Annotated in this window: 104 protein-coding genes and 1 pseudogene (1 of these 105 running past the window's edge); 75 read left to right on the forward strand and 30 right to left on the reverse strand. The window is 71.6% G+C overall.

What is annotated here, in order from left to right:
• The 7 genes and pseudogenes from H577_RS17825 to H577_RS15780 form a co-directional block, all read left to right on the forward strand.
• Positions 1–187: pseudogene (locus H577_RS17825) on the forward strand (enoyl-CoA hydratase/isomerase family protein); the annotation flags it as partial.
• A 348-nt stretch (positions 188–535) separates the two neighbouring features.
• Positions 536–1,246: a hypothetical protein gene (locus H577_RS0108820; protein ID WP_029145654.1), complete on the forward strand. Its 711-nt coding sequence runs from the start codon at positions 536–538 to the stop codon at positions 1,244–1,246.
• Positions 1,247–1,447: 201 nt separating this feature from the next.
• Positions 1,448–2,086, forward strand: coding sequence for a TetR/AcrR family transcriptional regulator (locus tag H577_RS0108825; protein WP_029145655.1), 639 nt, complete (start codon positions 1,448–1,450; stop codon positions 2,084–2,086).
• Between the two features lie 2 nt (positions 2,087–2,088).
• Positions 2,089–3,822 (forward strand): ABC transporter ATP-binding protein, encoded by a 1,734-nt coding sequence (locus tag H577_RS0108830; protein ID WP_029145656.1) that lies wholly within the window; start codon positions 2,089–2,091, stop codon positions 3,820–3,822.
• Positions 3,819–5,876 carry an ABC transporter ATP-binding protein gene (locus H577_RS15775; protein WP_036284361.1) on the forward strand — a complete coding sequence of 686 codons (2,058 nt, stop codon included), beginning with the start codon at positions 3,819–3,821 and terminating at the stop codon, positions 5,874–5,876. The genes H577_RS0108830 and H577_RS15775 overlap by 4 nt, the downstream gene beginning before the upstream one ends.
• 57 nt (positions 5,877–5,933) lie before the next feature.
• Positions 5,934–6,821 carry a PP2C family protein-serine/threonine phosphatase gene (locus tag H577_RS0108840; RefSeq protein WP_029145657.1) on the forward strand — a complete coding sequence of 296 codons (888 nt, stop codon included), beginning with the start codon at positions 5,934–5,936 and terminating at the stop codon, positions 6,819–6,821.
• Between the two features lie 77 nt (positions 6,822–6,898).
• Positions 6,899–9,877, forward strand: a complete 2,979-nt coding sequence (locus H577_RS15780; protein WP_051191895.1) for an FtsK/SpoIIIE domain-containing protein — start codon at positions 6,899–6,901, stop codon at positions 9,875–9,877.
• Here the strand turns inward: H577_RS15780 and H577_RS0108850 are convergent.
• Positions 9,862–12,186 carry an arylsulfatase gene (locus tag H577_RS0108850; RefSeq protein ID WP_029145658.1) on the reverse strand — a complete coding sequence of 775 codons (2,325 nt, stop codon included), beginning with the start codon at positions 12,184–12,186 and terminating at the stop codon, positions 9,862–9,864. The genes H577_RS15780 and H577_RS0108850 overlap by 16 nt on opposite strands.
• A gap of 104 nt (positions 12,187–12,290) precedes the next feature.
• Between H577_RS0108850 and H577_RS17035 the strand changes: the two genes are divergently transcribed.
• The gene (locus tag H577_RS17035) at positions 12,291–13,313 is read left to right on the forward strand and encodes a LacI family DNA-binding transcriptional regulator (protein ID WP_051191896.1); all 1,023 of its coding nucleotides are present in this window, start codon (positions 12,291–12,293) and stop codon (positions 13,311–13,313) included.
• Positions 13,314–13,506: 193 nt separating this feature from the next.
• On the opposite strand, the gene ald is transcribed toward H577_RS17035, so the two are convergent.
• Positions 13,507–14,622, reverse strand: a complete 1,116-nt coding sequence (gene ald / locus H577_RS0108860) for an alanine dehydrogenase (protein WP_029145659.1) — start codon at positions 14,620–14,622, stop codon at positions 13,507–13,509.
• Between the two features lie 56 nt (positions 14,623–14,678).
• The gene (locus tag H577_RS0108865; RefSeq protein ID WP_029145660.1) at positions 14,679–15,668 is read right to left on the reverse strand and encodes an asparaginase; all 990 of its coding nucleotides are present in this window, start codon (positions 15,666–15,668) and stop codon (positions 14,679–14,681) included.
• A gap of 42 nt (positions 15,669–15,710) precedes the next feature.
• On the opposite strand from H577_RS0108865, the gene H577_RS0108870 reads away from it, so the two are divergent.
• Positions 15,711–16,205, forward strand: a complete 495-nt coding sequence (locus tag H577_RS0108870) for an OsmC family protein (RefSeq protein WP_029145661.1) — start codon at positions 15,711–15,713, stop codon at positions 16,203–16,205.
• On the opposite strand, the gene H577_RS0108875 is transcribed toward H577_RS0108870, so the two are convergent.
• Complete coding sequence (locus H577_RS0108875) at positions 16,174–16,986, reverse strand: lysophospholipid acyltransferase family protein (protein WP_051191897.1); 813 nt, start codon at positions 16,984–16,986, stop codon at positions 16,174–16,176. The genes H577_RS0108870 and H577_RS0108875 overlap by 32 nt on opposite strands.
• Positions 16,987–17,066: 80 nt before the next feature.
• On the opposite strand from H577_RS0108875, the gene H577_RS0108880 reads away from it, so the two are divergent.
• Together H577_RS0108880 and dxr are read left to right on the forward strand one after the other, a co-directional pair.
• Positions 17,067–18,014 carry an FKBP-type peptidyl-prolyl cis-trans isomerase gene (locus H577_RS0108880; protein WP_029145663.1) on the forward strand — a complete coding sequence of 316 codons (948 nt, stop codon included), beginning with the start codon at positions 17,067–17,069 and terminating at the stop codon, positions 18,012–18,014.
• A 40-nt stretch (positions 18,015–18,054) separates the two neighbouring features.
• Positions 18,055–19,137: a 1-deoxy-D-xylulose-5-phosphate reductoisomerase gene (dxr, locus tag H577_RS0108885; RefSeq protein WP_029145664.1), complete on the forward strand. Its 1,083-nt coding sequence runs from the start codon at positions 18,055–18,057 to the stop codon at positions 19,135–19,137.
• A gap of 1 nt (position 19,138) precedes the next feature.
• Here dxr and H577_RS0108890 read toward each other — a convergent pair whose 3' ends face one another.
• The 3 genes from H577_RS0108890 to H577_RS0108900 form a co-directional block, all read right to left on the reverse strand.
• Entirely contained in the window at positions 19,139–20,785 is a 1,647-nt protein-coding gene (locus H577_RS0108890) for a Mur ligase family protein (protein WP_029145665.1), read from the reverse strand.
• An 82-nt stretch (positions 20,786–20,867) separates the two neighbouring features.
• The gene (locus tag H577_RS0108895; protein ID WP_029145666.1) at positions 20,868–21,566 is read right to left on the reverse strand and encodes a DUF1775 domain-containing protein; all 699 of its coding nucleotides are present in this window, start codon (positions 21,564–21,566) and stop codon (positions 20,868–20,870) included.
• 117 nt (positions 21,567–21,683) lie between these two features.
• A complete protein-coding gene (locus tag H577_RS0108900; protein WP_245570371.1) occupies positions 21,684–22,301 on the reverse strand; it encodes a hypothetical protein in 618 nt (205 codons plus the stop codon).
• A gap of 82 nt (positions 22,302–22,383) precedes the next feature.
• On the opposite strand from H577_RS0108900, the gene H577_RS0108905 reads away from it, so the two are divergent.
• Positions 22,384–23,655: a M50 family metallopeptidase gene (locus H577_RS0108905; RefSeq protein WP_029145668.1), complete on the forward strand. Its 1,272-nt coding sequence runs from the start codon at positions 22,384–22,386 to the stop codon at positions 23,653–23,655.
• Between the two features lie 175 nt (positions 23,656–23,830).
• On the opposite strand, the gene H577_RS0108910 is transcribed toward H577_RS0108905, so the two are convergent.
• A complete protein-coding gene (locus tag H577_RS0108910; RefSeq protein WP_029145669.1) occupies positions 23,831–25,726 on the reverse strand; it encodes an anthranilate synthase family protein in 1,896 nt (631 codons plus the stop codon).
• Between the two features lie 307 nt (positions 25,727–26,033).
• Here H577_RS0108910 and ispG point away from each other — a divergent pair, with 307 nt between their 5' ends.
• Together ispG and H577_RS0108920 are read left to right on the forward strand one after the other, a co-directional pair.
• Complete coding sequence (gene ispG / locus H577_RS0108915; RefSeq protein ID WP_029145670.1) at positions 26,034–27,164, forward strand: flavodoxin-dependent (E)-4-hydroxy-3-methylbut-2-enyl-diphosphate synthase; 1,131 nt, start codon at positions 26,034–26,036, stop codon at positions 27,162–27,164.
• A gap of 44 nt (positions 27,165–27,208) precedes the next feature.
• Positions 27,209–28,057 carry an alanyl-tRNA editing protein gene (locus H577_RS0108920; protein ID WP_029145671.1) on the forward strand — a complete coding sequence of 283 codons (849 nt, stop codon included), beginning with the start codon at positions 27,209–27,211 and terminating at the stop codon, positions 28,055–28,057.
• A gap of 19 nt (positions 28,058–28,076) precedes the next feature.
• Here H577_RS0108920 and pcp read toward each other — a convergent pair whose 3' ends face one another.
• A complete protein-coding gene (pcp, locus tag H577_RS0108925) occupies positions 28,077–28,709 on the reverse strand; it encodes a pyroglutamyl-peptidase I (protein WP_029145672.1) in 633 nt (210 codons plus the stop codon).
• Entirely contained in the window at positions 28,709–30,160 is a 1,452-nt protein-coding gene (locus H577_RS15790) for an RNB domain-containing ribonuclease (RefSeq protein WP_036284366.1), read from the reverse strand. The genes pcp and H577_RS15790 overlap by 1 nt, the downstream gene beginning before the upstream one ends.
• A gap of 64 nt (positions 30,161–30,224) precedes the next feature.
• Between H577_RS15790 and H577_RS0108935 the strand changes: the two genes are divergently transcribed.
• The gene (locus tag H577_RS0108935) at positions 30,225–31,982 is read left to right on the forward strand and encodes a proline--tRNA ligase (RefSeq protein ID WP_029145673.1); all 1,758 of its coding nucleotides are present in this window, start codon (positions 30,225–30,227) and stop codon (positions 31,980–31,982) included.
• A gap of 51 nt (positions 31,983–32,033) precedes the next feature.
• On the opposite strand, the gene H577_RS15795 is transcribed toward H577_RS0108935, so the two are convergent.
• On the reverse strand, positions 32,034–32,846 hold the full coding sequence (locus H577_RS15795; RefSeq protein ID WP_051191899.1) for a hypothetical protein: 813 nt from the start codon (positions 32,844–32,846) through the stop codon (positions 32,034–32,036).
• A gap of 92 nt (positions 32,847–32,938) precedes the next feature.
• Here H577_RS15795 and H577_RS0108945 point away from each other — a divergent pair, with 92 nt between their 5' ends.
• The 6 genes from H577_RS0108945 to rbfA all read left to right on the forward strand — a co-directional run bounded on the left by H577_RS0108945 (position 32,939) and on the right by rbfA (position 40,546).
• Entirely contained in the window at positions 32,939–33,979 is a 1,041-nt protein-coding gene (locus H577_RS0108945; protein WP_029145674.1) for an LOG family protein, read from the forward strand.
• 30 nt (positions 33,980–34,009) lie between these two features.
• Positions 34,010–35,842: a lipase family protein gene (locus H577_RS15800; protein ID WP_051191900.1), complete on the forward strand. Its 1,833-nt coding sequence runs from the start codon at positions 34,010–34,012 to the stop codon at positions 35,840–35,842.
• Positions 35,843–35,948: 106 nt separating this feature from the next.
• Positions 35,949–36,938, forward strand: a complete 990-nt coding sequence (nusA, locus tag H577_RS0108955; RefSeq protein WP_029145675.1) for a transcription termination factor NusA — start codon at positions 35,949–35,951, stop codon at positions 36,936–36,938.
• A gap of 39 nt (positions 36,939–36,977) precedes the next feature.
• Complete coding sequence (locus H577_RS17370; protein WP_084516034.1) at positions 36,978–37,229, forward strand: YlxR family protein; 252 nt, start codon at positions 36,978–36,980, stop codon at positions 37,227–37,229.
• A gap of 92 nt (positions 37,230–37,321) precedes the next feature.
• Positions 37,322–40,054 (forward strand): translation initiation factor IF-2, encoded by a 2,733-nt coding sequence (gene infB, locus H577_RS0108960; protein ID WP_029145676.1) that lies wholly within the window; start codon positions 37,322–37,324, stop codon positions 40,052–40,054.
• A gap of 57 nt (positions 40,055–40,111) precedes the next feature.
• Positions 40,112–40,546, forward strand: a complete 435-nt coding sequence (gene rbfA / locus H577_RS0108965; RefSeq protein WP_029145677.1) for a 30S ribosome-binding factor RbfA — start codon at positions 40,112–40,114, stop codon at positions 40,544–40,546.
• A gap of 16 nt (positions 40,547–40,562) precedes the next feature.
• Here rbfA and H577_RS0108970 read toward each other — a convergent pair whose 3' ends face one another.
• On the reverse strand, positions 40,563–41,447 hold the full coding sequence (locus tag H577_RS0108970; protein WP_029145678.1) for an HhH-GPD family protein: 885 nt from the start codon (positions 41,445–41,447) through the stop codon (positions 40,563–40,565).
• Between the two features lie 54 nt (positions 41,448–41,501).
• Between H577_RS0108970 and H577_RS0108975 the strand changes: the two genes are divergently transcribed.
• From H577_RS0108975 to H577_RS0109015, 9 genes are all read left to right on the forward strand, one after another.
• A complete protein-coding gene (locus H577_RS0108975) occupies positions 41,502–42,137 on the forward strand; it encodes a nucleoside/nucleotide kinase family protein (protein ID WP_029145679.1) in 636 nt (211 codons plus the stop codon).
• Positions 42,137–43,027 carry a tRNA pseudouridine(55) synthase TruB gene (gene truB, locus H577_RS0108980; RefSeq protein WP_029145680.1) on the forward strand — a complete coding sequence of 297 codons (891 nt, stop codon included), beginning with the start codon at positions 42,137–42,139 and terminating at the stop codon, positions 43,025–43,027. Before H577_RS0108975 ends, truB begins: the two co-directional genes overlap by 1 nt.
• On the forward strand, positions 43,024–43,392 hold the full coding sequence (locus H577_RS0108985) for a hypothetical protein (RefSeq protein ID WP_029145681.1): 369 nt from the start codon (positions 43,024–43,026) through the stop codon (positions 43,390–43,392). Before truB ends, H577_RS0108985 begins: the two co-directional genes overlap by 4 nt.
• Before the next feature lie 55 nt (positions 43,393–43,447).
• The gene (locus H577_RS15805) at positions 43,448–43,918 is read left to right on the forward strand and encodes a hypothetical protein (RefSeq protein ID WP_051191901.1); all 471 of its coding nucleotides are present in this window, start codon (positions 43,448–43,450) and stop codon (positions 43,916–43,918) included.
• The gene (locus tag H577_RS0108995; RefSeq protein WP_029145682.1) at positions 43,915–44,925 is read left to right on the forward strand and encodes a bifunctional riboflavin kinase/FAD synthetase; all 1,011 of its coding nucleotides are present in this window, start codon (positions 43,915–43,917) and stop codon (positions 44,923–44,925) included. The genes H577_RS15805 and H577_RS0108995 overlap by 4 nt, the downstream gene beginning before the upstream one ends.
• A gap of 85 nt (positions 44,926–45,010) precedes the next feature.
• Positions 45,011–45,754, forward strand: a complete 744-nt coding sequence (locus tag H577_RS0109000) for a hypothetical protein (RefSeq protein WP_156876603.1) — start codon at positions 45,011–45,013, stop codon at positions 45,752–45,754.
• Positions 45,741–46,757 (forward strand): deoxyribose-phosphate aldolase, encoded by a 1,017-nt coding sequence (deoC, locus tag H577_RS0109005; protein ID WP_051191902.1) that lies wholly within the window; start codon positions 45,741–45,743, stop codon positions 46,755–46,757. Before H577_RS0109000 ends, deoC begins: the two co-directional genes overlap by 14 nt.
• Positions 46,758–46,759: 2 nt before the next feature.
• On the forward strand, positions 46,760–48,274 hold the full coding sequence (locus H577_RS15810) for an aldehyde dehydrogenase family protein (protein WP_051191903.1): 1,515 nt from the start codon (positions 46,760–46,762) through the stop codon (positions 48,272–48,274).
• Entirely contained in the window at positions 48,271–49,122 is an 852-nt protein-coding gene (locus tag H577_RS0109015; RefSeq protein ID WP_029145685.1) for an aldehyde dehydrogenase family protein, read from the forward strand. The genes H577_RS15810 and H577_RS0109015 overlap by 4 nt, the downstream gene beginning before the upstream one ends.
• Positions 49,123–49,314: 192 nt before the next feature.
• On the opposite strand, the gene H577_RS15815 is transcribed toward H577_RS0109015, so the two are convergent.
• Positions 49,315–50,715, reverse strand: coding sequence for an MFS transporter (locus H577_RS15815; protein WP_245570372.1), 1,401 nt, complete (start codon positions 50,713–50,715; stop codon positions 49,315–49,317).
• Between the two features lie 83 nt (positions 50,716–50,798).
• Here H577_RS15815 and H577_RS0109025 point away from each other — a divergent pair, with 83 nt between their 5' ends.
• The 5 genes from H577_RS0109025 (at position 50,799) to H577_RS0109045 (ending at position 58,594) form a co-directional block, all read left to right on the forward strand.
• Positions 50,799–51,008 (forward strand): heavy-metal-associated domain-containing protein, encoded by a 210-nt coding sequence (locus H577_RS0109025; RefSeq protein WP_029145686.1) that lies wholly within the window; start codon positions 50,799–50,801, stop codon positions 51,006–51,008.
• Entirely contained in the window at positions 51,005–53,542 is a 2,538-nt protein-coding gene (locus H577_RS0109030; protein WP_029145687.1) for a heavy metal translocating P-type ATPase, read from the forward strand. The genes H577_RS0109025 and H577_RS0109030 overlap by 4 nt, the downstream gene beginning before the upstream one ends.
• A gap of 217 nt (positions 53,543–53,759) precedes the next feature.
• Positions 53,760–55,916: a DEAD/DEAH box helicase gene (locus H577_RS0109035; protein WP_029145688.1), complete on the forward strand. Its 2,157-nt coding sequence runs from the start codon at positions 53,760–53,762 to the stop codon at positions 55,914–55,916.
• 483 nt (positions 55,917–56,399) lie between these two features.
• Entirely contained in the window at positions 56,400–57,428 is a 1,029-nt protein-coding gene (locus H577_RS0109040) for an ATP-dependent 6-phosphofructokinase (protein WP_029145689.1), read from the forward strand.
• 311 nt (positions 57,429–57,739) lie between these two features.
• Positions 57,740–58,594 (forward strand): endonuclease domain-containing protein, encoded by an 855-nt coding sequence (locus H577_RS0109045; protein ID WP_029145690.1) that lies wholly within the window; start codon positions 57,740–57,742, stop codon positions 58,592–58,594.
• Positions 58,595–58,896: 302 nt separating this feature from the next.
• On the opposite strand, the gene H577_RS0109050 is transcribed toward H577_RS0109045, so the two are convergent.
• Positions 58,897–61,020, reverse strand: a complete 2,124-nt coding sequence (locus tag H577_RS0109050; RefSeq protein ID WP_029145691.1) for a S9 family peptidase — start codon at positions 61,018–61,020, stop codon at positions 58,897–58,899.
• A gap of 180 nt (positions 61,021–61,200) precedes the next feature.
• Here H577_RS0109050 and H577_RS15820 point away from each other — a divergent pair, with 180 nt between their 5' ends.
• From H577_RS15820 to H577_RS17635, 5 genes are all read left to right on the forward strand, one after another.
• Entirely contained in the window at positions 61,201–62,721 is a 1,521-nt protein-coding gene (locus tag H577_RS15820; RefSeq protein WP_084516035.1) for an inorganic phosphate transporter, read from the forward strand.
• Positions 62,718–63,053 (forward strand): hypothetical protein, encoded by a 336-nt coding sequence (locus tag H577_RS0109060; RefSeq protein ID WP_029145692.1) that lies wholly within the window; start codon positions 62,718–62,720, stop codon positions 63,051–63,053. Before H577_RS15820 ends, H577_RS0109060 begins: the two co-directional genes overlap by 4 nt.
• A 31-nt stretch (positions 63,054–63,084) precedes the next feature.
• Complete coding sequence (locus H577_RS0109065; protein ID WP_029145693.1) at positions 63,085–63,996, forward strand: phosphodiesterase; 912 nt, start codon at positions 63,085–63,087, stop codon at positions 63,994–63,996.
• A 118-nt stretch (positions 63,997–64,114) separates the two neighbouring features.
• Positions 64,115–65,587, forward strand: a complete 1,473-nt coding sequence (locus H577_RS0109070; RefSeq protein ID WP_029145694.1) for an aspartate ammonia-lyase — start codon at positions 64,115–64,117, stop codon at positions 65,585–65,587.
• A gap of 42 nt (positions 65,588–65,629) precedes the next feature.
• Positions 65,630–66,340, forward strand: a complete 711-nt coding sequence (locus H577_RS17635) for a DUF4190 domain-containing protein (RefSeq protein ID WP_051191905.1) — start codon at positions 65,630–65,632, stop codon at positions 66,338–66,340.
• A 129-nt stretch (positions 66,341–66,469) separates the two neighbouring features.
• Here the strand turns inward: H577_RS17635 and H577_RS0109080 are convergent, their stop codons facing one another.
• Positions 66,470–67,336: a fumarylacetoacetate hydrolase family protein gene (locus H577_RS0109080; protein WP_029145695.1), complete on the reverse strand. Its 867-nt coding sequence runs from the start codon at positions 67,334–67,336 to the stop codon at positions 66,470–66,472.
• 74 nt (positions 67,337–67,410) lie between these two features.
• Here H577_RS0109080 and H577_RS0109085 point away from each other — a divergent pair, with 74 nt between their 5' ends.
• The 3 genes from H577_RS0109085 (at position 67,411) to H577_RS0109095 (ending at position 69,895) form a co-directional block, all read left to right on the forward strand.
• Entirely contained in the window at positions 67,411–68,580 is a 1,170-nt protein-coding gene (locus H577_RS0109085; protein ID WP_029145696.1) for a PrsW family intramembrane metalloprotease, read from the forward strand.
• Positions 68,581–68,820: 240 nt separating this feature from the next.
• Positions 68,821–69,189, forward strand: coding sequence for an FKBP-type peptidyl-prolyl cis-trans isomerase (locus H577_RS0109090; RefSeq protein ID WP_029145697.1), 369 nt, complete (start codon positions 68,821–68,823; stop codon positions 69,187–69,189).
• A 139-nt stretch (positions 69,190–69,328) separates the two neighbouring features.
• The gene (locus H577_RS0109095; protein WP_029145698.1) at positions 69,329–69,895 is read left to right on the forward strand and encodes a YceI family protein; all 567 of its coding nucleotides are present in this window, start codon (positions 69,329–69,331) and stop codon (positions 69,893–69,895) included.
• A 44-nt stretch (positions 69,896–69,939) separates the two neighbouring features.
• On the opposite strand, the gene H577_RS0109100 is transcribed toward H577_RS0109095, so the two are convergent.
• Both H577_RS0109100 and H577_RS0109105 read right to left on the reverse strand, forming a co-directional pair.
• A complete protein-coding gene (locus H577_RS0109100) occupies positions 69,940–71,247 on the reverse strand; it encodes an MFS transporter (RefSeq protein ID WP_036284373.1) in 1,308 nt (435 codons plus the stop codon).
• A gap of 59 nt (positions 71,248–71,306) precedes the next feature.
• Positions 71,307–71,534: a DUF167 domain-containing protein gene (locus H577_RS0109105; protein ID WP_029145700.1), complete on the reverse strand. Its 228-nt coding sequence runs from the start codon at positions 71,532–71,534 to the stop codon at positions 71,307–71,309.
• Positions 71,535–71,682: 148 nt separating this feature from the next.
• On the opposite strand from H577_RS0109105, the gene rpsO reads away from it, so the two are divergent.
• A complete protein-coding gene (rpsO, locus tag H577_RS0109110; RefSeq protein WP_029145701.1) occupies positions 71,683–71,952 on the forward strand; it encodes a 30S ribosomal protein S15 in 270 nt (89 codons plus the stop codon).
• 278 nt (positions 71,953–72,230) lie between these two features.
• Here the strand turns inward: rpsO and H577_RS0109115 are convergent, their stop codons facing one another.
• From H577_RS0109115 to efeU, 3 genes are read right to left on the reverse strand one after another with little or no spacing between them, the layout of a single operon-like run.
• The gene (locus H577_RS0109115) at positions 72,231–73,529 is read right to left on the reverse strand and encodes a Dyp-type peroxidase (RefSeq protein ID WP_029145702.1); all 1,299 of its coding nucleotides are present in this window, start codon (positions 73,527–73,529) and stop codon (positions 72,231–72,233) included.
• A complete protein-coding gene (gene efeO, locus H577_RS0109120; RefSeq protein WP_029145703.1) occupies positions 73,526–74,773 on the reverse strand; it encodes an iron uptake system protein EfeO in 1,248 nt (415 codons plus the stop codon). Before efeO ends, H577_RS0109115 begins: the two co-directional genes overlap by 4 nt.
• On the reverse strand, positions 74,763–76,349 hold the full coding sequence (gene efeU / locus H577_RS15830) for an iron uptake transporter permease EfeU (protein ID WP_051191906.1): 1,587 nt from the start codon (positions 76,347–76,349) through the stop codon (positions 74,763–74,765). The genes efeO and efeU overlap by 11 nt, the downstream gene beginning before the upstream one ends.
• A gap of 158 nt (positions 76,350–76,507) precedes the next feature.
• On the opposite strand from efeU, the gene H577_RS0109130 reads away from it, so the two are divergent.
• The 3 genes from H577_RS0109130 (at position 76,508) to H577_RS0109140 (ending at position 79,322) form a co-directional block, all read left to right on the forward strand.
• Positions 76,508–77,374 (forward strand): alpha/beta fold hydrolase, encoded by an 867-nt coding sequence (locus H577_RS0109130; RefSeq protein WP_029145704.1) that lies wholly within the window; start codon positions 76,508–76,510, stop codon positions 77,372–77,374.
• A gap of 110 nt (positions 77,375–77,484) precedes the next feature.
• Complete coding sequence (locus H577_RS0109135; protein WP_156876606.1) at positions 77,485–78,681, forward strand: CE1758 family FMN-dependent luciferase-like monooxygenase; 1,197 nt, start codon at positions 77,485–77,487, stop codon at positions 78,679–78,681.
• Positions 78,678–79,322, forward strand: coding sequence for an FMN reductase (locus H577_RS0109140; protein WP_029145706.1), 645 nt, complete (start codon positions 78,678–78,680; stop codon positions 79,320–79,322). The genes H577_RS0109135 and H577_RS0109140 overlap by 4 nt, the downstream gene beginning before the upstream one ends.
• 24 nt (positions 79,323–79,346) lie before the next feature.
• On the opposite strand, the gene H577_RS0109145 is transcribed toward H577_RS0109140, so the two are convergent.
• On the reverse strand, positions 79,347–79,553 hold the full coding sequence (locus tag H577_RS0109145) for a hypothetical protein (protein ID WP_029145707.1): 207 nt from the start codon (positions 79,551–79,553) through the stop codon (positions 79,347–79,349).
• A 15-nt stretch (positions 79,554–79,568) separates the two neighbouring features.
• Positions 79,569–79,754 (reverse strand): DUF5302 domain-containing protein, encoded by a 186-nt coding sequence (locus H577_RS0109150; RefSeq protein WP_029145708.1) that lies wholly within the window; start codon positions 79,752–79,754, stop codon positions 79,569–79,571.
• A gap of 314 nt (positions 79,755–80,068) precedes the next feature.
• On the opposite strand from H577_RS0109150, the gene H577_RS0109155 reads away from it, so the two are divergent.
• The 3 genes from H577_RS0109155 (at position 80,069) to H577_RS0109165 (ending at position 84,291) form a co-directional block, all read left to right on the forward strand.
• Positions 80,069–82,333, forward strand: coding sequence for a polyribonucleotide nucleotidyltransferase (locus tag H577_RS0109155; protein ID WP_029145709.1), 2,265 nt, complete (start codon positions 80,069–80,071; stop codon positions 82,331–82,333).
• A 240-nt stretch (positions 82,334–82,573) separates the two neighbouring features.
• A complete protein-coding gene (locus H577_RS0109160) occupies positions 82,574–83,608 on the forward strand; it encodes an aldo/keto reductase (protein ID WP_084516039.1) in 1,035 nt (344 codons plus the stop codon).
• Between the two features lie 80 nt (positions 83,609–83,688).
• Entirely contained in the window at positions 83,689–84,291 is a 603-nt protein-coding gene (locus H577_RS0109165) for a histidine phosphatase family protein (protein ID WP_029145711.1), read from the forward strand.
• Positions 84,292–84,295: 4 nt separating this feature from the next.
• Here H577_RS0109165 and H577_RS0109170 read toward each other — a convergent pair whose 3' ends face one another.
• Positions 84,296–84,766 (reverse strand): GNAT family N-acetyltransferase, encoded by a 471-nt coding sequence (locus tag H577_RS0109170; protein ID WP_029145712.1) that lies wholly within the window; start codon positions 84,764–84,766, stop codon positions 84,296–84,298.
• 54 nt (positions 84,767–84,820) lie between these two features.
• Between H577_RS0109170 and dapB the strand changes: the two genes are divergently transcribed.
• Both dapB and H577_RS0109180 read left to right on the forward strand, forming a co-directional pair.
• A complete protein-coding gene (gene dapB, locus H577_RS15835) occupies positions 84,821–85,585 on the forward strand; it encodes a 4-hydroxy-tetrahydrodipicolinate reductase (protein WP_036284378.1) in 765 nt (254 codons plus the stop codon).
• A complete protein-coding gene (locus H577_RS0109180; protein WP_029145713.1) occupies positions 85,582–86,034 on the forward strand; it encodes a tetratricopeptide repeat protein in 453 nt (150 codons plus the stop codon). Before dapB ends, H577_RS0109180 begins: the two co-directional genes overlap by 4 nt.
• Here the strand turns inward: H577_RS0109180 and H577_RS15840 are convergent.
• The 4 genes from H577_RS15840 to H577_RS0109200 are packed head-to-tail and all read right to left on the reverse strand — an operon-like array spanning position 85,980 to position 88,405.
• Complete coding sequence (locus tag H577_RS15840) at positions 85,980–86,909, reverse strand: TIGR01777 family oxidoreductase (RefSeq protein ID WP_245570373.1); 930 nt, start codon at positions 86,907–86,909, stop codon at positions 85,980–85,982. The two genes, H577_RS0109180 and H577_RS15840, sit on opposite strands and share 55 nt — an antisense overlap.
• Positions 86,910–86,931: 22 nt before the next feature.
• Positions 86,932–87,357 (reverse strand): OsmC family protein, encoded by a 426-nt coding sequence (locus H577_RS0109190; protein ID WP_029145714.1) that lies wholly within the window; start codon positions 87,355–87,357, stop codon positions 86,932–86,934.
• A gap of 60 nt (positions 87,358–87,417) precedes the next feature.
• On the reverse strand, positions 87,418–87,984 hold the full coding sequence (locus tag H577_RS0109195) for a DUF4395 domain-containing protein (protein ID WP_029145715.1): 567 nt from the start codon (positions 87,982–87,984) through the stop codon (positions 87,418–87,420).
• Positions 87,977–88,405: a TlpA family protein disulfide reductase gene (locus H577_RS0109200; protein WP_029145716.1), complete on the reverse strand. Its 429-nt coding sequence runs from the start codon at positions 88,403–88,405 to the stop codon at positions 87,977–87,979. The genes H577_RS0109195 and H577_RS0109200 overlap by 8 nt, the downstream gene beginning before the upstream one ends.
• 40 nt (positions 88,406–88,445) lie before the next feature.
• Here H577_RS0109200 and H577_RS0109205 point away from each other — a divergent pair, with 40 nt between their 5' ends.
• The 14 genes from H577_RS0109205 (at position 88,446) to dapF (ending at position 102,582) form a co-directional block, all read left to right on the forward strand.
• On the forward strand, positions 88,446–89,282 hold the full coding sequence (locus H577_RS0109205) for a thymidylate synthase (RefSeq protein WP_051191908.1): 837 nt from the start codon (positions 88,446–88,448) through the stop codon (positions 89,280–89,282).
• A 16-nt stretch (positions 89,283–89,298) separates the two neighbouring features.
• Positions 89,299–89,808, forward strand: coding sequence for a dihydrofolate reductase (locus H577_RS0109210; RefSeq protein ID WP_029145718.1), 510 nt, complete (start codon positions 89,299–89,301; stop codon positions 89,806–89,808).
• Between the two features lie 46 nt (positions 89,809–89,854).
• Entirely contained in the window at positions 89,855–90,832 is a 978-nt protein-coding gene (gene dapA / locus H577_RS0109215) for a 4-hydroxy-tetrahydrodipicolinate synthase (RefSeq protein ID WP_029145719.1), read from the forward strand.
• Positions 90,829–92,508, forward strand: a complete 1,680-nt coding sequence (locus H577_RS0109220; protein WP_036284381.1) for a ribonuclease J — start codon at positions 90,829–90,831, stop codon at positions 92,506–92,508. Before dapA ends, H577_RS0109220 begins: the two co-directional genes overlap by 4 nt.
• 54 nt (positions 92,509–92,562) lie before the next feature.
• Positions 92,563–95,247: an FtsK/SpoIIIE family DNA translocase gene (locus H577_RS0109225; protein ID WP_029145721.1), complete on the forward strand. Its 2,685-nt coding sequence runs from the start codon at positions 92,563–92,565 to the stop codon at positions 95,245–95,247.
• Between the two features lie 23 nt (positions 95,248–95,270).
• Complete coding sequence (pgsA, locus tag H577_RS0109230; protein WP_029145722.1) at positions 95,271–95,837, forward strand: CDP-diacylglycerol--glycerol-3-phosphate 3-phosphatidyltransferase; 567 nt, start codon at positions 95,271–95,273, stop codon at positions 95,835–95,837.
• Complete coding sequence (locus tag H577_RS0109235) at positions 95,834–96,319, forward strand: CinA family protein (protein WP_029145723.1); 486 nt, start codon at positions 95,834–95,836, stop codon at positions 96,317–96,319. The genes pgsA and H577_RS0109235 overlap by 4 nt, the downstream gene beginning before the upstream one ends.
• Positions 96,320–96,479: 160 nt before the next feature.
• On the forward strand, positions 96,480–96,788 hold the full coding sequence (locus H577_RS0109240; protein WP_029145724.1) for a helix-turn-helix domain-containing protein: 309 nt from the start codon (positions 96,480–96,482) through the stop codon (positions 96,786–96,788).
• 3 nt (positions 96,789–96,791) lie between these two features.
• Positions 96,792–97,016 carry a DUF3046 domain-containing protein gene (locus tag H577_RS0109245; protein WP_029145725.1) on the forward strand — a complete coding sequence of 75 codons (225 nt, stop codon included), beginning with the start codon at positions 96,792–96,794 and terminating at the stop codon, positions 97,014–97,016.
• Positions 97,017–97,342: 326 nt separating this feature from the next.
• Positions 97,343–98,395 (forward strand): recombinase RecA, encoded by a 1,053-nt coding sequence (recA, locus tag H577_RS0109250; protein ID WP_029145726.1) that lies wholly within the window; start codon positions 97,343–97,345, stop codon positions 98,393–98,395.
• Positions 98,396–98,493: 98 nt separating this feature from the next.
• The gene (locus tag H577_RS15845; protein ID WP_245570374.1) at positions 98,494–99,060 is read left to right on the forward strand and encodes a regulatory protein RecX; all 567 of its coding nucleotides are present in this window, start codon (positions 98,494–98,496) and stop codon (positions 99,058–99,060) included.
• Between the two features lie 47 nt (positions 99,061–99,107).
• Positions 99,108–100,655, forward strand: coding sequence for a tRNA (N6-isopentenyl adenosine(37)-C2)-methylthiotransferase MiaB (gene miaB, locus H577_RS0109260; RefSeq protein WP_029145727.1), 1,548 nt, complete (start codon positions 99,108–99,110; stop codon positions 100,653–100,655).
• Between the two features lie 91 nt (positions 100,656–100,746).
• The gene (gene miaA / locus H577_RS0109265) at positions 100,747–101,664 is read left to right on the forward strand and encodes a tRNA (adenosine(37)-N6)-dimethylallyltransferase MiaA (RefSeq protein ID WP_029145728.1); all 918 of its coding nucleotides are present in this window, start codon (positions 100,747–100,749) and stop codon (positions 101,662–101,664) included.
• A 57-nt stretch (positions 101,665–101,721) separates the two neighbouring features.
• Positions 101,722–102,582: a diaminopimelate epimerase gene (gene dapF, locus H577_RS0109270; protein ID WP_029145729.1), complete on the forward strand. Its 861-nt coding sequence runs from the start codon at positions 101,722–101,724 to the stop codon at positions 102,580–102,582.
• A 16-nt stretch (positions 102,583–102,598) separates the two neighbouring features.
• Here dapF and H577_RS0109275 read toward each other — a convergent pair whose 3' ends face one another.
• Positions 102,599–103,240 carry a class I SAM-dependent methyltransferase gene (locus H577_RS0109275; RefSeq protein ID WP_029145730.1) on the reverse strand — a complete coding sequence of 214 codons (642 nt, stop codon included), beginning with the start codon at positions 103,238–103,240 and terminating at the stop codon, positions 102,599–102,601.
• A 53-nt stretch (positions 103,241–103,293) separates the two neighbouring features.
• Here H577_RS0109275 and hflX point away from each other — a divergent pair, with 53 nt between their 5' ends.
• The gene (hflX, locus tag H577_RS0109280; protein ID WP_029145731.1) at positions 103,294–104,811 is read left to right on the forward strand and encodes a GTPase HflX; all 1,518 of its coding nucleotides are present in this window, start codon (positions 103,294–103,296) and stop codon (positions 104,809–104,811) included.
• Here the strand turns inward: hflX and H577_RS0109285 are convergent.
• A complete protein-coding gene (locus H577_RS0109285) occupies positions 104,808–106,709 on the reverse strand; it encodes a prolyl oligopeptidase family serine peptidase (RefSeq protein ID WP_029145732.1) in 1,902 nt (633 codons plus the stop codon). The two genes, hflX and H577_RS0109285, sit on opposite strands and share 4 nt — an antisense overlap.
• Before the next feature lie 246 nt (positions 106,710–106,955).
• Here H577_RS0109285 and H577_RS15850 point away from each other — a divergent pair, with 246 nt between their 5' ends.
• Both H577_RS15850 and metE read left to right on the forward strand, forming a co-directional pair.
• On the forward strand, positions 106,956–107,933 hold the full coding sequence (locus H577_RS15850) for a methylenetetrahydrofolate reductase (protein ID WP_156876604.1): 978 nt from the start codon (positions 106,956–106,958) through the stop codon (positions 107,931–107,933).
• Positions 107,930–110,257, forward strand: a complete 2,328-nt coding sequence (metE, locus tag H577_RS15855; protein WP_036284385.1) for a 5-methyltetrahydropteroyltriglutamate--homocysteine S-methyltransferase — start codon at positions 107,930–107,932, stop codon at positions 110,255–110,257. The genes H577_RS15850 and metE overlap by 4 nt, the downstream gene beginning before the upstream one ends.
• Positions 110,258–110,350: 93 nt before the next feature.
• Here the strand turns inward: metE and lexA are convergent, their stop codons facing one another.
• Positions 110,351–111,055 (reverse strand): transcriptional repressor LexA, encoded by a 705-nt coding sequence (gene lexA / locus H577_RS0109300; protein WP_029145733.1) that lies wholly within the window; start codon positions 111,053–111,055, stop codon positions 110,351–110,353.
• Positions 111,056–111,310: 255 nt separating this feature from the next.
• Between lexA and H577_RS0109305 the strand changes: the two genes are divergently transcribed.
• The 6 genes in view from H577_RS0109305 to H577_RS0109330 are tightly spaced (at most 21 nt apart) and all read left to right on the forward strand, a layout consistent with a single transcriptional unit that may run on beyond the window.
• Positions 111,311–111,667, forward strand: a complete 357-nt coding sequence (locus H577_RS0109305; RefSeq protein ID WP_029145734.1) for a LysM peptidoglycan-binding domain-containing protein — start codon at positions 111,311–111,313, stop codon at positions 111,665–111,667.
• Between the two features lie 21 nt (positions 111,668–111,688).
• Positions 111,689–112,783, forward strand: coding sequence for a histidinol-phosphate transaminase (locus H577_RS0109310; protein WP_211217912.1), 1,095 nt, complete (start codon positions 111,689–111,691; stop codon positions 112,781–112,783).
• The gene (hisB, locus tag H577_RS0109315) at positions 112,780–113,385 is read left to right on the forward strand and encodes an imidazoleglycerol-phosphate dehydratase HisB (RefSeq protein ID WP_029145736.1); all 606 of its coding nucleotides are present in this window, start codon (positions 112,780–112,782) and stop codon (positions 113,383–113,385) included. The genes H577_RS0109310 and hisB overlap by 4 nt, the downstream gene beginning before the upstream one ends.
• Positions 113,382–114,035 (forward strand): imidazole glycerol phosphate synthase subunit HisH, encoded by a 654-nt coding sequence (hisH, locus tag H577_RS0109320; RefSeq protein ID WP_029145737.1) that lies wholly within the window; start codon positions 113,382–113,384, stop codon positions 114,033–114,035. Before hisB ends, hisH begins: the two co-directional genes overlap by 4 nt.
• A gap of 4 nt (positions 114,036–114,039) precedes the next feature.
• Entirely contained in the window at positions 114,040–114,789 is a 750-nt protein-coding gene (priA, locus tag H577_RS0109325; RefSeq protein ID WP_029145738.1) for a bifunctional 1-(5-phosphoribosyl)-5-((5-phosphoribosylamino)methylideneamino)imidazole-4-carboxamide isomerase/phosphoribosylanthranilate isomerase PriA, read from the forward strand.
• A protein-coding gene (locus H577_RS0109330; protein WP_029145739.1) for an SseB family protein crosses the window boundary here: on the forward strand, positions 114,773–114,806 show its start. Its footprint extends 749 nt past the window's final position; 34 of the gene's 783 nt are visible here — the first part of the coding sequence; the start codon lies at positions 114,773–114,775; the stop codon falls past the right edge of the window. The genes priA and H577_RS0109330 overlap by 17 nt, the downstream gene beginning before the upstream one ends.

Raw genomic sequence — 114,806 nt, forward strand, 5'->3', positions numbered from 1 at the left:
CGGCGCGACCGCCGCGTTCCTGGCGAGCAAGATGATCGTCGCCCGGGTGCGCGACGAGCGGATGAGCCTGTGGGACACGATCGCCGCCGAGACCGTCGCGCAGACCCAGCTGGCCGCCACCGAGGACTACCGCGAGGGGTTCGCCGCGTTCCAGCAGAAGCGGCGGCCCGCCTTCCGCGGGCGCTGACCGGGGCAACCGGGCCCCGTTCCCGGGCACGCGCGCGCCCGGCACACGGCCCAGGGCGTACTGCCGACGCGTGCCGCGTGCACAACTGCGGGGATTTTCGGCGACACGCCGGGGACGGATGCCGCAACCGCGGCGTGTCGCGCACGATCCCCGCAGTTGTGCACGGCCGTGCATCACCGACATCCGTCGCAGATCACCGGCATCCGTCGCAGATCACCGACATCCGTCGCAGGCGGGCTCGTCACGGGTTTCCGCCGCATGCCGCCCCGCCCCGACATGACGGGGTCGCTCCGGCCTCGTGGACCGACACGTGTCGATACCGATCGATATCATGGGCCATGCTGATGGATGGCCAGCAGGGATGATCGCGAAGAGCAGACCGTGCGGATCGGCGAGGAGGATCCAGTGAAGCGTGAGATCACCCGCTTGCCGGTGTTGCGTGTTGCCGTGGGCGTGGCCGCCCTGCTCGTCACGGCGGTGCTTGCCGGCTGCGCGGCACACGACAGCGATTCCGTCCAGCCGACGCCGAATGTGCTCTCGCAAACGGATAAAGACCGGATCACACAGGCCACATTGGACCAATTGTGGACTGAATCGGGTCTACCTGACACACAGCGACCCACAAATATCTCGCGAGTCCGCTATATCACTCTTGATGAGTGGGCAGACGTGATGGCCGACTGCATGACGAAGCAAGGTGCGCCCACCGAGGCTGATCAGGGAGGGCTGACGTACCGGAGCACAGATGCAACCGACGGTCAGTACGCCCTCGCGCGGTACGTATGTGAGAGCATGTACCCGACGGACCCGGTGATGCTCTCCCCGCTGAATGTCAGTCAATTGCGCTATTTGTATTCCTACTATATCGGGCCGTTCCGGGAATGCATCAAGAAGCATGGATACGACATCAGCGAGCCGCCGTCCGAGAAGGTGTTCGTCGAGAATTATCGACGAACGCCATGGAATCCTCTCAACGGCCAGAACGATCCCGCCTTGTCGCAGCTCACCGCACAATCTGGCCCTTGTCCCCAGCGGCCCGCAGGACTCTATGGCAAGTAGTCGACCGTTCGTGACCGAGCATCGGCACCTGACTCACTGTCGATGACGTCAGTCGTGTCCGAGAGGCCGACGCGGCCACCTGATAGACCAGAGGGTCCGCTGCCTTCGGTGCGTCTGCGCGAGCGAGAGCGCCCCCGCGTTCGCCCAGAGCGCACACCCGGACGTTGCGGAGTGAGTGCTCACTCATTACGCTCGGACTCCGTGGACGCGACCGATCTCTCCGATGCGACGGCGCCCGCCGACACGGGCGACACCGAGCAGGCGCGCACCCGCGCCGAGCCGATGCCGCCCGAGCAGCGCCGCGCGATGATCGCCGAGCAGGCGGTGCCGCTGTTCCTTGAGCACGGTTCCGCGCTGACCACCCGCCAGCTCGCCGAACACCTCGGCATCGCCGAGGGCACCGTCTTCCGCGCGTTCGGCGACAAGGAGTCGCTCACCCGCGCCGCAGTCGAGACCTTCTTCGCCCAGTCGCGGGCGCGTATGGAGGAGGGCCTGGTCGACCCGACGCTGCCCCTCGAGCAGAAGGTCGCGGCCCTGGTCAGCGGCACGCGCACCTGGATGAGCCGGATGATGCGGATGCTGTCGCTGATCCCGCGCGAAGAGATCCCACAGCTGCTCTCGGGCCCCGGCGACACCGCCTACCGTGAGGCGATCGCCGCCGTGTTCGCCCCCGACGCCGACCAGATCACGGTGCGCAGCGACCGGCTCGGATCGATCATGCGCATCGCCGGGATGGCCGCCAACGCCGCCCGGTTCGACGAGGACGCCGGCCTCACCGACGACGAACTCGTCCACTTCATCCTCTACGGCATCGCGGGCGTGCCCCGCGGAAAGGAATGACCGTGCTGGGCAGACTCCTCGTGCGATACCTGCGCCCCGGCTGGGCGCTCATCATCGGCGTGCTGGTGTTCCAGATCGCGCAGTCACTGGCATCCCTGTGGCTGCCGACGCTGCAGGCCGACATCATCGACGACGGCGTGCTCAAAGCCGACATCGGCTTCATCTGGCGCACCGGCGGCATCATGCTCGCCATCAGCCTCGTGCAGATCCTCTGTGCGATCGCCGCCGTCTACTTCGGGTCGCGCCTGGCCATGGGGCTGGGTCGTGACATCCGCTCCGACCTGTTCCACCGCGTCGTCGCGTTCTCGCAACGCGAGGTCGGACAGTTCGGCGCCCCGTCGCTGATCACGCGCAACACCAACGACGTGCAGCAGGTGCAGATGCTGGTGCAGGTCTCGGCCACGCTCATGGTCTCGGCCCCGATCCTCGCCATCGGCGGCGTCATCTTCGCCATCCAGCAGGATGTCGGTCTGTCGTGGCTCATGGCCGTGTCGGTGCCGGTGCTGCTGATCATCGTCTCGCTGATCGTCGTGCGCATGGTGCCGGCCTTCCGCGCCATGCAGCGCCGCATCGACCGGGTCAACCAGATCATGCGCGAACAGCTCACCGGCATCCGCGTGGTGCGCGCCTTCGTGCGCGAGACCCAGGAACGCGCCCGGTTCGAGAAGGCCAGCTCCGACGTCATGGAATCGGCCGTGCGCGCCGGCAACCTGATGGCGATCATGTTCCCCGCCGTGATGCTCGTGTTGAACGTGTCGAGCGTCGCGGTGATCTGGTTCGGCTCGTTCCAGGTGCAGAACGGCGACACCCAGATCGGCACCCTGTTCGCGTTCCTCAGCTACATGATGCAGATCCTCATGGGTGTGATGATGGCGACGTTCATGTTCGTGATGATCCCGCGCGCCGCGGTGTGCGCGAACCGCATCGGCGACGTGTTGGGCACCGAACCGAGCGTGGCCGCCCCGGCCCGCCCGGCCGAGCCGCCGGTGCCCGCCGGCCGTGTCGTGTTCGACCACGTCGACTTCGCCTACCCCGGCGCCGACGACGCCGTGCTGCACGACATCACGTTCACCGCAGAACCCGGCACCACCACCGCCATCATCGGCTCGACCGGTTCGGGCAAGACCACCCTGATCGGCCTGCTGCCGCGGCTTTTCGACGTCACCGGCGGATCGGTGAGCCTCGACGGGGTCGACGTGCGCGAATACGACCCCGACGAGCTGTGGAAGCGCATCGGACTCGTGCAGCAGAAGGCCTTCTTGTTCTCGGGCACGATCGCCTCGAACCTGCGCTACGGCGATGCCGAGGCATCCGACGACGACCTGTGGGAGGCGCTCGAGATCGCCCAGGCCCGCGACTTCGTCGAGGCGATGCCCGACCGACTGCAGGCGCCGATCGCCCAGGGCGGCACGAACGTGTCGGGTGGGCAGCGGCAGCGGCTCTCGATCGCCCGCGCGCTCGTGCACCGCCCCGAGGTCTACATCTTCGACGATTCGTTCTCGGCGCTCGACCTGCGCACCGACGCCGCGCTGCGCCACGCGCTCGACGAACGCCTGCCCGACGCGACACGCATCGTCGTCGCGCAGCGGGTGTCGACCATCCAGCACGCCGACCAGATCGTCGTGCTCGACCACGGACGCGTCGTCGGCATCGGCACGCACGACGACCTGGTCGAATCCAACGAGACCTACCGCGAGATCGTGGAGTCCCAGCTTTCTGCGCAGGAGGCGGCATGAGCGGCACACAGCAGCAGCGACGCGGCCCCGGTGGCGGCCGCGGGCCCTTCGGCGGGGCCGGCGCGCCCACCCAGAAGGCGCAGAACTTCGGCCCGAGCGCCCGACGACTGCTCGGGATGCTGCGCCCTGACGCGCTGTGGCTGTCGCTGGTCGTCGCATTCGGTGTGGTCAGCGTCGCGCTCAGCGTCGTCGGCCCGAAGCTGCTCGGCCAGGCCACGAACGTGGTGGTCGCCGGGTTCATCTCGATGCAGTTCAAGGACCTGCCCGCCGGGGTCACCAAGGACCAGATCATCGCCCAGATGACCAAGAGCGGTCAGGGGCAGTTCGCCGACATGCTGCGCAGCGTCGATTTCACGCCCGGCGCCGGCATGGACTTCGCCAAGCTCGGCTGGCTGATCGCCGCCGTGCTGAGCGTGTACGCGATCTCGGCCGTGTTCATGTGGTTGCAGGCCCGCATCCTGAACGTCGTGGTGCAGCGCGCCATGCACCGCATCCGGATGCTCGTGGAAGACAAGCTGCACCGGCTGCCGCTGTCGTACTACGACCGCATGCAGCGCGGCGAGCTGCTCAGCCGGGTCACCAACGACGTCGACAACATCGGCCAGACCCTGCAGCAGAGCATGTCGCAGGTGGTGATCTCGCTGCTGACCGTGCTGGGCGTGCTGATCATGATGTTCTCGATCTCGCCGCTGCTGGCGGCGATCGCGCTGGTCACCATCCCGCTGACCATCGTCATCACGGTGCTGGTCGCCAAGCGCTCGCAGAAGCTGTTCGTCGCCCAGTGGGCGGCCACCGGCGTGCTCAACGCCCGTGTCGAAGAGACCTTCTCGGGTCACTCGATCGTCAAGGTGTACGGTCACCAGCGCGACGTGGAGGCCGACTTCCGGCGCGAGAACGATGCCGTGTACCGCGCCAGTTTCGGCGCCCAGTTCGTGTCGGGCATCATCATGCCGGCGATGATGTTCGTCGGAAACCTCGTCTACGTCGCCATCGCGGTCGTCGGCGGGCTGCAGATCGCCTCCGGGGCGATCTCGATCGGCGATGTGCAGGCGTTCATCCAGTACTCCCGGCAGTTCACCCAGCCGCTGAGCCAGTTGGGCTCGATGGCCAACCTGCTGCAGTCCGGCGTCGCCAGTGCCGAGCGGGTGTTCGAACTGCTCGACGAGCCCGAAGAGACGCCCGACCCCGACCCGGCGGCCACCCTGCCCGACGAGGCGAGCCACCTCGCCTTCGACGACGTGTCGTTCCGCTACCTGCCCGACAAGCCGCTGATCGAAGACCTCGACCTGTCGGCCGAGCCGGGCAGCACCGTCGCGATCGTCGGTCCCACCGGCGCCGGCAAGACGACCCTGGTGAACCTGATCATGCGCTTCTACGACGTCGACTCCGGACGCATCCTGCTCGACGGCGTCGACACCCGCACCATGACCCGCGGCGACCTGCGCGGACGCACCGGCATGGTGCTGCAGGACACGTGGCTCTTCGCCGGCACGATCCGCGAGAACATCGCCTACGGGCGGCCCGAGGCATCCGACGACGAGTTCATCGCCGCCGCCACCGCCGCCTACGTCGACCGGTTCGTGCACGCCCTGCCCGACGGGTACGACACCGTGCTCGACGACGAGGCCACCAACCTGTCGGTGGGCGAGCGGCAGCTGGTCACCATCGCCCGGGCGTTCCTCGCCGACCCGCGCATCCTCATCCTCGACGAGGCCACCAGCTCGGTCGACACCCGCACCGAACTGCTCATCCAGCGGGCGATGTCGAACCTGCGCGCCGACCGCACCTCGTTCGTGATCGCGCACCGACTGTCCACCATCCGTGACGCCGACCTCATCCTGGTCATGGAAGAAGGACGCATCGTCGAGCAGGGCACGCACGATCGGCTGCTGGCGGCCAAGGGTGCCTATTGGCGGCTGTACAACGCGCAGTTCGAAGCCCCCGTCGTCGACACCGGTGCCCCGCCCGTGCCGGCCGTGGTGGGTGCCGGGCCCGTCGGTGTGGCCCCGGTCGTCGCCGACGCCGATCCCGACGGTGGGGAGGGTGTCAACTAGGATGTGAGGCGTCGTCGGCCACCCTCGGCGGCGCACCCTGATCAGGGAGGACACCGCGTGCCCGACGTGCGCACCCGATTGCGAACGGTCCCATTGGCCGATGGGACCGTCCGGCTCGCCTGGGCCGCCGCCACCGATGTGGGGCGGCGGCGCGAGGTGAACCAGGACGCCGTGCTGGCCGAATACCCGCTGTTCGTCGTCGCCGACGGCATGGGCGGTCACATCGGGGGTGAGATCGCCTCGACCAGCGCCGTCGACCGGCTGCGTCCGGTCGCCGAAGCCGGCACGGTCGGGCCGAAGGTGATCGAGAAGGCGCTCGGCCGGGCGGTGAAGGACATCGCCGCGCACGTCGGTGACACCGACGAGGGCACCGGCACCACGGTGACCGGTGTGTACCTCGACGCCGACCGGGCCGACCCGCACTGGGTGACCTTGAACATCGGCGATTCGCGCGTCTACCTGCTGCGCGACGGGCAGATCGTGCAGATCACCACCGACCACTCCGTCGTGCAAGAGCTCGTCGCCTCGGGCCGGCTCAGCCCCGAGGAGGCCGAGAACCACCCCTACGGCAACGTGATCACCCGTGCGGTCGGCCCCTCCGACAGCGTCAAGCCCGATTACGTGCGGCTCGACCTGGTCGACGGCGACCGGTTCGTGATCTGCTCGGACGGGCTCACCAAAGAACTCACCGACTACGGCATCCAGCACTTCCTGGGCGAGCACCCCGACCCGGGCGACGCGGTGACCGCGATGCTCGAGGCGGCTCTCGAGAACGGCGGCCGTGACAACATCTCGATCATCGTGCTGAACGTCGGCGTCGAACGCGCCGGGCAGGCGACACCGGCGCCGGACCCGGCCGCCACGGTGACCGACACCGCAGGCGAAGCCGAGGCGACGGATGCCGCGGGCGAGCCCGTCGGCGATTCCTCCCCAGATCGCGCCTGACCCGCCGACGGGCCGATCTGTCCACAGATCGGCGGCGACCGCCCCACCGGCCGGTGGCGGCCGCTTGACTGGAGCGCATGTTCCGGCAGCGCGCGCATCCCGTTCCCGATCGACCCGAACGCGACGCGCCGCCCGCAGACCCGTTCCCCCATGCCGGATCGGGAACCGGCGGCGCGGCGCAGGCGTGGCCGGACGTGCTGGGCGGGCCCGACGCCGATGCGCCGCTGCGACTGCCGACGCCGGCGCCCCCGCCGCGGCGCAGCGGCGTACCGCTGGTGGCGTCGGCGGTGCCGGTGCTCGGAGCCCTCGCGCTGTGGCTGGCCACCGGAACCGTGATGATGCTCTGGTTCGCGGCGCTCGGTCCCCTCATCGCGGTGGCGTCGCTGCTCGATGCCCGCCGCACCGCGCGGCGCGACCGGCGCCGGGCCGCGGCGGATGCGGCACGGGCGCGACGCCGTGCCGCGTCGGCCGTGGCTTCCCGGCACGAGCATGAGCGCCGGGCGCTGTGGTCGCGGCATCCCGATGTGCACGGGCTCCTGCGGCCGGCCGCGCACGGCGGCGATGAGGTGTGGCGCGCCGTCGCCGGGCGCGGCGACGACCTGGTCGTCGGCCGCGGCGCCGCCCGCAGCGCCGTGCGGGTCGAGGGAGGGGACGAGGGCGCCGAGACCGCCGCGCTGCGCAGGCGGGCCGCGGTGCTCGACGACGCCCCGGTCACCGTACGGGCCGAGCACGGCGTCGCGGTCGTCGGGCCCGAACCGGCCGCCCGCGCCGTGCTGCGTGCGCTGGTGCTGCAGCTGTGCCTGGCCCTGCCGCCCGACCGGCTTCGGGTTGTCGAACCGGCCGACCCGGCCGACCCCGACGCGGCCTGGCTGGCACGACTGCCGCACGCCGGCACCGGCCCGGCACGCGACGGGGTGCCCACGCTGGCCGTGACCGCGCCCGGCGACGGACCCGTCGACGCCGACATCGTGCTCGCACGGGTGCGTCCCGGCGAACCCGCGCCGCCCCGCTGCCGCTGCGTGCTCACCCTCACCGGTGTCGGCCGGGCCCGGCTGCGCGGCGACGGCGACGTGCGCGACGTGCGTGTCGAGGCCGTCGGCGCCGGGCAGGCGCACGCGATCGCCGCCGCACTGGCCGCCCGCGCCGAGGCGGCGTACGGGTGGGCGGAGCGCGACGAACCGGTGGGTCTTGCCGATCTGCTGCCCGACGAGTCGGCACCCGCCGGTGGACTGGTCGCCGTGGTCGGCACCGCCCGTTCCCGCCCGTTCCGCATCGACCTGGTCGCCGACGGGCCGCACGCGGTCGTGGCGGGCGTGACCGGGTCGGGCAAGAGCGAGCTGCTCACCACCTGGGTCACCGCGCTGTGCGCCCGGTACCGCACCGACGAGGTGGCGTTCCTGCTCGCCGACTTCAAGGGCGGCACCGCGTTCGACGCCCTCGCCGGGCTGCCGCACGTCACCGGGGTCATCACCGACCTCGACGCCGGGGGTGCGCAGCGTGCGCTGCAGAGCCTGCGGGCCGAGTTGCGCCGCCGCGAGGCCGAGATCGTGCGCGCCGGCGCGCGCGACATCGACGGCACCGGCCTTCCTCGCCTGGTGATCGTGGTCGACGAGTTCGCAGCGCTCTTGGCCGGGCATCCCGAGCTGCAGGACCTGTTCACCGACATCGCCGCACGCGGCCGCGCCCTGGGCATGCACCTGATCCTCGGCACTCAGCGGGCTGCGGGGGCGTTCCGCGAGGGGCTGCTCGCGAACTGTCCGCTGCGGATCAGCCTGCGGGTGACGGACGCCGCCGACAGTCGCCTGCTCCTCGGCTGCGACGATGCGGCCGTGCTGCCGGGCACACCCGACCAGCGGGGGATCGCCCTCGTGCGCCGCGCCGCCGACACCACCCCGCACACGGTGCGCATCGCGCTGTCGTCCGCCCAGCTCGTGGCCCGCACCGCCGCGGGCGCGCGCGGGCCGGTGCCACGCCGCCCCTGGATGCCGCCGCTGCCCGAGAGCCTCGCCCTCGACGAAGCCGCCGTCGACGCACCGGAGGGCATCGTGCTCGGCCGTGCCGACGACCCCGACCGGCAACGCCAGGACCCGGTCGTGCTCGGTCCGCTCGAGCGCGGGCTCGGCGTCGTAGGTCGGGCAGGATCGGGGCGCACCGCCGTGGCGGCGTTGGTCGCGGCCCAGGCACGACGGCCGGTGTGGATCCCCGCCGACGCCGAGGCCGCCTGGGACGAGATCGACCGGCTCGCCGAGCATTCCGTCACGCCGGGCACGGTCGTGATCGTCGACGACCTCGACGCGCTGCTCGCGCGGTACCCGCTCGATTACGCGCAGGCGGTCGCCCAGCGGCTGGAACGAGTCGTGCATGCCGCGGGCCCGGGCGGTGGGCAGGTCGTGTTCACCGCCCAACGGCTCGCCGGCGCCACCGCTCGACTGATCGAACTGCTGCCGCGCCGGGCGTTGCTGGCGGCCGCCTCGCGCGCCGAGTTCGTCGCCGCCGGGGGGCCCGGTGACCGCTTCGACGAGCGGATGCCACCCGGTCGCGCCCTGCTCGAGGGCCGTCTCGTGCACTTCGCCCTGCCCCCGGTACCACCACCGGTACCGCACACCGCGCCGACGGTGTGGGACCCGCGCGGGCGCGTCACCGCCGTCGTGGCGCGCCCCGGCCCCGCCGCCCGTGCCGTCACGGCGGTCGCGGCACGGCACGGTGTACCGGTGCTCGACGTCGAGGCCGCCGCCGCCGACACCGTACACCCCGCCGCCACCTCGCACCCCGGCGACACGGATGCGCCGGCGCCCGCGGTGATCGTCGGCGACGGCGACGGGTGGCAGCGCGCCTGGCGGCTGCTGCAGACGGTGCGCGGCACCCACGACCTGCTCGTCGACGCCGCGTGCGCCGCCGAGTACCGGCTGCTCACCGGACTGCGCGAGCCACCTCCGTACTGCACCCCCGGGCGGTCACGCGCGTGGTTGCTGCACGCCGGTGGGCCGCCGGTGCGCGTCGTCGTCGACGATGGCGACGAGGCGGCGACCGGCCGGGCACCTCACGAGACGAGGTAGGCGCGCTCCAGCTGCTTCTGCAGCACCGTCACCGGTTCACCGTGCGGCGAGATCAGCACTTCGCGGAGCAGCCCGGTGTACGGGAACGGCGCCTCGTACCGGTCGCTGACCGGCGTCTCACTGTCGAAACCGCAGCAGAAGCCCTCACCGGTCAACCCGTAGTTGAACGGTACGGTCCGCTCCACGGCCACCTGTCCGGCCACAGTGCCGTCGACCAGCACGGTCGCCGTGCCCCGCACCCCGCGGATGCCGTCCCGGCTCAGCGCCGGCGAGATCTCGAACGTGCCGTCGACGGCGAACTCCAGGCCCAGCAGCACGTCGCCGGCCGGGATCGGCTGCGCCGACCGCACCCGGTAGCGCGCTCGCCCCAGATAGTTGTGCTCGAAGTGCAGACGGTCCTCGTCCACATACAGCGTCCAGCCGCCGAACCGGCCACCCTGCGCGACGAGCACGCCACGATCTCCCGCCGCGAACCGCACATCGGCGACCACCGAGAACGACCGCATCCGTACGTCCACCGCCGCCTCGTTGTCGATCCGCGACGTACCCGGCCAGTACCGGAACACCTCGCGTCGGCCGAACGGACTGGGCCGCAGCCCCTTGTGCTGACGGGCGTGCAGCGGCAGCACCCCATACCGCCCGGCCTCGACGTGCCACATCGCCTTGAGCTCCTCGACGAGGCGTGGCAAGGCCTCGGCCAGGTCGTGCACCTCGGACGGGTCGGTGCGCACGTCGTACAACTCCCACGCATCGTCGAAGAACGAGGCATCCGGATCCCCCGGCCCATCCGAGGGATGCGCCGGGGGAGCGGCGTGGAAGGTCACCGCCTTGTAGCCGTCGCGGTACAGCGCCCGCGACCCGTACATCTCGTAGTACTGCAACCGGCGCGACTGTGGGGCGTCGGCGTCGGTGAGGCTGGCCGCGAAGCTGACCCCGGCGACCTCCTCCTGCGGCACACCGCGCAGCATCGCCGGAAACTCCGTCCCCAGCAGGTCGAGGATCGTCACCGGCACGTCCACGGCGTGGATGTACTGGTGACGGATGCCGCCCCCGGGCACCGCGCGCGGCCACGACAGGATGAACGGGTCGGCGATGCCGCCGTTGTGCACCTGGCGCTTCCAGCGTCGGAACGGCGTGTTGCCCGCCATCGTCCAGCCCACCGGGTAGTGCCCGTACGTCTGCGGACCGCCCAACTCGTCCAGCTGGGCGAGGTTCTCGTCGAGCGACGCGTGCAGCCCGTTGAACATGAGCACCTCGTTCACCGAACCGTCGAACCCGCCCTCGCCGCTGGCACCGTTGTCCGAGACGACCACCACGAGCGTGTTCTCGCGCTCGCCGAGCCGGTCGATCGCCGTCATCAGCCGGCCGATCTGCTCATCGGTGTGCGTGAGGAACCCGGCGAACACCTCCATCATCCGCGCGTACAGCCGTCGCTGCGGCTCGCTCAGCGAGTCCCATGCCGGGATCCAGTCCGGGCGCGGCGACAGCTCGGTCTCGGGCGGGAACAGCCCCAGCTCACGCTGCCGGGCGAACGTGCGCTCCCGCCAGGTGTCCCACCCCTGGTCGAACCGCCCCCGATAGCGGTCGATGTACTCGCGCGGCGCCTGATGCGGGGCATGGCATGCGCCGGGGCAGAAGTACAGGAAGAACGGCTTGTCGGGGTCGACCGACCGCAGATCGCGGATGTCGCGGATCGCCTCGTCGACGAGGATCTCGGTCAGGTGTCGTCCGTCGTCGGGGTCGGCGTCGATCAGCGTGTTGTCGCGCACCAGATCGGGCGCGTACTGGTTCGTCTCGCCGCCGAGGAAGCCGAAGAACCGCTCGAACCCCTTGCCCAACGGCCAGCGGTCGAACGGACCCGCCGCGGTGACCTCCTCGGACGGGGTGAGGTGCCACTTGCCGACCGCGTATGTCGCGTAGCCGCGCTCTTTGAGCACCTGGGCGATCATGCCGCTGGTTTCGGGCACCACCCCGTCGTACCCCGGGTAGCCCTGCGCGAGCTCCGAGATCATGCCCAGCCCGTTGGTGTGGTGGTTGCGCCCGGTCAGCAGAGCCGCGCGGGTCGGCGAGCACATCGCCGCGGTGTGGAACCGCGTGTACCGCACGCCCGCGTCCGCCAGCGAGTCCATCACCGGGGTGTCGAGGTCGGAGCCGAAACAGCCCAGGTGCGCGAAGCCGACGTCGTCGAGCACGATCACCACGACGTTCGGGTCGTCCGGTTGCGCCCGCGGCGGCATCCGCCATGCCGGTTCGGACTGCTCGGTGGTGTACCCGATGCGTCCCGAAAAGCGTGCTCCCTGCCAGCCCATGATTCCCCCCGGATCCCGTCGAACTCTTCTGCCACGATAGGGGAGGACACGCCTGCAGCCCAACGCATCTGAAACGATATGATCGGCTGCAGAGAGGATGCCTCATGCCGCGCGACGCGCCCCGCCCCACCATCCGCGACGTGGCCCTGGCCGCACGGGTGTCGACGGCGACGGTGTCGCAGGCGTTCAACCCCGAGGGCCGGATCGCCGCCGCCACCCGTGCGCACGTGCTCGCGGTGGCCGAGCGGCTCGGATACCAGCCCAGCTCCGTCGGGCGTGCCCTGCGCACCGGACGCACCGGCGTGCTCGGCGTGGTGCCGAGTTTCCGCGAGGCGTCCACCGACCGCAGCGCATACCTGGGACGGCTGCGCGCGGTCACCGCCGGCGTCGTCGAGGGTGCCGCCGCGCACGGCTGCGGCGTGGTCGCGGCGCAGGCCGGCGGCGACGGTCGCGTCACGGCCCCGCTGGCCTACGACGGGCTGGTGCTGGTCGACCCGATGCCCGGCGACCCGGTCATCGAGCGCGCCCTGCACGCCAAAACCCCGGTGGTGACGGTGTTCGGCGCGGTCGACGAGCGCGACGCGCGCGCCGTGCGCTCGGTGGCCGTCGACATCGCCGCACCGCTGGTCCGGTATCTCGACCGGGTGTCTCAGACGGTCGACGACTTCCGTCCGGCGATCTTCGTCGGCTCGCGCCTGGACGCCTTCACGCACGAGGCGCTGCGATCGTTCCAGGCGTGGTGCGCCGGGCGCGGCGTCACCGCCGCCGGTGCGGCGCTGCAGCCCGGCGAGACCGCCGCCGACGGCGCGCGCCGGCTGCTGGGGGTGCGCGTGCCACCGACCGTCGTCGTGTGTCTGGACGAGCCGTCCGCACGCGCGGTGCGGGTCGAGGCGTGCGGTCTGGGCATGGCGGTGCCCGACCGGGTGCGCGTCGCCGCCGTCGGCGACGCGCACCCGTTCGACCCCGCCGGCGGCGTCGACGTGTTCGCGGTCGACGCGGCGGCGTGCGGCGTGGCCGCCGCCGAGGTGCTGGCCGCCCTGATCGGACAGGGCGATGCGCACAGCGTCCGCATCCGCCCGGCCGACCCGATCGATGAGAAATCGTTCATGAGGTCGCGGGGGCGCTGATCCGGCCCGCATAATCGAGGTACCCGCCCGGGGCTTGTAAAACGATTTGCATCGTGTGGCCGTCGGGCGTGGCACGCAGGACCACCGTCCGGCGGCGCTCGATCGGGGGGCCGTGCGCCTCCGGACGGTTCCTCCCGGGCCGGGATGCGCGAACGCCCCCGGCCCGGGTTCTGCTCACGGCCTCGGCGCGGGCTCAGCCCAGCAGCTGCTCGGCGGGCGTGTGTGCCAGGGCGTGCGCGGCGGCGACACCGGCATTGGCGAGCTCGCCGGCGGCGGTGTTCAGTCCGGCCGCCAGCGCCGCATCCGCCCGCAGCGCCTGCCGCCAGCCGCGCCCGGCGATCTGCCGGATGTACGGCAGGGTGGCGTTGGTCAGCGCCGAGGTCGACGTGTTGGGCACCGCCCCGGGCATGTTCGCGACGCAATAGAACACCGTGTCGTGCACCCGGAAGGTGGGGTCGTCGTGCGTGGTCGGGTGGGTGTCGGCGAAGCATCCGCCCTGGTCGACCGCGATGTCCACCAGCACCGACCCCGGCCGCATCCGCGCCACCATCTCGTTCGTCACGAGCTTGGGCGCCTTCGACCCCGGGATCAGCACCGACCCGATCACCAGGTCGGAGCCCGCGACCGCGCGGTCGAGGTCGAGAGGGTTGGATGCCGCGGTCTTCACCCGTCCGCCGAACAGCTCGTCGAGGTACCGCAGCCGGGCCACGTTGGTGTCGAACACGGTCACGTCGGCGCCCATGCCGGCCGCGATCACCGCCGAGTTCGATCCGGCGACCCCGCCGCCGATGATCGTCACGGTCGCCGGCCGGGTGCCGGGGACCCCCGACATGAGCAGGCCGCGTCCGCCTGCCGACCGCAGCAGCGTGCCCGCGCCCACCATGGGCGCCAGCCGCCCGGCGACCTCGCTCATCGGGGCCAGCAGCGGCAGGCCGCCGCCGGGCAGCTGCACGGTCTCGTACGCGATCGCGGTGACCCGATCGGCAAGCAGCCGCTCGGTGAGCGGACGGTCGGCGGCCAGGTGCAGATAGGTGAACAGCACGAGGTCGTCACGGAAGTACCCGTACTCGGAGGCGATCGGCTCTTTCACCTTCAACAGCAGCTCGGCGCGGGCCCACACCTCGGCGGCGTCGTCGAGCAGGGTTGCGCCGGCATGCGCGTATTCCTCGTCGGGCATCGACGAGCCGGCACCCGCGCCACGCTGCACGAACACCTCGTGGCCCGCCGCAACGAGATCGTGCACACCCGCCGGAGTGAGTGCCACGCGGTACTCGTTGTTCTTGACCTCGGTGGGGACGCTGATCCTCATCGTGGATCCTTTCCGCTCCTGATGGGAGCTCGTCGGGCTCCGGTGCGGAGCCGCCTCTAGAACGCCGGCCGGATGGCGCCGACGTCCACTCCGCCGCCGGTGACGACCAGCGGAAGCTGCGATGCGGCGGCGGCGACGTCGGCCGGCGCGAGCGCGCCGGCCAGTTCCAGCAGTCGCAGCGCGACCACCGCTCCCGCACGGTTCGCACCGTCGAGCATCTTGAGCGCCACCGTGGTGCCGTCGGGCGCGACCATCACCTGCACGCCTTCGGCGCCCATCTTCGAGAACACGCCCAGCCGCTCGGTGAGCACGGTGTCGCCCCGCCCGGGTCCGGCGATCGTCCACGGGTGCTCCCGCACGGCGCGCACCAGGGCGCCCGCGTTGCGGTGCAGTGCGAACGGCGAGCTCGGCGACGAGGTGCCGATGCGGTGCACGGCTTTGGCGAGACCGGCGAGGCTGACCGCATACACCGGGGCACCGCATCCGTCGATCGCGGTGGCGGCGGTCTTCTCACCGGTCATCCGTTCCACCAGCTCCCGAATCTGCACCTGCAGCGGATGGGCGGGGTCGAGGTAACCGGCCACATCCCAGCCGGCGGTGCGGCAGGTCAGCAGCATGGCCGCGTGCTTGCCGGAGCAGTTCATGCGGATGCGGGCCGGCTCCGAGCCGTCCCGCACCATCTCGTCGCGGGTGGCGGCATCGCCCGGCCACGCCGGCGGGCAGCCCAGGTCGTCTTCGCCCAGACCTGCGGCGGCGAGGATGTCACGGACCACGGCGACGTGCCGGTCGGTGCCCGAGTGACTCGCGGTGGCCATGGCCAGGCGCTCGCCGTCGAGGGGTGCGCCGGCGGCCAGGCAGGCCAGCGCCTGGATCGGTTTGAGCGTCGAGCGGGGCAGGACGGGTGCTGCCGTGTCGCCGTACTCGCGCAACGGCTCGCCGTCCGGGCCGAGCACGATCGCGGTGCCGACGTGACGGGACTCCACGAAGCCGCTGCGTTCGACGACGGCGAGCTCGACGGCGGCGGTGGCGGCGAAGGTCTGCGGCACGCTCCCAGCCTAGCGCCGCGGCGTGCCTGCCAGACTGGGCGCATGATCGGCGAACACCATTACCGGCTGCGGGCCGTGTGGACCGGCGACCGCGGCACCGGCACCAGCGGCTACCGCGACTACGACCGGCTGGTGACGCTGTCGGCGGCGGGAAAGCCCGACCTGCTCGCGTCGTCCGACAAACCGTTCCGCGGCGACCCGACCCGGTGGAACCCCGAAGACCTGCTGCTGGCGGCCCTCAGCGAATGCCACCTGCTGTCGTACCTGCACGCGTGTGTGGCCGCCGGTGTCGTGGTCGTCGGCTACACCGACGACGCGTCCGGAGTGATGACCGAGGACGGTGCCGGCGGGGGAGCGTTCACCGAGGTGGTGCTGCGTCCGCACGTGGTCGTCGCCGAGGCATCCATGGTCGAATCGGCCACGGCGGCGCACCACCAGGCGCACGAGTGGTGCTTCATCGCGAACTCGGTGAACTTCCCGGTGCGCATCCAGCCGGTGATCGAGGTCAGCGGCGCTCGTGCGGAAGGACCTGCTTGATCCGTTCGATCGGGGTGTGCGCGGGCACCTCGTTGTACGCGTGCGCGAGCTCCTGTCCGCTCAGCTCGTGGATGGCCGCCATGATCTGGTCGGTGGCCAGCCGCCGTGCGCGACCCGAGGTGGCCGGCCCATGCGCCGACACGTCGATCGGTGCGCCGAACGCGATCGTGACGCGCGGGCGCAACCGCGGGAACTTCGCCCCCACCGGCATCGCCTCGTTCGTGCCGACCAGGCCGACCGGCACGACCGGTGCGCCGGTCTGCAGCGCCAGGAACGCGACGCCGGTGCGCCCCTTGTACAATCGGCCGTCCAGCGACCGGGTGCCCTCGGGGTACAGCGCGATGGCCTCGCCGGCTTCGAGCAGCTGCTTCTGCTGGTCGAGTGCGTCGAGCGCCGCCTGCCCGGCGCCGCGGCGCACCGGGGTGGCTCCCAGCGCGGTGAAGAACGTGCGGCTGAACCAGGTGCCGACGCCGGTGCCCTCGAAGTAGGTCGCCTTCGCCAGAAAGCGCACGTTGCGGGGGGATGCCACCGGGATGGCGATCGAGTCGATGAACGACAGGTGGTTGCTGGCGAAGATCACGGGGCCGGTGCGCGGCACGTTCTCGCGCCCGGTGATCTTCGGGCGGTACAGCACGCGGGCCAGGGGGGTGAGCAGAAAGCGCCCGAGCGCATAGGCGAACGCGACCGACGGCGGTGACGACGGCGTGGGGGCGTCGGGGGCGGGCGTCTCCGGTTCGGTCACCCATCGAGGGTACTGCCGAATCCATGCCGCGACGGGCATGGCCGGTCGCTCTCAGCAACGTCATGAGAAAGTGCGCGAGGATGGATGCTTCCGCCAGACCCCGATTCTTGAGGATTCCCGTGCGCACCCGCCCCATCATCGCCCTGTCCGCCGCCGTCGTCGCGGCCCTCGCCCTCGTCGGCTGCACCGCACAGTCCGCGCCGACGACGTCGCCGAGCGCGACCGCCGCGGCGAACCTGTGCACCGCCAAGGTCGCCTCGGGCGCGACCTCCGATGCGGTCAAGGTCACCGGCGAGGTCGGCAAAGAGGCCAAGGTCAGCTTCAGCAAGCCGCTGGAGGTGAAAGACCTGCAGAGCACGATCGTGACCGAGGGCACCGGCCCCAAGCTCAAGGCCGGTGACCTGGTGCAGTTCGCGCTCACCGAGTACAACGCCAAGACCGGCGCCAAGAACGGCTCGATCGGCCAGGGCGAGGGCAGCCTGCTGCCGCAGCAGATCTCGCCCGACTCGATCCTCGGCCAGGTGCTCGGTTGCGCCGGGGTCGGCACCCGCGCGGTCGCGACGATCCCCGGCGACGAGTCGAACCCCGCCAGCGTCGACGTCGTCGACGTGCTCAAGGTGATCCCCGGTGCGGCATGGGGCACCGACGTCGCCGCCCAGCCGGGCTTTCCGACCGTGAAGCTCGCCGCCGACGGCACCCCGTCGGTCACGCTGCCCAAGGGCGACGCGCCCACCGCGTTCGAGAAAGAGACCCTGAAGAAGGGTGACGGCGCCAAGGTCGCCACCGGCGACGCGGTGCTCGTGCAGTACTACGGCTACTCATGGACCACCGGCAAGGAGTTCGACAAGAGCTGGGGAACCCAGCCGTTGCCGTTCCAGGTCGGGCAGGGTGTCGTCGAGGGCTTCAGCAAGGCCGTCGAAGGCGAGACCGTGGGGTCGCAGATCGTCGCCGTGCTGCCGCCGTCGGTCGCCTACGGCGAGGGCAAGGTCAACGACAAGGACCTCAAGGGCCAGACCCTGGTGTTCGTGATCGACATCCTCGCCGTGCAGCACGCCGCCGCACAGTGACCGCATCCGCATCGGCACCGGCGGGGAATAGGCTGGCCGCATGCGGCGCGTGATCGTCCTCGGCTCCACCGGATCGATCGGCACGCAGGCGCTGGAGGTCATCCGCGCCAATCCCGACCGGTTCGAGGTCGCGGGGCTCGCCGCAGGCAGCGACCGCGACGCGCTGGCGGCGCAGGCCGACGAGTTCGCCGTCGACGACCTCGCCCTCGGCGAGGTCGAGGCAGAACAGCTGGTGCGCGATGTCGAGGCCGACGTGGTGCTGAACGCCATCACCGGTTCGGTGGGGCTCGGCCCGACGCTCGCCGCGCTGGAGGGCGGGCGCACCCTCGCGCTGGCGAACAAGGAGTCGCTCATCGTGGGCGGCGAACTCGTCACCGCCGCAGCGGCGCCCGGCCAGATCGTGCCGGTCGACTCGGAGCACTCCGCGATCGCCCAGGCGCTGCGCGCCGGCACCGCCGACGAGGTGCGGCGGCTGGTGCTGACCGCCTCGGGCGGGCCCTTCCGCGGCCGCGACCGGGCCGCGCTGGCCGACGTGACCCCGCAGCAGGCGCTCGCCCATCCCACATGGCAGATGGGTCCGATGGTGACCACCAATTCGGCGACGCTCGTGAACAAGGGACTCGAGGTCATCGAGGCGCACCTGCTGTTCGAGGTGCCGTACGACCGCATCGATGTCGTCGTGCACCCCCAGTCGATCGTGCACTCCATGGTCGAGTTCGTCGACGGGTCGACGATCGCGCAGGCGTCCCCGCCCGACATGCGGCTCCCGATCTCGCTCGGGCTGGACTGGCCGCAGCGGGTGGCGGGCGCGGCACGACCGCTGGATTTCACGACCGCGTCGAGCTGGACGTTCGAGCCGCTCGATCACGACGCGTTCCCGGCGGTGGCCCTCGCCAAGCGTGCGGGGGCGGCTGGGAGCACCTATCCGGCCGTGTTCAACGCCGCCAACGAGCAGGCCGTCGCCGCCTTCCACGCTCGCCGCCTGTCGTTCCCGGGGATCGTCGACACCGTGCGCGCCGTCGTCGAATCCCACGAGGCGCCCGGCGCGCTCACGCGCGAGGCGCTCGCCGAGGCCGAGCGCTGGGCGAGAGCCGAGGCCGACCGCCTGATCGCCGCCGGGTGAGTCAGGCGGGGCGCTCGGGGTCGGATGCCGGGGTGGAATCGGCCGGATACGGCACCGGCCAGCTGGGTTCGGGCACCGGCCAGCCGGCGTCGCGCAGCGCTCGACGGGCGAGCTCGCGCGCCGAGTACGGGGCGCGCCGGCCGCGGATGTCGCGGTAGTCCTGGTGGCCGGGCCCGGCCCACAGGATCGCATCGCCCTCGCCGACCATGGCCACCGCCTCGCGGATCGCGCGTTCGGGCGGCGAGAACTCGTGGATCTGCGCATCCGGCCGGGCCCGACGTGCGCCTTCGATGAGCGTGGCCCGGATCGAGTCAGGGTCTTCGAAGCGGGGGTGGTGGTCGGTGATCACGAGGATGTCGCTGCCCTCGACGGCGGTGCGCCCCATGTCGTGCCGCTTGGTGGCGTCGCGGTCGCCGTCGGCGCCGAAGAGCATGAGCACCGTGCCGGGCGTCACCCGGCGCACCGCGGCCAGCGTCTTCTCGAATGCGTCGGGGGAGTGTCCGAAGTCGACGTACACCGCGGGGCCGGACGGGCCCGACACCAGCTGGGTGCGACCGGGCAGGTGGGCGTCGATGCGCCCGCCGTCCAGGGCGGCGACCAGCGACGACCACGGGTAGCCGGCCTCGAGGATCATCACGATCGCCAGGCCCGCGTTCGCGGCCATGTGTCGCCCGATCGTCGGCACCACCGTGGTCAGTGCGCGGCCGTCCGGTCCGCGCAGCGTGAACGTCGTGCCGTCCTGGCGTTCATCGACGATCTCGACCGTCCACGACGCCGTCGTGTCGGGATCGGCGGCGATCGCGGGGGTCGTGATGGTGGTGTACGGCACTTCGCAGCGGGCCGCGATCTCGGCCCCGGCGGGCGAGTCCAGGCAGATCACTGCACGGCGGGCGCGCTCGGCGGTGAACAGCATCGCCTTCGCCTCGAAGTACTCGCGCATGTCGGCGTAGTCGTCGAGGTGGTCGTGCGAGAGGTTGGTGAACCCGGCCACGTCGAACACCAGGCCGTCGACGCGATGCCGGGTGAGGGCCTGCGCGCTGACCTCGACGGCCACCGCCTGCACGCCGCGCTCGCGCATCAGCGCCAGCAGGGCATGGAACTCGGATGCCTCGGGTGTGGTCAGCCGCGACACGATCACCTCGCCGGCGATGTGCCGCTCGGCGGTCGACGAGAGCCCGGTCACGACGCCGAGCTGACCGAGGATGCCCTCGAGCAGGTGCGACACGCTGGTCTTGCCGTTCGTGCCGGTCGTTCCCAGCAGCAGCGGCAGGTCGTCGTCGGCGCCCGTCCCGTACGCCCACGCCGACAGGTCACCGAGCACCGCGCGCGGGTCGTCCACCACGACGATCGGCAGTCCGGCGTCGGCGGCGATGCGGGCCCCGTCGGCGTCGGTGATCACGGCGACGGCGCCGGCGGCGGCGGCAGCGGCGGCGAACTCGGCACCGTGCCGGTTGGCGCCGCGGATCGCGACGAACGCCTCGCCCGGGCGCAGATCGGCCGTCGCGAGCGTCACCCCGGTCAGCTCGACGTCGCCCCCGCGCAGCTGCCCGCCGATGCGGGCGGCCCCGTCGGCCAGCGAGCGGACGGGGGGATGGGCGGGACGCAGGACCGGCGGAAGGTTGGCGGGTGCGGGATCAACGGCTGACATGACGGGTCAATCATCTCATCCGGCGACCCGATGCCCGGCCGCCCCGTGTTCTGGTTCGGGGCGCGGCCGGGCATCGGCCCGGTCAGCCGTGGGCGCGGTCCCGGCGGCGGGTCGTCGCGACGAGTGCCACCACGAGCCCGGCGACGCCGGCGACCAGGCCGCCACCGGCGAGCCAACGCGCCACCGGGTCGGACGCCGCGGCGCCGGTCGACGCCGCGCTGCCCGGATCGGCCGCGCCGGTGGCGTGGTCGCCGTGCGACGAGGCGCCGGTGGCGGCCGCCGGCCCGACCGTGACGACCGGTGCGGGGTGGTCGAGGTCCTCGGCGCTCTGGCCGTCCTCGGCGACCTGGCTCCACGAGGTCGAGCCGGTCACGCACTTCTGCACGACGGGGAACACCAGCGTCTTGCCCGACGCGGCGGTGTCGAACAGCACGTCCACCGACACCGACGCGGCCACACCGGTCTGAATCGGCGTGTCGGCGGTGAAGGTGATCGAGGTGGGCACCTTGTTCTCGCCGAGCGTGCGGTCGATCGTCCAGCCGCCCTCGTACACCGGTGTGGCGTTGCCCACCCCCTCGGGGATGGTGATCGTCAGCGACGTGGTCGGCGAGTCGTCGCAGCCGTGGTGGAACCCGAAGCTCAGCGGCGTGGTCGCTCCGGCCGGGGCGCTCGCAGGATCCACTTCGACATGGGCGGATGCCGCCAGAGGCAGCGCGATCGCCAGCGCGGTGCCGGCGAGCACGCCGGTGGCCAGGCGTGCGGAACGGGGAAAACGGGTCATCGATGTGTCTTTCGTTCGGTCGCAGACGCGACGGATGCGGCGGCGCGCGACGGCGCGCACGGCGGACCGGTCGCCGCCGCGAAGGGATGTGGGAGGATGCGTGCCCGCGAGCGCGGGTCAGAACGCCGGCTGCGGGGGCCCGCGCCGCGACAGCACCGACGCCAGCTGCGGTGCCGGGCGGTGCGCGACCACGAACACGGAGCGGATGCGGCGTCGCACCACCGGCTGCGGCGCGGTGAGCACCAGGCGGGGCAGCAGGCGACGGATGCCGCGGCCCAGTGCCTGCAGCATCCGTTCGCCGCGATGCAGCAGCGCCACCGTGACCAGTGCCGCCAGCACGTGCGCGAACAGCATCGGCGAGCCCGGGGACATGTCGTGCATGCCCGAAGAGGCATGCATGATCGTCATCGTGGGGGCGGCGTGCATCGCCGCGTGGTGTGACAGGCCCGCCGCCGGTGTGTAGGCGACGGCATCCGTGTCGGCGAACAGGGCGAACAGCACGTGGAACACCGCCTGGGCGGCCAGCACCGCCGCCGATGTGCGGAGCACCGAGGCACGTCGGCCGACCAGCGCGACCGCGGGCGGGGCGGCCAGCAGCGCCGCGCCGGCCACCAGCAGTGGGGCGGGAGCACCGGACCCGGCGAGGGTGTGCGCGGTCGCGGCGACCAGGGTGGTGACCGTCGATGCCGTCACCCCGCGCACCGCGCGCAGCCGACGATCCGCACCTGCATCCACGACACTCAGCGTACCCGCGGGCATCCTGTGGCGTGCCCCGCCGTACGGCTGGTTCAAAGCCGGTGCCGGTAGCGTGTGGGCCGTGACCGTCCTCGCCTTCGTCATCGGCATCGTCCTCATGGTGGTGGGCCTTGCCGTCTCGATCGCCCTGCACGAGCTCGGCCATCTCGTGCCGGCGAAGCTGTTCGGCGTGCGCGTCGGCCAGTACATGATCGGCTTCGGTCGCACGCTGTTCTCGCGCCGCAAGGGAGAGACCGAGTACGGCATCAAGGCGATCCCCCTGGGCGGCTACATCTCGATGGCGGGCATGTACCCGCCCTCGCCGAAAGAGGCCGCCCGCGGCGGCCGGGCCGGCGGCGGGTTCTTCGCCACGATGGTGCAGGATGCCCGCGACGCCAACGATGAGACCCTCGACGGCGACGACGACGCGCGCACGTTCTATCGCCTGCCGGTCTACAAGCGCATCATCGTGATGCTCGGCGGCCCGGTGATGAACCTGGTGCTGGCGATCGTGCTGTTCACCCTCGTGTTCAGCGGCATCGGCGTGCAGACGGCGACCACCACGATCGCCCAGGTCAGTGCGTGCCTGCCCGCGTCGACGACGACCACCCAGTGCGAGGCATCCGACCCTGCCTCGCCCGCCGAGGCCGCCGGATTCGAGCCCGGCGACAGGATCGTCTCGGTGGACGGGGTGCCGGCCGCGACCTTCGCCGACGCGTCCGCGGTGATCCAGCGCTCGGCGGGCGAGACGGTGCCGGTCGTGGTCGAGCGCGGCGGCCGCGAGCAGACGCTCATGCTCACCCCGGCCGCGCGCACGGTCGACGGCAGCACGATCGGGTTCGCCGGCATCACCGCGCAGATCGACTATGTGCGCCAGCCGATCTGGTCGGGGCCGGCCGCCGCGTTCCAGAACGTCGGGGCGGTCGCCCAGATCATCGTGCAGTTGCCGCAGAAGCTGTACGGCATCGTGCACTCCACCGTCACCGGGTCCGAGCGCGACCCGAACAGCCCGCTGTCGCCGGTGGGTGTCGGGGTGCTCGCCGGTGAGGCGGCGTCGGCGTCGGCACCGGTGCTCGATCGGGTGTCGTTCCTGCTGATGATGCTCGGGTCGCTGAACGTGTCGCTCTTCGTGTTCAACCTCGTGCCGTTGCTGCCGTTGGACGGCGGCCACGTGGTCATCGCGCTGTGGGACGGCGTCAACCGGGCCTGGGCGAAGCTGTTCCGCCGGCCGCCGCCGAAGCCGGTGGACGCCACCCGACTGGTGCCGGTCACGTTCGTGGTGGTCGTGTTGCTGGTCGTGATGGGGGCGGTGCTGATCCTCGCCGACCTGATCAACCCGATCCGGCTGTTCTGACTCAACCCGATCCGGCTGTTCTGACCGGTGACCGCGCCGCTGATTCCTCTTCACAGACTTCGGAGGATCGCACGAAGTTCGGAGCGAACCGCCGGTTCGGCTCCGAAGAAGGCGCGATCCTCCGAACCCTGTGAGGGGCGCCGCGGGGCCACGCGGGGTGTCAGGCGGCGGGATGTCAGTCGGCCAGCGCGTGCGCGACCAGGCGCTCGAGCGTCTGCATGCCGTCGCGCGAGAGGATCGACTCGAGGTGGCCCTGCACCGAGGCGAATCGCGGCCCGCGCAGCGCGTGGACCGCACCGGTGGCATCCGCCGCCACGTCGACCCCGGCCACCCGCGCCGTCCCCGCTGGGACGACGGCGGTGAACGTGTTGTAGAAACCGATCGAGGCAGGCGTCCCGAACACGTCGACGGTCTTCTGCAGCCCCTGGTGCGGCTGCGCCAGCGGCTGCAGCGCGAGCCCCACCTGATCGGCGAGGATCTGGTGGCTCAGGCACACCGCCAGCAGCGGGGCGTGCGCGTCGCGGCGCCGCCGCACCACCTCGCGCATGCGCGCGATGCGCGGGTTCGTCTTCTCGCGCGGGTCGCCCGGGCCGGGCCCGGCCACGACGAGTTCGGCGGCGTCGATCTCGCCGTCGGTCACCGCGTCCCACGGCACGATCCGGGCGTTCAGGCCCAGGTGGCGCAGCTGGTGGGCGAGCATCGTGGTGAAGCGGTCTTCGGCGTCGACCACGAGCGCCGAGGTGCCGGTGAACGGTGTCGTCTCGGCCGGTCCCTGCGGGTTCAGCCAGAACGGGGCCAGGCGCGCGTTGCGCGAGGCGAGCAGAGCGGCCACCCCCGGATCGTCGGCCAGCAGGCGATGCGTGGCCGGCTCGTCGGGATCTGCGGCATCCGCCCGCGGCACCGCCCCGATCGCCCCGAGGACCCCGGCCGCCTTGCCGTGGGTCTCGCCCACCTCGCCGTCGGGGTCGGAATGGCGCACCAGGGTGGCGCCGACCGGCACGCGCAGCCGCCCGTCGACCAGGTACGCGGTGCGGATGAGGATCGGGGCGTCGAGGTCGTGCGTGGGCTCTCCGCTCGCCGGCGCGGCGCGGGGCGTGAACAGGGCGGCGACGCCGGAGTAGTAGCCGCGGGGGGTGGCCTCGTGCCGGGTGATCACGGTGCACGCGTTCTGCATCGGCGAGCCGGTGACGGTGGGTGCGAACATCGTCTCGCGCAGGATGTCGCGGGGATCGGTCGTGCTGCGCCCCCGCAGCATGTACTCGGTGTGCGTGAGCCGCGACATCTCCTTCAGGTGCGGTCCGGTGATCCGGCCCCCGTCGGCGCAGACGGCGCTCATCATCTTGAGCTCTTCGTCGACGACCATGAACAGTTCCTCGGTCTCTTTCGTGGACTGCAGGAACTCGCTCAGGGTCGCCACGGTGGCACCGCCCGCGGGGTGGCGGAACGTGCCCGAGATCGGGTTCATCGTCACCACGCCGTCGCGGGCGATGACGTGCGCCTCCGGGCTGGCGCCCACGCACACATGACCCGGGGTCACGACCACGAACGTCCAGTACGCGCCGCGCTCGTGCTCGAGCAGGGCGCGGAACCAGGTGAGGGCGGCGGTGACCGCATCGGCGTCGACGGCGGCGGTGAAGTCGCGGCGGATCACGAAGTTCGCGCCCTCGCCGCGGCCGATCTCGTCGGCGATCACCGTCCGCACGATCCGGGCGTATTCCTCGTCGGGAATGTCGAAGCCCGCATCCCGCAGCGGCACGGTCTGCGCGGGCAGCGCGGCGACCACCTCGTCGCGGCCCAGCGTGTGGTGCTCGTCCACCACCAGGCAGCGCAGCGGCGCGCCGTCGTCGTGGCACGCGAAACCGCGCTCTCGCACCTGGCGGAACGGCACGAGCGCGAGCACCTCGCGGGCGCGGCCTGTGGCATCCGTCAACGGGATCTCGGCGAGCAGGTCGACGTCGACGACGTGCCCGCAGAGCACCTCGACGGTGTCGGCGTCCCGAGCCAGGAGCGCGAACGGGCGGTCACCGGTGCGCAGGGCGTCGAGGGATGCGTGGACGTGGCTCGGGGTCATCGCCGGCCTTTCGGGTCGTCGGGCGGCCTCGACAGGAAAGACCGCCACGCGGGCGGTCTGTCGTTGGGTAACGCGAACACACCGCCTCAGCGGGCGGGCCACCAGGTGCGGTTCGCGATCATGCGGTCACGATAGCAGAGACGCCGATGCGCCGTCCGGGCTGTGACGGGCGGCCGTGACGGGCGGCCGCGGGGGGATCGCGGACCGCCGGCTGTGGCTCTGTTGCTGCGCAGCGGCGGGCCGGCCCGCCCTCTCCGCCGTCTGCGGCGCGGCGTAGGCTGGGCGCGTGCCAGCAGTGAATCTCGGGATGCCGCAACCCCGCCCCGTGCTCGCCCCGCGCCGGCGCAGTCGGCAGATCCGCGTCGGCAAGGTGCTGGTCGGCGGTGACGCACCGGTCAGCGTGCAGTCGATGACGACCACGCCCACCACCGACATCAACGCCACGCTGCAGCAGATCGCCGAACTGACCGCGGCCGGTTGCGACATCGTGCGGGTCGCGGTGCCCAGTCAGGACGACGCCGACGCGCTGCCGATCATCGCCCGCAAGAGCCAGATCCCGGTGATCGCCGACATCCACTTCCAGCCGCGGTACGTGTTCGCCGCGATCGACGCCGGTTGCGGCGGGGTCCGTGTGAACCCCGGCAACATCCGCCAGTTCGACGACAAGGTGGGCGAGATCGCGAAGGCGGCGAAGGATGCCGGCGTCTCGCTGCGCATCGGAGTCAACGCCGGGTCGCTCGACAAGCGGCTGCTGCACAGATACGGCACCGCCACCCCTGAGGCGCTCGTCGAGAGCGCGGTGTGGGAGGCGTCGCTGTTCGAGGAGCACGACTTCCACGACTTCAAGATCTCGGTCAAGCACCACGACCCGGTGGTGATGGTGAAGGCGTACCGGCTGCTCGCCGAGCGCGGCGACTGGCCGCTGCACCTGGGCGTGACCGAGGCGGGTCCCGCCTTTCAGGGCACGATCAAATCGGCCACGGCCTTCGGCATCCTGTTGGGCGAGGGCATCGGCGACACGATCCGGGTGTCGCTGTCGGCGCCGCCGGTCGAAGAGGTCAAGGTCGGGCTGCAGATCCTGCAGTCGCTGGGTTTGCGCGAGCGCACCCTCGAGATCGTGTCATGCCCGTCGTGCGGGCGCGCGCAGGTCGACGTGTACACCCTCGCCGACTCGGTGACCGAGGGCTTGAAGGATCTCACCGTGCCGCTGCGGGTCGCCGTGATGGGATGCGTCGTGAACGGCCCCGGCGAGGCCCGCGAGGCCGACCTGGGGGTGGCATCCGGCAACGGCAAGGGGCAGATCTTCGTGAAGGGCGAGGTCGTCAAGACCGTGCCCGAGGCCGAGATCGTGCAGACCCTCATCGCCGAGGCGAACCGGATCGCCGCCGAGATGGGGCCCGACGCCGGCATCGGCACCGCCCAGGTCGTCACCGCCTGACCGCCCCGCCGGGTTGGTAGTCTCGCTGAGGCAGAAGGAGGCCCATGTCGGCGACGATCGTGACATTCCCCGAGGGTGCGGTGACCGGTGAGGCCACCGTGGTGCAGGTGGCCGGTGACGTGGTGGTGCTGGACGCCACGCCGTTCCACCCCGTCGACCACACCTGGCCCGACCAGCCCGGCGACGACGGCCTGCTGCACGCCGGCGGCGAGAACGCGCGCGTGGTCGAGGCGGTGATGGCGGCGACGGATGCCTCGGGCTCCCTCTTCGTCGGCGAGGACATCCCCGTCAAGCGGGGTACCGAGGGGTGGACCTGGCTGGTCGGGCACCGGCTCGACAGGCCCGCGCCCGCGTGGCTCGCGCCCGCAGCGGTGGTGCACGCCGAGGTGGATGCGGTGCGCCGCGGCGGACTGAGCCGCGGGCACACGGCCTGCCACCTGGCATCCCTCGCCCTCGATCTGGCCCTCGCCGATCTGTGGCGCAAGGACCCCGGCCCCGACGCCCTGGGCAATCCGGACTTCGAGGGACGCGCGAACCAGACCAGCCGCATCCATGAAGACGGCGCGGTCGACGAGTATCGGCTGGGCAAGAGCCTGCGCAAGGCGGGGTTCGACACCGAGGGATTCGCCGCGACGCTCGCCGACCGGCAGCAGCGCATCAACGCGCAGCTGGCCGCATGGGTGGCGGCGGGGTCGGCGAGCCGGGTCGTGACCGACGGCCCCACCATCATCGACCGGCGCCGCTGGGAGTGCGACCTGCCCGAGGGCACCGCGTCGATCCCGTGCGGCGGCACCCACGTGCACGCCCTGTCGGAGTTCGCCGCGATCACGGTCGAACTCGACCTGCCCGACCCACAGCTGCTCGTGATGACCACCACCGCCACGCCGCGGTGAGCCCTTCGGCCGGCGCGGCTCAGTGCAGCGCGCCGCCGGGAGTCGCCGCATCCGTCGCCTCGTCGAGCGCGGTGCGCGCGGCGATCACCAGGGCACGTGCCATGTCGGCGACGGGCAGCTCGGGCTCGCCGCGCGGCGCCTGCCCGGTGCCCCACGGCACATGGATGAACCCCGCCCGCACGCCCGGCCTGGCGGCATCCATCGCGTGGGCGAACACGTGGTTGCACACGTAGCTGCCGGCCGACAGCGACAGTGCGCACGGGATGCCGCTGCCCGACACCGCGGCCACGATGCGCTTGACCGGCAGCGTTGCGAACCAGGCCGGCGGGCCGCCCGGCACGCACGGCACGTCGACCGGCTGCGCGCCCGCGTTGTCGGGGATGCCGGCGTCCACGAGGTTCACCGCGACCCGCTCCACGCTGACCGCCGGCCGGCCGCCGGCGAGCCCGGTGGCGATCACGACGTCGGGGTCGTGCGCGGCGATGAGCTCGCGCAGCCGGCGCGCGGCGCCGTCGAAGGTCACCGGCAACACCGCCGTCACCAGCGGCTCCGGTCCCGGCCACAGGTCTGCGGCCAGGCGCACCGCCTCGGCGGACGGGTTCACCCGGTCGGTGGCGAACGGCTCGAAACCGGTGAGCAGGATGCCGGCCATCAGTGCGCCTCCTCGGATGCGGGGACCATGACGATCTCACCGGTGGCGATGTCGGCGCGCTGCAGCCGCACCTGCACCGTCGACCCCGGTTCAACCTCGAGCCCGTCCACCACGACGCTCACCAGCGGGTCGTCCAGCTGCACCCGCACGCCGTCGCCGCGGCGGCCCAGTGCCACGCCGCGGAACGTGCGCCCGATGCGGCCGTGCAGCACCGCCGCCTCGACGCGGTCGATGCTCGCGGCATCCAAGCGGGAGGCCAGGCCGTTGCTGCGCCCCATGATCTTCGGCAGTTCGGTCAGGCTCTCGCGTGCCCACCCCGGCACCTCGCGCCCGTTCGACAGCGCCTCGCACACCACCAGACACCACCGGTCGACCAGCCGTCGCAGCGGGGCCGTGGTGTGCGCGTACGGTGCGGCGATCGCCGATTGCAGCGGGTCGGCGGGCGGCGTGCCGTCGAACGCGGCATAACCGGCGCCGCGGAACAGCCGGGTCGCGGCATCCCGGATCGCCAGTGTCTTCGGGTCGTCGCCGCGCAGCGTCCGCAGATACTCGCCGTACCCCATCCCGCTCGGCCACGGCGTGCCCAGTGCCACCGTCTGCGCACGGAACGTCGCGACGTCGTCGGCATCGGCCGCCGGCATGGTGCGCAGGATGCCGACCCCGCCGTCCAGCATGATGCGGGCCGCGGCCATGCCGGTGAGCAGCGACACCTGCGCGTTCCAGTCCTCGATCGGCAGGGTCGCGCGTCGTCGCAGCTCGTACCCGGTGGGCGTGGCGGCCACCTCGATCTCGGGGGAGTTCAGGCTCGCGCCGCCCCGTTCCTGCTCGCGCTCGGCCCGCGCGGCGCCGAACCACGGCAGCGCCGCCAACGCCGCCGGGGCGCTGCCGTCGTCGACGGCCCGCTGCGCCTCGGGGTAGCTCCACTGCCGGCGCGACCGCACCACGGCGCGGGTCAGCGTGACCTGAGTCGGCTCGGCCCGCTCGTCCAGCTCGAACCGCCACACGAACGCGCGCCGGTCCACGCCCGGCAACAGCGACGCTGCGCCTTCGCTCAGCACACGCGGGTGCAGCGGGATCGTCCCGTCGACGGCGTACAGCGTCTCGCCGCGGGCGCGGGCCGCGGCATCCACCGCGCCCGCCGGCGTCACGAACGCGGGCACGTCGGCGATGGCGTAGTGCAGGATGCCACCGGTCGCGGTCCGTTCCAGATGCAGTGCCTGATCGAGGTCGCGTGAGCCCTCGGGGTCGATGGTGAGGAACTCGATCTCGCGCAGATCGGCCAGCTCGGCCGACGGCGTCGCCGGCACATCGCGGGCGGCGGCATCCGCCTCGGCGGTCACCTCGTCGGGGAAGGGGCCGGGCAACTCCAGCTCGTCGTGCAGGGCGGCCAGCGACGCCGCCAGGGCGTTGCCGGCGGCGGCGGAGATCAGGTGAGGGCGACGACCGGGCACGCGCCAAGTGTACGCATCGTCATCGCGCGGGCCGCGGCATCCGTCGCCCGTAGACTGGGGGATCGTGGTCACTCGTCTGTCGAAGTTCTTCGTCCGCACGCTCAGGGAAGACCCCGCCGAGGCGGAGGTCCAAAGCCACAAGCTGCTCGTGCGCGCGGGGTACATCCGGCGGCAGGCCGCGGGCGTGTTCGCCTGGCTGCCGCTGGGGCTGCGGGTGAAGGCGAAGATCGAGCGCATCATCCGCGAAGAGATGGATGCGGCGGGTGCGCAGGAGGTGCACTTCCCCGCGCTCATGCCGCGCGAGCCCTATCAGGCCACCGGCCGGTGGGACGAGTACGGTGAGCTGCTGTTCCGGCTGCAGGACCGCAAGGGTGCCGACTATCTGCTCGCGCCCACCCACGAAGAGGCGTTCACGCTGCTGGTCAAAGACCTGTATTCGTCGTACAAGGACCTTCCGCTGTCGCTGTATCAGATCCAGGACAAGTACCGCGATGAGGCGCGCCCCCGCGCGGGCCTGCTGCGCGGCCGCGAGTTCACGATGAAGGACGCGTACTCGTTCGACGTCGACGAGGCCGGCCTGGACGCCAGCTACCAGGCGCAGCGCGACGCCTACGAGCGCATCTTCACGCGCCTGGGGCTCGACTACGTCATCGTGCAGGCGGATGCCGGTGCCATGGGCGGATCGCGCAGCGAAGAGTTCCTGCACCCGACCCCGGTGGGGGAGGACACCTTCGTGCGCTCGGACGCCGGATACGCCGCGAACGTCGAGGCGTTCACCACGGTCGCCCCCGACCCGATCCCCGTCGACTCTCAGCCCGCACCGGTCATCTTCGACTCGCCGGACACGCCCACGATCGAGACTCTTGTCGCCCACTCGAACGCGGTGCTGGACGGCGAGTACACCGCCGCCGACACCCTCAAGAACGTCGTGCTCGCCCTCACCCACCTCGACGGCACGCGCGAACTGGTGGTGGTCGGCATCCCCGGCGACCGCGACGTCGACGACAAGCGCGCCGAGGTGGCCTTCGCCCCCGCCGCCGTCGAAGCGGCCACCCCGGAGGACTTCGCGAAGCATCCGGGCCTGGTCAAGGGCTACATCGGTCCGTGGTCCGAGTCGGGCCCGGTGCTCGGCGAGCAGTCCACGACCGGCATCCGCTACCTGCTCGACCCGCGCGTGGTGGACGGTTCCCGCTGGATCACCGGCGCGAACATCGACCAGAAGCACGTGCACTCGCTCGTGGCCGGGCGCGACTTCACCGCCGACGGGTACGTCGAGGTCGCCACGGTGCGCGAGGGCGACCCCGCGCCCGACGGCTCCGGCCCGGTGACCCTGGCCCGCGGCATGGAGATCGGGCACGTCTTCCAGCTCGGCCGCAAGTACGCCGAGGCGCTCGGGCTGAAGGTGCTCGACGAGAACGGCAAGCTCGTCACCGTGACCATGGGTTCGTACGGCATCGGTGTGACCCGCATCCTCGCGATCATCGCCGAAGAGAACAACGACGAGAAGGGTCTGATCTGGCCGGCCTCGGTCGCGCCGTTCGACGTGCACGTCGTGGCCACCGGCAAGGACCAGACCGCGTTCGCGCTGGCCGAACGGGTGTCGGCACAGCTCGAGGACGCCGGACTCGACGTGCTCTACGACGACCGGCCGAAGGTCTCGCCGGGGGTGAAGTTCGGCGACGCCGAGCTGATCGGCGTGCCGCACGTGCTCGTCGCCGGCCGAGGCGCCGCCGACGGCGAGGTCGAGCTGTGGAACCGCCGTACCGGTGCGCGCGAGACGCTGCCGGCCGCCGAGGCGGTCGCACGGCTGTCCGCCCGCTGACGCCGGCACGGCGCCCGATCGGGGCGGTCGGCGGCAGGCGCCGGGGGGATGTCACAGACCGAACTCGCGGCGGATCCGGTCGCGGATCGACACGTCGTCGCGGCGGTCCCAGAAGAAGCGCAGCTTGCGGGCGATCACCGAGTCGCCCTCGGGCTTGTCTTCGAGCACGAACGCGGCGAACGATTCGGCGTAGTCCTCGACGACGTTGGTGGCGGCGTAGTCGCTGACGAAGTCGTCCTCATGGCGTTGGTAGAACCGCCGGGCGCGGTCGGCGTCGTCGTTCTCGGGGCCGGGGGCGTTCGTGTAGTGCGACCAGAACTGTTCGTCGAACTGCGTGAGCGCGGCGCCGGGCCGCAGGCATCCGTCGCTCAGATCGACCGTGCGGCAGCGGGTGCCGGCGTCGTCGTACTGCGATGGCTGCAGGCTGCGGATGTGCGCGTACTCGTGGATGAACGTCTCCAGCAGCAGGTCGCGGTCGTCGGCGATCGCGGCGTTGGCGGCGAGCGTCCAGCGGCCGGGGTCGTCTGTGTCCGCCGTCACGTAGGCGAGCGTGTCGCTGGTGGGTGCATCGCCCACCCGGTAGCCGCTGATCACCTGCGCCGTGTAGGCGGGGGTGAGCACACGCCGGAACATCTGCCACATGCGCAAGGCGGCGCCGGTCGCCGCCGGGTGCAGGTCGCCGCGCCGGTCGACCCGATAGACGGTGACCGAGCCCAGGTCGTCGTCGTGCTCCCACACCCGGTCGGCCGCGGGTCCGGGCCGGAACGAGACGGCACCGCACCCGGTCACAAGCAGGCACAGGGTCAGCAGCAGCACCGGGACGGCGCGGTACGGCCGTCCGGCACGGGCACAGTGATCTCGCATCGCGCCATACGCTACCCGGGGATCGCACGGTCATCGCCCGGTGTCCGGTGTGCGAGAGCGAAGACGGCACACATCGGTGGGAAGGTGGACGCATGGTTGACTCCCACACGGTGCCCCACGAGGTCACCGAGGCGCTGCGGCAGGCGATGGATGCCGCGGGCATCACCGAGCACACCGACCTGATCGCCCGGATCCTGGCCACCGGCATCGGCCTGGGCATGGACGACACCGACCGCCTCGACCTGAAGATCAGCTCGGCCGCCCTCAACGAGATGCGCGCCGCGTTCGGACTGTTCGCGCCGTACCGGGACGTGCCCAAGGTCACCATCTTCGGGTCGGCGCGCACCCAGCCGGACGACCCGCTGTACCGGCAGGCACGGGCGGCCGCGCACCGGCTGTCGGGCCGCGGCTGGATGGTGGTCACCGGCGCCGGCCCCGGCATCATGCAGGCCGCCGCCGAGGGCGCCGGGCCCGGGCGGTCGATCGGCGTGTCGATCCGGCTGCCGTTCGAAGAAAAGCCCAACGCCGTCGTCGCCGACGGCGGCAATCTGGTGTCGATGAAGTACTTCTTCACCCGCAAGCTCATGCTCATGAAGGAGTCGCACGGGTTCATCTGCGTGCCCGGCGGCTTCGGCACCCTGGACGAGATGTTCGAGCTGCTCACGCTGCAGCAGACCGGCAAGGCCGAGCCGATGCCGATCGTGCTGCTCGACGAGCCCGGCGGCACGTTCTGGGGCGGGCTGCGCCGGTTCGTCGACCAGCACCTGGTGCCGGCCGGCGTCATCGACGCCGACGACTTCGACCGGGTGCTGGTGACCGACTCGGTCGGTGCGGCCGTCGACCACGTGATCGCGTTCTGGCGCAACTACGACTCGCTGCGGTGGGTGCGCGACCGGCTGGTGCTGCGCATGCGCACCGGCCCCAGCGACGCCCAGCTGGCTGAGCTCAACGACCGGTTCGGGCACCTGCTGACGGCCGGCGCCATCGAACGCACCGCGCCGTTGCGCGACGAGCGCGAGGACGACGACCGCCTCGACCTGCAGCGCCTGGTCATGCGGTTCAACCCGTTCCGGGTGGGGCAGCTGTACCGGGTGATCGGCGCGATCGACTCCTGGGCCGACGCACCGGGCTGACCGGCGGGCCGCCTGACCTATCATGGCCCGGTGGCCGGGGAGCAGGTGTCGAGACGGTGGAGCGTGCTCCCTCGGCTGCTCGCCCAGGCGCCGCCCCGCGCCCGCATCGCCGTCGGCGTCGCGGTCGCCGTGCTGGGCGTGCTGATCGTCGCCCGCCCGCTCACCTCGCTGCTGCTGCTCGGCGTCTACGTCGGGGTGAGCGCGATCGTGTCGGGACTGCTCGAGCTGGTCACCCCGCCGCAGCGCAAACCCTGGTGGCAGCGGGTGCTGTCGGTGGCATGGATGCTGGCGGGCCTGGTCGTGCTCGTGTTCCTGGGCGCGAGCCTGAACCTGCTGCCCACGGTGCTGGCGATGCTGCTGCTGCTGGGCGGGATCGCCTCGCTCGCCGAGGCCGCCGCGTCGCCCGGTCGTCGGCTGCCGGTCAGCTCGCGCGTGCTGGCGGCCACCTGGGGCGGAGCGCAGATGGCCTTCGGCATCCTGTCGCTGACCTGGCCGAACGTGACCGTGCTCGTGGTCGCGGTGGTCTTCGGCGTGCGCACCCTGGTGTTCGGGCTCGTGCAGCTGGTGCGCGGCATCGTCACGCTCGCACGCCGGCCCGACCGCGGCGGGCGGGTGCGGCATCCGCGCCCCCGGCGCCGCTGGCCCGCCGACGCGGGGCGCTACGCGCTGGCCGTGCTGCTGGTCGCGGTCACCGTCGCCGGCGGGTTCCTCAACGGCTGGCTGCAGGACGGCGCGCCCGTCGTCGACGCGTTCTACGACCCGCCGGCGCGGCTGCCCGACGGCCACGGTCAGGTGATCCGGTCCGACGACTACCACGGCACGCTGCCGCCGGGTGCGCGGGTGCTGCGCATGCTCTACACGACCACCGACGAGTTCGGGGCGCAGGTGCCCGCCAGTGCCCTGGTGATCGTGCCCGACACCGATACCTGGCAGCCGCGCCCCGTGGTGCTGTGGAACCACGGCACCACCGGCGTCGCCCGCGGCTGCGCCCCCAGCCTGCGGGACGACACCGCCACCCGCTGGGCGATCCCGGCGCTGAACGACGCGCTCGCGCACGGCTGGGTCGTGGTCGCCCCGGACTACGCCGGGCAGGGCGCCCCCGGGGTCTTCCCGTACCTGATCGGCGAGGGTGAGGCGCGGTCGGCGCTCGACGCGGTGCGCGCCGCCGCGCGTCTGCCCGGGGTGTGGCTCTCGGACGAGGTGGTGGTGTGGGGTCACTCCCAGGGCGGGCACGCGGCCCTGTGGGCGTCGCAGATCGCCCGACGGTACACGCCCGACCTGCACGTGCTGGGCACCGTCGCGCTCGCGCCGGCCGCCGAGCCGCTGTCGCTGGCACGCGATCTGACCAGCGGGTACGCGAGCGTGCAGCTGACCGTGCTGACCGCGTGGGTGCTGGTGCCGTACTCCGAGACCTACCCCGACGTGCAGATCGCCGATTACGTGTCGCCGGGCACGCGGGCCGTGGTGCGCGAGCTTGCGCAGCGGTGTCCGAGCGAGCCGGGGCTGATCGTCTCTGTGGTGGCGGCGCTGGGCGTGTCGGAGCGACAGCCCCTGTACATCGGCGACCTGACCGCGGGCGCCCTCGGTCACCGGCTCGCGCAGAACGGGGTGCGCGGCACGTGGGACTCCCCGTTGCTCATCGCGTGGGGCGACCGCGACGAGGTCATCCCGCGCAGCCAGCAGACCGCGCTCGTGCGGCGGCTGTGCGCGGCCGGCAACGATGCACAGGGCATCTCGTATCCGACCATGACCCACCAGCGCATCCTGCAGCCGGGTTCGCCGCTGCTGCCCAAGCTCGTCGACTGGACGGCGGGACTGTTCGCGCACCGGCCCGAGGACGGCTCGCACTGCCCGCGCGACTGAGGCGCCGTCGGCGGGCACACAGCTTCACCGCCTGCGGCATCCGGTAACGTAGTGGGGATGTCGGCGCGTACCCTCGCGCCGGTGAAAGCTGAAGAGGGAGGGCGCGATGGACATCGATCTGGGTCTGCTGCGGACGGTCGAGCGCGAGAAGGAGATCCCCTTCGACGAGCTCGTGCACATCATCGAGCAGGCGATCCTGACCGCCTACGGCAAGCACACCTCCCCGACCGGCGCCGTGCCCGAGGGTGCCCGTGCGCACCTGGACCGCAAGACCGGCCACGTCGGCGTGTTCGTTCCCGTGCACGACGAGGACGGCGCGGTCATCGGCGAAGAAGAGAGCACCCCCGAGGACTTCGGCCGCATCGCCGCGTTCGCCGCGAAGCAGGTGATCAGCCAGCGGCTGCGCGACATCGCCGACGACGCGGTGCTCGGTGAGTTCCGCGGCAAAGAGGGCGACATCGTCGCCGGCATCGTGCAGCAGGGCCCGAACCCGCGCATGGTGCACGTCGACCTGGGCACCGTCGAGGCGATCCTGCCGCCCGAAGAGCAGGTGCCGGGCGAAGACTACGCCCACGGCACCCGCATGCGCGTGTACGTCACCAGCGTCGCCAAGGGTGCCAAGGGCCCGGCGATCACGGTGTCGCGCACCCACCCCGGGCTGGTGCGCAAGCTGTTCGCGCTCGAGGTGCCCGAGATCGCCTCGGGCGTGGTCGAGATCGTGTCGCTGGCCCGTGAGGCCGGGCACCGCACCAAGATCGCGGTGAAGGCGAACGACCCGTCGGTCAACGCCAAGGGCGCCTGCATCGGCGAGCTCGGCCGGCGGGTGCGCGCGGTGACCGAGGAACTGAACGGCGAGAAGATCGACATCGTCGACTACGACGGCGAGCTGGCACGTTTCGTCGCGAACGCGCTGTCGCCGGCGAAGGTCACCTCGAGTTTCGTGTTGGATGCAGCCACCAAGGCGGTGCGCGCGCTGGTGCCCGATTACCAGCTGTCGCTGGCCATCGGCAAGGAGGGGCAGAACGCGCGCCTGGCCGCCAAGCTGACCGGTGCGAAGATCGACATCCAGCCCGACTCGATCATGGACGAGGGCTGAGCACGGCCGCGCCCGGCGCGGTGCGGCCGGGAGTGTAGAATGGAACCTGTACGAACGTGCGTCGGATGCCGCCGACGTTCCCCTCGATCCGCGCTTCTGCGGGTCGTGGTCATCGATTCCCGCCTCGTCCCCGACGAACGCGCGGCGATGCCCGGCCGGGGAGCGTGGGTGCACGACACGCAGGCGTGCCTGGATGCCGCGGTGCGGCGCCGGGCCTTCGTACGAGCATTGCGTGTGTCAGGCCCGCTTGACACGCAGACCATCGAACAGCGCACACAGCGAAAAGGCTGAACGGCTATGGAAACAAAGTGAACGGCTCGAAATGAGACCCGTCACCGACTAACGGTCTGCCCTGCCTGGGGGAGACCTCAGACAGGAGAATTGTGGCTAAACCACGCGTGCACGAGATCGCCTCCGAACTCGGCGTCGACAGCAAGGTCGCCCTGGCCAAGCTCAAAGAGCTCGGCGAGTTCGTGAAGAGCCCCTCGTCGACCATCGAACCGCCGGTGGCGCGCAAGCTGCGTGCCGCCCTCGAAGCGGACGGTGTCAAGCCCGCCGCCGACGCGGCCGCGGCGCCCAAGCCCGCCGCCGTCCCGGTCGGCCGTCCCGGCCCCGTGCGTCCCGCGGCGCCCAAGGCCAAGACCTCGGCCAAGCCGGCGCCCGCCGCCAAGCAGGCTCCCGAGCCGGCGGCATCCGCCCCGGCGCCGGCTGCGCCGCAGGCCGAGACGAACACCCCGGCCGCACCGGCCGGCGGCCCCACCCCGGGTCCGCGCCCGGGCGGACCGCGCCCGGGCAACAACCCGTTCTCGTCGGCGCAGGGCATGGGCCAGCGCCCCGCCGGTCCGCGCCCGGGCAACAACCCGTTCGCGCCCGCGCAGGGCATGGGCCAGCGCCCGAGCCCCGGCAACATCCCGCGCCCGCAGGCGCCGCGGCCTCAGCCGCCGCGCCCCGGCTCGCCCCGTCCCGGCGCCCCGCGTCCGGGCGGCGCCCGCACCGGCGGCGGCGCGGGTCGGCCGGGTCGCCCCGGTGGCGGCGCACCGTTCCAGCAGCGCTCCGGCCGGCCCGGTGCCGGCGGGGGAGCAGGCGGCGGCGGGTTCGCCGGTCGCCCGGGCGGCGGCTTCGCCGGTCGTCCCGGTGGCGGTGGCCGTGGCCGCGGCCCCGGCGGCGGCACCGCAGGCGCGTTCGGCAAGGGCGGCGGCAAGAGCAAGCAGCGCAAGTCGAGGCGTGCCAAGCGGCAGGAATTCGAGATGCGGTCGGCGCCGGTCGTCGGCGGCGTCAACGTCCAGAAGGGCAACGGCGAGATCATCCGGTTGCGCCGCGGTGCGTCGATCGCCGACTTCGCCGACAAGCTCGAGGCGCTCAAGGGCTACACCGTGCAGCCGGGCACCCTGGTGACCATTCTGTTCAACCTGGGTGAGATGGCCACGGCGACCGAGTCGCTGGACGAGGCCACGTTCGAGGTGCTCGGCGAAGAGCTGGGCTACAAGGTGCAGATGGTCTCGCCCGAGGACGAGGACAAAGAGCTGCTCGAAGGCTTCGGTCTCGACCTCGAGGCGGAGCTCGCCGAAGAGGACGAGTCCGACCTGGAGATCCGGCCCCCGGTGGTCACCGTCATGGGCCACGTCGACCACGGCAAGACCCGTCTGCTGGACGCCATCCGGCAGACGAACGTGGTGGCGGGCGAGGCCGGCGGCATCACCCAGCACATCGGTGCCTACCAGATCTGGACCGAGCACGACGACATCGAGCGGGCGATCACCTTCATCGACACCCCGGGTCACGAGGCGTTCACCGCCATGCGTGCCCGTGGCGCGCAGGTGACCGACATCGCGATCCTCGTGGTCGCCGCCGACGACGGCATCATGCCGCAGACGGTCGAGGCCCTCAACCACGCCCAGGCCGCCGGTGTGCCGATCGTGGTCGCGGTGAACAAGATCGACAAGCCCGACGCCAACCCGGCCAAGGTGCGCCAGCAGCTCACCGAGTACGGTCTGGTCGCCGAGGAGTACGGCGGCGACGTCATGTTCGTCGACGTCTCGGCGCGCGAGAACATCGGCATCCAGGAGCTGCTGGATGCGGTGCTGCTGACCGCCGATGCCGGGCTCGACCTGCGGGCCAACCCGAACAAGCCGGCGCGTGGTGTCGCGATCGAGGCCAAGCTCGACAAGGGCCGCGGGTCGGTCGCCACCGTGCTGATCCAGTCCGGCACGCTGCGTGTGGGTGACGCGATCGTCGCGGGCACCGCCTACGGCCGGGTGCGGGCGATGGTCGACGAGAACGGCGATGCGGTCGACGAGGCCGCGCCGTCACGCCCGGTGCAGGTGCAGGGTCTGAACTCGGTGCCCCGTGCCGGTGACACGTTCATCGTCACCGACGAAGACCGCACCGCCCGCCAGATCGCCGAGAAGCGCGAGGCCGCCGAGCGCAACGCACAGCTGGCCAAGGCCCGCAAGCGCATCTCGCTCGAGGACTTCACCAAGGCGCTGCAGGAGGGCAAGGTCGAGTCGCTCAACCTCATCATCAAGGGTGACGTGTCCGGTGCCGTCGAGGCGCTGGAGGAGTCGCTGCTGAAGATCGAGGTCGACGACTCGGTGCAGTTGCGCATCCTGCACCGCGGTGTGGGTGCCATCACCGAGTCGGACGTGGACCTGGCGACGATCGACAACGCGATCATCGTCGGCTTCAACGTGCGGCCCGACCAGAAGGCGCGCGCCCGCGCCCAGCGCGAGGGCGTCGACATCCGGTTCTACTCGGTGATCTACGCGGCCCTCGAAGACATCGAGAACTCGCTCAAGGGCATGCTCAAGCCCGAGTACGAAGAGGTGCAGTCCGGCGTCGCCGAGATCCGCGAGGTGTTCCGCTCCTCGAAGTTCGGCAACATCGCCGGTGTGCTGGTGCGCTCGGGCACGATCACCCGCAACGCGAAGGCCCGCGTCATCCGCGACGGCGTGGTCGTCGCCGACGGGCTGGCCATCGAGTCGCTGCGCCGGTTCAAGGACGATGTCACCGAGGTCCGCGAAGGCTACGAGGCCGGTATCGGCCTGGGCAAGTTCAACGACATCCAGATCGGTGACGAGATCGAGACCACCGAGATGGTGGAAAAGCCCCGCGGTTGAGTCCGCCTCGCGGGGGATGCCTTCGGGCGTCCCCCGCGAGTCCGCTGAGGAGTAATCATGTCTACAGAGCGACAGGCACGCCTGGCCGACCGCATCCGCGTGCTCATCGCGCAGCGGCTCGAGAAGGGGCTGCGCGACCCGCGGCTCGGGTTCGTCACGATCACCGATGTGCGGGTGACCGGTGACCTGCAGCACGCGTCGGTGTTCTACACCGTGCTCGGCGACGAGAAGGAGCGGCAGGACACCGCCGACGCGTTGCGGGCGGCGACCGGGATGCTGCGCAGCGAGGTGGGCCGTCAGCTCCAGGTGCGGCTGACCCCGACACTGGAGTTCATCCCCGACGCGATCCCCGAGAACGCCGGTCACATCGAGGACCTGTTGCGCGAGGCGCGGGAGCGCGACGAGGCGGTGGCAGGCCTGGCCGCCGGCGCCGCGTACGCCGGCGAGCCCGACCCCTACCTCAAGCCCCGCGAACTCGACGAGGCCGAGTAGTCAGAAACCGCTGCCGTCAGCGGGGCAGGTGCAGCAGCCCGTCGGATGCCTCGACCAGACCGTCGGCGACCAGCGAGTCGATCGCGCGGTCGCGCTGGGCCGCATCGGGCCAGCCGGCGATCACATCGTCCTGCGCGAGCGCGTGGCCCGCGGCATCCCGCAACGCCCTCAGCACCGCCCCGCGCGCCTGCCGGTCGCTGCCCTCGTAGCGGGCCTGCCGCCGCCGGGTGTCGCCGGTGTCGGGGTACCCGGCCACCCGCCACGCGCACGCATGCGCGATCGGGCATATGTCGCAGCGGGGCGTGCGCGCGGTGCAGACGACGGCGCCCAGCTCCATGGTGGCCGCGTTCAGCACGGCCGCGTCGGCGTCGTCCGCCGGAAGGAGCGCCGCCATCGCGTCGAGGTCGCGCGGCGACGGCGGGCCGGGCTGCGAACGTCCGGCGACGGCGCGGGCCAGCACCCGCCGGGTGTTGGTGTCGACGACGGGATGCCGCTGCCCGTACGCGAACACGGCGACCGCCCGTGCGGTGTAGGGGCCGATGCCGCTCAGCTCCAGCAGGGCATCGACGTCGGCCGGCACGATGCCGTCGTGCCGGTCGCGGATCTCGACGGCCGCGCGGTGCAGCCACAGCGCGCGGCGCGGATAGCCCAGGTTCGCCCACTGCCGCACCGCGGCCGCGGGCGGCTCGGCGGCCAGATCCGCGGGCGTCGGCCACCGGGTCAGCCACGCGTCCAGAGGCCCGATGACGCGCGTGGCGGGCGTCTGCTGCAGCATGAACTCGCTGACCAGTACACCCCAGCCGCCATAACGGGAGTGGAAACCGGCCCGCCGCCACGGCAGGTCGCGGGCGTTCTCGCGGTACCACGCGATCAGCGGCCGGGCGAGGTCGGGGACGGTCACGGCGTCCACCCTATGCGGCCGGTGTCGTGCCCGGGCGCACAATAGGCTGGAGGCATGCGCCTGCCGATCACGCCCGCGAACACGCTGCTGCGTGAGCTGCGCGCACAGCTGCGGCAGCACCAGCCGGCGGGGCGTGTGCTCGTCGCCGTCGACGCACTGCCCGTGGTGCACACCGCGGCGTTCGCCGACGCGTTCGCGGCGATCATCGGCGAGGACGGTGCGGCGGTGTTCCGCGCCCATGCCGACGACTTTCTGCTGCCGCGCGCCGACCGGGCGGGCACCGAGCAGGCGCCGGGATGGTTCGACGAGGAGACCTTCCGTCGCGTGCTGATCGACCCGTTCCGCAGCGGCGTGCACACCTCGGCGACCACCGGGTTCCAGCTGCAGGGGTGGGACGCACGACGCGACCAACCGGCCGAGGCGCGCTGGGTCACCGCCCCCGACGACGCCGTGCTCGTGGTGGACGGCCCGTTCCTGAACAGCCCGCAGCTGCGCGGCATCTGGCACTTCTCGGTCTGGCTCGAATGCTCCGACGCGGTGCTCGCCGCCCTGCCCGGCCGCTCGATCGACACACCGTACACCCGTGTCGAACTGGCGTATCTGCGCGAGCAGCCGGTGGCGCGCGCCTCGGCGCTGGTCGACGTGTCCGACCCGGCCCGGCCCGTCCAGGTCTTCCGGGACTCCTGCTGATGGCGGATCCGAACGGCATCCTGCTCGTCGACAAGCCGGGCGGCATGACCAGCCATGACGTCGTCGCGCGTGCCCGCCGCGCGCTGGGCACCCGCAAGATCGGCCACGCCGGCACCCTCGACCCGATGGCCACCGGCCTGCTCGTCCTCGGCATCGGCGGGGCCACCCGGCTGCTCACCTACCTGGTCGGCCTCGACAAGACCTACACCGCCACCGTCCGGCTCGGCCAGTCCACCGACTCCGACGACGCGGACGGGCAGATCACCGCGCGGGCCGCGGCATCCGCGCTCGCCGCCGTCACCGACGACCGGATCGCCGCAGGCGTCGCGGCCCTCACCGGCTCGATCGCGCAGGTGCCCAGCCGCATCTCGGCGATCAAGGTCGACGGCCGCCGCGCCTACGACCTGGCCCGCGACGGCGTCGAGGTCGATCTGAAGGCCCGTGACGTCCGCATCGCGCGCTTCGAGGTGCTCGCCACGCATGCCGGTGACGGATGCCTCGACCTCGACGTCGTCGTCGACTGCTCCAGCGGCACCTACATCCGGGCGCTCGCCCGCGACCTGGGCGACCGGCTCGGCGTCGGCGGACACCTCGTCGCGCTGCGCCGCACCCGCATCGGGCCGTTCCCGGTCGCGGATGCCGCGGGCCTGGACGAGCTGGCCGGCGCACCGCTTCGCAGCCCGGCCGACACGGCGGCGGCGATCATGCCCGCGGTGCGCGCCGACGCCGCCACGGCTCGCGACCTGCGTCACGGCAAGCGCGTGACCGCGCTGGATTTCACCGGACCGCGTGCGGCCGCCATCGACCCCGACGGCCGCCTCATCGGCGTCGTGGAACGCCGCGGCGACCAGGTCAAGAGCGTCATGAACATGCCCGAGGAGCCTGCATGATCCTGTGGTTCACCGTCGTCACCCTGATCGTCGCCGCCGGCGGCGGGTTGCTGTGCGTCGTGCTGGGGCTGGCCGGGCGCCGGCCCAGCGACCTGAGCGTCGGCGCGCTGGCGCTGCTGGAGGTGCTGCTGATCGCGCAGGTGGTGATCGCGATCGTGGCCCCGTTCGCCGGCAACCCGACCAGCGGCAGCCTGCTCGAGTACTGGGTGTACCTGGTCTCGGCGGTGCTGCTGCCGCCAGCCGGCGTGGTGTGGGCGCTCGTGGAACGCAGCCGCTGGAGCACCGTGATCATGGGGATCGCGGCGCTGGCGGTCGCGGTGATGGTGTGGCGGATGCAGGTGATCTGGACGCTGCAGGGCGCCTGAGCCGGGCCCGGCCGGGTCTGCCCGGGGCGCGGGCGCGACCTAAGATGGGACGGTCATGACCACGCCCCACACCTCGACACCGCAGCCGGTGACACCGCCCGCGCCGAAGCGGATGACCGGCATCGGCCGCGTCCTCGTCATCGTGTACGCGGTGCTCGCCCTGGGCGCCACCGGCCGCTCGCTCGTCCAGATCATCGAGCGCTTCGACCACGCCCCGCTCGCGTTCACGCTGTCGGCGGCCTCCGCGCTCGTCTACATCCTCGCCACCTGCGCCCTTGTCTTCTCGGCGTCGGTCGCGTGGTACCGGGTGGCCTGGGTCGCGATCTGCTTCGAGCTGGTCGGTGTGCTCGCGATCGGAACGCTCAGCCTCATCCGCCCCGACCTGTTCCCCGAGCCCACAGTCTGGTCGTTCTACGGGATGGGGTACGTGTTCATCCCGCTGGTGCTGCCGTTCTGCGGCCTGTGGTGGCTGCTCACGCACCGGCCGGCGGCAGTGGCCGCCCCCGAGCCCGTCGCCGCGCGATGATCGTCTTCCACGATCCCGCCGAGGTGCCGGCCGGGTTCGGTCCGTGCGTGGTCGCCATCGGCAAGTTCGACGGCGTGCACGCCGGGCACCGCGCCGTGCTCGAGAAGGCGAAGACGGATGCCGCGGCCGGGGCCGCCAAGGTCGTCGCGGTCACCTTCGACCGCAACCCGCTGGCCACGCTGCGCCCCGAGATCTGCCCGGACGACGTCATCGGCCTGCACCAGAAGCTGCGGCTGCTGGCGGCCACCGGCATCGACGCCACCCTCGTGCTGCGCTTCGATCAGGCGATGGCCGCACAGCCGCCGGACGAGTTCGTCGCGCAGGTGCTCGTGACCGCCCTCGGTGTGCAGACGGTCATGGTGGGGCGTGACTTCCGGTTCGGTCGCGGCGGCGCGGGCACCCCCGACCTGCTCGCCCGGCTGGGGGAGCGGTTCGGCTACCAGGTCGACGTCATCGACGACGTCCGCGCCGACACCGGCGAACGGCGCGTGTCGTCGACGTGGATCCGCGAGGCGCTCGCCGCCGGCGACGTCGAGACCGCTGCCCGGCTGCTCGGTCGCCCGCATGCGGTGTGGGGCGAGGTGGTGCACGGTCTCAAGCGCGGCCGCGAACTCGGGTACCCGACCGCGAACCTCTCTCCCGCTCTCGAGGGCTTCGTGCCCGCCGACGGCGTGTACGCCGGGTGGCTGGTCGACGAGGGAGCTCCTGCCGACGGCGCCGATCCGGAAGCCGACGCCGCACCGGCCGACGCCGCCGATCCCGGCGTGGTGACTGGCATCCGGTACCCGGCCGCCATCAGCGTCGGCACCAACCCGACGTTCGACGACGTGCCGCGGCGCGTCGTCGAGGCGTACGTGCTCGATGAGACCGACCTCGACCTGTACGGGCACCACGTCGAGATCGAGTTCACGCACCGGGTGCGCGGCATGGTCGCGTTCGACGGCGTCGAGGCGCTCACAGCGCAGATGGCCGACGACGTGCGGCGCGTGCGCGCGCTGCTGGCCTGACCGCCGCGCGGCCGGGAACCTGAAGGATGTGCCGACGGATGCATGGATGCTCTCACCCCGCGTATCCTCGGGGGGAGGAGGCATGATGGCCGACCCACCCGCCCGCACCGGACCCGTCTCGATCCTGCGGCGCATCGTGGTGGCCGTGATCGTGGTGGCCTTCACGATCGCCGCGATCGGCGGCATCGTCGTGCTGCTGGGTGCCGAGCTCGGCAGCACCGCCGCCCGGGTCATCGGCACCACCGCCGTCGTGGGCGCGTTCAGCGTGGCGCTGCTGTGCTGCGCGGCGCTGCTGGGACGGGTGCTGCAGCCGGTCGGGCTGGCCGGCGTCATCGTCTCGGCGGTCGCGGCCGCCCTGGTGGTCTGGACGATCTGGTACGACGGGGAGTACACACCGGCGTGGGAGAACGTGCAGAAGGCGACATGGACCGCGGTGACGCTCTCGGCCGCGCTCGCCCTGGCATGCCTGCTGCTGCTCCTGGCCGACCGCCGGCGCGTCGCCGTGCGCGCCGGACTCGTCGTCACCCTCGCGCTGTTCGCCGTCGTGGTCGCGATGATCGTGTACCTGATCTGGGCATCCGACACCGTCGACGACGAGATCTACCCGCGGGTGCTCGGCATCGCCGCGATCCTCGCCGCGCTCGGCGCGGTGGTGGTCCCCGTGCTTTCGCTGCTGCTGCCCGATGCCCGGCCCGACGCGCTCTCGCCCGCCGCGATCGCACGGCTGGAGCACGCGGCGCGCGCCCGCGGCATCCGCCCCGACGACCTGGTGACGAGCATGCTCGCCACCGCCGACCCCGCATCCGGAGGGACCCATGACCACACGTGAACTCAGCCGCCGCACGGTGCTGCAGGCCCGGGGGGTGGACGTGGTGGGCGGCACGCCCGACGACGCCACGCTGCGCCGGTTTCTGCACGGCCTGCCCGGTGTCGACGCCGTCGGGCTCGAGCAGCGCGCCGCCGCGCTCGGCACCCGCTCGGTCAAGACGACGTCGAAGGCCTGGGCGCTCGACCGCATCATCGGCCTGATCGACCTCACCACCCTCGAGGGGGCCGACACCCCCGGGAAGGTGCGCTCGCTGGTCGCGAAGGCGCAGCATCCCGACGCCGGCGACCCGTCGTGCCCCGCCGTCGCGGCGGTGTGCGTCTACGGCGACATGGTGCCGTACGCGATCGAGGCGCTGGGAGGCAGGCACGGCGACCCCGACGACGGCGGCATCTCGGTCGCCGCCGTGGCCACCGCGTTCCCCAGCGGCCGCGCGTCGCTGGCCGTCAAACTCGCCGACACCCGCGACGCCGTCGAGGCCGGAGCCGACGAGATCGACATGGTCATCGACCGCGGCGCCTTCCTCGCCGGCCGCTACGGCCTGGTCTACGACCAGATCGTGCAGGTGCGCCAGGCGTGCGAGCGCGCCGACGGCACGGCGGCCGCGCTGAAGGTGATCCTCGAGACCGGCGAACTGAACACCTACGACAACGTCAAGCGGGCCTCGTGGCTGGCGATCCTCGCCGGAGCCGACTTCATCAAGACCTCCACCGGCAAGGTCGCCCCGGCGGCGACGCTGCCGGTGACCCTGCTGATGCTCGAGGTGGTGCGGGACTGGTTCCGGCTCACCGGTGAGCGCATCGGCGTCAAGCCGGCGGGCGGCATCCGCACGTCGAAGGATGCCGTCAAGTACCTCGTCACGGTCGCCGAGACCGCCGGGGAGGACTGGCTGGTGCCGCACTTGTTCCGCTTCGGCGCCTCGAGCCTGCTGAACGACGTGCTGCTGCAGCGGCAGAAGATCGCCACCGGCCGGTACTCCGGCCCCGACTACGTCACCCTGGACTGAACATGAGCTTTCTCGACTACGCCCCCGCGCCCGAATCCCGCAGCATCCTGAACCTGAAGGACCGGTACGGCCTGTTCATTGACGGCGACTTCGTCGACGGCACCGGCGGTTCCTTCACGTCGATCTCACCCGCCGACGAGTCGCCCATCGCCGAGATCGCGATCGCGTCGGACGCCGACGTCGACGCCGCCGTCGCGGCGGCTCGGCGCGCGCACACGGAGGTGTGGGCGAAGCTGAACGGTCGCGACCGCGGCAAGTACCTGTTCCGCATCGCCCGATTGGTGCAGGAGCGGGCCCGTGAGCTCGCCGTGGCCGAGAGCCTCGACAACGGCAAGCCCATCAAAGAGAGCCGCGACGTCGACGTGCCGCTGGTGGCCGCGTGGTTCTTCTACTACGCCGGCTGGGCCGACAAGCTCGACCACGCGGGCCTGGGCGCCGACCCGCAGCCGCTGGGCGTGGCCGGCCAGGTGATCCCGTGGAACTTTCCGCTGCTGATGCTCGCCTGGAAGATCGCCCCGGCCCTGGCCGCCGGCAACACCGTCGTGATCAAGCCCGCCGAGACCACGCCGCTCTCGGCGCTGATCTTCGCCGAGATCCTGCAGCAGGCAGACCTGCCCCCGGGCGTCGTGAACATCATCACCGGCGCCGGAGCCACCGGCGCGGCGCTGGTGCGGCATCCCGACATCGACAAGGTCGCCTTCACCGGGTCGACCGCGGTGGGGCGCGAGATCGCCCGCACCCTCGCCGGCACCGGCACGTCCCTCACCTTGGAGCTCGGCGGCAAGGCCGCGAACATCGTGTTCGACGACGCCCCGATCGACCAGGCGATCGAGGGGATCGTCAACGGCATCTTCTTCAACCAGGGCCACGTGTGCTGCGCCGGCAGCCGGCTGCTGGTGCAGGAGTCGATCCACGACGAGGTCGTCGACCGGCTCAAGCACCGGCTGTCGACGCTGCGGCTGGGCGACCCGCTCGACAAGAACACCGACATCGGCGCCATCAACTCCGCCGAGCAGCTGGAGCGGATCCGGCAGCTCAGCGACATCGGCGAGGCCGAGGGCGCCGAGCGGTGGACCGCGGCGTGCGCCATCCCCGACAAGGGGTTCTGGTTCGCTCCGACGGTGTTCACCGGCGTCGAGCCGTCGCACCGCATCGCCCGCGAGGAGGTGTTCGGACCGGTGCTGTCGGTGCTGACCTTCCGCACCCCCGCCGAGGCGATCGCCAAGGCGAACAACACACCGTACGGGCTGTCGGCGGGGATCTGGAGCGAGAAGGGCTCGCGCATCCTCGCCGTCGCAGACAAACTGCGGGCCGGTGTGGTGTGGGCCAACACGTTCAACCGGTTCGACCCGGCCTCGCCGTTCGGCGGCTACAAGGAGTCCGGATACGGCCGCGAGGGCGGCCGGCACGGGCTGGCCGCCTACCTCAGGCCCGCCGGTGCGGCTGCACCGCATGCCTCGCGAGCGCACCGAGACGAGACGACGCCCCGCAAGACCCGCAAGGAGACCAGCCGATGAGCGCGCGACTGACCGTGCCGAAGACGTACAAGCTCGCGATCGGCGGGGCATTCCCGCGCAGCGAGTCCGGGCGCACCTTTCAGGTGCTCTCGGCGACCGGCGACTTCCTCGCGAACGCCGCGAAGGCCTCGCGCAAAGACGCCCGCGACGCGGTGCGCGCCGCGCGGTCCGCGCAGCCGGGGTGGGCCGGTGCCACGGCCTACAACCGCGGCCAGGTGCTGTACCGGGTGGCCGAGCTGCTCGAGGGGCGTCGCGCCCAGTTCGTCGACGAGATCGTCGCGCAGCAGGGCGTGTCGGCTGCGGCCGCGGCGGCGCAGGTGGATGCCGCCACCGATCTGTGGGTCTGGTACGCGGGATGGTGCGACAAGTACGCGCAGGTCGCCGGGGGTCTCAACCCCGTGGCGGGCGCCTACTTCAACATCTCGGCGCCCGAACCGACCGGGGTGGTGGCGATCGTCGCGCCGCAGGACTCCGCGCTGCTGGGCTTCAGCGCCGTGGTGGCGCCGGCGCTCGTGGCCGGCAACACCGTCGTGGCGGTCGCGAGTGAGCGGTACCCGCTGTCGGCGATCAGTCTCGCCGAGGTGCTGACCACCAGCGATGTGCCCGGCGGCGTGGTGAACGTGCTCACCGGGTCGCCGGCTGAGCTCACGCCGCATCTGGCCGACCACGCCGACGTCAACGCCCTCGATCTGGCCGGCGCCGGCGACATCGACTGGGTCGACCTGCAGCTGCGCGCGGCCGAGACCCTCAAGCGGGTGCTGCCGCCCGGCGAGCCGACGCCGTCGCCGCAGCGGATCGCCGCCTTCACCGAGATCAAGACGGTCTGGCACCCCAAGAGCATGATCTGACGCGCCGCGCGCGCGCCGGGTGCGCCGCGGCGACCGGGTGTGCCGCGGCGACCGGGTGCGCCGCGCGGGCCGGGTGTGTCGCAGGCCGTACCTCCGGTTCCGCCTCACCGACGTCGGAGGATCGCACGAAGTTCGGAAGCGATCACCGTTTCGGGTCCGAAGAAGGCGCGATCCTCCGAACCCTGTGAGGGGCTACGCGGGCGCGGGCGTGGCATCCGTCACCTCGCGCGGCGGGTTGCGGATGCCGAGGAACGAGATCACCCCACCGATCGCCATGAGCGCCGCGGTCACCGCTGCGACCCGCCAGAACCCGACGAGGTCGAGCACGCCGCCGACGATCGCGCCCAGGGTCGCGACGGTGATCAGCCCGGCGACCCTGGCCACGGCGTTGTTCACCGCCGAGGCGATGCCCGAGCGGGCAGGGTCGATCGCCCCCAGGATCGCCGCGGTCAGCGGCGCGACGGTGACGGTCAGCCCGATTCCGAACACCACCACCGACGGCAGCACCTGCGTCCAGTAGTCGAAGTCCTCGCGTACGGTCAGCAGCAGCGCGACGCCGCCCGCCATCACCAGCGGCCCCACGGTCATGAACAGCCGCGGCCCGAGCCGGCCGGCCCAGGTGCCCACCTTCGAGCTGAACAGGATCATGATCACCGTCGAGGGCAGGCTCGCCAAGCCCGCCAGGGTCGCCGGCAGCCCGGCACCCTGCTGCAGGTACAGCGCGAGCACCAGCCCGTTCAACGACAGCGCGCCGTACACGAACGCCGTGGCGAGGTTGCCGGCCGAGAAGTTGCGCACCCGGAACAGCGACAGCGGCATCATCGGCTGCGCCGCGAATCGCTGCCGCACCACGAAGCCGACCAGACACAGGATGCCGCCGGCCGCACTGGCCCAAATCACCGGCGACGACCAGCCCAGGCGCTCCTGCTCGATCAGGGCGAACACGGTGCCGGCAAGGCTCGCCGTGCACAGCACCGCCCCGATCCAGTCCACACGTGCGGCCGGGTCGCGCACGTCCCGCCGGCGCAGCACGACCAGCAGCCACAGCGTCGCCGCGATCGGCAGCACGTTGATGAGGAACACCACCCGCCACGACACCAGGTCGACGAACACGCCGCCGAGCACCGGCCCGACCAGCATCGCCGCCGTGGTGGCTCCGGTCCACGTGCCGATCGCCCGCGCCTGCGCGGGCCCGCGGAAGGTCGAGGTGATCAGCGCGAGCGAACTGGGCACCAGCAGGGCCGCGGCCACTCCCTGCACGCCGCGCGCCAGCACGAGGAACAGCGGGTCGGGCGCGGCGGCGATCGCCACCGACGCGATTCCGAAGCCGACCAGCCCTGCCCGCAGCACGACGATGCGGCCGAACACGTCCGACAGCGATCCGGCCACCAGGATCAATGCGCCCAGCGTGATCAGATAGGCGTCGACCACCCACTGCTGCGTGACCAGCCCGCCGCCGAGCTCCCGCTGGATCGCCGGGAGGGCGACGTTCACGACCGTGCCGTCCAGGAACGACACGAACGAGGCCAGGATCGCGATCAGCAGCACCAGGCGCTGCGCGCGCGGGCCGGTGGCATCCGTCGTCTGCTCCACACCGCCACGATACAACCTGGCGGGAATACCCCCAGGGGGTATAAGGTTGAGGTGATCGCAACGATCCCACAAGGAGGAACACCATGAGCTTCGCCACCTACCGCGTCGAGGGAATGACCTGCAACCACTGCGTGCAGGCGGTCACCCGCGAGGTGCAGGCACTGGCCGGGGTGGACCAGGTCGCGGTCGATCTGCAGGCCAAGACGGTCGCCGTCACCGGTACGGCCTCGCCCGACGACATCGCCGGCGCCGTGGCCGAGGCCGGCTACACGTTCGCGGGTCCGGCGTCATGACCGACCAGCGTGAAGCCACGCTCGACATCGAAGGGATGACCTGCGCCAGCTGCGTCGCCCGCGTCGAGAAGCGTCTGCGCAGCGTCGACGGCGTGAGCGCCGCGGTCAACCTGGCCACCGAGTCGGCGCGGGTCGTCTACCCCGCCGGCGTCGATGAGCAGCGACTGATCGCCGCGGTCAAGCAGGCCGGGTACGACGCCACCGTGCGCCGCAGCCGTGCGCTGGGCGCCGCGCCGCAGGCGGATGCCACGGCTGCACCGCAGGGGGATGCCGCGGCCGTGCCGCAGGCGGATGCCGCGGCCGTGCCGCAGACGGATGCCGCGACCGCACCGCAGACGGATGCCGCGGCCGCACTGCAGGCGGATGCCGCAGCTGCACCACAGACGGATGCCACGGCTGCACCGCGGACGGATGCCGCGGCCGCGCAGCCGGTCGTGCACGCGGAGGCTGAGGCATCCCACCCCCACCCGCACCACGCCCCGTCGGGACACGTCCACGACACCGCCGACGCGCCCGGCCGCACGACACTGCGCACCCGGGTGATCGTCAGCGCGATCCTCAGCGTCCCGGTGGTCGCCCTCGGCATGGTGCCGGCGTGGCAGTTCGCCGGCTGGCAATGGGTCTCGTTGGTGCTGACCACACCCATCGTGCTGTGGGGCGGATGGCCGTTCCACCGCGCCACGTTCGCGAACCTGCGCCACGGGGCGATGACGATGGACACCCTCATCACCCTGGGCACCGGCGCCGCCTACCTGTGGAGCGTGTGGGCGCTCGTGTTCGGCACCGCCGGCGAGATCGGCATGCGACACTCGTCGTCGCTGTTCGACCACACCGCGCCCGCATCGTCGCTGGTGTACTTCGAGGCCGCCGCCGCGGTGACCGTGTTCCTGCTGCTCGGCCGGTTCATCGAGCAGCGGTCCAAGCGGCGGGCCGGCAGCGCCCTGCGCGCGCTGATGGAGCTCGGGGCGAAGGACGTCGAGCTGGCCGACGGCACCCGGGTGCCGATCGAGCGGCTGCGCGTCGGTGACCTGTTCGTCGCCCGCCCCGGGGGAAAGGTCGCCACCGACGGCGTGGTGCGTCAGGGTGAGGCATCCGTCGACCAGAGCATGCTGACCGGCGAATCGGTGCCGGTCGACGTCGCGCCCGGCGCGGATGTCACCGGCGGCACCATCGTCGCCGACGGCCGGCTCGTCGTCGAGGCCACCTCGGTGGGCGAGGACACCCGGCTGGCACGCATCGCGCGGCTGGTCGAAGACGCGCAGGCCGGCAAGAGCCGCGTGCAGCGGCTGGCCGACCGCATCTCGGGTGTGTTCGTGCCCGTGGTGATCGGCCTGTCGGTGCTGACCCTGCTGGCATGGCTCGTATTCGGCGGGTCGGTGGCGGCGGGGTTCACCGCCGCGGTCGCCGTGCTGATCATCGCGTGCCCGTGCGCGCTGGGACTGGCGACGCCGATCGCGATCCTGGTCGGCACCGGCCGCGGCGCCCAGCTGGGAATCCTCGTCACCGGGCCCGAGCCGCTCGAACAGGCCGAGCGCATCGACACCGTCGTGCTCGACAAGACCGGCACCGTCACCAGCGGTCGCATGAGCCTGGCCTCGGTGTTCACCGACGGCGACGATGCGGCCCGGGAGCGTGCGCTGCACCTGATCGGCTCGCTCGAGTCGGCCAGTGAGCACCCGGTCGCCCGCGCCATCGCGGCGCAGGTCGACGCACCGGCCGAGGTCACCGGGTTCCGCAGTCACGCCGGCCGTGGCGTGACCGGCACCGTGGACGGTGTGGCCGTCTTCGCCGGACGCCCGTCGTTCGCGGCCGCGCTCGCCGCCCCCGAACCGGCAGCGCTCGCCGCCCCCGAACCGGCCGCGCTCGCCGCCCCCGAACCGGCCGGGATCCCGGCCGCGTTCGCCGGCGCGGTCGCCGACGCGCAGCGCCGCGGCACCGCGATCGTCGCCGGCTGGGCCGAGCCCGGGCAGGCGCCGCGGGTGCGGGCGGTGTTCGCGGTCGCCGACACGGTGCGACCCGAGAGCCGGGATGCCGTCGGCGCGCTGCGGGCGCTCGGCCTTCGCACCGTGCTGCTGACCGGCGACAACGCCACGATCGCCGCCGCGGTGGCCGCCGAGGTGGGCATCGACCAGGTGCGCGCCGAGGTGCTGCCCGAAGACAAGGTCGACCAGGTCGCCCGGCTGCAACGCGACGGGCATCGGGTGGCGATGGTCGGCGACGGCGTCAACGACGCGGCAGCCCTGGCCACCGCCGACCTCGGCATCGCCATGGGCGGCGGCACCGACGCCGCGATGCACGCCAGTGACATCACGCTGGTGCGCGACGACCTGTCGGCCGCCGTCGACGCGATCCGGCTCAGCCGCCGCACGATGCGCATCATCCGCGGCAACCTGTTCTGGGCGTTCGCCTACAACGTGGCGGCGTTGCCGCTGGCGGCCTTCGGCCTGCTGAACCCGATGATCGCCGGGGCGGCGATGGCGTTCTCGAGCGTGTTCGTCGTGCTCAACAGCCTGCGGCTGCGCCGCGCGCCCTGACCGGGCCGGCGGCGCGCGCGATCATGCGTGGGCACGCGGGGCGGGATGCATTAGAATAATGCGCAGGGGCGCCCCAGGCACACCGCAGAAGCGGTGCATGCCAAACGGCGCTTCCCGCCCCGTGTGTGTCCCGGCATCCGAGCCGCCTGCGGGGCACCGCAGCCCGACCCGGCCCACCGGCGCTCCCGGTCCGGCCGGCACCACGCTCAGGAGGAGCATGCCGACCACGGCACCCGCGCCCACATCCGCGCGCCGCAGACCCTCGTCGTCCGCACGCCGCGACGACGAGGCGCCCATCATCCCGATCCTCGCCCGCAAGGTGCGTGAGGTCGAGGCCAAGGCCCAGCGCGGCAAGCTCGGCCCCACCAACCGGGTCAAGTTCCAGGTGATCGCGTTCCTGGTGCGCGAAGAGCGCGCCCGTGTCAAGGCCGACACCGAGCTGGGGGATGCCGCCCGAGCCGAACTGCTCAAGCGCCTCGACGGTGTGGCGACCATCCTCGCCAAGACCGCCGCGCGCGACACCTCGCTCATCCAGCTGCTCGAGGTCGACCAGGCCACCTCGCCCGTCGCCAAGCGCATGCGCCGCGACTGGCTGCTCGAGTCGGGCGCGGAACTGGCGCCCGACGAACTGATCATCACCGACGTCGCCCCGGTCGTGGCCGCGCCGGTCGTCCCCGCCGCGCTCGCCGAGCGTCAGGTCGTGCCGCCGCAGATCGAGGCGCGCCGCGAGGCCAACCCGTTCCTGGCGCCCGACCTCGCGCTGCACGTCCACAAAGACACGCCGCGGCGGCGCCTCGACAGCTGGGAGCTCATGGGTCCGCTGTACAAGGCGTTCGAGTCCGGCGCCGGCGGCGGGCAGGCCACCATGGACCTGCCCCCGGTACCCGAGTTCGACCGGCTCTCGCCCCGCGGGCGCGAGATCATGCCTCACCAGTCCCGGTTCCTCGAGGCCGTCCGTGCGGGCCACCGCACGTTCCTGCTCGCCGACGAACCGGGCCTGGGCAAGACCGCGGAGTCGGTGCTCGCAGCATCCGTCGCCGACGCCTACCCGCTGCTTGCCGTCGTCCCCAACGTCGTGAAGATGAACTGGGCGCGCGAGGTCGAGCGGTGGACGCCGCAGCGGCGCGCCACCGTGATCTCGGGCGACGGCGAAGACATCGACGCGTTCGCCGACGTCTTCATCGTCAACTACGAGATCCTCGACCGGCACCTGTCCTGGCTCGGCTCGATCGGCCTGAAGGGCATGGTCGTCGACGAGGCCCACTTCATCAAGAACCTCACCTCGCAGCGCTCGCAGAACGTCCTCGCGCTGGCCGGCCGCATCCGCGAGCAGACCAGTGACCCGCTGCTGCTGGCCCTCACCGGCACCCCGCTGATCAACGACGTCGAGGACTTCGACGCCATCTGGCGTTTCCTCGGCTGGACCAACGGGCAGAAGCCCGGTCCCGAGCTGATGGCCAAGCTCGACGCCACCGGTCTCACCCCGGCCGACAAGGCGTTCTACCCCGAGGCACGCGATGCGGTGATCTCGATGGGTATCGTGCGGCGCAAGAAGAAGGATGTCGCCAAGGACCTGCCCGACAAGCTCATCGCCGATCTTCCCGTCGAGCTGGACGACGAGTACGGCCGTTCGATCCGGCAGGCCGAGCGCGAGCTCGGCGAGCGGCTGGCGGCGCGCTACCGCCGCATCATCGACGCCCGTGGCGACCGGGGCCTGGCGCCCGGCGAGATCGACGACGACATCGTGCGGCTGGTCGCGCAGAACGAGCTCGACGAGTCGAAGGCCGCCGGCACCGGCACCGAGAACGTGTTCACCATGGTGCGCAAGATCGGTCAGGCCAAGGCGCTGCTCGCGGCGGACTACGCGGCACAGCTGCAGCGCTCCGTGGGCAAGGTGGTGTTCTTCGCCAAGCACATCGACGTGATGGATGCCGCGGAGGCGCACTTCGCGGCATCCGGTCTGCGTTCGGTGTCGATCCGCGGCGACCAGTCGACGCCGGCCCGTCAGCAGGCGATCGACGCGTTCAACAACGACCCGGGGGTCGGTGTGGCGGTCTGTTCGCTGACGGCCGCGGGTGTCGGGCTGAACATGCAGGCCGCGTCGAACGTCGTGCTGGCCGAGCTGAGCTGGACCGCCGCCGAGCAGACGCAGGCGATCGACCGGGTGCACCGGATCGGTCAGGACGAGCCGGTCACCGCATGGCGGATCATCGCCGCGCACACGATCGACACCAAGATCGCCGAGCTCATCGACTCCAAGCAGGGCCTTGCGGCGCGCGCGCTGGACGGCGCCGCGGTCGACGAGACCTCGAGCGACTCGGTGCAGCTGGCGGCCCTGATGCACTTGACCCGGCAGGCGCTCGGCGCCGCCTGAGGGGGCCGGGCGCGGCGGTGCCGCCTGAGGCGGCCGGGCGTGGCGATGCCGCCGGAGACGGCCGCGCACGATGGTGGCGCCGCCTGAGACGGTCGGGCCGGACGGTGCCGCCTGAGGCGGCTGGGCGTGGCGATGGTGCCGTCGGTGATGGCGGGGCGGGTGCGACGGTGGCGCCGGAGACGGTCGGGTGCTCGGTGCCGCCTGAGACGGCCGGGCCCGGCGGTGCCGCCTGACATGGCCGGGCGTGGCGATGCCGCCGGGGACCGCCGCGCCCGACGGTGGCGCCGCTGGTGGCCGGGTGCGACGGTGCCGTCGGTGATGGCGGACTGGGCGCGACGATTCCGCCGGTGGTGGCGCGACGGTGCCGCCGCTGGTGGCCGGGTGCGACGGTGCCGCCGGTGGTGGCGGGCCGGGCCCGGGCAGTAGTGTCGTTTCAGGCAGCGTCGCCGGCATCCTTCCCCCTTTCCATCCGAGGACGACAGCATGAAGATCGGCATCCTGACCAGCGGCGGCGACTGCCCCGGACTGAACGCGGTGATCCGTGGCGTGGTGCTGAAGGGCACCACCGCGTACGGGCTCGAGTTCGTCGGCATCCGGGACGGCTGGCGCGGGGTCGTCGAGGGCGATTTCTTTCCGCTGACCCGGCACGAGGTGAAGGGCCTGTCGAAGGTGGGCGGCACGATCCTCGGCACCAGTCGCACCAACCCGTACGAGGGGCCGCGCGGGGGAGCCGAGAACATCGCGAAGACGTTGTACGGACATCGCATCGACGGGATCATCGCGATCGGCGGCGAGGGCACCCTGGCCGCGGCCGACCGGCTGTCGAAGGACGGCATCAACGTGCTGGGCGTTCCCAAGACGATCGACAACGACCTGCGGGCGACGGACTATTCGTTCGGTTTCGACACCGCAGTGAACATCGCGACCGACGCGATGGACCGGCTGCGCACCACCGGCGACTCGCACCAGCGGTGCATGGTCGCCGAGGTGATGGGGCGCCACGTCGGCTGGATCGCATTGCACGCGGGCATGGCCGCCGGCGCGCACGCGATCTGCATCCCCGAGGTGCCGCTCTCGATCGACGAGGTCTGCGACCTGGTCACCAAGGCCCACGACCGCGGCCGGGCGCCGCTGGTGGTGGTGTCGGAGGGGTTCACCCTCACCGGCATGAGCGAGGCCTACAGCGACAAGGGACTCGATGCGTTCAACCGGCCGCGGTTGGGTGGCATCGGCGAGGTGCTGGCACCCGAGATCGAGCGCATCACCGGCATCGAGACCCGGTCGACCGTGCTCGGCCACATCCAGCGCGGCGGGTCACCGTCCGCGTTCGACCGGGTGCTGGCCACCCGGCTCGGCCTGCACGCCGCCGACGCGATCGTCGACGAGGCGTGGGGCCAGATGGTCGCGCTGCGCGGCACCGACATCGTGCGGGTGCCGTTCGCCGAGGCGCTCGGCGAACTGAACACCGTGCCGCGCTACCGCTACGACGAGGCCGCCGCGCTGTTCGGGTGAGAGGCGACGGATGCCACGCCCCCGGCATCCGCTCGTCGCCCGGGATGTGGCATCCGCTCGTCGCCTGGGATGTGGCATCCGCTCGTCGCCCGGGCTGCGGCATCCGCTCGTCGCCCGCGTGTGATCGGTGACTCTCGGGATCAGGAGATATCTCGGGTTCAGGAGAATCTGCGGTAGATCCTCCTGTCGCGGTGATTTGTCCTGTGCTCGTGCGCGGCGATGAGTCCTCCACAGGATGCCGCGACCCCGACGTTGTCCACATTTCCGGCCCGCGCAGCCAGCGGCGGGGACGGGGTAGGGCACGGTGGGGGATGAGGTCACCGCAGGAGTTCAGCACCTGGCTCGCCGCGCGCGGCGCAGCCCATACCTCGGCTGCGCGGGCGGCGGGGTTCACGGTCCACGCCATGCGCTCCGCGATGGCCGTCGGAGATGCGGAGCGGCTTCGCCGCTCGTGGCTCGTCGCTCCGAGCTGCGATCCGGACCTGCGACGGGCCGCGGCGGAGGGCGCACGTCTCACCTGCCTGAGCGCCGCGCGGCGCAGGGGCCTGTGGACCCCCGATCACGAAGGACTGCACGTCGCCGTCGCCCCCACGGCATCCCGATTCGACACGACCGGTCTGCATGTGCACTGGTCGACCGGACCTGCACCGGTCGCGCGCGCCGCTCTCGAGGACGAGATCATCAACATCCTCTTCCACGTCGCGCGCTGTGCCGCGCCGCCGGACGCCCTGGCGGTATGGGAGTCCGCGATCCGGGCCCGTCACGTCGATCCGGATGTGCTCGCCCGCGTCGCGTGGCGCAGTGAACCGGCTCGCCGGCTCGCCGCGGTGGCCTCGCAGCTGTCGGATTCGGGCGTCGAGACACGCTTCATGGACCTCATGCGCGGGATCGGCGTGACCGTGCGACAGCAGGTGCTCATCGACGGGCATCGTCTCGATGGGCTCATCGGCGAACGTCTCGGCATCCAGATCGACGGGTTCGCGTATCACCAGGCGGCCGATCGGCGCCGTGACCTGCGGCAGGACACCCGCCTCGTGCTGCGCGGCTACACCATCCTCCGGTTCGACTACTACCAGGTGCTGTTCGACCCCGCCTACGTCATCGCGACCGTGACCGCGGCGATCGCTCAAGGTCTGCACCGTGCTCCCGCGGTGGCCGTCCGCTAGATCTACAGCGAGAGCCCTGCCGTCGCCGCACGAGTACAGGAGATCTCACCGGCACAGGACGATCTGCGGCGGATTCTCCTGACCCGGTGATTTCTCCTGTGTCGCAGATGCCACCGCGCCACCGCGCCGCACGGCGCGCGGCCGCAGGCGACGGATGCCGCGCGCCGCACGAGCACAGGAGATCTCACCGGCACAGGACGATCTGCGGCGGATTCTCCTGACCCCGTGATTTCTCCTGTGCCGCAGATGCCACCGAGCCACCGCACGCCGCACCGCGCGGCCGCAGTCCCCGGATGCCGCGGCTACGCGTCGGCGACGCCGAGCACGTCGAGCAGCCAGGCCAGCTCGAACGCCCGCTCGCGCCAGGCGTTGTACCGTCCGCTGACGCCACCGTGCCCGGCCACCATCTCGCACTTCAACAGCGCGTCTGCACCGACCTCGCGCAGCCGTGCCACCCACTTGGCCGGTTCCACGTACAGCACCCGCGTGTCGTTGAGCGAGGTCACCGCCAGCACGCGCGGGTAGCGCACCCCGTCGCGCACGTTCTCGTACGGCGAGTACGACTTCATGTACGCGTACACATCCGCGTCGTGCAGCGGATCACCCCACTCGTCCCACTCGATCACTGTCAGCGGCAGCGACGGGTCGAGGATCGTGGTCAGCGCGTCCACGAACGGCACATCGGCGAGGATGCCGGCGAACAGCTCCGGCGCGAGGTTCGCCACCGCGCCCATCAGCAGCCCGCCGGCCGACCCGCCTTCGGCGACCAGGCGATCGGATGCCGTGAATCCGGCGTCCACGAGGTGCCGGGCGCAATCGACGAAGTCGGTGAACGTGTTGCGCTTGTGCAGCAGTTTGCCGTCTTCGTACCACTGGCGGCCCATCTCGCCGCCGCCGCGGACGTGCGCGACCGCGAACACGACGCCGCGGTCGAGCTCCGAAAGCCGTGCCACCGAGAAACCCGGCTCGATGGAGTGCTCGTACGACCCGTACCCGTACAGGTGCAGCGGCCGCGGCTGGTCGCCTGGCCGACCGAACGAACGCTTCCACACCAGCGAGATCGGCACCCGGGTGCCGTCCGCGGCGGTGGCCCACACCCGCTCCTGGTCGTAGTCGGCCGCCTCGTACCCGCCCAGCACCGGCTGGCGCTTGCGCAGCAGCAGCGCTCCGGTGGCCACCTCGTAGTCGTACACGGTGCTGGGCGTGACGAACGACGCGTACCCGAGCCGGATCACCGGGGGAGCCCACTCCGGGTTCCCCGCGGTGCCGGCCGCGTACAGCGGTTCGTCGAACGCGATCTCGCGCACCGCATTCGAGGTGTAGTCGAACATGCCCAGCCGGGCCAGCCCCTCGCGCCGGTACCCCAGCACGCCGAAGTCACGGAACGTCGACAGGCCGAGCAGGCGCCTGCCCGGTTCGTGTGGCACGACCACCTCGCGGGCACCGGTGGGGTCGGATGCCGCGACCCGCACCAGCTCGAAGTCCAGCGCGCCGTCGTTGTGCAGGATGTACAGCACGTCCTCGCCGTCCACCACCGCGTGGTCGCTGTCGTACTCCACCCCCTCGACCCGCGGCCAGACCACCCGCGGCTCGCTGCGCAGGTCGGTGGCATCCACCAGCCACTCTTCGCTGGTGATCGACGAGCCGACGCCGATGACGAGGTAGCGGTCGCTGCGGGTGAACCCGGCGCCCACCCAGAACCGCTCGTCGGGCTCGTGGAACAGCGTCGCGTCGGAGTCCACCGGCGTGCCCAGCTCGTGCAGCCACACGGTGTCGGGGCGCCAGGCGTCGTCGACGGTGGTGTAGACGATGAACCGGCCGTCCGGCGAGAACGAGGCGCCGGCGAATGTGCCGGCGATCTCATCGGGCAGGTTCTCGCCGGTGCGAAGGTCGCGCACGCGCAGCGTGTACCGTTCGTCGCCGGCGACGTCGACGCCGTACAGCATGAGCGTGCCGTCGTTCGAGACCTCGAAGCTGCCGAGGGAGAAGAACTCGTGGCCTTCGGCCTCGGCGTTCGCGTCCAGCAGCACCTGCTCACCGGGCACGGGTGTCTCGGGGGTCAGCTCGGGCGGGGTCCAGTCGTCGGGCGCGGCCAGCGGGGCGCGGCACTGGATGCCGTACTGCTTGCCTTCGACGGTGCGGCCGTAGTACCACCAGGCGCCGCGCCGGATCGGCACCGACAGGTCGGTCTCTTGGGTGCGGTCCTTGATCTCGCCGAAGATGCGCTCGCGCAGGGGCTTCAGGTGCGCGGTGCGCGCGTCGGTGTACGCGTTCTCGGCGTTCAGATGCGCGATGACGTCCGGGTCGTCCTTCGCGCGCAGCCACTCGTACGGGTCGGCGAACACGTCGCCGTGGTGGGTGCGCCGGGTGGGGCGCTGTGCGGGGACAGGGGCGGATGCCGCAGCGGCGGTGTCGACGTCGGTCACGGTATTCCACGGTAGCGCCGTCTGGCGCCGGCGTCGCCTCGCCGGGCGGTTCACACAAGCGCGGCTGACGTGAGAGGATTTCTACGGCCCGGGAAGCCGGGGAGCAACCGATCCGTGAACTCTTCGTTCGCACCGCCGGCATCGTCGGCATCCTTGTCCCTGAATCCCGGAAAGCGAACGGTGGAAACCGCAGTCCTGATCGTCGTGCTGGTGATCGCACTGGCCCTGTTCTTCGACTTCACCAACGGGTTCCATGACACCGCGAACGCGATGGCCACGCCCATCGCGACCGGAGCCCTGAAGCCCAAGGTGGCGGTCGGGCTGGCGGCCGGCCTCAACCTGGTCGGTGCGTTCCTGTCCACCGAGGTGTCGCAGACGATCTCGCACGGCATCATCCGCGAAGACCAGATCACCGACCACACCGCGTTCCTGGCGCTCATCTTCGCGGGCCTGATCGGTGCGGTCTCGTGGAACATGCTGACCTGGCTGCTGGGCCTGCCCTCCAGCTCGTCGCACGCCCTGTTCGGCGGCCTGATCGGCGCCACGCTCGTGGGCGTGGGCGTCATGGGCGTGAACTTCGGTGAAGTGCTCGGCAAGGTCATCCTGCCCGCGGTCATCTCACCGATCACCGCCGGGGTGATCGCGTTCCTGGTCACCCGCATGGCGTATGCGATCACCCGCCGCTACGACGGCAAGCCCGACGGTCGCAGCGGCTTCCGCTGGGGCCAGATCTTCACCTCGTCGATGGTCGCACTGGCGCACGGCACGAACGACGCGCAGAAGACCATGGGCATCATCACGCTCGCGCTGATCATGGCGGGCTGGCAGAACAAGGAGCAGGCCGACCCGCACCTGTGGGTGATCTTCGCGTGCGCGTTCACGATCGCGTTGGGCACCTACCTGGGCGGTTGGCGCATCATCCGCACCCTCGGCAAGGGCCTCACCGACGTCAAGCCCGCCCAGGGCTTTGCGGCCGAGACCTCCACGGCCGCGACGATCCTCGCCTCCAGTGCCCTCGGGTTCGCGCTGTCGACCACACAGGTCGCCTCGGGCTCGGTGATCGGCTCGGGCCTCGGCCGCCGCGGGTCGAAGGTGCGCTGGGGCACGGCCGGCCGGATCGCGGTGGGGTGGTTGCTCACCCTGCCGGCGGCGGGCGTGGTCGGCGCGCTCGCCGCGCTGATCGTGCAGTGGTTGGGGATGTGGGGCATCCTTCTGGACGCTCTGCTGGCTCTGGCCGTGATCGTCGGGCTGTTCTGGCGCTCGCGCCGTGACGCCGTCACCGCGGCGAACGCGATGAGCGACGTGGCCGAGTCGGCCCGCGCGGTGAAGGTGAAGAAGAACCCGCCGCCCACCCGCCGCCAGCGCGCCATCCTGCGCGAGCAGGAGCGGATCAAGGCCGAAGAGAAGGCCCGCCGCAAGGCCGCCGAGCGCGAACGCGAGCGTCGCCGCGCCGACGAGCAGGCCCGCGCGAAGGCCGAGAAGAAGGCCAAAGCGAAGGCCGAGGCCAAACGCAGCGCCGACGAGAAGAAGGACGCGAAGAAGAAGGCGGATGCCGCCAAGAAGGCGGGCGCCGCCAAGAAGGCGGATGCCACCACGAAGGCGGATGCCGCCAAGAAGGCGGGTGCCGACAAGAAGCGGCACCCGCAGCGCGAAGGCAAGGGCAAGAACACCACCGCGGCCGCCGGAAAGGACGCGCGATGACCATCGAGATCAACTGGTTCGCGTTCGCGCAGGTGTTCGCCGCGGCGCTGGTCGGCGCGTTGCTCGTGGTCGGCTTCTACGCGATCGGGTTGCGGCTGTTGGTGCGCGCCGGGCGGGTGCCGGTGGTGGCGCCCGCCGAGTTCACCGACGCGCTCACCGTGATCACCCCCAAAGAGGCGGCCCGCGCCGAGAAGGCCGCGGCCAAGGCCGCCAAGAAGAACCCGCTCACCGAGGCGCAGAAACGGCTGGCGTTCGTCGGCGCGTGCGCATCGTTCGCGCTGTGCGGCGTGGCGGTCGCCGCCGGCATCGTGCTCATCGTCGTCGGTCACTGACGCCGTCGGAGGGGGCGCTTAGGCTGGGGGCATGGATGCCGCAGCCGTCCGCTTCGGGTCGCACCCGCCCGCGCGGCGCACGATCGTGCACCTCAGCGACACCCATCTGCTGGGGGGAAACCGGCCGTTGGGCGGCCGGTACGACACCGCACAGAACCTGCACGCGACACTCGACGCGATCGAGCGGCTCGGCATCCGCCCCGACGCCTTGGTCTTCACCGGCGACCTCACCGACCTCGGCGAGCCCGAGGCGTACCACGCCCTGAAAGACGCGGTCGAGCCGGTCGCGGCCCGGCTCGGCGCCCCCGTGGTGTGGGTCGCCGGCAACCACGACGAGCGTCCCTGGCTGCACCGCGACCTGCTCGGTGGCGAGCCCACCGAGCGGCCGGTGACGGGCGTGTGGGACCTCGGCGGGCTGCGCGTGGTCGCGCTGGACACCTCGGTGCCCGGCTGGCACCACGGCGACCTCGACGACGAGCAGTTGTCGTGGCTGCGCGAGCAGCTCGCCACCCCCGCGCCGTTGGGCACGCTGCTGGCGATGCACCACCCGCCGCTGCCGAGCCATCTGCCGCTGTTCGACATCCTCGAGTTGCGGCACCAGGATGCGCTCGCGAAGACCATCCGGGGCAGCGATGTGCGTGGCATCCTGGCCGGTCACCTGCACTATTCCACGCACGGCATGTTCGCCGGTGTCGAGGTGAGCGTAGCGGCCGCCACCTGCTACACGATGAACCTCGCGCGCCCGGCGGCCCGGGTCAACGGCATGGACGCGGGGCAGTCGTTCCACCTCGTGCACGTCTACGACGACACCATCACGCATGCGGTGGTGCCGGTGACGGATGCCGCGACCGCGGACTTCTTCGACGAGGCCTGGCTCGCCCGCATGGCCGCGCTGAGCCCGGCCGAGCGGCTCGACGCGTTCTCACGCAAACCATCACGGTGATCCGCCCTCGGGTACAGCGGCCGCGGCCCAGCTGTACGCGGCGTACAGCGGCCGGTCGGGTGCGCGTGGGTAGGATCGAAGCATCCCGATCCACTGTCACCCACAAGGACGCCACGACATGACGTTGGACGCAACGACGCGCACCCGAACCGAAACCGACTCGCTCGGCTCGATGGAGATCCCGGCAGATGCCTATTGGGGCATCCACACCGCACGGGCCCTCGAGAACTTCCCCATCGCGAAGCGACCGATCTCGGTGTACAGCGACTTCGTCCGCGGCCTGGCGATGGTCAAGCAGGCCTCGGCCCGGGCCAACCGCGAGATCGGTGTGCTCTCGGCCGAGAAGGCCGACCTGATCGACCGCGCCGCCCAGCTGGTCATCGAGGGCAAGTACCACGACCAGTTCGTGGTCGGCGTCATCCAGGGCGGCGCCGGCACCTCGACCAACATGAACGCGAACGAGGTCATCACCAACATCGCGCTCGAGCTGGCCGGCCGCGAGAAGGGCGACTACGCCTTCCTCGCCCCGATCGACGACACCAACCGCAGCCAGTCCACGAACGACGTGTATCCCACGGCGATCAAGGTCGGCCTGTCGCTGCTGCTGCAGAGCCTGCTCGACGAGCTCGACCTGCTGCGCAAGTCGTTCCTGGCCAAGGCCGTCGAGTTCCACGACATCCTCAAGGTGGGCCGCACCCAGCTGCAGGATGCCGTGCCGATGACCCTCGGCCAGGAGTTCCACGGGTTCGCCACCACGCTCGGCTACGACCACCAGCGGCTCACCGAGAACGCCCGACTCATGTTCGAGGTGAACATGGGCGCCACCGCCATCGGCACCGGCATCACCACGCACCCCGGCTATGCGCCGGCCGTGCTGCGCCACCTGCGTGAGATCACCGGTCTCGACCTGGTCACCGCGTCGGATCTGGTCGAGGCCACCAGCGACACCGGGTCGTTCATGTCGTTCTCGGCATCGCTCAAGCGCAGCGCCATCAAGCTCTCGAAGATCTGCAACGACCTGCGGCTGCTCTCCAGCGGCCCGCAGGCGGGTCTGGGCGAGATCAACCTGCCGGCCAAGGCCGCAGGCTCCTCGATCATGCCGGGCAAGGTCAACCCGATCATCCCCGAGGTCGTCAACCAGGTCGCGTTCTCGGTGGCGGGCGCCGACGTCACCGTCACCATGGCCGCCGAGGCCGGGCAGTTGCAGCTGAACGCGTTCGAGCCGGTCATCGCGCACTCGATCTTCCAGTCGATCACGTGGATGCGACAGGCGATGTGGACGCTGCGGGTCAACTGCGTCGACGGCATCACCGCGAACAAGGAACGCCTGGGCGCCATGGTCGGCTCGTCGGTCGGCGTCATCACCGCGCTGACCCCGTTCATCGGCTACGCCGCCTCGGCCGCCCTGGCCAAGACCGCGCTGCTGACCGGCCGCAATGTCGCCGACCTGGTCGTCGAGGCCGGGCTGATGAGCCGCGACGAGGTCACCAAGCAGCTCTCGCCGGCCCGGCTGTCGGGGCTCGAGACGATCACCGAGACGATCCCGATCGTGCAGCCCGCCGAGAACCTGGTGGCCGACGAGACGGTCTGAACGATAGCGTTGAAGGGTTCGACCGTAAACCGGAGGTAACCCATGTCCAACGTCCCCGACTCCGAGAACCCGCAGCCGCCGGCGTCACAGCCTCCGGCCGGCGGTGAGGTGCCGCCGGCACCAGACGCGGCTCCTGCCGCCCCCGAGGTGCCGCCGGCCCCGGCCGCCGACGCCGTGCCGCCGGCCCCGGCCGCCGACGCCGTGCCGCCGGCCCCGGCCGCCGACGCCGTGCCGCCGGCTCCGGCCGCCGACGCTGTGCCGCCCGCCCCGGCCTACGGCCAGCAGCCGGCCTACGGGCAGCAGCAGCCGGCGTACGCCCAGCAGCCGGCGTACGGGCAGCAGGCACCGTACGGCCAGCAGGCCGCGTACGGGCAGGCCCCGTACCCTCAGGCGCCGGGTTACGCCGAGCCGGCCACGTCGACGACCTACCCGGGCAAGACCATGGGCATCGTCGCGTTCGTGCTCTCCCTGGCCGGCCTGATCACCAGCGGCGTCACCTCGCTGGTCGGTCTGATCCTCGGCATCGTCGCGCTCAGCCAGAGCAAGAAGGCCGGGCAGAAGAACGGCCTCGCCCTGGCGGCGATCATCATCGGCGCCGTCATCGTGGTGCTCGGCATCATCGGCATCATCGTGGCGATCTCGTTCTTCGCCTCGTTCGCCGGCGCGGTGAACCAGTGCTACACCGACCCGGGCGGCATCGTGCAGGTGTTCGGCATCACCTTCAACTGCGAAGACCTGCTGAACGGGCGCTGACCCGCACTCGCGTCACGTACGTAGGGGCGTCGGGCACAAGCCCGGCGCCCCTGTCGTGCACCGCGGCCTCGATCGTGCACCGCGGCGTCGGTCGTGCACCTCGGCCTCGGTCGTGCACCACGGCCTCGGTCAGTCGACGATGCGGCAGTGCGTGGTCAGCTCGCCGATCCCGTCCACACCGACGGTCACCGTCGAGCGGTCACGCAAGAAGATCTGCGGATCCCGCGAGTAGCCGGCGCCCCCGGGCGACCCGGTCGAGATGAGGGTGCCCGGAAGCAGCGTCGCCGACTGCGACAGGTGCGCCACCAACGTCGCCACCGACCGGATCATCTGCCCGGTCGAGGCATCCTGCACGCGGTGTCCGTCCACCACGGTCCAGATGTGCAGGTCCTGTGGGTCGCCGACCTCGTCGGCGGTGACGGCGAACGGGCCGGTCGGGGTGAACCCGTCGAACGACTTGCACCGCGACCACTGCGCCTCGGAGAACTGGATGTCACGCGCGGTGATGTCGTTGACCACGGTGTAGCCCCACACGTGGTCGAGGGCGTCGTCGACGGTGACGTCTTTGGCGGCGCGACCGATGATCACGCCGAGTTCCGCCTCGTAGTCGACCGACTCACTCAGCGACCGCGGCCATGTCGTGGTCGCCTCGTGACCGGTCAGCGAGTTCGGCCACAGCGTGAACACCGTGGGCGCGGTGTCGGCCTTCAGGCTCAGTTCACTCGCGTGCGCCGCATAGTTCAGGCCGACCGCGAGCACGACCGGCGGGGCCAGCACGGCCGAGGCGTATCCCACCTGTGACAGCGGGATGCCGCCGCCCGCGCCGGCCGCGGCATCCCGCACCCGATCCAGCAGCGCGTCACCGCCGACGATCAGCTCGTGCAGCGTCGCCGGCCCGTCGGCGAGCAGGTCGCGCACCACCAGCGCCGTCTCGCCCTGAACGACCGCCAGTACGGGACGGGGCTGATCGGGGACGGTGACGTGGGCGAAGCGCATCCTTCAACGCTACCGCGCCGATCTGAAAGCGCCGTTGCCGGGCGAGAGGCCGGCAGCCCCCTATGCTGAACGCCATGTCGTTCCCCTCTTCGCTGGCCCGCGGATACCCCGACCGGGCGGCCCCGGTCGCCGCGCCTGCGCAGCCCGTGACGGCTCTTCCCGCACTGGCCGCTCGTGGGCGTAGCGCGGCACCGTGGCTCGTCGCCGTGCTCGCAGTGGTGTTGCTGTGCCTGATCTCCTATTTCACGCAGACGCTCGGGACCGCTGCCTCGGCCGTCGGCATGGTCGTCGCGCTGTTTCCGATGGCGGGCGTCCTGTTGGCCGTGAAGCTCGTCGACCGGTGGGAGCCCGAACCGCGGTCGCTGCTGGTGCTGGCGTTCGCGTGGGGCGCGATCGCCGCGGTCGGCATCGCCTTGGGCGTCGACCTGCTGCTGTCGATCGGGTTCGGGCTGTCGGATTCGCCCGCGCGCGAGGCGATGCAGTCGGTGATCCAGGCGCCGATCGTCGAGGAGTTCGCCAAGGGGCTCGGCGTGTTCCTGATCTACGTCACCGCGCGCCGCGCGTTCGACGGGCCCGTGGACGGCATCGTGTACGGGGCCATGGTCGCGGCCGGGTTCGCGTTCACCGAGAACATCCAGTACTTCGCCATCAGTGCGATCGAGGGTGGTGCGCGCGAGCTGACGTTCACGTTCATCCTGCGCGGCATCCTGTCACCGTTCGCGCACGTCATGTTCACCGCGGTCACCGGCTACGCCCTGGGGTTGGCCGCCCGACGTGGGGCCAGTGCCGCCGCGGCGGTGCGGCCGTGGGTCGTGGGCATGGTCGGGGCCGCCCTGCTGCACGCGCTGTGGAACGGGTCGGCGCAGTTCTCGGACTTCTTCTCGCTGTATGTGACGCTGCAGGTGCCGCTGTTCCTGCTGTTCATCCTCGGGGTGGTGCTGCTGCGCCGGGAGGAGGAACGGCTGACCCGCCAGCGCCTGGGCGAGTACGCGTCGGCCGGCTGGTTCACCCCGCAAGAGGTCGACATGCTCGCCACGCCGCGCGGGCGCCGGTCGGCGATGGCGTGGGCGCGCACGCTGCGCGGTGACCGCAGCGCGGTGATGAAGGGCTTCATCGCGGATGCCACGACCCTGGCGGCCGCGCGGCAGCGCATCGTCACCGGCCGCGACCCGGGCGCAGCGGCCGACCAACAGGTGCTGCTGGCCCGCACCGTCGCCGCCCGCAGGGCGCTGTTCGCGCCGTGACCTGCGGCATCCGGTCGCGGGCGGGCCGCCGGCCGCCGTATCCGTCGCTCGCGCCGGCGCGCCGCGGGCATCGCGCCGCGGGCATCCCCGCAGCAAGACTCAGCGCCCGGTGCCGCGGCGATGCCGGCGTGTCTCCCGAGCGCTGAGTTGATCTGACACCAGGATGACACGGCCTCACCGACCGGTCAAGACCCCGCTTGAGGCTTTGACCGACGGTGCCGCGTCGGGTTGGATGGAACCATGACAGACAACCGCACGAAGCCCGAGATCGACGCACCCGAGGGCCCGGCCCCGTCCGACCTCGTCATCCGCGACCTCATCGTCGGCGACGGCGCCGAGGCCAAGCCCGGCGACACCGTCACCGTGCACTACGTGGGCGTCGAGTACGAGTCGGGGGAGGAGTTCGACTCGTCGTGGAACCGCGGCGAGTCCATCCAGTTCCCGCTGCGCGGCCTGATCCAGGGCTGGCAGGACGGCATCCCCGGCATGAAGGTCGGCGGCCGTCGCGAGCTGGTCATCCCGCCGCACCTGGCGTACGGCCCGGCCGGCGGCCACTTCCTGGGCGGCAAGACCCTCATCTTCGTCATCGACCTCATCTCGGTCGGCTGACCCGACAGACACCGACGGGCGGATGCCTCTGGCCGAGGCATCCGCTCGTCTTTTGCATTCATCGGAATAGATGACGGTGTGCTCCCGTTGCATCGGTGTGAGCGCGCATCGCGCGCGATCCGACAGCGGAAGGACCGACATGACCGACACCACCATCGCCCCCGAGATCGCCGGCTACAAGCCCGGAACGTGGGTGCTCGACCCCGCCCACAGCGACGTGCAGTTCAGCGTGCGTCACATGATGATCTCGAAGGTGCGCGGCACGTTCGGCGTGAAGAGCGCGACCATCGTCGCCCCCGAGAACCCGCTCGAGGCGCAGATCACCGCGACCGTCGATGTGGCGTCGGTGGACACGCGCGACGAGAATCGCGACGCACACCTGCGTTCGGCCGACTTCTTCGACGCCGAGACCTACCCCACCATGGAGTTCCGCTCCACCGGCGTGCGCCTGGAGGGCGGCGACTTCCTCGTCGACGGCGAACTCAGCCTGCACGGCGTCACCAAGCCGGTGACCTTCACCGTCGAGTTCGGCGGCTTCGGCACCGACCCGTACGGCAACTACAAGGCCGGCGCCACGGCCAAGGCCGTCATCAACCGCGAGGACTTCGGCCTGACCTGGAACGCCGCGCTCGAGACCGGCGGCGTGCTGGTCGGCAAGGACGTCACCATCGAGCTCGACCTGCAGGGCTCGCTGCAGCAGGACTGACACCTCTCGAGGGGCGGATGCTGCGGCATCCGCCCTTCGTCGTCTCAGGGCTCGGGGTGCAGCGCGTCGTACGCGCGGAACCGCGGGTGCAGCCGCACCAGCAGCGACACCAGGCCGACGATCACCAGTCCGCCCGCGAGCGGCGGGAACCACAGTGCCGACACCGTGGCCAGGGCGCCGGCGTAGAGCGCGCCGATGCGCGGACCGCCGGCGACCACGACGATGAAGATGCCCTGCAGCCGTCCGCGGATGGCGTCGGGCACCGCCGACTGCATCATGGTGGACCGGTAGATGGCGCTGATGTTGTCGGCGGCGCCCGACACCGCCAGGAAGACCGCGCCCGCGCCGATCAGCACGACGTTCGCGGAGTGATCGCCGATCCGGTCCGGCGCGAACCAGCCCAGCGCGGCGACGCCGAGCACGAGCCCGAACGCGAAGATCGCCGCCCCGTACACCTGCACGGCGCGTTCGATGCCCAGACCGTGCCGCCGCACCCGGCCGATCGGGCCCGAGAACAGGCTCGAGCAGAACGCGCCCACGGCGAACGCCGCGGTGAGCACGCCGGTGGTGATCGCGCCGCCGCCCAGCAGCACCGCCCCGATCGCCGGGAACAGCGTGAGCGGCTGCCCGAACGTCATCGCGGTGATGTCGACGAGGTACTGCACCCGGATGTTCGACGCGCGCCGCAGGAACCGCCAGCCGTCCTTGAGCGACTCGAGCCCGGGCCGCACGATGGTGCCCTCGGGCCGGATCGACGGCAGCGTCCACAGCCCGAGGAACAGCGAGGTCATCATGATCACGTCGATCGTGTACGTCCAGCCGTAGCCCGAGACCGCCACCAGCACGCCGGCCAGGGCGGGTCCGGCCATGACCATGAGCCCCGACGAGATGCCCTGCAGCGCGGATGCGGCCGGCAGCAGGGCGATCGGGATCAGCCGCGGCACGATGGCCGCGCGGGCGGCCATCACGATCGAGTTGGCGGCCGAGTTCACGATGCTCAGGCCGTACAGCCACCACTGCGTCTCCCACCCGCCCCAGGTGAGCACGGCCAGAAGCAGCGTCGAGGCGAAGGTGACGGATGCCGCGAGCAGCGCCACCACGCGGCGGTCGAACGCGTCGGCGAGCATGCCGCCGTACAGGCCCGCCAGCACCATCGGCACGAGCCCGGCCACGGCGATCATCGACACAGCGAACGTGTCGTGCGTGATCGCGTACATCTGCAGCATCACCGCGACGATGGTCAGCTGCCCGCCCAGGCCCGACAGCGTCGATCCCACCCACAGCCGCGCGAACGCGGGCGAGGAGGTCAACGGCCGCAGGTCGATGAAGTGCTCGCGGCCGAGCCTGGCCATCACCGCGGCATCCGGAACACACGTCGCACGGATCGAGAGTACCGGCCGGCGCGACGCGCCTAGGTGTCGGTGTCGATGTCGATGCGCTTGATGCGCGAGGTGTGCCCGCGCACGATGCGCACCCGGCTCGGGGCGGTGTGAAAGTGCGCGGCCAGCGCGCGCTGCACGCCGAGGTTCGCCGCACCGTCGGCGGCGCGCTCGCGGACGTGCACGATCAGGCCGTCCGCATCCTTCTCGACCAGCGGCCCTTTGCGGCTGCCGGGTTTGACGCGCACGGTGACCTGCATGCTGCGAGCGTAGCCCGCCGGCACGCCGGGAGTCGGCGGGGACGGATGCTGTAGACTGATGCGGTTGCCGTGAGAATCGGCCGCGGATAAAGAGAGCTCGCGCATCCGGCGACGGGCACCGCGCAATGGACAGAGAGGGGACCGCTTTATGGCACTGGATGCAGACGTCAAGAAGGCGATCATCGAAGAGTACGCGACGCACCCCGGTGACACCGGTTCCCCCGAGGTGCAGGTCGCGATGCTGACGCAGCGCATCAAGGACCTCACCGAGCACCTGAAGGAGCACAAGCACGACCACCACTCGCGTCGTGGCCTCTTTCTACTCGTCGGTCAGCGCCGCCGTCTGCTCGGCTACCTCCAGGACATCGACATCGAGCGCTACCGCTCGCTGATCGAGCGTCTCGGACTGCGCCGGTAAGGCACGCGACCAGCGTTCAATCGCGCAAAACGTTCTTGGAAGGCCGCTCCGAGGTGTCGGGGCGGCCTTCGTTTTCGTCCACGGGCGTCGGTGGCCGCGTGCACAACTGCGGGGATTCTCGCCCGCGCACGGCGTGTCGCGCCGCCCGGGCGGCGTGTCGCCGAAGATCCCCGCAGTTGTGCACGGATGCCGCGCGGCGATGCCGCGACTGGCACCTGAGCCCGGCCCTCCGACCGGGCCCTGCGGCCGGGTCCTCCGGGCCGATGGTCGGGCCGCGGTCAGTCGAACATCCCGGCCGCCAGATAGGTGCCGCGGGCAGGCGCCGGCGGGCAGAAGAAGATCCCCGACCCGACATGGGTGATGTACTCGTTCAGCGCGTCGGATGAGCCCAGGCGCCGTTGCAGCCGCTCGAAGTGGGCCGGATCGTTCTGGTAGCTGATGAACAGCAGCCCGGCGTCGAGGAACCCGTACTGGTTGATGCCGTCGGTGTAGTTGAACCCGCGGCGCAGGATCTTCACGCCGTCGTTGTTCTCGTGCGCGGCCAGCCGGATGTGCGAGGTCGGATCGATGACCGGCTGCCCATCGGGGCCGGTGGCCGCGAAGTCCGGGGTGTCGAACTCGTGCGCACCGGTCAGGGGAGCGCCGCTGATCTTGTGACGGCCGAAGATGCGGTTCTGGTCGCTGACCGGGTCGGTGTCCCAGTTCTCGATGTGCATCTGGATCTTGCGCACCACCTGGTAGGTGCCGTGCCGGGTCCATGCCGGTCCGTCGTCCACCCACACGTACCGGTCGAAGTCGTCCTTGTCGAAGATGTTGCGGGTGCCGTCCTTGTACCCGAGCAGGTTGCGCGGCGTCGACTGCCCGCGACCGGCCGAGGCACGGCCGAAGCCGATCACCGTCCACCGGGTCGCGGCCGACCCGGCCTCCTTGCCGATGCGGGCCAGCACGCGGATCGCGTGGTACGCCACCTGCGGGTCATCGGCGCACGCCTGCAGCGACAGGTCGCCGCCGCTCCACTCGTCGTGCAACGACCCCGTCGGCAGATCGAGCTCGCGCAGCAGCGGCGGCCGGCGTGCCGCCAGCCCGTACTCGTCGCCGAACACGCGCGGCCCGAGCCCCAGGGTCACGGTGAGCGAGGCGGGATCCAGGTCGAGGGCCTCTCCGGTGTCCAGCCCGATCCCGTCGGTGCGGGCCGGTTCCACCTGCCCGACCGTCTTTCCGGCCATCAGCTGCGCGATCGCCGCCGACCAGCGCGCCAGCAGCACCTGCAGGTCCTGCGCCAGCGAGGTCGTCAGGTCGAACGTCATGAACACGCTGTACCGCTGCACCGGGGTGCTGATCCCGGCCTGCTCGGCCGAACCGTAGAACGGATGCCGCCCGGACAGGTCGATCGCATCCGCCCCGTCGCCGGGCGAATCCCCGCGCCCGAGCGCCGTCGCGGCGGCTGCGCCGCCGGCCGCCCCGACCAGCAGCCCGCCCGCGCCCGCGGCCGCCGCCGACAGCAGCAGGCCGCGTCGCGACACGCCGCGGACCGCGCCCGGACCCCGGGCGCCGTCCGCTGTGGTGGGCTCGGTCATCCCGCGGTCGCCACCTTCTCGGCGATCCGCGAGAGCGGCTCCTGCAACGCCTGCACGGCCTTGCTCAGCTTCGCCGAGTCCGCGGCGCGCAACTGTGCGGTCCACTCCTTGTAGCCGCCGAGCGCGGCCGGGTCGCGGTAGGTGTCCAGCAGCGTGGTCACCGCGCGGAACCGGTCGGCGACCTGGGTGGCCAGGGCGGCGTCGATCTTGTCCAGACCCGGGCGCAGGAACGCGAACGCCTGCTGGGCGCCCTCGACGTTCCCGGCGAAGTCGACGAGGTCGATGTGGCTGTACGCCTCTTCCTCGCCGGTGATCTTGCCCGACTGCACCTCTTCGAGAAGGCCCGCGGCGCCGTTGGCGAGATCCTCGGGCTTGTACTCCAGCGTCTGCAGCAGGTCGTTGAGCTTGCCGGTGTTGGTCACCAGCTCCGCGGCGAGCTTCTTGGTGTCGTCGGTGATCGCCCCGCGCTGGAACAGGTCGCGCTCGATCGCGTGGAAGCCGTGCCAGCCGACCTCGGGGTCCGGCGGCGTCGAGGCGCGCATGTCGAGCAGGTAGTCCAGGTTGCCGTGGTTGTCGTCGGCGGCGAAGCCGGGCAGCACGAACCCGTCGACGTCGGACTCGATCTTCTCGTAGAACGGTCGGGCCAGCGCGTACTTCTGCTTCGCGGCGGCCAGGTCACCGGCATCCACTGCGTCTTTGAGGGCGGCCACGGCGGTGACCATGTCGCCGGCGACGCCCTTCGCGTAGTCGGCGTATCCGGCGGCGCCGTCCGCCAGGATCGACGCGATGCTGCCGGTGGGGGACGCGGCGGCCTTGCCGGTCACGGTGAATGGCTGGGTCTCGGGGTCGGCTCCGGGGCAGTAGATCTGGTAGTCGCCGCCGTCCAGCCGCACCGTGAAGCTGACCGGCTTGAGCCCGGGCGCGAGGTTCTCCTTCTCGCCCAGGATCCGGTTGCGGCTCTGCAGCTCGACCTCGGTCAGCGCCGTCGAGTTCGTGTTCTTCACGGTGAAGGTGACCGGGCCGGCGGGCGCACTCGCGTAGTCGAGCACGCACCTGTCGCCGTCGTCGCCGGTGAGCGTGATCGTCACCTGCGCGGCACCGCTGTCGCCGGTGGGGGCGGCGGATGCGCCGGGGCTGCCGCCGGTGGCGGGGCCGGACGAGCCGGCGCAGCCGGCGAGGGCCAGGCCGCCGATGAGGATCGCCGTGACGGCGGCGGCGCGGGCGCGCCGGGGGCTAAGGGACATGGATGCTGCTCCTCGAAGTGGGCTCGGGACGGGACTCGGGGGAAGGCGTGGGCGGTGTCGCCGCGGCGACACGCAGGCGGCGGGAGCCGCGCACCGCGCGGGCCAGCAGCACACCGGCGGCGATCACCAGCAGCGCGGGCAGGTACAGGCCCCACAGCCGGCGCTCGTCGGCGGCCGACTGGGCGTCGGCGATCGTGTCGGCGGCCTTCTGCACGGCGGCGTCGGGCACATGCCAGCCGCCGTCGGTGAGGGTGACCGTACGCGGGGTCGACAGCCCGCCGCCGCTGAGCGTGGCGACCGCGCGGTCGGTGTGCGACACGTCGAGCAGCGCGCCGTCGGCGGTCCAGACGGTCTGGGTCTGCGCGCCGCTCCAACTCACCTGGAACGGGCCGGGCTGGCGGGCGCGGTCGATGCCGATCGGCAGCCGCCCGCCCGAGCGGGCGGCCACCTCGTCGAGGGTCATCGTCCGCGGTGCGTCGGGGTCGGCGGCATCCGTCGAGCGCTCCCAGCGCTGCGCCGCCAGTCCCGCGTGCTGGTCGGGCTGGGCGGCATCCGGCGCCAACCGCACCGTCTGCGCGGCCGCGCCGTGAAGGCTCACCGTCACCGCGTCACCGTGCAGCGCCGCCGTGCCCACCTGCGTCCCGGCCTGGTCGACAAGCGGCAGTGCCCCGGTGTGCACGGTGGGCAGCATCGCCATGGTGATCGCCAGCGCGGCGGCGGCGACGGCACAGCCGGCCGCCAGCGACGCCTGCAGCGCCGCCGCGCCGCGTGCCGACGGGCGCCGCGCGGCCGGCCAGTACACGACGAGTGCGACCGGGATCAGGTAGGCGAGCCAGCCGATGACCTCGATCAGACGCGGGTCGGCGGGGATGCCGAGCACCCCGGTGATCAGCGCCGACCCGATCGACCCGGGCCGCACCAGCCACGACAGGTCGAGCACCTGCTGCTGCCCGGCGTTCAGCCAGCCCGCTTCGTGCGCGGTGCGCAGCACGGTCATCACCAGGCCCGCCGCGACGAGGATGAGGAACCCACCGGTGATGCGGAAGAACCGGCTGAGGTTGAGTCTGACGCCGCCGAGGTAGATGCCGATGCCGACGGCGACCGCGACCGCGATGCCGAGCACCGCACCGATCGCCGCGAGCAGGGCGCTCGTCGAGGCCGAGAACGTCGCCAGCAGGAACACGCTGGTCTCGAACCCCTCCTTGAGCACCGCGAGGAACGCCATCCCGGCCAGCGCGAACGCGTGGCCGTCTTTGAGCGCCTCGCCCGCCTGCTGTTCGAGTTCGCGCTTCATGCCGCGGGAGTGGTGCTGCATCCACACGAGCATGCTCGTCACGAAGAACACCGCGACGATGCCGATGATCGTCTCCATGCCCTCCTGTGCGGCCTGGGGGAGCGCCTGCTCGACCGCGGCCAGGGTGATGCCCACCGCCAGGCTCAGGGCCAGGGCGATGCCCACGCCCAGCCACATCGCCGTCAGGCGGCGCCCGTTGCGGCGCAGGAACGCGGCGATGATGCCGACGATGAGAGCCGCTTCGAGGCCTTCGCGCAGGCCGATGACGAAGGTTGCGAGCACGGTCTTCCTCAGACGGGATGATGCGGGCCCGAGCGGGTCCGGAGGTAAGGATAGCATACCCACACGCTACCGCCCTCACTCGATCGAGGGGCGTGTGCCGTGGGCGCGTCGGCCCGGCGGGGCCTTCGGCGCCGCGATAGCCTGCTGTCGGAGGCCCGATGACCACGATCGACGAGCATGTGCGCCGTGACGGCGCCCTCGCCGACATCGACTGGCACGTCTTCCCCCCGGGCACGGTCCGTGACACCGTCGCCACGCCCAGCGGCGCGCTGGCCCGGGTACGGGTGGGGGATGCCTCCGGTGACCGGGTGCTGCTCGTGCCCGGCGTCGTCGGGTCGAAGGAGGACTTCGTCCGCATCGTCCCGCTGCTGGTGCAGCAGGGCCTGCGTGTCGAGTCGTTCGACCTCGCCGGCCATTACGAGTCCGAGCACGCCCCACCGCTGCGGGACGGCCACTACGACTTCGCCCAGTACGTCGACGATCTGATCGCGGTGCTGCGCGCCGACCCGGCGCCGGCCCATGTGGTCGGCTACAGCTTCGGTGGGTTGCTCGTGCAACAGGCGGCCGTCGCCTGTCCCGAGTTGATGCGCACCGTGACGCTGCTGTCGTGCCCGCCGGCGACCGGCCAGGTGTTCCGCGGCGTCGCGCACATCGGCCCGCTCTCGGACATGGACCCGCACCGGGCGGCCGGCCTCATCCTCTGGGGCATCCGGTACAACCTCAACCGTGAGCGACCGCAGCGCATCGCGTTCGTGCGGGAGCGGCTCTCGCGCATCCCGCGCAGCTGCATCGACGACGTCATCGGGATGATGATGCACACCCCCGACGTCACCGAGGCGTTCGCGGCCCTCGGCCTGCCCACGCTGATCGCGGTCGGGCGGCGTGACCTGTGGCCGGTCGCGCAGCACCGGGCGTACGCGCGGCGCATCGGCGCCCGGGTGGCGCTGTACCCCGGCGGGCACGCGCCGTGCGAGACGGCGCCGCACCAGCTGGTGCGCGACCTGGTCGGCCTGTTCCGGGAATAATCGGCGCGGCCCCGCGTTGCACGATATACATTCATTTGCATAGAAACGGATGCCACCGGCATCCGGGAAGCGGGAATCAGATCGTGAGCGAGACCAGCACCTGGCCGGGCATGCAGTTCGGCATCTTCTCGGTGAGCGACATCACGCGCGACCCCACCACCGGCGTCACCCCGAGCGAGGCCGAACGCATCCAGGCGACGCTGGCGATCGCCCGGCACGCCGAAGAGGTGGGCCTGGACGTGTTCGCCATCGGTGAGCACCACAACCCGCCGTTCTGGTCGTCGAGCCCGACCACCACCCTGGCGTACATCGCGGCGCAGACCGAACGGCTCATCGTCTCCACCGCCACGACCCTGATCACCACCAACGACCCGGTGAAGGTCGCCGAGGACTTCGCGGTGCTGCAGCACGTGTCCGGCGGCCGCGCCGACCTCATGCTCGGCCGCGGCAACACCGGACCGGTCTACCCGTGGTTCGGCAAGGACATCCGGCAGGGGCTGCCGCTGGCGATCGAGAACTACGCGCTGCTGCACAAGCTGTGGCGCGAGGACGTCGTCGACTGGGACGGGAAGTTCCGCACGCCGCTGCAGGGGTTCACCTCGACGCCGCGGCCGCTGGACGGTGTGCCGCCGTTCGTGTGGCACGGGTCGATCCGCACGCCCGAGATCGCCGAGCAGGCCGCGTACTACGGCGACGGCTTCTTCGCGAACAACATCTTCTGGCCGGCCGAGCACTTCCAGCGTCTCATCGAGCTGTACCGGCAGCGGTGGGCCCACTACGGGCACGGCGCGCCCGAGACGGCGATCGTGGGCCTGGGCGGCCAGGCGTTCATGCGCAAGAACTCGCAGGATGCCATCAACGAGTTCCGCCCGTACTTCGACAACGCGCCGGTGTACGGACACGGTCCGGCGATGGAGGACTTCATGCGGATGACCCCGCTGACGGTCGGTTCGCCGCAGCAGGTCATCGACCGCTACGCGGGCATGCGCGACCTGTTCGGCGACTACCAGCGCCAGCTGTTCTTGATGGATCATTCCGGGCTGCCGTTGAAGACCGTGCTCGAGCAGCTCGACCTGCTCGGCGGCGAGGTGGTGCCGGTGCTGCGTCGCGAGCTGGCGAAGGACCGTCCCGCCGCCGTGCCGGACGCACCCACGCACGCGTCACTGGTGGCCGCGGCGTACGGCGACGGCCCGGTGCGCCAGGCGCGGCCGAACGAGAACCGCGGCGACAACGTCACCGGCGGCTCGCCCTACCAGGACACCGCCTCGTCCGCGGGGGCGGCGTTCGGCCTGGGCGGTGCGCGATGACCGCCCGCCGCATCGCCGTGGTCTCGGCGGGCCTGTCCACCCCGTCGTCGACGCGGATGCTCGCCGACCGGCTGGCCGCGGCCACCGTGCGCCGGCTCGCCGAGCGCGGCGTCGAGGCATCCGTCGACACCGTCGAGCTGCGCGATCACGCGCACGCGATCACCGACAACATGCTCACCGGGTTCGCCGCGCCCGAACTGGAATCGGCGATCAACACCGTCGTGTCGGCGGATGCCGTGATCGTGGTGACGCCGATCTTCACGACCAGTTACTCGGGCCTGTTCAAGTCGTTCGTCGACGTGCTCGAGCCCGACGCCCTCGCCGGCAAGCCCGTGCTCATCGGCGCGAACGCGGGCACCGCGCGGCACTCGCTCGCGATCGACTACGCCATCCGGCCGTTGTTCGCCTACCTGCACGCCGAGCCCGTCTCGACCGGGGTGTTCGCCGCGTCGGCGGACTGGGGCGGCACCGGCGACCAGGTCGCGACGCTCGGCGATCGCATCGAGAAGGGGGCCGGCGAGCTCGCCGAGGCGATCGTGCGCCGCGGCGAAACCGCGACCGGCGACCCGTTCGACCCGCGCACCTACCTGCGCGGCGGCGACTCGTTCGGCCACCTGCTCGGCGGGCTCGCCGACCAGTGAGGGCCGACCGGCGACGGATTCCGCTCAGCCCTCGAAGCCGCCCTCGAACCCGTCGACCTCGTACTGACCGGCCTCGATCGCCGCCTCACGCTCTTCGGCTTCGACCTCGTCCTGTTCGGCCTCGATCGACTCGCGGTCGTCGAGCGTCGGCGGCGGCAGCTCCAGCTCCACCTCGTCGTCGACCGGCACCTCGCGCTCGTCGTCGGCGATCGGCTCATGGAAATCGCTCATCGTGCCCTCCCGGTATCACCCGCTCTTGCGGCGGAACTCGCGCTTGTGACCGGCACGTCCGTGCGGCTCGTGCACCGCGCCGCCGGCGTCCAGATGTGCCTCGCCCGCGTGCTGGCGGGCGTTCTTCTTGTCCAGCGCCTCGCGGAACCTGCGCTTCATCTCGTCGGATGCAGCCCCTGCGGCGGTGTCTTCGTCGCTCATGTCCTCACCCTAGGCCAGTGCACCCGCGGTGTCACCCGGCCGGGCACAGGAACCCCTGATAGGCTCGGTGTGGGTGCCCTGTGGCATCCGCTCAACTGAACACCGAACTCCATCCCGAGTTCACCGAGCAGGCCGGCAGGAAGCTGGTCCCCTGTGGTGGGTTCCTCTCCGTTCGGAGGGTGATCTTCTACTGGTGGCCAGCGCAGGCGGCACACGCGATGCGTTCGCGCGCCCATATCTGCCCGTTCCTGCTCCTTCGCACGATCTCGCCCGCGAAACGCGCGGACGAGTCTAAACAAAGAAGGAGAGACCTCTTGGAAGGTCCTGAAATCACCGCCGCCGAAGCCGTCCTCGACAACGGCCGCTTCGGCACCCGCACCATCCGGTTCGAGACCGGACGCCTCGCCCAGCAGGCGCAGGGCGCCGTCGCCGCCTACTTGGACGACGAGACCATGCTGCTGAGCGCCACCAGCGCCGGCAAGCACCCCCGTGAAGGGTTCGACTTCTTTCCGCTGACCGTCGACGTCGAAGAGCGTTCGTACGCCGCCGGAAAGATCCCCGGCTCGTTCTTCCGTCGCGAGGGGCGTCCGTCGACCGACGCGATCCTGGTGTGCCGCCTGATCGACCGTCCGCTGCGCCCGTCGTTCGTCGACGGCCTGCGCAACGAGGTGCAGATCGTCATCACCGTGCTCTCGATCGCGCCGGGTGAGTTCTACGACGCGCTCGCGATCAACGCGGCCTCCGCGTCCACGCAGATCTCGGGTCTGCCGTTCTCGGGCCCGATCGCCGGCGTGCGCCTGGCGCTCATCCCCGGTCACGGCGAGCACGAGGACCAGTGGGTCGCGTTCCCCAACGCCAAGCTGCTCGAGGAGGCCGTGTTCGACCTGGTGGTCGCCGGTCGCGTGCTCGAGGACGGCGACGTCGCGATCATGATGGTCGAGGCCGAGGCCACCGAGCACAGCTGGAACCTCATCAAGGCGGGCGCCACCAAGCCCTCCGAAGAGGTCGTCGCGCAGGGTCTGGAGGCGGCCAAGCCGTTCCTGAAGGAACTCGTCGCCGCGCAGAACGTGCTGGCGAACACCGCCGCCAAAGAGATCCAGCCCTACCCGGTGTTCCTGCCCTACTCGCAGGCCACCTACGACTTCGTCGCGCAGCGCGCGTACGACGAGCTGGTCGGCGTCTACCAGATCGCCGACAAGATCGAGCGTCAGAACGCCGACGACGCGGTCAAGGAGCGGGTGCGCGGCGAGCTGGAGGCGGCCATCGCCGCCGGCACCGTCGACGGGGTCGCCGCGAGCGAGTTCTCGGCCGCGTACAAGGCGGTCACCAAGAAGATCGTGCGCGGCCGCATCCTCGCCGAGGGCGTGCGCATCGACGGGCGTGGCCTGGCCGACATCCGTCCGCTGGACGCCGAGGTGCAGGTCATCCCGCGCGTGCACGGCTCGGCCATCTTCCAGCGCGGTGAGACCCAGATCCTGGGCGTGACCACGCTGAACATGCTGAAGATGGAGCAGCAGATCGACTCGCTGTCGCCGGTCACGCACAAGCGCTACATCCACCACTACAACTTCCCGCCCTACTCGACCGGTGAGACCGGCCGGGTCGGCAGCCCCAAGCGACGCGAGATCGGCCACGGGTTCCTGGCCGAGCGCGCCCTCGTGCCGGTGCTGCCGAGCCGCGAGGAGTTCCCGTACGCGATCCGTCAGGTCTCCGAGGCGCTGGGCTCGAACGGCTCGACCTCGATGGGCTCGGTGTGCGCGTCCACGCTGTCGCTGCTGAACGCCGGTGTGCCGCTGCGCGCGCCGGTGGCCGGCATCGCGATGGGTCTGGTGTCCGACACCGTGGACGGGCAGACCCGCTATGCGGCGCTCACCGACATCCTCGGTGCTGAAGACGCCCTCGGCGACATGGACTTCAAGGTCGCCGGCACCAGCGAGTTCGTCACCGCGATCCAGCTGGACACCAAGCTCGACGGCATTCCCTCGCAGGTGCTCTCGGCGGCGTTGCAGCAGGCGCACGACGCGCGGATCACGATCCTGAACGTGCTGAACTCGGCGATCGACGCGCCCGACGAGATGGCTCCGACCGCACCGCGCGTGATCAGCGTGCAGATCCCGGTCGACAAGATCGGCGAGCTGATCGGCCCGAAGGGCAAGACGATCAACGCGATCCAGGACGAGACCGGCGCCGACATCTCGATCGAAGAGGACGGCACCGTGTACATCGGGGCCGTCGACGGCCCGAGCGCCGAGGCCGCCCGCGCCCAGGTGAACGCCATCGCCAACCCGACCAACCCGGAGGTGGGGGAGCAGTTCCTCGGCACCGTGGTGAAGATCGCGACGTTCGGTGCGTTCATCTCGCTGCTGCCCGGCAAGGACGGCCTGCTGCACGTCAGCGAGGTGCGCAAGCTCACCGGCGGCAAGCGCGTCGAGAACGTCGACGACGTGCTGAACGTCGGGCAGAAGCTGCTCGTGCGCATCACCAAGGTCGACGACCGCGGCAAGCTGTCGCTCGAGCCGGTGCTCGACGAGAACGCGACCGCCGAGGGTGAGACCGAGGCGGTCCCCGCCGAGGCCTGATCGCGGCCGCATCCGGATGCCCGTCCCCGCTGTGGGGGCGGGCATCCGGCGTCGGGGCGAGTTACGGTGTCCCCCGAACAGGGGACGATGCGGGATGCCGTGACCAAAGCGTTACGGAATGTTTACCGAAGGGTTGCCGCGCCGTGGGGTGCCGTTGCGCAACTGACCTACCCTCGAAGTACGCGCCGGGGGGCGCGCACAGCGGACACGGATCTTCGTCGATCCGTGAGGGGGTGGGCAATGACCGCCGTCGGCGACGGTTTCGTCACACGGGCGACCGGGACGCGCCCGGTGGCCGGCGTGCCCACCCCACACCCGTCCGCCCCGATCCCGGTGCAGGGCGATCCGGTCGGAGCGCACGTGCGCGTGCCGCTGGGTGAGACCGGCCTCGAGGTGTTCCCGGTCATGCTCGGTGGTGCCGAGTTCGGCTGGAACGTCGACCTCGAGTCCAGCCACGAGATCCTCGACACCTATCTCGACCTCGGCGGCAATATCGTGCACACCGCCGACAGCTTCGCCGGCGGGCGCAGCGAGCACATCGTCGGCGAGTGGGTGCGCACCCGCGGGGTGCGCGACGACGTCGTGCTCGCGACCCGCGTCGGCGCCCATCCCGACAACCCCGGTGTCGATCCGGTGAACCTGGTGCGTGCGGTCGAGGCATCCCTGAACCGCCTGGGCACCGACCGCATCGACGTGCTCTACCTGAACGGGTCGGCGGGGGTGGCATCGGTCGAAGACACCCTGGCCACCGCCGAGTGGCTGGTCGAATCCGGCAAGGCGCGCAGCATCGGGGCATTCGGGTTCACCCCCGAGCAGCTGGTCGAGGCACGCATCCTCGCCTCGGCCGGGTATCCGCGGCTGACGGTGCTGGATGTGCCGTACAACCTGTTGCGCCGTGCCGAGTTCACCGGCGACCTGCGCCTGGTCGCCGGCGCGCAGCAGATGGCCGTCACCCCCTCGCACGCGCTCGAGCACGGGTATCTCGCCGGCAGGCACCGCACCCGCGCCGAGGTGGGCCGGAGCGTGCGCGGCACGCAGCTGGCCGCGAACATGAACCGGCGCGGATCCCGCACGCTGCGGGCACTGGACGCCGTCGGCGCAGAGCTCGGCGTGCCTCCGGCGGCCGTCGCGGTGGCGTGGCTGCTGGCGCAGCCGAGCGTGGTCGCCCCGATCGTGGGCGCCTACGCGCCGGCGCACGTCGAGGAGTTCGTGCAGGGCGCGGGGGTGCGGCTGGGCCGCGCGCAGCTGGCCGAGATCTCGCGCGCCGCCGAGTGACGGCGCCGGGGGCCGAAACCTCGCATAGGGTGGAAGAGGACCTTCGGGTCCGGCATCCTCCCCCGATGAAGAGAGACGGCGTGACGCATTACATCTACCTGGTGCGCCACGGTGAGCACCAGGACGCCGAGCAGGGAGTGGCCGACGGCCCCCTCTCGGCGCGCGGACGGCGGCAGGCCGAGGCGCTGGCCGACCGGCTGTCGGGACTTCCGCTGTCGGCGGTGTGGCATTCACCGTTGGAACGGGCCGCCGAGACCGCCCGGGCGGTGGCCGACCGGCTTCCTGCGGTGGACCCGCAGCCGTCGGCGCTGCTGTTCGACTGCGTGCCCACCGGCATGACCGACCAGACCCCGGCGGTGTACGAGCCGTTCTTCGGCTCGGTCAGCGAGGCCGAGATCGAGGCGGGGCGGGCGCAGATGAACGACGCGATCAACGCGTTCCTGGTGCGCAAGCCCGGCGAGGTGCACGAGGTGCTCATCACACACAACTTCGTGATCAGCTGGTTCGTGCGCGAGGTGCTGCAGATGCCCGAGTGGCGGTGGATGACACTGAACCAGGCGCACTGCGGATTGACGGTGATCGCCCAGAAGCAGGGGCGGCCGTGGAGCCTGGTCACCCACAACGACCTCGGCCACCTGCCGTTCGAGCTGCAGACCGGTCTGCCCGAGCCCCTGCCGGTCTGATCCGTCAGCCCCGCAGGGTCTTGCCGTACCAGCGGGTCGCGTTGGGGTTGTCGTTGTAGGGCTCGATCGCCGCGAAGCCGCTCGCGGCGTACAGTCCGCCCGCGGCCTGAAGGGTGTGGTGGGTGTCGAGCACCAGTTCGGCCGCGCCCCAGCCTCGCGCGTACCGCTCCAGCTCATCCAGCAGCATCCGCCCCCAGCCGCGCCCGCGCGTCGCCGGCTGCAGGTACAGGTGCTTCACCTCGTACCGGATGCCGGCGTCCGAATCCGCGATGCGGCGGATGCCACCGCATCCCACCGCCGCGTCGTCATCGTCGTGCACCACCAGGAACACGCCCGCCGGCGGTTCGAACATCTGCCGTGGGGGGTGCGCCGGAGTGTACTGGCCGGGGAAGGATGCCGCCCGCATCGCGACGTACTCGTCGAGGAGCGCCTGGGCGGCCGGATCGTCGACGGGGACGGCACGCAGCGACACCATGGTCCCAGCGTAGCCGTGCGTCTGATGCCCGTTCGCGCCACGTAGGCTGGAGACATGACGACACGCGTCGCGATCGTGGGCGGCACCGGCAAGCTCGGGGGCATCATCCGCGCCGTCGTCGAGGCCGAGCCGGGCTTCGAGGTGCACGCCACGCTGTCGTCCCGCGACGACATCGCGCGGATCGACGGTGCGGACCTGGTGGTGGATGCCTCGACCCCGGCGGTCTCGGTCGACGTGGTGCGTGCGGCCGTCGAGCGCGGCATCAACATCCTCGTCGGCACCTCGGGCTGGTCGACCGAGCGGATCGCGCTGGTACGGCCGCTGGTCGAGGCCGCCGGCACCGGCGCCGTGTTCATTCCGAACTTCTCGCTCGGCTCGGTGATCGGCTCGGCGCTGGCCGCCGCGGCCGCCCCGTTCTTCCCGTCGGTCGAGATCGTCGAGGCCCACCGCGACACCAAGGTCGACTCGCCCAGCGGCACCGCCGTGCGCACCGCCGAGCTGGTCGCCGCCGCGCGCGGCGAGCAGGGGCCGGTGCTCGCCCCGCACGTGGACCAGCGCGCGCGCGGGCAGCAGGTCGCCTCGGTTCCGGTGCACTCCCTGCGCCGCCCCGGCGTGGTGGCGCGGCAGGAGGTCGTGCTCTCGGGGCCCGGCGAGTCGCTGTCGATCGTGCACGACACGATCGAGCCGGCCGCCGCCTATGCCCCCGGCATCCGCATCGCGTTGACACACGCCGTCGACGCCCGCGGGGTCGTCGTCGGGCTCGACAGCTTCATCGACCTGGGCATCGGGCGCGCCGGTGCCGTGGCGGCCGGCGCATGACCACACGCCTGGCGGTCGCGCTGATGGCCGCCGTGCTGCTGCTGTACATCGCGGTGACCGCGCAGCTGGCCTACCTCATGCTCACCAGCGGCACACCCGTGGCGATCGCCATGGGTGCGGTGCTGGTGGTGATCCCGATCGTCGCGGCATGGGGGCTGATCCGCGAGCTGTGGTTCGGGGTGCGTGCCGAGCGGGTCGGGCGCCGTCTTCAGGCCGAGGGCGGGTTGCCCGAGGACGAGGTGGCGACCCATCCCAGCGGGCGGGTGGTGCGCGAGGACGCGGACGCCCTGTTCGGGGATTACCGAGACCAGGTGCAGCAGCACCCGGACGACTGGCGTGCCTGGTACCGGCTCGGCCTGGTCTACGACGCCGCCGGCGACCGCAAGCGGGCCCGTCAGGCGATCCGTCGGTCGCTCACGCTCGAAGCGTCCGACCGCCCCGCATCCTGACCGGGAACGACGGCGGCGATCGCGGAGTCGACCGTGGTATGTCGGAAGCGGAATCCGGTGGCCTCGAGCACCGCGGGCACGACGTGCGCGTCGGTGAGCAGAACCGCGTCGGCGGCAGCCGACCCCAGCACCGCCCGCAGCGTCCAGGCCGGTGCACGGAACAGGAAGGGACGGTTCATGCGCACGGCGAGGGCGATGCCGAGGTCGTTCGCGGTGGCCCGCACCGGGCCCGACAGGTTCACCGGCCCGTCGATCTCGGCGTCGATGACGTGGCGGATGGCGCGGACCTCGTCGACCAGCGAGATCCACGGCCAGGCCTGGGTGCCCCGCCCGATCGGGCCGGCAAGTCCCAGACGGGTCAGCGCGATCAGGGGCCGCAGCACCCCGTCCGGGTGCACCACCGGTGCGGTGCGCAGCAGCGCGACGCGGGTCTTGCCGTCGGCGGCGAGTGCGGCCTGCTCCCATTCGCCACACAGATCGGCGAGGAACGTCTCGCCGCGGGGAGCGTTCTCGGTCAGCACCCGGCCCGGTGCGCTGCCGTAGTAGCCCACCGCCGACGCGCTCACGAAGGCGGGCGCGTCGTCGCCGAGCGCGTGGATCGCACTCGCCAGGGTGCGGGTCGGCGTGATCCGCGACCACAGCAGGGTGCTGCGGTAGCCGGCCGTCCACGGCATCCGCCCGATGCTGGCCCCGTTCAGCCCGACGACGGCGTCGGCTCCGGCGAGCACGCCGGGGTCGAGCGGACGCGTGTCGGTGAGCCATTCCACTTCGTCGGGGGCGGATGCCGTGCGCCGCACCAGCCGGGTCACCTCGACGCCGTCACAGCGCAGCGAGGCGACCAGGGCCCGGCCGATGAGACCGGACGCCCCCGCCACCACGACATGTCGTGGCCGGGCTTCAGCCAAGCGACGCCTCGAGCGTGATCTCGATGCCCGCGAGGGCCTGCGAGACCGGGCACCCGGCCTTGGCCTCTTCGGCGATGCGGGCGAAGTCGGCGTCGTCGATGCCGGGCACCACGGCCGACACGTTGAGGTGGCTGCCGGTGATGCCGGTCCCCGGGGTGAAGGTGACCGATGCCGAGGCCTCGAGGCTCTGCGGCGGCGTGCCGTGCTCGGTCAGCGCGTTCGACAGCGCCATGCAGTAACACGAGGCGTGCGCGGCGGCGATGAGCTCTTCGGGTGTGGTGACCGAGTCGGATCCCTCGCTGCGCGCCTTCCAGTTCACCGGGTACGGGCCCTGACCGGAGCTGGTCAGGCTGACCTGGCCGGAGCCGTCGAAGAGGGTTCCCTTCCATCCGGCGGTGGCTTCACTCGTGACGCTCATGTGTGCTCCCTCGGTCGGTGTGCGCCCAGCCTAACCGGGCCGCGCGTGCGAGGGGAGCCCCTACCCGGCCGCGCGGCCGACGAGTCCGGCGCGCTGCAGCAGCAGGTAGACCTGGCAGCCCAGGCAGAATCTGAATGCGGCGTTCAGGAACGCGGCGACGAAGGCGACGGCCGCCGCGATCGGCAGCCCCCAGGGCACGCCCAGAAGCTGCAGTGCGAGGCCGACGACGCTCACGAGCAGGCCGATCCCCTGCGCGAAGCGCGGCGGGCGCGGATCTTCGAGCTCCGCCGGCGGCGAGAGCCGCGGCCGCACCATCCGGCGGAACAGCACGCCCCACGGGGCGGTGCGCGGCCAGGCGACGCCCCACAGGAACAGCGCCGCCACGACGAGCAGCAGCAGGAACGCGGGGTCGAGGATGCGGGCCCACAGCGGGGTGTACATCAGCAGCAGGGCACCGGGGAAGAACGCATCGCCGGCGAGGGGCTGGTAGGCGAACCAACCGAACGAGGCCGGCTCGGCGGCCGGGGTCCAGACCAGACCCAGCACGACCGTCACGAGCAGCAGCGCGGAGGTGATCGCCGCCGCGAAGCGCGGGCCGCGGGGGTCGATCCCGGGGATCTCAGACATGCACGTGCTCTCCGATGAGGCGATCCAGTTCGGCGGTGATCGCGTCGGCCGCCGGTACACCGGCGAACCGGGTGCGCACCAGTCCGTGCGCGTCGAGCACGAACACGGTGGGGGTCTGCAGGATGTGCAGGCGCCGGGCGACGTCGGGCCGGTGGGTGAGGTCGACCTCGGCGAACGCGACGCCGTGGGTGCGATCTGCGATCGGCTGCAGCATCCGTCGCACCTGCGGGCAGCGCGTGCACAGTTCGGTGCTGAACTGCACCAGGGTCGCATGCGAGCCGCGCACGTCGGCGGCGACCGGGACGGTGAGGTCGCCCGTCACGGCGCGGGCGCGGCCGTCGCCGCGTCGCAGCGCGAACCCGATGAGCGCCGTCGCGGCGACCAGTGCGACGGCGAGCAAGGCGGCGGTCCAGACGGGCATATCGGTCACGGTACCGGCGGCGCGCCCGGCGGGGGCCAGGATGACGGCGTGTGTCGGCGGTATCCTCTCGGGTGTGAGCATCCCCACGCCGTACGAGGACCTGCTGCGCGACGTGCTCGCGCGCGGCACGCACAAGAGCGACCGCACCGGAACCGGCACGACGAGCGTGTTCGGCCGCCAGATCCGGTTCGACCTGGCCGACTCGTTCCCGCTGATCACGACGAAGCGGGTGCATTTCAAATCGGTCGCGTACGAGTTGCTGTGGTTCCTGCGCGGCGAGTCCAACGTGCGGTGGCTGCGGGAGCACGGCGTCACGATCTGGGACGAGTGGGCGGACGACGCCGGCGAGCTCGGACCGGTGTACGGCGTGCAGTGGCGGTCGTGGCCGACGCCCGACGGCGGGCACATCGACCAGATCGCGCAGTTGATCGAGCAGATCCGCACCAGCCCCGATTCGCGGCGGCTCATCGTGTCGGCGTGGAACGTGGCGCAGATCCCGCAGATGGCGCTCGCCCCCTGCCACACGCTGTTCCAGTTCTACGTCGCCGACGGCAGGCTGTCGTGCCAGTTGTATCAGCGCAGCGCGGATCTGTTCCTGGGAGTGCCGTTCAACATCGCCTCGTACGCGCTGCTCACGCTCATGGTCGCGCAGCAGACCGGTCTTGCGCCGGGCGAGTTCGTCTGGACAGGTGGCGACTGCCACATCTACGACAACCACCTCGAGCAGGTGCGCGAGCAACTGGGCCGCGACCCGTATCCGTATCCGACGCTGCGGTTCGCGCGCACGCCCGCCTCGATCTTCGACTACGAATACGACGATTTCGTCGTCGAGGACTACCGGCACCACCCGGCGATCCGCGCCGCGGTCGCGGTCTGACGCCGGCCGGGTCGGCATGACGATCGGGCTGATCTGGGCGCAGGCCCGCGACGGCGTCATCGGCGCTGCCGGCGGGATGCCGTGGCACGTGCCGGAGGATCTGGCGCACTTCAAGCAGCTCACGCTCGGCCACCCCGTGGTGATGGGCCGGCGCACCTGGGAGTCGTTCCCCGACCGGTTCCGCCCGTTGCCCGGGCGGCGCAACATCGTGATCACCCGGAACGGCGCCTGGACCGCCGAGGGCGCCGAGCGGGCGGCATCCGTCGACGAGGCGCTGGCACTGGCGGGGGCGGACGGCCCGGACGTGATCTGGGTGATCGGCGGGGGAGAGGTCTTCGACGCGACCATCGACCGCGCCGACGTGATCGAGGTCACCGAGCTCGACCTCGACGTGACCGGCGACACGGTCGCGCCTGTGGTCACCGGCCGGCGGCTCGTCGCCGCCGACCCGGCACACGGCTGGCAGAGATCGCGCACCGGGATCCGCTACCGGTTCCTGCGCTACGAGCGCCCGGACCTGCGGTGACGACATCGCGCCGCGACGCCCCCCTGCGAACGGATAACCTGAAACCATGACGCATGCGGGCAATCCCTTCGGACAGGTACTGGTGGCCCTGGTCACGCCGATGACGGCGGACGGGGAAGTGGACTGGCCCGCCGTCGCCAAGCACATGGACGACGTCATCGTCGCCGGCGCCGACGGCATCGTCGTCACCGGCACGACCGGCGAGACCAGCACCCTCACCGACGCCGAGAAGATCCGGCTCGTCGAGGTGGGCAAGGATGTCGCGGCCGGCCGGGCGAAGATCATCACCGGCGGCGGGTCGAACGAGACCGCGCACGCCATCGAGCTGTACAAGGCCAGCGAGAAGGCCGGGGCCGACGGCATCATGATCGTCACGCCGTACTACAACAAGCCCACCCAGGCCGGCATCCTCACCCACTTCCGGCTCATCGCCGACTCCGCCGACCTGCCGGTGATCCTGTACGACATCCCGGGCCGCACCGGCGTGCCGATCGCGTACGAGACCATCCTGCGGCTGGCCAAGCATCCGAACATCCTGGCCGTCAAAGACGCCAAGGGGAACTTCAGCGAGGTCTCGCGGGTGCTCAACCAGACCGACCTGATGTACTTCTCGGGCGACGACGCCAACGTGCTGCCGCACCTGTCGATCGGCGCCACCGGCCTTGTCGGGGTGACCGCCAACATCGCCGCCCAGCCGTACCGCACGATCGTCGACGCGGTCAACCGGGGAGACCTGGCCGCCGCGACCGCCGCGCACCGCAAGCTCGAGCCGCTGGTGCGCGCGGTGATGACGCACGTGCCGGGCACGGTGTCGGCGAAGTACATCCTGCACGGCCTGGGTCGCATCTCGAGCCCCCGGGTGAGACTGCCGCTGGTGGGCCCGGAGGAGTGGGAGGCCGCCAAGATCGAGGACGAACTGGCCCTGGTGACGGACGTGGACGGCGCGGACTTCTCGAACTTCCGGCCCGACCGGAATGCGGCCGCCGGCGGCGCGCTGCCCAAGGTGTCGGGGACGACCCGATGATCGCCGACCAGGTGGCCGCACCCGCCCCGCTGCAGCCGGGCACCCTGCGGATCGTACCGTTGGGCGGGCTCGGCGAGGTCGGGCGCAACATGACCGTGTTCGAGTTCGACGGCAAACTGCTGGTCGTCGACTGCGGGGTGCTGTTCCCCGAAGAGAACCAGCCCGGCGTCGACCTGATCCTGCCCGACTTCGAACCGATCCGAGACCGGCTCGACGACATCGTCGCGGTCGTGCTCACGCACGGTCACGAGGACCACATCGGTGCGGTGCCGTACCTGCTCAAGCTCAAGGGCGACATCCCGCTCATCGGCTCGGGACTGACCCTGGCGCTGGTGGAGGCCAAGCTCAAAGAGCACCGGATCAAGCCCTGCACGCTCACCGTGAGCGAGGGGCAGCGCGAACGGGTGGGGCCGTTCGACCTCGAGTTCGTCTCGGTGAACCACTCCATCCCCGATGCGCTGGCCGTCGCGATCCGCACCCCCGCGGGGCTGGTGCTGGCCACCGGCGACTTCAAGATGGACCAGCTGCCGTTGGACGGCCGGCTCACCGATCTGCGCGCCTTCGCGCGGCTGGGTGAAGAGGGCGTCGACCTGTTCATGGTCGACTCCACCAACGCCGACGTGCCCGGCTTCACCGCGCTGGAGCGCTCGATCGGCCCGGTGCTCGACCAGGTGATCGGCAAGGCCCCGCGCCGGGTGATCGTCGCCAGCTTCTCGAGCCACGTGCACCGGGTGCAGCAGGTCATCGACGCCGCGCACGCGCACGGGCGCCGGGTCGCGTTCCTCGGCCGCAGCATGGTGCGCAACATGACCATCGCCGAACAGCTCGGGTACCTGCACGTGCCCGAGGGCGTGCTCATCGACTACAAGAAGGCGAAGGACCTGCCCGACGACCGCATCGTCTACATGTCGACCGGATCGCAGGGTGAGCCGATGGCCGTGCTCAGCCGCATGGCCAACCTCGACCACGCGATCGAACCGGGCCCCGGCGACACGGTGATCCTGGCATCCAGCCTCATCCCCGGCAACGAGAACGCCGTGTACCGGGTCATCGACGGGCTCACCAAGCTCGGCGCGACCGTCGTGCACAAGGGCAACGCCAAGGTGCACGTGTCGGGCCACGCCGCCGCCGGCGAACTGCTGTACTGCTACAACATCGTGCAGCCGCGCAACGTCATGCCCATCCACGGCGAGCACCGGCACCTGCGCGCGAACGCGCAGCTCGCGCAGGACACCGGCGTTCCCGCCGAGCGCACCATCCTCGGTGAGAACGGTACCGTCGTCGACCTGCGGGACGGCGTCGCCCGGGTGGCAGGGCAGCTCGACATCGGCTTCGTGTACGTCGACGGCTCGACCGTCGGCGAGATCACCGACGCCGACCTGAAGGACCGCCGCATCCTCGGCGAAGAGGGCTTCATCTCGGTGATCGTGGTGGTCGACTCGGCGACCGGAAAGATCATCTCGGGGCCCGAGGTGCACGCCCGCGGCTTCGCCGAGGACGCCGCCGTGTTCGAAGACGTCAAGCCCAAGATCGCCGCCGCGCTCGCCGAGGCGGCGCACTCGGGGGTGCGCGACCCGCACGCGCTGTCGCAGGTGGTGCGCCGCACCATCGGCCGCTGGGTGAACCAGTCGCTGCGTCGCCGCCCGATGATCGTGCCGTTGGTGATCGAGGCTTAGCGACAACCCGCGTCGTTTCCCGGCAGAGTCGGTGCCGCGCGGTACCGTGGAGCAATGCCCAGGAGCAGCACGAGCAGTCGCACACCCGCGAAGGCCTCGTCGTCGCGCGCCCGCAAGCCCGCGCCGGCTCCGAAGCGCTACGTCGGCGAGCCCGAGAAGCCCCCGGTGCCCGTGCGCATGTGGCTGGGCATGGCCCATGCCGTCGGGGGACTGTTCCGCGCGTTCGGCCCCGAAGACCTCGAGAAGGACCAGCGCCGCGACGGCTTTCCGTTCCTGCTGGTGCTGCTGGCGATCGCCGGCGCGGTCGTCGAGTGGTTCCTCATCGGCACGGATGCCTCGGAGTTGATCAGCGCGTACTCGGTGGGCCTGCTGGTGGGCCGTACGGCCTTCATCCTGCCGGTGCTGCTGGTGCTGTTGGCAGGCTGGCTGTTCCGGCATCCGCCGTCGGTGCACGACAACGGCCGCATCGGCATCGGATTCGCGGTGCTCGTGCTGTCGATCGCCGGTTTCTGCCACGTCTTCGGGGGACGACCTGCCCCGTCGGAGGGGATGCCCAAGCTCAGCGCCGCCGGCGGGCTGTTCGGCTGGATGATCGGTGAACCGCTCAGCGCTCTCACCCGGTTCGGCGCCTCGGTCGTGCTGGGTCTTCTGGCCGTGCTGTCGGTGCTGATCCTCACCCGCACCCCGCCCAACCGCATCGGCCGGCGCCTGGGCGATCTGTACGCGTGGATGTTCGGGGCCGAACGCGCCCCCGAGGCCGCTGAGCGCTCGACCGGTCCGACCGCCGTGCTGCCGGCGTCGGACGACGACGGCGACGACAAGCTGCCCTGGTGGCGGCGCAACAAGACCGGACGGGAGAAGGACCCCGACGACGGCACCGGTGCGGACGACCTCACCGAACTGCTGGGTGGCGACGACCACGGCGGGTTCGACCAGTCGGTGGCGACCGTGCTGCCCGAACCGCCCCTGGCCGACGCGGTCACCGAGATCATCGACCCCGCCGTGCTGGCCGGGGCGCAGCGTCAGGTGGGCGCCGGCGGGGCGACCGGTCTGCACGAGGACGGCGACACCGGTCCGATCGACGATGGCACGCTGCCGGGGCTCAGCGGCATCGGCGGCAGCGGCGAGCACCTGCCGTCGGCTCCGTACCGGTTGCCTTCGGTGCAGGCGCTGGCAGCGGGTGAACCGGGCAAGACCCGCTCCGAGGCGAACGACCGCGTGGTCGCCGCAATCACCGGTGTGCTGCAGCAGTTCAAGGTCGACGCGAAGGTCACCGGCTTCTCGCGCGGACCGACGGTGACCCAGTACGAGATCGAGCTCGGCCCGGGCGTGAAGGTCGAGCGGATCACGGCGCTGACCAACAACATCGCGTACGCCGTGGCATCCAACGAGGTGCGCATCCTCGCCCCCATCCCCGGCAAGAGTGCGATCGGCGTCGAGATCCCGAACACCGATCGCGAGATCGTCACGCTCGGCGACGTGCTGCGCTCGCAGGCCGCCGCGAATTCGACGCACCCGATGACGATCGGGGTGGGCAAGGACGTGGGCGGCGGCTACGTCGTCGCCAACCTCGCGAAGATGCCCCACCTGCTGGTGGCCGGCTCCACCGGGTCGGGCAAGTCGAGCTTCGTGAACTCGATGATCACGAGCCTGCTGATGCGTGCCAAGCCCAGCGAGGTGCGCATGGTGCTGATCGACCCGAAGCGGGTCGAGCTGACCAGCTACGCCGGCGTGCCGCACCTGATCACGCCCATCATCACGAACCCGAAGAAGGCGGCCGAGGCGCTGCAGTGGGTCGTCAAGGAGATGGACATGCGGTACGACGACCTCGCGTCGTTCGGATTCCGCCACATCGACGACTTCAACAGGGCCGTGCTCGCCGACGAGATCCGCCTGCCCGCCGGCAGCGAACGTGTGCTCAAGCCGTACCCCTACCTGCTGGTGGTGGTCGACGAGCTCGCCGACCTGATGATGGTGGCGCCGCGTGACGTCGAGGACTCGATCGTGCGCATCACACAGCTGGCGCGGGCCAGCGGCATCCATCTGGTGCTCGCCACGCAGCGGCCCTCGGTCGACGTGGTGACCGGCCTGATCAAGGCGAACGTGCCCTCGCGGCTCGCGTTCGCGGTGACGAGCGTGACCGACTCGCGCGTCATCCTCGACCAGCCGGGCGCCGACCGGCTGATCGGGCAAGGCGATGCGCTGTTCCTGCCGATGGGGGCCTCGAAGCCACTGCGGGTGCAGGGCGCATGGGTGAGCGAGCCCGAGATCGAGAAGGTCGTGAAGCATGTCACCGGTCAGGCGCGCCCCGAGTACCGTCCCGACGTGCAGGCGGTCGTTGCGCGCAAGGAGGTCGACGCCGACATCGGAGACGACCTCGAACTGCTGCTGGCCGCGGCCGAGCAGATCGTGTCGACGCAGTTCGGATCCACCTCGATGCTGCAGCGCAAACTGCGCGTCGGGTTCGCCAAGGCCGGCCGGCTCATGGATCTGCTCGAGTCGCGCGAGATCGTCGGCCCGTCCGAGGGGTCGAAGGCGCGCGACGTGCTGGTCACCCCCGAGCAGCTGCCCGAGGTGCTCGCGCGGCTGCGCGGCGAAGAGCCGCCGGCGCCCGCGGCGTCTGCGACCGACGCAACGGACCGGTACGGCGCCGACCCGGTTCAGGCACAGTTCGAGGGGATGCCGCAGGTCGACGCCGACGGTGACGAGGACGCCTGGGGCCTGACCGGCCGCGAGTGACGCCCGCCTGGAATACTGAACCCGTGACCGTCCCGCGCCAGCTGCCCAACGCGATCACCGTCGTGCGCATCCTGTGCGCGCCGGTGTTCCTGTGGATGCTGCTGGCCGACGCCGGCGCGGACGGGCCGCTGCGCTGGTGGGCCGCGGTGCTGTTCATCGTCGCGATCGCCACCGACGGGATCGATGGGGCGATCGCCCGCCGCAACGACATCGTCACCGACCTGGGCAAGATCCTCGACCCGGTCGCCGACAAGGCCCTCACCGGCTGCGCGTTCGTGGGACTGTCGATCCTCGGCGAACTTCCCTGGTGGATCACGATCGTCGTGCTGGTGCGTGAGATCGGCATCACGGTGTACCGGTTCGCCGTGGTCAGCGATCACGTGCTCGCCGCCGCGTGGATGGGCAAGCTCAAGACCGTCGCGCAGGCGGTGGCGCTCTCGCTGGCGCTGTTGCCGCTGTGGCACGTGGCGGGGGAGTGGATCTGGTGGGTGAACGCGGTCACCATGACGATCGCCGTGATCCTCACCGTCGCCAGCGGCATCGACTACGCGGTCAGTGAGGTGCGCGGCCGCCGCACGGCGCGGCCGTGACCTGCTCCGGCGAGGCGGTCGAGCTGCTGCGCCGGCTCGGCGTCCGCGGCTGGCGGATCGGGGTGGCCGAGTCGCTGACCGGCGGCCTGGTGGTGGCATCCCTCGTCGACGTGCCCGGCGCATCCGCGTGCGTGCGCGGCGGGGTGGTCGCGTACGCCACCGACCTCAAGCACAGCCTGCTCGGCGTCGACGCCGACCTGCTCGCCGCGCACGGCGCCGTGCACCCGGAGGTCGCCCGGCAGATGGCCGACGGCATCCGCACCGCCACGGCCCGGGCCGGAGAGCGCACCGAGGTGGGGCTGTCGACCACCGGTGTGGCCGGACCCGACCCGGCCGACGGGCAGCCGGTGGGCACGGTGCACATCGGGGTGAGCACCCCCGAGGGTACGCGAGTGGTCTCGACCCGGCTTCACGGCGACCGGGCGGCCATCCGTCATGCCGCAGTGCGGCGGGCGCTGCAGGCGGCGCTGGAGGCGGTGTGACCGGCCCGGAACATCGTCGGTCTCGGTTGTGTGTCATCGGTGTGTCGCGCGCGGCGATTCTGGGCCATTCCCCAGCGCACGGGATTAGTGTGGCCGACATGGGTGTTGTACTGTTGTGCACCCGGAAACAGCGAGAGCGTCAGGTGAGGAGGGCCCGAAAATGATCCTGGTTCGTCAAGAGATCGGGGAAGTTCTTCGCGACTTCCGTCAGCAGAAGGGCCACACCCTGCGCCAGGTCGCCGGTCGCGCCAGCGTCGCGCTCGGGTACCTCAGCGAGGTGGAGCGCGGGCAGAAAGAGGCCTCCAGCGAGATCCTCGCCTCGGTCGCCGACGCCCTCGATGTGCCCATCTCGACGATCATGCGCGAGGTGAGCGACCGGCTGTCGGTGGTCGAAGGCCTGCAGACCTTCCCCGACGTGGTCCCCGACGACCTCGTGGCCGAGGTCGGCCCCGAGTTGTCGTTGCGCTGACGCGTGCGACGCAGTGAGTTCCACCGCGCCGTGACCGCCGAGTTCGGCGGCCGCGGCGCGGCCCTCGTCCATGACCTGACCCTTCCGCAGCTGGGCGGGCGCACCGCCGATCAGGCGCTGGCCGACGGCGTCGACCCGCGCGAGATCTGGCTGGCGCTGTGCACCGAGACCGATGTGCCGCTCGCGCGCCGGCACGGCGTCGGCCTGCTCGAACCCCGCCGCCGCTGACCAGACGGCGCTGACCCGACGCCGCTGACCCGCCGCCGTTCACGCGACGCCGCTGACCCGCCGCCGCGATGCGGCGTGTCGTCGAAGGTGTGTTCGAGATGAGCGTAGGCTCCTGCACAGCAGGGGTCGCAGCGGCGACCGTCCACAGATCCGGGTGATGCGCCGACGGATGTCGGAGGCGACTCGTACCGTGGACAGCGTCGAACGACACCTCCGCCTTGTCGCAGCATCCGCACCACCCGGTGCGGGTCGCGACAGCCTACAGGCGACGGACACACCCCGCGGCGGAGCGACCGCCAACGGCCAGAGTGCAGAAGGAGCACATCATGCCCACACCCGCGGACCGCGAGAAGGCCCTGGAATCGGCCCTCGCCCAGATCGACCGCCAGTTCGGGAAGGGATCGGTGATGCGCCTGGGCAGCGACGAGCGCGCCCCGGTCGAGGTCATCCCCACCGGCTCCATCGCCCTCGACGTCGCCCTCGGCGTCGGCGGCCTGCCGCGCGGCCGGATCATCGAGATCTACGGGCCGGAGTCGTCGGGTAAGACGACGCTGACCCTGCACGCGATCGCCAACGTGCAGCGCGCCGGCGGCATCGCCGCCTTCATCGACGCCGAGCACGCGCTCGACCCCGAGTACGCCCAGAAGCTCGGCGTCGACATCGACCAGCTGCTCGTGTCGCAGCCCGACACCGGCGAGCAGGCGCTCGAGATCGCCGACATGCTGATCCGCTCGGGCGCGATCGACCTGGTCGTCATCGACTCGGTGGCAGCCCTCGTGCCCCGCGCCGAGATCGAGGGCGAGATGGGCGACTCGCACGTGGGTCTGCAGGCACGACTGATGTCGCAGGCGTTGCGCAAGCTCACCGGTGGCCTGAACCAGACCAAGACCACCGCCATCTTCATCAACCAGCTGCGCGAGAAGATCGGCGTGTTCTTCGGCTCGCCCGAGACCACCGCCGGCGGCAAGGCGCTGAAGTTCTACGCCTCGGTGCGGCTGGACATCCGTCGCATCGAGACGCTGAAGGACGGCACCGAAGCGGTCGGAAACCGCACCCGGGTGAAGGTCGTCAAGAACAAGATGGCGCCGCCGTTCAAGCAGGCCGAGTTCGACATCCTCTACGGTGTCGGTATCTCGCGCGAGGGGTCGCTCATCGACTTCGGCGTCGAGCACGGCATCGTCAAGAAGTCCGGCGCCTGGTACACCTACGACGGCGAGCAGCTCGGTCAGGGCAAAGAGAACGCCCGCAACTTCCTCATCAAGAACGCGGATGTCGCTGCCGAGATCGAATCGAAGATCAAGGGCAAGCTCGGCATCGGCGTGCCCAAGGCCGTCGAACCGGTCGCCGAAGACGAGCTGGCGCAGCGCCGGCCGGCCTGATCATGACCGCAGGACGCGGGGGCGAGCAGGACCGACTCGCCCCCGTCATCCCTTTGTTCGGTGGGGAACCCGCACAACCCGCCTGGCACGCGACATGGGTGGATGATGCGACGAACCCGGCGGCGTCCGCCGGTGGCGGGCCGGATGCCGCCACCGACGGGACCGGCACGGCCGAGGTGACCGGTGCAGCCGAGATGACCGGTGCAGCCGAGGTGATCGGTGCGGCCGAGCAACGCCTGCTCAAGAAGCTGCGTACGCGGTCGCTGTCGGTGCGCGAAGCGCGCGCCGTGCTCGTCGAGAACGGGATGACCGGGCCCGACGCCGACGCGCTCGTCGGCCGCTTCGTGCACCGCGGGTACCTCGACGATCGGGCACTGGCCGAGCAGCTGGTGCACAGCGCCGTCGAGCGCAAGGGCCAGGACCGTATGGTGATCGCGCGGACCCTGGCCACCCGGGGCATCCCGCGGGACGTGATCGACGCGGCCCTGGCCGAGATGCCCGACGACGACGCCGAGCGGGCGCTGGATTTCGCCCGGCACAAGGCACGCAGCATGCACGGACTGGAGCGCGATGTCGCGCTGCGACGACTGGTCGGCCAGCTCACCCGGCGCGGCTACGGCTCGGCAGCGCTCGACGCAGCACGGCAGGCGCTCGACGAGCTCTGAGCGTGGTCGGCCTTCTCTCGCCCGCCGCCTCGTAGAATGGCCTGATCATGACTTCGCCGTCCTCCGAGCCCACGCTCATCGCGCCCTCGCCCGCCGCCCACGGCGCCGACGGCCGTGCCCGCACCTACGAGGTGCGCACGTTCGGCTGCCAGATGAACGTGCATGACTCCGAACGGCTGTCGGGGTCGCTCGAAAGCGCCGGATACGTGCCGGCCGGCGAGGGCGAAGAGCCCGACATCGTCGTCATCAACACCTGCGCGGTGCGCGACAACGCCGCCGGCAAGCTGTACGGCACCCTCGGCCACCTGAAGAGCCGCAAAGACAAGCATGAGGGCATGCAGATCGCCGTGGGCGGGTGCCTGGCCCAGATGGACAAGCAGGCCGTGCTCGAAAAGGCCCCCTGGGTCGATGTCGTGTTCGGTACCCACAACATGGGGTCGTTGCCGGGACTGCTCGAACGCGCCCGGCACAACGGCGAGGCCGAGCTCGAGATCCTCGAATCGCTCGAGGTGTTCCCGTCGACCCTGCCCACCAAACGCGACAGCGTCCACAGCGGCTGGGTGTCGATCTCGGTCGGCTGCAACAACACCTGCACGTTCTGCATCGTGCCGAGCCTGCGCGGCAAAGAGAAGGACCGCCGGCCCGGCGACATCCTCAGCGAGATCCGGCTGCTCGTCGACGACGGCGCCATCGAGGTGACCCTGCTCGGCCAGAACGTCAACTCGTACGGTGTCGAGTTCGGCGACCGGCAGGCGTTCGCCAAGCTGCTGCGCGCCGCCGGCGGCATCGACGGGCTGGAGCGGGTGCGGTTCACCAGCCCGCACCCGGCCATGTTCACCGACGACGTCATCGACGCGATGGCCGAGACGCCGGCCGTGATGCCGCAGCTGCACATGCCGCTGCAGTCCGGCAGCGACCGCGTGCTCAAGGCGATGCGCCGCTCGTACCGCAGCGCGAAGTTCCTCGGCATCCTCGACCGGGTGCGCGCGAAGATGCCCGACGCCGCGATCACCACCGACATCATCGTGGGCTTCCCCGGCGAGACCGACGAAGACTTCGAAGACACCCTGCGAGTGGTCGAGCAAGCCCGCTTCGCCGGCGCGTTCACGTTCCAGTACTCGATCCGCGAGGGCACACCGGCCGCGACCATGGCCGACCAGGTGCCCAAGCACGTCGTGCAGGAGCGTTACGAGCGGCTGATCGCCCTGCAGGAGCGCATCTCGCTGGAAGAGAACGAGAAGCAACTGGGCCGCGAGGTCGAGGTGCTCGTCTCGACCGGCGAGGGCAAGAAGGATGCCGCCACCCACCGGCTGACCGGCCGTGCCGCCGACAACCGCCTGGTGCACTTCGAGGTGCCCGCCGGCTCTGAGATGCCCCGCCCCGGCGACATGGTGACGGTGACGATCACCCATGCCGCGCCGTTCCACCTGCTGGCCGATGCGCCCGACGGTGCGCCGTTGCGCATCCGCCGCACGCGCGCCGGAGACGCGTGGGACCGCACGCAGGCCGAGTCCTGCAGCACCGGCGCCCATGGCGCAGGCGGTGCCGGCGGCACGGTCGCGCTGGGCATGCCCACGATCGGCGTGCGCCCCTAGAGCGGTGAGCCGCCCCCGACCGCCACGCGCGCGCAGCCCCCGACCATCGGGCGAGCGCAGCGGGTGGAAACCCCGCCCCGAGCCCCGACGCCTGTGGGCCGTCGTCGGCGCCACCGGCACCGGCAAGACGGACCTCTCGCTCGATCTCGCCGAGGCCCTCGCCGCGTCGGGCACGCCCGCCGAGATCGTCAACGCCGACGCCATGCAGCTGTACCGCGGCATGGACATCGGCACCGCCAAGCTGCCCCCACACGACCGTCGCGGCATCCCCCATCACCTGCTGGACGTCCTCGAGGTCACCGACGACGCGGCCGTCGCCTGGTATCAGGATGCCGCGCGCCGCGCCATCGCCGACATCCACGCCCGCGGTGCCGATGCGATCCTCGTCGGCGGTTCCGGATTGTACGTGTCGAGCGTGCTGTACGACTTCCGGTTCCCGCCGCGCGACGCCGCCGTGCGCGCCGGGCTCGAAGCCGAGCTGGCAGCGCACGGCTCCGGTGTGCTCTACGCCCGGTTGCGGCGGGCCGACCCGGCCACGGCCGCCCGGATCGATCCACGCAACGGACGCCGCATCGTGCGGGCGCTCGAGGTGCTCGCCCAGGGCCAAGCCACGCACGGCGCCGCCCTGCCCGCGCAGCCGATGCTGTGGCATCCGGCCACCCGCCTGATCGGCACCCGACTCGACCGCGCCGAACTGGTCGGCCGGCTCGACGCACGTGTCGAGCGGATGTGGCGCGACGGGCTGCTCGACGAGGTCGCGCGGCTGCGTGAGGCCGGGCTGGAGCGCGGCACCACGGCCGCTCGTGCGATCGGCTACGCACAGGCGCTCGCCCAGCTGAAGGGCGAGAAGACCGAAGCCGACGCCGTCGCCGAGACCCAGGCCCTCACCCGCCGCTATGCGCGCCGCCAGGTCTCCTGGTTCACGCGGTACGCCGGCGTGCGATGGGTCGACGCAGGTGCGGGTCTGCCGGGGGCGGATGTCACCGCCCTGGCGCACTGGGCACCCTGATCGTCACGATCCGGCCCCTCCGCGGGCCGGGTGTGCCCCGCCTCTAGGATGGACGGGATGAGCCTCACCCTCCCGTTCACCAAGGGCCACGGCACCGGCAACGACTTCGTGATCGTCACCGACCCCGACGGTGCCCTCGACCTCAGCGCCGACCAGGTCGCCGCGCTGTGCGACCGCCGGTTCGGCATCGGCGCCGACGGCCTGCTGCGTGTGGTGCGCAGCGTCGCGGTCGACGACGGGGCGGATGCCGCGGCGGGTGGCGCGGAGTGGTTCATGGACTACCGCAATGCCGACGGCTCGGTCGCCGAGATGTGCGGCAACGGCATCCGCGTCTACCTGCACTACCTGCTGCAGTCCCAACTGGCCGACCTGGACGAGCACGGCATCCTCATCGGCACCCGCAACGGGTCGCTGCGGGTGACCCGCAGCGACCTCGGTTACGAGGTCGACCTGGGGGCCTACCGCATCGAGCCGGGTGAAGTGCTCGTGCGCGCCCGCGGGCTGGGCGTCGCCCGGCCGGGCCTTCGCGTCGACGTCGGCAACCCGCACGTCGTGGTGGCGTTGCCCGCCGAGGACGAGTTGGCCGGGCTCGACCTGACCGCCGTGCCCGTGCTCGACCCGGTGCCGGCGGCGGGCGCGAACGTCGAGTTCACGGTGCCGGCAGACCCGCTCGTGGTCGACGGCGTCGGTCGGGTGCGCATGCGCGTGTTCGAACGCGGCGTCGGCGAGACCCTCAGCTGCGGCACCGGCGTCGCGGCCACCGCGCTCGCCGTGCGCGAATGGGCCGGTGCCGCAGCGCCCGACCGGTGGCGCGTCGACGTGCCCGGCGGCACGCTGGGGGTGCGCATGGTCGACGGCCACGTGCTGCTGTCAGGACCGGCGACGCTGGTGTTCAGCGGTCAGATCACGCTCGCGTGAGGCTCGGACCGTCCCGTCACGGCAGCTCGATCGGCTCGGTCATCGGCGTGCCGTGCCGGCGCACCTTGAGCACCCGGTAGCCGCGACCGGTCGCGGCGCGGTGCACGCTGTATCCGTGCCCGAAGCTCGCCGCCATCCACCGCTGCAGCGAGTCCGAGCCGAGATTGCGCTGCACCACGAGCCAGGCGTCGCTGCGCTCGTCCAGCCGCGGGATCCAACGCTGAAGCATCCCGTGCAGCTCGTGCTTGCCCACACGGATCGGCGGGTTCGACCGGATCGTGCGGAACGCGATGTCGTCGGGAACATCGTCCGGCGTCACCGCGTTGACGTTGTCGAGCCCCAGCGCGGTAGCGTTTTTCCGCACCAGGTCCAGCGCCCGTTCGTTCACGTCCACCGCCCACACCCGGGCATGCGGCGCGTCCAGTGCGACGCTCAGCGCGATCGGCCCCCAGCCACAACCCAGGTCGAGGATGTCGCCGCCCGGCGGCGGGGGAGGCGTGTTCGCCAGCAGCACCGCCGTCCCGGCATCCACCCGGTCCGGGCTGAACACCCCCGCGGCCGTCGTGACCTCGAGCTCGCGTCCGGCCAGGCGCACCCGGACGGTGCGGAGGTTCTCGGCACTGGCAGGAGACGCGCTGAAGTAGTGGTCGCTGCCCATGAGGGTTCAGCGTAGCGGAAGGAGAAGGCGTGACCCAGACTAGAGTTGTGCGGATGGATGAGACCGGCGACGAGACCGTGGACCCGGTCGACCGCGTGCTGGCGCACGCCGAGTCGCGCTCCGGCGTGCGCGTGTTCGGCGCGGCGCAGGCGCTGCAGGATGCCGCGACCGCACAGGACGCGGATGCCGAACGGGCCGCGTACGACGGCGACCAGTGGGACCGTGAGGAACGCGCCGCGCTGCGCCGGGTGGCGGGCCTGTCCACCGAGCTCGAAGACGTCACCGAGGTCGAGTACCGCCAGTTGCGGCTCGAGAACGTCGTGCTGGTCGGCGTGCACCCGCAGGGACAGCAGGACGAGGCCGAGAACTCGCTGCGCGAACTGGCCGCGCTCGCCGAGACCGCCGGTGCCGTCGTGCTCGACGGCGTGCTGCAGCGCCGGCCGCACCCCGACCCGGCGACCTATGTGGGCCGGGGCAAGGCCGAGCAGCTGCGCGACATCGTCGCCGCCGTCGGCGCCGACACCGTGATCGCCGACACCGAGCTCGCCCCCAGCCAGCGGCGCGCCCTCGAGGATGTCGTCAAGGTGAAGGTCATCGACCGCACCACCGTCATCCTCGACATCTTCAGCCAGCACGCCAAGAGCCGCGAGGGCAAGGCGCAGGTCGAACTCGCGCAGCTCGAATACCTGTTGCCGCGCCTGCGTGGCTGGGGCGACTCGATGAGCCGGCAGGCCGGCGGTCAGGTCGGCGCCGGCGGTGCCGGCATGGGCTCGCGTGGGCCCGGTGAGACCAAGATCGAGCTCGACCGGCGCCGCATCCGCACCCGCATGGCGCAGCTGCGCCGTCAGATCAAGGACTTCGCCCCGGCCCGCGCGGCCAAGCGGGCCGAGCGTCGACGGCACACCGTGCCGTCGGTGGCGATCGCCGGATACACCAACGCCGGCAAGTCGAGCCTGCTCAACCGGCTCACCAGCGCCGGCGTCCTGGTGGAGAACGCGCTGTTCGCCACGCTGGACGCCACGGTGCGCCGGGCCGAAACCGCCGACGGCCGCGTCTACACGCTGACCGACACCGTCGGGTTCGTGCGCAACCTGCCGCACCAGCTCGTCGAGGCGTTCCGGTCCACCCTCGAAGAGGTGGCCGACGCCGACGTCATCGTGCACGTGGTCGATGCCGCCCACCCCGACCCGGCCGCGCAGCTGGCCACCGTGCGCGACGTGATCGGCGACGTGGGCGGGCGCGACATCCCCGAGATCGTCGTGTTCAACAAGGCCGATCTGGTCTCAGGCGACACCCGCCTGGTGCTGCAGGGCCTCGAACCTGCGGCGCTGTTCGTCTCCAGCCGCACCGGCGAGGGCATCGATGCGCTGCGGGCCCGGATCGAGGGTGCGCTGCCCCAGCCCGAGGTCGAGGTCACCGCGCTCGTGCCGTACGACCGCGGCGACCTGGTGTCGGCCGTGCACTCCACCGGGATCATCCTCGCCCAGAGCCATGAGCCCGGCGGCACCCTGCTGCACGCACGCGTGGGCGCGCAGCTCGCGGCGCAGCTGGCCGACTACGCCGCCGGTTAGTCCAGCGCCAACGGGGCGATGCCGTCGGGGGCGAACCCGAACACCGCGCCCAGGAACGCCAGTTCCTTCTCGAGCACGTCGGCGACGGTGTCGGGTCGGCGGAACCCGTGCGATTCGCCCGGGTACATCACCAGGGCGTGCGGGATGCCGCGGGCCGCCAGTGCCGCCCGGATGGCCTCGGCCTGTGCGGGCGGGACGACCGGGTCGTCCTCACCCTGCAGCAGCAGCACCGGCACCCGGAACCGCTCCGGCCGCGACAGCGGCGACCGCCGGCGGTACAGCTGCTCAGCTTGCGGCAGCGGGCCGATCAACCCGTCCAGGTAGCGCGACTCGAAATCGTGCGTGTCTTCGGCCAGCGCCCGCGCGTCGCCGACACCGTAGCGTGAGATGCCGGCCGCGAACACGTCCGTGTCGGTCAGCGCGGCCAGCACGGTCCACCCGCCGGCCGATCCGCCCTCGATCGCCAGGCGGCCCGCATCCGCCCGCCCGGCCGCGGCGAGCCCCGTCGCGGCGGCGGCCACGTCGGCCACGTCGACGACGCCCCACTGCCCGCGCAGCCGCTCACGGTAGGCGCGGCCGTAGCCGGTCGACCCGCCGTAGTTCACGTCGAGCACCCCGATGCCGCGGCTGGTGAAGAACGCGATCTTGGCGGATGCCGCGGGCGCGGTGTGCGAGGTCGGCCCGCCGTGCACGAACACGAGGTACGGGGGCTTGTCTGCCTCGGGACCGGTGATCCCGGGGGCGGTCGGAGGGTAGTCGAACGCGTGCACCGGGCCGTGCGGGCCGTCGAAGGTCACCGCCCGCGGCTGCGGCGTCCACGCCGCATCCCACCCCAGCGGGCCGCCGGCCACGCGCTCGGCGTGTGCCGGGTCGTCGGCATCCACCAGCCACACCGAGGCGGCGCTGTGCATCCCGGAGCCGGTGATCAGCACCCGGCTGCCGCGCACGTCGGCGACCGACGCGTTCGCGGTCACGTCGACGCCCAGGGCGGATGTCACGCCGGTGGCCTCGTCCACGACCACCAGTTCGTCGCCGCCGTTGGTGCGCACCGCGACGATCCGGCCGTCGGCCAGCACCCGATACCACCGGGTGCCGAGCACCCAGACCGCGCCGCCGGTGTCGGCGTCCGCCGGCGCCACCGGATGCGTGGGAAGGTCGGCCGACACCGTGACCCGCCACAGGTTCCAGCGCCCGGTCACATCGTCGGCGTACAGCAGGGCGTCCGGGTCGACCCACGTCGGCTGCACCGGCGCGCTCGCACCGCCGGCGACCGTGGCCGCGTCGACGACCCCGTCCGGGCCGATCCGCCCCACCCGCAGCCGGGCGCGGTCCCAGGGCATGTCGGGGTGGTCCCACCCGATCCACGCCAGCCGGGTGCCGTCCGGTGACAGCGCGGGGTGCGCGACGAAGTCGCTGCCGCCGGCCAGGTGCACCACGGCGGGCCGGTGGCCGGGGACGATCTCGACGATGTCGTGTCGCACCGCCCGTTCCGCGGCGTGCGTCTCGCGCACCGCCAGCAGCCGGCCGTGCTGCCAGTCCAGCCCGCCGAACCGCTCGCCGCGGTCGGGCTCGGTCAGCGGGCGCGGTGCACCGCCGGGCGAGAACTCCCACACCCGCTGGTCGGTGCGTTCGACGAAGAACAGGCGTCCGTCCTCGGACGCGGTCCACGCCCCGCCGCCGTACTCGTGCACGCGCGATCCGACGCTCCAGGGTGCGGGCAGCAGCGTCCCGAGCCGGCGTGAGCGCACCGTCATCCGGCCGCCCTCGGCGGGCACCGACTCGCCCCACCACACGTCGTCGCCGACGAACCGCGCGCCGTCGATGCGCGGTGCCGACGAGGCGGCCAGCTGCGGACTGATCGGGGAGGGCCAGGTGCCGTACTCACGCGTGCGCGACATGCTCCCACGGTAGCCGGTGCGACGAGCCCGGTCCGGGTGCCGGGCCGCGGCGGATGCCTCGTGCAACACTGCGTCACACCATGTGACCCGGGCGCGGGATGCCTCTAGCGTGGACGCATCGTCGCCCGGGCGTCCCGGGCAGGAGCGACAGCCGAGCCCGGCACCCGCCCGCACCCACCGCGCGTTCGCGCGCGGCCGCGGCCGCCCGGCTGCTGTCGCACATGCCCACCGACCAGGAAGCGCCCCATGACCCTCGCCGACGACCTGCGGCACGCGTCACCGACCGTGCCCTTCTCCTTCGAGGTGTACCCGCCGCGGACCGCGGCCTCGACCACCGCGTTGCACGCCACCCTCGCCCGGCTCGCCGAGGCCGGGCCGCGGTTCATCTCGGTCACCTACGGCGCCGGCGGATCCAGTGGTGGCCGCTCGCTCGAGGTGCTGCGGCACCTGCGGGCGCACACCGGCGTCGAACCGCTGGCGCACTTGACCTGCGTGGGCAACACCTACGCGGGTGCGGCGGCGCTGATCCGCGAGTTCCTGGATGCCGGCATCCGGAGCTTTCTCGCTCTGCGGGGTGACCCGCCGGCCGGCGCCCGCGAGGGCGACCCGTTCCTCGGCGACCTCGAGAGCGCCGCGCAGCTGGTGCAGCTGATCGACCGGGTGCAGGCCGAACGCGCGGCGTACGCCGAAGCCGGGATCCGCGGGCTTCCGGGCGCGGCGCGGGTGGTGCCCGGGCAGCGGGTCGAGATCGCGGTCGCGGCGTTCCCGCACGGCCACCCGCGCTCGCGCCATCCCCGCCAGCACATCGATGCGCTGCTGGCCAAGCAGGCCGCCGGCGCCACCTTCGCGATCACGCAGCTGTTTTTCCACGCCGACGACTATCTGGCCTTCGTCGACCGGTGTCGGGCTGCCGGGGTGCGCATCCCGATCCTGCCGGGCATCATGCCGGTGACCTCGCCCGCCCGCCTCGCGCGGGTGCTGCAGCTGACCGGGCACGAGGTGCCCGCCGAGCTGTCCATCGCCCTGCAGATCGAACCCGACCCGCACCGGCAGCGTGCGATCGGCGTCGAGTACGCGGCACGCCTGGCCGCCGAGGTGGTCGCCGGCGGCGCCCCCGGTGTGCACCTGTACGCGTTCAACAGCCACGAGACCGTCCTCGCCGTGCTGCGCGAGGCCGGGATCCCCACCGCCATCCGGAACACCCAGAAGGAGACAACACGATGACCGCATTCCCCGCCGGGACCATCCTCGGCTACCCCCGCATCGGCCGCCGCCGTGAGCTCAAGCGCGCCGTCGAAGCGTACTGGGCGGGCCGGCTCGACCAGGCCGGGCTCGAGCGGGCCGCCGAAGACCTGCGCCGCGCCACCCGTGAGCGGCTCGTCGAGATCGGACTCGGCCGTGACGACTCGTCCATCCCCGAGACCTTCTCGTACTACGACCAGGTGCTCGATGCCGCACTGGCCGTCGGCGCCCTGCCCGAGCGGTTCGCCGACCTGCGCGAGGCGGACGGTTCGATCGGCCTGCGCGCCCTGTTCGCCGCCGCCCGCGGTGACAGCGAGCATGCGCCGCTGGAGATGACGAAGTGGTTCGACACGAACTACCACTACCTCGTGCCCGAGATCGGGCCCGACACCGCGTTCGCCCCGTCGGGCGAACGGCTCGTCGCCCTGTTCGCCGAGGCGCGCGCGGACGGCGTCACCACCCGACCGGTGCTGGTCGGACCGGTCACCCTGCTGGCCCTGGCCAAACCCGCCGACGGCGCCCCGGCGGGGTTCTCGCCCCTGTCGCGGTTGGACGACGTGCTGCCGGTGTACGCCGCCCTGCTCGCGCAGCTGCGCGAGGCCGGTGCCGAATGGGTGCAGCTGGACGAACCGGCCCTGGTGAGCGAGACGCTCGACGCCGACCCGGCCGAGCTGGCCGCTGCCGCAGCGCACGCGTACGCCGTGCTCGGCGCCGCGGCCAAGCGCCCGCGCATCGTCGTCGCCGCCGGATACGCGCAACTGAGCGCCGACAGCTGGCGGGCCCTGGCTGCCGCACCGATCGAGGCCATCGCGATCGACGTGACCCGTGGCGGCGTGCCCGAGGCGGTGCCCGGCCTGGCGTCCAAGACGGTCGTGGCCGGTGTCGTCGAGGGCCGCAACATCTGGCGTGGCGACCTGGAACGGGCGTGGACGGTGTTGCAGCAGGTCGACGCGCTGGGGGCGGCATCCGTCGCGGTCGGCACCTCCACGTCGCTGCAGCACGTGCCCCACGACGTCGCCGACGAGCCCGACCTCGACCCGCGGCTGAGCTCGTGGCTCGCTTTCGCCGACCAGAAGGTCGGCCAGGTTGCCACGCTCGCCCGCGGCCGCACCGCCGGCCGCGAGCAGATCGAGGCCGACCTCGCCGCCGCGAGCGCCGCGCTCGCCGACCGCGCCGCCGCCGTGGGGGTGCACGACGGCGCCGTCCGGGTGCGGGCGGCCGCACTGACCGATGACGACGTCGCCCGTGCGCCCCGCGTTCAGCGCGACGCCGCGCAGTCCTCGCTCGGGCTGCCGCTGCTGCCGACCACGACGATCGGCTCGTTCCCGCAGACCGGCGACATCCGTCGCGCCCGCGCCGCACACGAGCGCGGTGAGCTGTCGACGGCCGAGTATGAAGACGTGCTGCGACGCGAGATCACCTCGGTGATCGGCCTGCAGGAGGAGCTCGGTCTCGACGTGCTGGTGCACGGTGAGCCCGAGCGCAACGACATGGTGCAGTACTTCGCCGAGAACCTGGACGGGTTCGCGGTGACCCGTAACGGCTGGGTGCAGTCGTACGGCACCCGCGCCACGCGGCCGTCGATCCTGTGGGGAGACGTGTCGCGCCCGGCGCCGATCACGGTGCGCTGGTCGCAGTTCGCTCAGTCGCTCAGCGACAAGCCGGTCAAGGGGATGCTCACCGGCCCGGTCACGATCCTGGCGTGGTCGTTCGTGCGCGACGACCAGCCGCTGGCGGCGACCGCCGATCAGGTGGCGCTGGCGCTGCGCGACGAGATCGCCGACCTGCAGGACGCGGGCATCCGCATCATCCAGGTCGACGAGCCCGCGCTGCGCGAGCTGCTGCCGCTGAAGAAGGCCGACCAGCCGGCCTACCTGGACTGGTCGGTGCGGTCGTTCCGGCTGGCGACGGCGGGGGCGGATGCCGCCACCCAGGTGCACACGCACCTGTGCTATTCGGAGTTCGGTGTGGTCATCGACGCGATCGCCGCCCTGGACGCCGACGTCACCTCGATCGAGGCCGCGCGCAGTCGGGGTGAGGTGATCGGCGACATCGCGGCATCCGGGTTCGCCGCGGGGATCGGGCCCGGGGTGTACGACATCCACTCGCCCCGTGTGCCGGCCGTCGATGAGATCGTCGAGTTGCTGGAGCGGGCCGTCGCCGAGCTGCCGCTGCAGCGGGTGTGGGTGAACCCGGACTGCGGTCTGAAGACCCGTGCGTACCCCGAGACCGTCGCGGCCCTGACGAACCTCGTGGCCGCCGCCGAGCGCGTGCGCGCAGGCGTACCGGAGCGGCAACCGGCCTGAGCGCAGGCCGTCCCGGGGGTCATCGGCGGTCGCCGGTGGCCCCCGTCGTCGCGCCCGGAAGAGCCACGTCCCGGCAGAACGGGAGGCTGCGCATCAGACCGCGCGCAACACCGCCACGACCTTGCCGAGAACGCTGGCGTCATCGCCCAGGATCGGCTCGAACGCCGAGTTGCGCGGCAGCAGCCAGGTGTGGCCGTCGCGCTGACGGAACGTCTTGACCGTCGCTTCGCCGTCGAGCATCGCCGCCACGATGTCGCCGTTGTCGGCCGTGGACTGTGCGCGTACCACCACCCAGTCGCCGTCGCAGATGGCCGCGTCGATCATCGACTCGCCCTGCACCTTCAGCATGAACAGCTCGCCCTTGCCGACCAGCTGCCGCGGCAGCGGGAAGATCTCCTCGACCTGCTGCTCCGCGGTGATCGGCACCCCGGCGGCGATGTGGCCGACCAACGGCACCAGGGCGGCGTCGCCGACGGCCGGCCCGGAATCGGCCGGGTTGTCGGTCGAGGCCGCGCCCGGCAGGTCGATCAGCACCTCCATCGCGCGGGTCTTGCCGGCGTCGCGGCGCAGGTAGCCGCTCAGCTCGAGCTGGTTGAGCTGGTGGGTGACGCTCGACAGCGACTTCAGCCCCACCGCATCGCCGATCTCGCGCATGCTGGGCGGGTACCCGTAGCGGGCGATCGAGCGCTGGATGACCTCGAGGATGGCCATCTGCTTCTCGCTCAGGCTCTTGCGCCGCCGCGTCTGCCGGCGCGGCTTCGCGCCCGCCGGCGCGGTGTCGTTCGCAGTGTCGCTCATGTCAGCTCCCGTCGTGCCGCATCTCGCAGCGTCTTCGAATGTCGGAGGTCGGTGATGGGGTGTCCTCATCGAAACGGTATCCGTTCCCGAAGCGGATCGCAGGCACCGCGTAGGCGTGTCGTCTTCGATCCGATGCGGGAGAAGATCCCACTTGACATCATACAGAATCGAAACTAGATTCGGAAGAGAGATTCGGGTCCGGATGCTCCCGGCCGAGTATCCGGCCCGAACCTCTCACCGTCATCAGGAGGAGCAATGAGCACCATCTCTGCGACATCGGCCCCCGTCACGACCCGGCTGCGCATCACCGCCCGCGGGCGGCGGGTGCTCGCTGCGCTGGTCGCGCTGCCTGTGGCCGCGGCCCTGGGCTGGGCGGCACTGGGCGGCGGATCCGCGCTCGCCTCGCGCGACGCGGGGGCCCCGGCCGGAACGTTCGCCACGATCACGGTGAGCGCCGGCGACTCGCTGTGGTCGATCGCCCGGCAGGTCGCCCCTGCGGCCGACCCCCGCGATGTCGTCGACGCGATCATGCGGCTGAACGCGCTTCAGACCGCGGTGGTCAGCCCCGGTGAGCGGCTCGCCCTCCCCGCCGAGTACGCGCCCGCGCACTGAGCCACGGTGGGCCGCTCTACGATGGGAGGGGTGAGCCCCCGCCTCGAAGACCTGCCCCTCCGTGACGATCTGCGCGGGATGACCCCGTACGGCGCGCCGCAGGCACCGCTGCCGGTCGCGCTGAACGTCAACGAGAACACCCACCCGGTGCCCGAAGCGGTCGCCGATGACATCCTCGACGCCGTGGCGCAGGCCCTGCACGAGGTGAACCGCTACCCCGACCGCGAGTTCACCCACCTGCGCGAGGGCTTCGCCGACTATCTCGGGCACGGTCTGTCCCGCGAGCAGATCTGGGCCGGCAACGGCTCGAACGAGGTGCTGCAGCACCTGCTGCAGGCGTTCGCCGGCCCCGGCCGCACCGTCTTCGGCTTCGGTCCCACCTACTCGATGTACCCGCTGCTGGCCCGCGGCACCGGGGCCGGGTGGGTGGCCGGGCACCGGGCGCACGATTTCACCCTGGACGCCGACTCCGCCGCCGAACAGGTCGCGGCCGCCCGGCCCGACGTGGTCCTGCTCTGCTCCCCGAACAACCCCACCGGCACCCCGCTGCCCCTGGATATCGTCGAGGCCGTGTACGACGCTACCGACGGCATCGTCATCGTGGACGAGGCGTACTGGGAGTTCGCCCCCCGCGACGAGCGCTCCGCCCTCACCCTGCTGCCGGGCCGGGAGCGCCTCGCCGTGTCGCGCACGATGAGCAAGGCCTTCGCGTTCGCCGGTGCCCGCGTCGGGTACCTCGCCGCCGACCCGGCGCTGGTCGACGCGCTTCGCCTGGTGCGGTTGCCGTACCACCTCAGCGCGATCACCCAGGCTGCCGCATCCGCCGCCCTGCGGCACGCCGACACCATGCTCGCCGCCGTCGACGACATCGTCGCGCAGCGGGACCGCATCTCGGCGACCCTGTCGGCGCTCGGCTACCGCCCCTACGAGTCGTGGACGAACTTCGTGCTGTTCACCGATGTCGCCGACCCCGCCGCCACCTGGCGTGCACTGTACGACCGCGGGGTGCTGATCCGAGACATCGGGCTCGCCCACAGCCTGCGTGTCACCGCCGGCACCGAGGACGAGACCAGCGCGTTCCTGGATGCCCTCGCCTCGCTAGACTCGGCCTCATGAGCAGCCCCCGCACCGCCGCCCGCACCCGCACCACGAGCGAGTCGACGGTCGAGCTCGAGCTGAACCTCGACGGCACCGGATCCTCGCACATCGACACCTCGGTGCCGTTCTTCGACCACATGCTCACGGCGTTCGCGAAGCACTCGCTCACCGACCTGACCGTGCGTGCCTCCGGCGACGTCGACATCGACGTGCACCACACCGTCGAAGACGTCTCGATCGTGCTCGGGCAGGCGATCCGGGAGGCACTGGGCGACAAGAGCGGTATCTCGCGTTACGGGGACGCGCTCGTGCCGCTCGACGAGGCGCTCGCCCAGGCGGTCGTCGACATCAGCGGACGCCCGTTCCTCGTGCACGAGGGGGAACCGGCCGGGTTCGAGCTGCACCTGATCGGCGGCCACTTCACCGGGTCGCTGGTGCGGCACTCGTTCGAGGCGTTGTCGTTCCACGCCGGCCTCACCACGCACGTGCGGGTGCTGTCGGGGCGCGACCCGCACCACATCGCCGAGGCTGAGTTCAAGGCGCTCGCCCGCGCGTTCCGACAGGCGAAGGCCCACGACCCGGACGTGGTCGGCATCCCGAGCACCAAGGGAGCGCTGTGACCGACCGGCCCCTGGTGGCGGTGCTCGACTACGGGTCGGGCAACGTGCACTCGGCGGTGAAGGCACTCGACGCCGCCGGCGCCGACGCCCGGCTCACCGCCGATCGCGGGCTGGTGATGGACGCCGACGGACTCGTCGTGCCCGGAGTGGGCGCCTTCTCGGCGGTGATGGCGGCACTGCGCGCCATCCGCGCCGACGAACTCATCGACCGCCGCCTCGCCGGGGGACGGGCCGTACTGGGCATCTGCGTCGGCATGCAGGTGCTGTTCGAGCGCGGACTCGAGCGCGGCGTCGACACCGAGGGGTTGGGGGAGTGGCCGGGGGCGGTCACCGAGCTGGACGCACCGGTCCTGCCGCACATGGGCTGGAACACGGTGCAGCCGGATGCCGGCAGCCGCCTGTTCGCCCGAATCGAACGGGAACGGTTCTACTTCGTGCACTCGTACGCGGCCACCGGCTGGCACCTGCACACCGAGCCGCCGTTCCCGTCTGCGGTGCTGACCTGGTGCGCGTACGGTGCCGTGCCGTTCCTGGCCGCCGTCGAGAACGGCCCCCTGACGGCCACACAGTTCCATCCCGAGAAATCCGGCCCCGCAGGCATCCGGTTGCTGTCCAATTGGATCGACGGCCTGCGCGCGGCTACCCTGTGACCTCGTGCCCAGTGAATTCGCCGCCACGCCCGAACTGATCCTGCTGCCTGCCGTCGACGTCGCCGACGGCAAGGCGGTGCGCCTGACCCAGGGCGCGGCCGGCACCGAGACCGACTACGGCGACCCCGTCGACGCCGCGACCGAGTGGGCGCGCCAGGGCGCCGAGTGGGTCCACCTGGTCGACCTCGACGCCGCCTTCGGCCGCGGCAACAACACCGGCGTGCTGCGCAAGGTGATCAAGCAGCTCAAGGGCGTGCAGGTGGAGCTGTCCGGCGGCATCCGCGACGACGACTCGCTGCACGCCGCTCTCGAATCCGGCGCCGCGCGCATCAACCTGGGCACCGCGGCGCTCGAGAACCCGGAATGGGCGGCCGACGTCATCGGCCGTTACGGCGACGCGATCGCGGTGGGCCTGGACGTGCGCGGCACCACGCTGGCCGCCCGGGGCTGGACCCGCCCCGGCGGCGACCTGTGGACCGTGCTCGCGCGCCTGGAGGACGCCGGCTGCAGCCGCTACGTCGTCACCGACGTCACCAAGGACGGCACCCTGCGCGGCCCCAACCTCGACCTGCTGCGGCAGATCACCGAGCGCACCACCAAGCCCGTGGTCGCCTCCGGCGGGGTGTCGAGCCTCGACGACATCGCGGCCCTGCGCGAACTGGTGCCGTCGGGAGTGGAGGGCGCGATCGTGGGCAAGGCGCTGTACTCGGGGGCGTTCACCCTGGCCGAGGCGCTGGATGTCGCACGGGACTGACGACTGCGCGCACGGCG

Origin of the sequence: Microbacterium luticocti DSM 19459, from assembly GCF_000422405.1 — a bacterium.
In the GTDB taxonomy this organism is placed as follows: domain Bacteria; phylum Actinomycetota; class Actinomycetes; order Actinomycetales; family Microbacteriaceae; genus Microbacterium; species Microbacterium luticocti.

Bases quoted from the DNA above. Each gene is read 5' to 3' on its own strand.
- H577_RS0109095 (WP_029145698.1), top strand. From the start codon at position 69,329: ATGACCGACACCACCATCGCCCCCGAGATCGCCGGCTACAAGCCCGGA.
- H577_RS0109100 (WP_036284373.1), bottom strand. From the start codon at position 71,247: ATGGCCAGGCTCGGCCGCGAGCACTTCATCGACCTGCGGCCGTTGACC.
- H577_RS0108820 (WP_029145654.1), top strand. From the start codon at position 536: ATGGCCAGCAGGGATGATCGCGAAGAGCAGACCGTGCGGATCGGCGAG.
- H577_RS0108850 (WP_029145658.1), bottom strand. From the start codon at position 12,186: ATGGGCTGGCAGGGAGCACGCTTTTCGGGACGCATCGGGTACACCACC.
- recA (WP_029145726.1), top strand. From the start codon at position 97,343: ATGCCCACACCCGCGGACCGCGAGAAGGCCCTGGAATCGGCCCTCGCC.
- H577_RS0109085 (WP_029145696.1), top strand. From the start codon at position 67,411: ATGTCGTTCCCCTCTTCGCTGGCCCGCGGATACCCCGACCGGGCGGCC.
- ispG (WP_029145670.1), top strand. From the start codon at position 26,034: ATGCCGCAACCCCGCCCCGTGCTCGCCCCGCGCCGGCGCAGTCGGCAG.
- H577_RS15810 (WP_051191903.1), top strand. From the start codon at position 46,760: ATGAGCTTTCTCGACTACGCCCCCGCGCCCGAATCCCGCAGCATCCTG.
- truB (WP_029145680.1), top strand. From the start codon at position 42,137: ATGGCGGATCCGAACGGCATCCTGCTCGTCGACAAGCCGGGCGGCATG.
- H577_RS0109035 (WP_029145688.1), top strand. From the start codon at position 53,760: ATGCCGACCACGGCACCCGCGCCCACATCCGCGCGCCGCAGACCCTCG.
- H577_RS0109160 (WP_084516039.1), top strand. From the start codon at position 82,574: ATGACCGCCGTCGGCGACGGTTTCGTCACACGGGCGACCGGGACGCGC.
- H577_RS0109115 (WP_029145702.1), bottom strand. From the start codon at position 73,529: ATGACCGAGCCCACCACAGCGGACGGCGCCCGGGGTCCGGGCGCGGTC.
- H577_RS0109040 (WP_029145689.1), top strand. From the start codon at position 56,400: ATGAAGATCGGCATCCTGACCAGCGGCGGCGACTGCCCCGGACTGAAC.
- H577_RS0109105 (WP_029145700.1), bottom strand. From the start codon at position 71,534: ATGCAGGTCACCGTGCGCGTCAAACCCGGCAGCCGCAAAGGGCCGCTG.
- hflX (WP_029145731.1), top strand. From the start codon at position 103,294: ATGGATGAGACCGGCGACGAGACCGTGGACCCGGTCGACCGCGTGCTG.
- H577_RS17635 (WP_051191905.1), top strand. From the start codon at position 65,630: ATGTCCAACGTCCCCGACTCCGAGAACCCGCAGCCGCCGGCGTCACAG.
- H577_RS0109000 (WP_156876603.1), top strand. From the start codon at position 45,011: ATGGCCGACCCACCCGCCCGCACCGGACCCGTCTCGATCCTGCGGCGC.
- H577_RS0108890 (WP_029145665.1), bottom strand. From the start codon at position 20,785: ATGTCAGCCGTTGATCCCGCACCCGCCAACCTTCCGCCGGTCCTGCGT.
- H577_RS0109140 (WP_029145706.1), top strand. From the start codon at position 78,678: ATGACCGCCCGCCGCATCGCCGTGGTCTCGGCGGGCCTGTCCACCCCG.
- dxr (WP_029145664.1), top strand. From the start codon at position 18,055: ATGCGGCGCGTGATCGTCCTCGGCTCCACCGGATCGATCGGCACGCAG.
- ald (WP_029145659.1), bottom strand. From the start codon at position 14,622: ATGAGGATCAGCGTCCCCACCGAGGTCAAGAACAACGAGTACCGCGTG.
- H577_RS0109275 (WP_029145730.1), bottom strand. From the start codon at position 103,240: ATGGGCAGCGACCACTACTTCAGCGCGTCTCCTGCCAGTGCCGAGAAC.
- H577_RS0109065 (WP_029145693.1), top strand. From the start codon at position 63,085: ATGGATGCCGCAGCCGTCCGCTTCGGGTCGCACCCGCCCGCGCGGCGC.
- H577_RS15850 (WP_156876604.1), top strand. From the start codon at position 106,956: ATGACCCTCGCCGACGACCTGCGGCACGCGTCACCGACCGTGCCCTTC.
- H577_RS0109170 (WP_029145712.1), bottom strand. From the start codon at position 84,766: ATGGTGTCGCTGCGTGCCGTCCCCGTCGACGATCCGGCCGCCCAGGCG.
- H577_RS0108870 (WP_029145661.1), top strand. From the start codon at position 15,711: ATGATCGGCGAACACCATTACCGGCTGCGGGCCGTGTGGACCGGCGAC.
- H577_RS0108975 (WP_029145679.1), top strand. From the start codon at position 41,502: ATGCGCCTGCCGATCACGCCCGCGAACACGCTGCTGCGTGAGCTGCGC.
- H577_RS0109310 (WP_211217912.1), top strand. From the start codon at position 111,689: ATGGGAGGGGTGAGCCCCCGCCTCGAAGACCTGCCCCTCCGTGACGAT.
- H577_RS17035 (WP_051191896.1), top strand. From the start codon at position 12,291: ATGCCGCGCGACGCGCCCCGCCCCACCATCCGCGACGTGGCCCTGGCC.
- H577_RS17370 (WP_084516034.1), top strand. From the start codon at position 36,978: ATGGAACCTGTACGAACGTGCGTCGGATGCCGCCGACGTTCCCCTCGA.
- H577_RS0109220 (WP_036284381.1), top strand. From the start codon at position 90,829: ATGATCGCCGACCAGGTGGCCGCACCCGCCCCGCTGCAGCCGGGCACC.
- pcp (WP_029145672.1), bottom strand. From the start codon at position 28,709: ATGGCCGGCATCCTGCTCACCGGTTTCGAGCCGTTCGCCACCGACCGG.
- H577_RS0109130 (WP_029145704.1), top strand. From the start codon at position 76,508: ATGACCACGATCGACGAGCATGTGCGCCGTGACGGCGCCCTCGCCGAC.
- lexA (WP_029145733.1), bottom strand. From the start codon at position 111,055: ATGAGCGACACTGCGAACGACACCGCGCCGGCGGGCGCGAAGCCGCGC.
- metE (WP_036284385.1), top strand. From the start codon at position 107,930: ATGACCGCATTCCCCGCCGGGACCATCCTCGGCTACCCCCGCATCGGC.
- H577_RS0108895 (WP_029145666.1), bottom strand. From the start codon at position 21,566: ATGACCCGTTTTCCCCGTTCCGCACGCCTGGCCACCGGCGTGCTCGCC.
- rpsO (WP_029145701.1), top strand. From the start codon at position 71,683: ATGGCACTGGATGCAGACGTCAAGAAGGCGATCATCGAAGAGTACGCG.
- H577_RS0108985 (WP_029145681.1), top strand. From the start codon at position 43,024: ATGATCCTGTGGTTCACCGTCGTCACCCTGATCGTCGCCGCCGGCGGC.
- hisB (WP_029145736.1), top strand. From the start codon at position 112,780: ATGAGCAGCCCCCGCACCGCCGCCCGCACCCGCACCACGAGCGAGTCG.
- dapF (WP_029145729.1), top strand. From the start codon at position 101,722: ATGAGCCTCACCCTCCCGTTCACCAAGGGCCACGGCACCGGCAACGAC.
- H577_RS0109190 (WP_029145714.1), bottom strand. From the start codon at position 87,357: ATGAGCGTCACGAGTGAAGCCACCGCCGGATGGAAGGGAACCCTCTTC.
- efeO (WP_029145703.1), bottom strand. From the start codon at position 74,773: ATGTCCCTTAGCCCCCGGCGCGCCCGCGCCGCCGCCGTCACGGCGATC.
- H577_RS15780 (WP_051191895.1), top strand. From the start codon at position 6,899: ATGTTCCGGCAGCGCGCGCATCCCGTTCCCGATCGACCCGAACGCGAC.
- H577_RS15805 (WP_051191901.1), top strand. From the start codon at position 43,448: ATGACCACGCCCCACACCTCGACACCGCAGCCGGTGACACCGCCCGCG.
- H577_RS0109145 (WP_029145707.1), bottom strand. From the start codon at position 79,553: ATGAGCGATTTCCATGAGCCGATCGCCGACGACGAGCGCGAGGTGCCG.
- H577_RS0109090 (WP_029145697.1), top strand. From the start codon at position 68,821: ATGACAGACAACCGCACGAAGCCCGAGATCGACGCACCCGAGGGCCCG.
- H577_RS15795 (WP_051191899.1), bottom strand. From the start codon at position 32,846: ATGCGAGATCACTGTGCCCGTGCCGGACGGCCGTACCGCGCCGTCCCG.
- H577_RS0108910 (WP_029145669.1), bottom strand. From the start codon at position 25,726: ATGACCCCGAGCCACGTCCACGCATCCCTCGACGCCCTGCGCACCGGT.
- H577_RS0109045 (WP_029145690.1), top strand. From the start codon at position 57,740: ATGAGGTCACCGCAGGAGTTCAGCACCTGGCTCGCCGCGCGCGGCGCA.
- H577_RS0109200 (WP_029145716.1), bottom strand. From the start codon at position 88,405: ATGCCCGTCTGGACCGCCGCCTTGCTCGCCGTCGCACTGGTCGCCGCG.
- H577_RS0109195 (WP_029145715.1), bottom strand. From the start codon at position 87,984: ATGTCTGAGATCCCCGGGATCGACCCCCGCGGCCCGCGCTTCGCGGCG.
- deoC (WP_051191902.1), top strand. From the start codon at position 45,741: ATGACCACACGTGAACTCAGCCGCCGCACGGTGCTGCAGGCCCGGGGG.
- H577_RS0109030 (WP_029145687.1), top strand. From the start codon at position 51,005: ATGACCGACCAGCGTGAAGCCACGCTCGACATCGAAGGGATGACCTGC.
- rbfA (WP_029145677.1), top strand. From the start codon at position 40,112: ATGTCTACAGAGCGACAGGCACGCCTGGCCGACCGCATCCGCGTGCTC.
- H577_RS0108995 (WP_029145682.1), top strand. From the start codon at position 43,915: ATGATCGTCTTCCACGATCCCGCCGAGGTGCCGGCCGGGTTCGGTCCG.
- H577_RS0109210 (WP_029145718.1), top strand. From the start codon at position 89,299: ATGACGATCGGGCTGATCTGGGCGCAGGCCCGCGACGGCGTCATCGGC.
- H577_RS0109080 (WP_029145695.1), bottom strand. From the start codon at position 67,336: ATGCGCTTCGCCCACGTCACCGTCCCCGATCAGCCCCGTCCCGTACTG.
- H577_RS0109025 (WP_029145686.1), top strand. From the start codon at position 50,799: ATGAGCTTCGCCACCTACCGCGTCGAGGGAATGACCTGCAACCACTGC.
- H577_RS0109150 (WP_029145708.1), bottom strand. From the start codon at position 79,754: ATGAGCGACGAAGACACCGCCGCAGGGGCTGCATCCGACGAGATGAAG.
- H577_RS0108920 (WP_029145671.1), top strand. From the start codon at position 27,209: ATGTCGGCGACGATCGTGACATTCCCCGAGGGTGCGGTGACCGGTGAG.
- miaB (WP_029145727.1), top strand. From the start codon at position 99,108: ATGACTTCGCCGTCCTCCGAGCCCACGCTCATCGCGCCCTCGCCCGCC.
- H577_RS15775 (WP_036284361.1), top strand. From the start codon at position 3,819: ATGAGCGGCACACAGCAGCAGCGACGCGGCCCCGGTGGCGGCCGCGGG.
- H577_RS0109205 (WP_051191908.1), top strand. From the start codon at position 88,446: ATGACGGCGTGTGTCGGCGGTATCCTCTCGGGTGTGAGCATCCCCACG.
- H577_RS0108945 (WP_029145674.1), top strand. From the start codon at position 32,939: ATGGTTGACTCCCACACGGTGCCCCACGAGGTCACCGAGGCGCTGCGG.
- nusA (WP_029145675.1), top strand. From the start codon at position 35,949: ATGGACATCGATCTGGGTCTGCTGCGGACGGTCGAGCGCGAGAAGGAG.
- H577_RS0108875 (WP_051191897.1), bottom strand. From the start codon at position 16,986: ATGCCCGTCGCGGCATGGATTCGGCAGTACCCTCGATGGGTGACCGAA.
- H577_RS0109240 (WP_029145724.1), top strand. From the start codon at position 96,480: ATGATCCTGGTTCGTCAAGAGATCGGGGAAGTTCTTCGCGACTTCCGT.
- H577_RS0109060 (WP_029145692.1), top strand. From the start codon at position 62,718: ATGACCATCGAGATCAACTGGTTCGCGTTCGCGCAGGTGTTCGCCGCG.
- dapB (WP_036284378.1), top strand. From the start codon at position 84,821: ATGACGACACGCGTCGCGATCGTGGGCGGCACCGGCAAGCTCGGGGGC.
- H577_RS0109180 (WP_029145713.1), top strand. From the start codon at position 85,582: ATGACCACACGCCTGGCGGTCGCGCTGATGGCCGCCGTGCTGCTGCTG.
- H577_RS0109305 (WP_029145734.1), top strand. From the start codon at position 111,311: ATGAGCACCATCTCTGCGACATCGGCCCCCGTCACGACCCGGCTGCGC.
- H577_RS0109225 (WP_029145721.1), top strand. From the start codon at position 92,563: ATGCCCAGGAGCAGCACGAGCAGTCGCACACCCGCGAAGGCCTCGTCG.
- H577_RS0109015 (WP_029145685.1), top strand. From the start codon at position 48,271: ATGAGCGCGCGACTGACCGTGCCGAAGACGTACAAGCTCGCGATCGGC.
- H577_RS0109285 (WP_029145732.1), bottom strand. From the start codon at position 106,709: ATGTCGCGCACGCGTGAGTACGGCACCTGGCCCTCCCCGATCAGTCCG.
- H577_RS0109135 (WP_156876606.1), top strand. From the start codon at position 77,485: ATGCAGTTCGGCATCTTCTCGGTGAGCGACATCACGCGCGACCCCACC.
- H577_RS0109070 (WP_029145694.1), top strand. From the start codon at position 64,115: ATGACGTTGGACGCAACGACGCGCACCCGAACCGAAACCGACTCGCTC.
- dapA (WP_029145719.1), top strand. From the start codon at position 89,855: ATGACGCATGCGGGCAATCCCTTCGGACAGGTACTGGTGGCCCTGGTC.